This window comes from Amycolatopsis sp. 195334CR, from assembly GCF_017309385.1.
GTDB lineage: Bacteria > Actinomycetota > Actinomycetes > Mycobacteriales > Pseudonocardiaceae > Amycolatopsis.
In genome coordinates, this window is sequence record NZ_JAFJMJ010000002.1 from 1,054,718 (window position 1) to 1,168,927 (window position 114,210).

Sequence of the window (114,210 nt, forward strand, 5' to 3'; positions counted from 1 at the left end):
GGCCGGCCGCCAGACCGGCGCCGTGCCGGGGCCAGGCCCGCCGCAACTCCGCCGCCAGCCAGGGTGCGACGCCGTCGGTGGCGGTCCGCAGGGCGTCGTCGAGACCGTCCCGCTCCACCATTTCCGCCGAAATCCGGGCCGCGACCGAAGCCGGGGCGCCGTCCGGAACGCCGTTCCACGCGGGTAGCGCCAGTAACAGCCCCGAACACCGTTCAGGGTGGCGCAGGGCCCATTCGGCCGCCAGGTGCGCGCCCAGTGAAACCCCGCCGACCAGCAGTTTTCCGCCGGATTCCACCGCGGTTGCCTCGAATGCGGCCAGATACCCCTCGATCAGCGCCGTGCCGTCGGACGGCGGTGGTGGCGCGGCCAGCGTGATCCCGGCCGCGCGCAGCGGCCCGGCGAACGCCGAGCGGACGAAAAATTCGTCGGATCCGGTGCCGGGCAACAGAAGGGCGGTCGTGCAGGTCACGTTGCGATCCTGGGGTGAAATCGGTTTTCCTGGCCGGGAAAAGCTACGCTGGTAAGGCACGGGCCGTTCAAGTCGGGGGCCCCGGAGCACAGGAGCACCGCATATGCCCGCCAAAGACGGCGGCTACTTCAGCCGGTTGGTTCGGAAGCTGACCACCGACGTCGAGGAGCTCGACGCCGACGACCTCTCCCAGGAATCCGAGAAGTCCGGCGCGCGCCGCGCCTGCGACTGCCGGTCGGGTGAGGAAGTGACCGTGCTCGGGCGGCTCAGAAGCGTCGAGCTGTGCCCCTCCAACGAGGTGGCCACCCTGGAGGCCGAACTGTTCGACGGGACCGACGGGGTGACCCTGGTCTGGCTCGGCCGACGGCGCATCCCGGGCATCGAACCTGGGCGGACGGTGAAGGCACGTGGCAGGATGGCGGACCGCGACGGCCGCAAGGTGCTCTACAACCCGTACTACGAGTTGCAGACCACTTCCTGACGCCGTGCGTGTCCGTGCACCTCGAGCAGAGTGGTAACACACCGTGAGCGAAAACCCGCGAACCGAGCCCCAGGAAGCCGACGGCGAGGGTAAGCAGCAGGACCGCAAGATGCCCACGGTCTGGGAGGACATGGGCGGCGCGATCGGGCTGTTCTACTCGTCCTTCCCGGTGATGGTCTTCGTGCTGGTGAACTCGTTCGCCGGGCTGACGGCCGGGATCTGGAGCGCGGTCGGCGTCGGCGTCTTCTTCGTCGTCTTCCGCGCGATCCGCAAGGAGCCGCTGAAGCCGGCCATCTCTGGCTTCATCGGCATCGCCATCTCGGGATTCATCGCCTACCGCACCGGTTCGGCCAAGGGCTTCTTCCTGGTCGGCATCTGGTTCAGCCTGGTCTGCTTCGGCATCGTGGCGCTCACCATCGTGTTCCGGTACCCCCTGGTCGGGGTGCTGTGGAGCGTGATGAACCGGGTGCCGATGAAGTGGAAGAAGGACAAGTCCTCGGTCTACGGCTACGACCTGGCCACCGCCGCGCTGGCCGCGGTCTTCGGCGCCCGGTTCATCGTGCAGCGCTGGCTCTACGAGGAGGACTACACCGGCTGGCTGGCCTTCGCGAAGATCGCCATGGGCTATCCGCTGTGGGGCCTGGCGCTGATCGTGGTGGTGTGGGCGATCCGGCGCGCGGACAAGCGCATCAAGGAACGAGAGGCGCAGGAACCGCCCGAGGAGACCGACGAGCAGGCCGAGGCCCGGTTGCGGGAGAAGTACGCGCAGACGCCGGACCAGAGCTCGTAGGAGCGCTTCACACCAGCGGCTCGTGGCGCAGGCCGCGCAGCACGCTGAGCACCTCGGTGCGGCGCTGGTGGGACAACGGCCGGAACGCGCGGGCGGCGATCCGGTCGGTCAGCGCGTCGATCCGGACGCGTTCCGGGGACCCCGCCGCCAGCCGCCGGACCGAGCGCACGGTGTGCCCGTCGGCCTGCCACGCGGCCGCGTGCCCGTCCGCCCGGTGGTGACGCAGCGCGTTCAGCCGGTGGAACAGATCCCCGGCCACCCCGGGATCGGGATTGTGCTCGGCGAGCCTCGCCACGGCGTCGAACACCGGTCCGCCGGAGGTGCCGACGGCGCCGAGCACGATCTCGTCGGCTAGTGACTTCCCTAGAACCGGTTCGCCCCAAAGGGTGCGGGCCGTCTGCGCCTGCGCGACCGCCAACTGGCGCAGCAGCGCCCGCCCGCGCGAGCTGACCACGACCGTTTTGGCCGTTTTGAGCAGCCAGCCGGCGGCCACCAGCGCGTCCAGCCGCGCGTCCAGCCCGGAGACGTAGCGGTGCAGCCCGCGCACCACCTCCAGCGGCACCGGTTTCGACACCCCGAGCAGGCCCAGTTCAACCAGCGTGCCCGCGTGCGGCGGCAGCCCGTGCCGGTCGAAGATGGCCGGGGCCAGCCGGGTCGCGGTGAGCTTGTGCACCGCGGGCACCAGCCGGTCGAGTTCGGCGCCCACCCTGGCCGCGGTGACCGCCGCGTCGGCGGCGTCCAGCGCCATCCTGGTGGACTCGATCAGCTCCTCGTCACCGCCGTAGAGCCGCAGCCGCATCGCGGTGGCGAACCGTTCCCGCGCCAGCACCCAGTCCCCGGCGTCGTAGGCGCACTTCCCGGCGTGCTGGTAGACCACGTGCACCTGATCACCGGCCAGGTGCGCGTCGCGCAGGCAGTGCCGGAACTCCGATTCGGCCAGGGTGAACCGGCCCTGCCACTGGTGCACGTGGGCCAGCCGGACCCGGGCCAGCACCGCGTCGCGCGGGCGGGTGGCCAGCTCGACCGCGCGCCCCAGCTGGGTTTCCGCCTCGTCGAGACGTTCCAGCAGGCGGGCGGCGACGCCGATGGCGGTGCGGTGGGCGCGCTCGTCCTCGGGATCGGCGGGCGGGGTCCGCGCCAGCGCCGCGTCGAGCCACAGGGTCAGTTCGGCCGGGTTCTCGATCGTCTCGCGCAGGCTTTCCGGGTCGATGCGGTAGCGCGCAGGCCAGACAGGTTGGGCCATATCAGCCGATCAGTACCCCAGCGCCGCGCGGATCTCCGGTTCCACATCGGACTGCGAGACGAACAGCAGTTCGTCCCCCGCCTCGAGCGGGTCGTCCGGCTGCGGCACGATCACCCGCTCCCCGCGCAGGATCGTCACCAGCGCCGCGTCCCTGGGCAGCGCCAGGTCCGCCACCGGGCGACCGGCCAGCGGGGTCTCCTCCGGCAGGGTGATCTCCACCAGGTTCGCCTGGCTCTGCCGGAAGGTCATCAGCCGCACCAGGTCGCCGACGCTGACCGCCTCCTCGACCATGGCCGCCAGCATGCGCGGGGTGGACACCGCCACGTCCACCCCCCAGGCGTCGTTGAACAGCCACTCGTTGGCCGGGTTGTTCACCCTGGCCACCACCCGGCGCACGGCGAACTCGGTCTTCGCCAGCAGCGAGACCACCAGGTTCACCTTGTCGTCGCCGGTGGCCGCGATCACCACGTCGCACAGCTCGATGTCCGACTCCTCCAGGGTGGACACCTCGCAGGCGTCGCCGAGCACCCAGTCGGCCTGCTCCACGGTCTCCGGCATGAACTGGTCGGACTGGCGCTCGATCAGCATCACCTGGTGCCCGGCGTCCACCAGCTCCGCGGCGATCGACCGGCCGACCGCGCCGGCTCCGGCAATGGCGACCCGCATCAGTTCTCCTCCTCCGGGGCGCGCGAGGCCACGCTCGTCACGTCGCTCACCGTGCCCGAGTGCGCGGCCACGTAGACCACGTCCCCGGACTGCAGCACGGCCTTGGAATCGGGCAGCACCCCGGTGCCGAACCGCATGATGAACGCCACCCGCGCGCCGGTCTCGGTCTGGAGCTGGGCCACGCTGCGGCCGATCCAGTCCTCGTGCAGCGGCAGCTGCAGCAGGGCGACCGTGCCGGAGGGGTCCCGCCAGGCCGAGGCCACGCCGTCGGGCAGCAGGGTGCGCAGGAAGCGGTCGGTGGTCCACGGCACGGTGGCCACCGTCGGGATGCCGAGCCGCTCGTAGACCGCGGCGCGCTTGTGGTCGTAGATCCGCGCCACCACGTGCTCGACGCCGAAGTTCTCCCTGGCCACCCTGGCCGAGATGATGTTCGAGTTGTCGCCGCTGGACACCGCGGCGAAGGCCCCGGCGCGCTCGATCCCGGCCTCGATCAGCACCTTGCGGTCGAACCCGACCCCGACCACCTGCTGGCCGTGGAAGTCGCTGCCCAGCCTGCGGAACGACTGCTGGTCGCGGTCGATCACCGCGACCTCGTGCCCGAGCCGTCCGAGCGCGGCGGCCAGCGATGCGCCGACCCGGCCGCACCCCATGATCACCACGTGCACCGTTGCGCCTCCCTAATCTCACACACCAGCCGAGAACCTACCGGCAGCACCCAGCCGGGGGGAGGGCGCCTTCGAGGACGCGCGAGTGGGGCGTGGGCGGCGGCCTGCCCGCGCGTCCTCTTACCGCGCGGCGCTCGGCCGGACGAGTGAAGGCTCCATTACCCTTCGGCCGTGTCCAAGTTCGCCACCGCGGCCAAACGGCTGGTACTCGGCCGGCCGTTCCGCAGTGATCGCCTGGCCCACAACCTGCTGCCCAAGCGCATCGCCCTGCCGGTCTTCGCCTCCGACGCGCTGTCCAGCGTGGCCTACGCGCCCCAGGAGATCTTCCTGACGCTCAGCGTCGCCGGGCTGGCCGCGTTCACCATGTCGCCGTGGATCGGGCTGGTCGTGGTGGTGGTCATGCTGGCCGTGGTGGCCAGCTACCGGCAGAACGTGCACGCCTACCCCAGCGGCGGCGGCGACTACGAGGTCGCCACGGTGAACATCGGCCCGAGAGCGGGCCTGACCGTGGCCAGCGCGCTGCTGGTCGACTACGTGCTCACGGTGGCCGTGTCCATCTCCTCGGCGGCGGCCAACATCGGCGCGCTGGTGCCGTTCGTCGCCGAGCACAAGGTGCTGTTCTGCGTCGGGGCCATCCTGCTGCTCTCGGCGGTCAACCTGCGCGGCATCCGCGAGTCGGGCAGCACCTTCGCGGTGCCCACCTACGCGTTCATGGTCGGCATCTTCCTGATGATCGGCACCGGGCTCTACCGCACCATGGTCGCCGGGGAGGAACTGCGCGCGGACAGCGCCGGGCTGCAACTGGCCGAGGACAACGAGCACCTGGCCGGCCTGGCCATGGTCTTCCTGGTGCTGCGCGCGTTCACCCAGGGCTGCGCCGCGCTGACCGGGGTCGAGGCGATCAGCAACGGGGTGCCCGCCTTCCGCAAGCCCAAGTCGCGCAACGCGGCCACCACGCTGCTGCTGCTCGGCCTGATCGCGGTGAGCATGTTCATGGGCATCATCGTGCTGGCCCGCGAGACCGGCGTGGTGCTCGCCGAGGACCCGGCGCACCAGCTGCTCAACGCCCCGCCCGGCTACACCCAGGACACGCTGATCGTGCAGCTGGCCCACACCGTGTTCGGCGGTTTCGGGGCCGGCTACTTCTTCGTCATCGTGGTCACCGGGCTGATCCTGGTGCTGGCCGCCAACACCGCGTTCAACGGGTTCCCGGTGCTCGGCTCGATCCTGGCCCAGGACCGGTTCCTGCCGCGCCAGCTGCACACCCGCGGCGACCGGCTCGCCTTCTCCAACGGCATCCTGTTCCTGGCCGGGTTCGCCATCGTGCTGGTGGTCGCCTTCGAGGCCGAGGTGACCCGGCTGATCCCGCTGTACACCGTCGGGGTGTTCGTCTCGTTCACGCTCAGCCAGTTCGGCATGCTGCGGCACTGGAACCGGCTGCTCCGCCGGACCACCGAACCGGCCGAGCGGCGCCGGATGCGCCAGTCGCAGGGCATCAACACCTTCGGCCTGGTGATGACCGGCTCGGTGCTGGTCATCGTGCTGATCACCAAGTTCCTCGCCGGGGCGTGGATCGCGATCGCCGCGATGGTGGCCATCTTCCTGGTGATGAGCGCGATCCGGCGGCACTACGACCGGGTGGCCGAGGAACTGCGCCGCGAGGACGAGAAGCCGGTCGTGCTGCCTTCGCGCAACCACGCCGTGGTGCTGGTTTCGCAGCTGCACCGGCCGACGCTGCGGGCGCTGGCGTACGCGAAGGCGACCCGGCCGGACGTGCTCGAGGCGGTCACCGTGAACGTGGACGACACCGACACCAGGAAACTGGTCTCGGAGTGGTCCAAGAAGGACTTCAAGGTGCCGCTGAAGGTGGTCGAGTCGCCGTACCGCGAGATCACCAAGCCGGTGCTGGACTACGTCAAGCGCATCCGGGGCGACAACCCGCGGCACGTGGTCACCGTGTTCATCCCGGAGTACGTGGTGGGGCACTGGTGGGAGCAGCTGCTGCACAACCAGAGCGCGCTGCGGCTCAAGGGCAGGCTGCTGTTCCAGCCGGGCATCATGGTGACCAGCGTGCCGTGGCAGCTGAAGTCCTCGGCCAAGGCCGTCGACCGGGTGGACCGGGAGCGCCCGGCCGCCGGTGACGTGCGGCGCGGGCTGATGGGCACGCCTTCTTCCGCGGAGAACGACAAATGAGCGAGAGCTGGCGCGGTCGCCGGATCGAACTGGAGATCGGCGCGGTGGCGCACGGCGGGCACTGCGTCGCGCGGGCCGAGGGCCGGGTGGTGTTCGTCCGCCACGGCCTGCCGGGGGAGCGGGTGGTCGCCGAGATCACCGAGGACAAGGGCGGCTCGTTCTGCCGGGCGGACGCGGTCGAGGTGCTCACCGCGGCGCCGGAGCGCGTCGAACCGCCGTGCCCGCTGTCCGGTCCCGGCCGGTGTGGTGGCTGCGACTGGCAGCACGCTTCCCCCGCGGCGCAACGGGAACTGAAGGGCGCGGTGATCGCCGAGCAGTTGCGGCGGCTGGCCGGGCTGGAGCGGTCCGTCGAGGTCGAGGAGATGCCGGGCGGGCCGCTGGGCTGGCGGACGCGGGTGCGCTTGGTGGCCGGTCGCGACGGTCGCGCGGGGCTTCGGGCGCATCGCAGCCACCGGGTGATCCCGTTGGCGGACAACGGTTGCCCGATCACCGTGCCCGGTGCGCTCGACGAGGTGCTGGCGCGGACGTGGCGCCCCGGCAGCGAGATCGAGGTCGCCGCGGACGGCGACAGACAGGTGCATGTGGACAGTGCCGGGGTCGCCGTCCAGCACGCGGCCGGGCGGGACTGGCGCCTGGACGCGCACGGGTTCTGGCAGGTGCACCCGGCGGCCGCGGACACCTTCGCCAGGGTGGTCGGGGAATGGGCGCGGGCGCCGCGCACCGGTCGTGTGTGGGACCTGTACGCGGGCGTGGGGTTGTTCGCCTCGGTGCTGGCCGAGCAGGTGGGCGAGCGGGGGAACGTGCTGGCGGTGGAGTCCGGTGACCGGGCGGTGGTCGACGGGACGGCGAACCTGGTGGACCTGCCGCAGGTGCACTGGCGGTCGGGCCGGGTGGAGGACGTGCTGGACTCGCTGGACCCGGACGACGAGCGGCCGGACGTGGTCGTGCTGGACCCGCCGCGCAAGGGGGCGGGGAAGGCCGTGGTGGACGCGATCGCCGAGGGGTCGCCGGAGCGGGTGGTTTATGTGGCTTGCGATCCGGCGGCGCTGGCGCGGGATGTGGCTACGTTCGGGGAGCACGGGTACGAGCTGGCGGGGTTGCGGGCTTTTGACGCGTTCCCGATGACGCATCACGTGGAGTGCATTGCTTTGTTGAGGTGAGGGGGGCGTGGGCCACCCCGGTTTTTTAGTGTGACTACGGCGAGGGCGCGTTAGTCAAGGCGGGAAAGATGCCTTGACTAACGCGCCCTCGCCGTGTTTTGGGCTGTGGACCGGGGATGGGGGAGGGCTGGGTGGGCAGGTGGTCCCGGTTTGGTTCCCGGCTCACGTTTGTGTGGTGGGGAGGGCTCGCGCATCGCGTGTGTGCTGTGAATGTGGCTTTCACAGCGAAATCGGCAGTGAAAGCCACATTCACAGCGGGGGGTCAGGGCCGGGCGTCTTCGGCGATCATGTCGGCGCAGCGTTCGCCGATGGCCATGGTGGTGATGCACGGGTTCACCGCGACCAGGAACGGCATGACCGAGCCGTCGCACACGCGGAGGCCCTCGACTCCCCGGACCCGCAGGCGTTCGTCCAAGGGGGCCAGCCGGTCGTCCGCGCTGCCCATCTTCACCGTGCACGAGGGGTGGTACACGGTGTTGTGCGTCTTGCGCAGGTAGTCGGCGATCTCGTCATCCGTCTGAGCCTCGGCGCCGGGGGCCAGTTCGGCGCCCGCGTACGCCGCCATCGCGGGTTGCGCGACGATCTCCCTGGCCAGGCGCACGCCGTAGGTCATCACGCGCATGTCGTGCGGGTCGGTGAAGTAACGCGGATCCACCTTCGGCCGGTCGCGGAAGTCCCTGGTGCGCAGGCGAACCGTGCCGGTGGAGCGGCTGCGGGTGACGTTCGGCGTCAGGCAGAAGCCGTTCTCCGTGGTGGGATAACCGTGCCGCAGGGTGTTCAGGTCGAACGGCACCGAACCGTAGTGGAACATCAGGTCCGGCCGATCGAGACCGGGCTCGGTGGTGGTGAAGATGCCGATCTCCCACCACTGCGTGGATTCGGTGACCATCGGCTGCTTGGCCTCCCACTGGACCAGCCCCTCCGGGTGGTCCTGCAGGTTCTCCCCGACGCCGGGCGAGTCCACCAGCACCTCGACCCCCACCTCGCGCAGGTGCTCGGCTGGGCCGATGCCCGACAGCATCAGCAGCTTCGGCGAGTCGATCGCACCGGCGCTCACGATCACCTCGCGACGGGCGCGAATTTCGAGGCTGTGCAACAGATCCGGCGCCTGGTACTCGACGCCGACGCAGCGCTTGCCGTCGAAGACCAGCTTCTTCGCCCGCAGGCCGGTCTTGACCTCCAGGTTCGGCCGCTTCCCGATGATCGGGTGCAGGTACGACACCGAGGCCGAGGAACGCGTGCCGTCCTCGCGGGCGTTGATCTGGAACCAGTTCGCGCCGTGCGTCACCGTCTTGCCGGAGTTGAACTCGGTGCGCGGGATACCGGTCTGCTCACAGGCCTCCAGCAGCGCCACGCCGACCGGGTCGTGCGGTGGCACCGAGCGCAGCGTCACCGGACCGGACCGGCCGTGGTGCTCACCCGGCCCGTCATTCGTCTCGAGTTCCTTGTACAGCGGGAAGATGTCCGCCGCCGACCAGCCGGGCAGGCCGAGCGAGGCCCACTCGTCGAGGTCCTCGGCCGGCGCCCAGAACGCGATGCACGAGTTGTGCGAGGAACAACCACCGAGCACCTTCGCCCTGGCGTGGCGCAGGAACGAGTTGCCCGACTCCTGCGGCTCGACCAGGTAGTCCCAGTCGTAGGCCGACTCCAGCAGGCCCATCCACCGGTCCAGCCGCAGGATCGCGTCGTCGTCCACATCGGACGGTCCGGCTTCGAGCAGGCAGACGGTGACCGACGAGTCCTCCGACAAGCGCGCCGCCAGCACCGAACCGGCGGTCCCCCCGCCCACGATGACGTAGTCGAACTCCTCGCTCACGCGGTTTCCTCCTGTGTCTCCGGGACTTCCGCCCGGTGGTCGTCGAGAATGCCGGTGCGGTGGCGCAGCCGGAACCAGTAGTAGGCGAAGCCGAGCACGGCCACGCCGCCGACGAACAGCACCGCGCCCCACTCCAGGTACCAGTGGTAGGGCTCGGTCGCGTTGTAGACGTCCCGCCGCGGCCAGGCCAGGTTCACCACGATCCCGGCCCCCCACAGCACACCGAGGATGTTCACCGGCAACCCGAACTTGCCCAGCGAGAAGTACTTCACCCCGGGCGTCTCCGGCGGCGGCCACTGCCCGCGGAACCGCTTCACCAGCATCGGCACGGTCACCAGCAGGTAGGCGATGTAGATCATGATGATGCCGATGCTGGTGATCACCGTGAAGATCTGCGGCTGGTTGATGTTGACCACCAGGATCACCAGCGCCAGCACCCCGGTCACCACCGCCGGGATCACCGGGGTCTTGGTCTTCGGCGAGATCCGGGCCAGCTTCGACCCGGCGGGCAGCGCGTTGTCGCGCGCCATCGCGAACATCATCCGGATCGCCGCCGACTGCACCGCCAGGTTGCACACGGTGATCGCGATGACCACGGTGATCAGGAAGATCTTGCCCACCGTGCTGCCCAGCACGTCGAGCACGATGAACTGGAGCCCGCCGGTGGCGATCTCCGGGTTGTTGATGTCGCTCACCGACATCAGCGCGAACAGCAGGATCAGCCCGCCGATCACGAACGAGGCGATCAGCGCGCGCAGGATGGCCTTCGGCGCGTTGCGGCGCGGGTTGTGCGACTCCTCGCCGAGCGAGCTGGCCGTGTCGAAGCCGTACATCACGTAGGTCGAGGCGAGCGAAGCCACCAGGAACGCGCCGAGGTACCCCATGCTGTGCCCGGCCCCGGTGTCCTGCGTCTCCATCACCACCTCGGGCCCGCGGGTGATGTTGGCCGCCAGCAGCACGATCAGCAGCACCGCGGCGATCAGCTCGATGAACACCCCGGCGCTGTTGATCATCGCCATCAGCTTCACCCCCCAGGCGTTGACCAGGGTGGTGAACAGGATCAGCGCCGAGCCGAGGATCACCGCGTTCACCGCGGGGTTCTCCACGAACTGGAAGAAGTCCAGGATCTGCGGCAGCGTGATCTGGTACGCCAGCGCCACCGAAGCGATGGTCACGATCGACGCGGTCAGCATCATCCACCCGGCCAGCCACGCCACGTGCTGGCTGCCGAGCCGCTTCGACCAGTTGTAGATCGAGCCGGCCACCGGGTAGTGCGCGGCCAGTTCGGCGAAGGACAGCGCCACCATCAGCTGCCCGGCGAACACCAGCGGCCACGACCACCAGTAGGCCGGGCCGCCGAAGCTGAAGCCGAAGTAGAACAGCTGGAACGTGCCGGTGAGGATGGAGATGTAGGAGATGCCGGCCGCGAAGGTGTGGAAGTTCCCGAGTGTTCTCTCCAGCTCCTGCTTGTAGCCGAAACCTGCCAGGCCGTCGTCGGTCTGACTCATCGCCACCATCCTTCTGCTAGACGTGGTAGCCGCGGTTAGCGCTGCTCCCCGGAGAACCAGTGCTGCGGGCCCGGGCGGGTGTTCTGGTACACGTGCTTGGCTTCCTGGTACTCGGCGAGCCCGGTCGGGCCCAGTTCGCGGCCGAACCCGGACTGCTTGAACCCACCCCACTCGGCCTGCGGCAGGTACGGGTGGTAGTCGTTGATCCAGACGGTGCCGTGCCGCAGGCGGTTCGCCACGCGCTGCGCCTTGGACACGTCCGCGGTGAACACCCCGCCGGCCAGGCCGTAGTGCGTGTCGTTGGCGATGCGGATCGCGTCGTCCTCGTCGGTGAAGGTCTCCACGGTCAGCACCGGCCCGAACGACTCCTCGCGGACCGCGTAACTGCCCTGCGCGACGCCGTCCAGCACGGTCGGCAGGTAGTAGTGGCCACCGGTGAACTTCTCGCCCTCGGGCCGCTTCCCGCCGGTGCGCAGCACGGCGCCCTCGGCGATCGCCTTGGCCACGTAGTCCTCGACCTTGGCCAGGTGCGCGGCGGAGATCAGCGGCCCGGTCTCGGCGTCCGGGTCGAACGGCCCGCCGATCCGGATCTGCTCGGCGCGGCGCACGATCTCGTCGACCAGCCGGTCGTGCAGCTCCTCCTGCACGATCAGCCGCGCCCCGGCCGAGCAGACCTGGCCGGAGTGCAGGAACACCGCGGTCAGCGCGAAGTCCACCGCGGTGTCGAAGTCGGCGTCGGCGAAGACCACGTTCGGGTTCTTGCCGCCGAGTTCCAGCGCCACCTTCTTGACCGTGGCCGCGGCGGCCGCGGCGACGATCCGGCCGGTGGCCAGCCCGCCGGTGAACGAGACCAGGTCCACGTCCGGGTGCTCGGACAGCGGCGCGCCCGCCTCGGGCCCGGCGCCCAGCACCAGGTTGGCCACCCCGTCCGGCACGCCGGCCTCCATCAGCAGGCGCATCAGCATGATCGAGGTGTGCGGGGTCAGCTCGCTCGGCTTGAGCACGAAGGTGTTGCCCGCGGCCAGCGCCGGGGCCACCTTCCAGGCGGTCTGCAGCAGCGGGTAGTTCCACGGCGTGATCAGCCCGCACACCCCGACCGGCTCGTAGGTGATCCGGCTGATCGCGTCGGGGTTGCCGGTGTCGACCACCCGGCCGGCGTCCTGCCCGGCGAGCTTGCCGAAGTAGCGGAAGCAGGCGGCGATGTCGTCCATGTCGTACTCGCTCTCCACCAGCCGCTTGCCGGTGTCGAGCGATTCCGCCCTGGCGAAGCTCGCCTTGTCGCGCTCCAGCAGCTGCGCCACCCGGAGCAGGACGTCACCGCGTGCCCAGCTCGGCGTGGACGGCCACGGCCCGTTGTCGAAGGCGTCGCGTGCGGCGGCGATGGCCGCCTCGGTGTCCTCGCGGGTGCCTTCGGCGACCTCGGCGACCAGTGAACCGTTGGCCGGGCACCGGATCTCCCTGGTGTTCCCCGCCTGCGAGGCCACCCACTGCCCACCGATGAAGAAGTCCGCCATCTGCCCTCTTTCGACCTGTGTCCCGTGTTCGCGCGCGTGCGAGGGGGAATCCTACGCCGATCGGGCGGTTTGGCTATCCGGCCGAGACGGACCGGTGATTTCTCTAACGCGGTGTGGGCTCCCAGGTGGACAGTCGATCGAGTTCCGGGTAGTAGTTCCGCGCCCGGCCCCGGCCGTCGATCGTCGCGGCCAGCTTCATGCCGACCTTCTCGATCGCGTGGTAGCTGAAGATCGCCAGCGGGATCACCACCAGCAGCAGGCAGAGCGCGGTGACCACGAAGGCGAGCGGGGTACCGCGGGCGGGCAGCAGCCCGCTGGACCCGAGCACCCGCAACACCGGTTCGTGCCACAGGTACACGCTGTAGCTGGCGACACCGACGGTCACCAGCGGGCGCCAGCTCAGGAACCGCGGCGGGGCGGCGGTGGTCATCGTGGTGCTGGTGATCACCAGCGCGCAGCCGAGGCCGACCACGGTGTGCGCGAAGGCTTCCGAGAGCCCGGCCGTGTGTGCCAGATAGACCAGTGCCGCGCCGGTGAGCGCGAACCCGGCGCGCTGCCAGCGCGCGGCGAGCCGGAACCCGGCCGCCGACGCGACCGCCATCAGCAGGCCGATGGCGAACAGGTCCAGTTTGGCCAGTGGGCCGAACCAGACCGACCACCGGTCGGACGGCACGTCCCAGGCGTACTTCGCCAGGACCTTGTACCCCAGGCTGATCGCGACCAGGGTGCCGGCACCGGCGCACAGCACGGCCAGTTTCGTCCGCGCACCGGCGAATCGCGCGCACAACCGGTAGGCGAGCGGGCCGAGCACGGCCAGCAGCAGGTAGAAGTGCATCTCGTCGGCGAGCGACCAGGCCGGGCCGTTGGTCCAGAAGATGTAGTCGTCGCTGTAGACGTGCGTGAAGGTCAGGTGCAGCACCAGATCCCGCCAGTTCCCGGGGAACTCGGGATTGGTCAGCGTCCAGACCAGCAGCACCACCAGGAAGTACAGCGGCACCAGGCGGGCGATCCGCTTCACCAGGAACACCCTGGCGGGTCTGGGTTCGCTGTGCCCGAGCGCGGCGCGGGCAACCGGGATGCCGAGCAGGAAACCGGAGAGCACGAAGAACATCGCCACGAACAGGTCGGTGGCGAGCAGGACCTCGTGCCACACCGTGCCTTCCAGCGGCCAGTGCGCGGTGCGGTTGGACTGGTAGGCGTGGAACACCGCGACCGCGACCGCCGCCAGCGCGCGGTAGACATCGAGCTGGTAACGCTGCTTCACGCGTTCTCACCCCGCACCGGTACCTGCCGCGGGGTGATCGCCCACTTGCGCTCCCCGGTGAGTTCCTTCAGCTGCGCCACGCGCGCCACGTGGTTCTTGAATTCGGTGTAGAACACCAGCGAAACCACGAGGTAGGCGAGGAACCACCGCGGGTGCTTGCGCACTTCGGGGGCGGCCAGCCGCCACGCGAACAGCACCTGGCTCGGCCCGGCGGAGAAGGTGTAGAGCGTGCACAACACGAACGTGGGCACGAACCAGTCCATTTCGGTGATCCCGCCTTCGCGCCAGGCGATGTAGCCGATCACCGGGATCATCTGCAGCGCCAGCCACGGGAACACCTCGCGCCAGCCGAGCAGGAAGGTGATGCCGAGCTTGTTGCGCGCGGTCAGTTCGTCCGACCTGAGCGCGTTGCGCAGGTGCCGCCGCGACACCTGGAACCAGCCCTGCGCCCAGCGGATCCGCTGCTTCCACAACGCCGAAAGCGTGGCGGGCGCCAGTTCCCGGCTCACCAGCGCCGGATCGTTGCGCACGGTCCGGCCCGACAGCAGCACGCGCATCGAGGAGTCGATGTCCTCGGTCAGCATCTGGCCGTGCATCCGGGTCTCGTGCAGCACCTGCGTGCGCCAGAACCCGTTGGAGCCACCGAAGATGCCGAACCCGTGGAGCTTGGTGCGGCCGGGGTGGCTGACCGCGTAGATCGACTCGAACTCCACCGCGACCGTGCGCGAAACCCAGGAGGCCGAACCGTTGCGGATCACGCAGTGGCCCTGCACCACGTCGGCGCCGTGCGAGATCCACCGCCAGGCGCGGTCGAAGGCGTTGGGCGCCGGGTGGTGGTCGGCGTCGAACACGCCGACGAACTCCCCGGTGACCACCTCGAGGGCGGCGTTGACGTTCTGCGCCTTGGAGGTCGAGTACGGCACCTCCATCACCACCAGCCGCGGGTCCTCGGCGGCCAGCGCCCGCAGGTCGTCCTCGACCGGCAGCGGCTGCGGGGTGTTGTAGGCCAGGATGATCTGCAGCGGGGCGTCGTAGTCCTGGCGCAGGAACGCGTGCAGGGTGTCGACGATGGTGGCGGCCTCGTTCGGCAGGTAGGCCGGGATGATCGCGGACGCGGCGGGCTGCGGCGAGGCGGGGGAGTCCGGTGGCCGGTCCGGGTCGAGCGCGTGCAGGTTCTCCACCCAGATCACCACCGAGGTGACCACCAGCGAGACGGTCACCAGCAGGTAGGCGGGCGTGCCGAGGTCGACCCCGGCGCGGTAGGCCAGGATCAGCCCGGCGAACGGCGCCACCACGCCGATCAGCACGGTGGCCAGCGCCTGCAGCACGGTCCGCAACGGCCCGCCGGAGGAGCGCTTGGCGTGCCGGGCGGGTGGTGCCGGGGTCCACCGGCGCGGGATCAGGTCGACCTGGCCGGTGGCCAGCTCGACCGCTTCGGTGGCGCGCCGCACCAGCTGGTCGGGATCGGTGCAGGCGGGCCGGTCGGCGGCGTCGGCCCAGCCGATCACCGGGGTGACCGCGAGGTGGTCGTCGCCGAGGCGGACCGGCAGCCGGGCCAGCCGGGTGGACACGCCCTCCAGCCGGGCGCGGACCTGCCAGGCGGCCGCGCCGCGCAGGGTGAGCACCAGCCCGCCGTGCCCGTCCGGGGCCAGGTGCTCCTGCTCGGACAGCTCCGGCCGCAGCATCCAGGCGACTTCCTCGAGCACGCGGTCCACGCCCTTGTGCCCGAAGCGGGATTCGATGCGCGGCGCCTCGACGAACCGGACCACCGCGACCACCGGCGGGCGCCGGTGCGCGGCCGGTCCGCTGAGCGCGCGTGCGGTCTGGTGGTGCCAGTGTTCGGCCGGCGCCAACGCCGGCAGCGATCCGCGAGCAGCGGGAATCGGCACGGTAAAGCTCACCCCCGAGTGTGAATCGATCGAGCCTTTCGCGGGGGTCACGCTACGAGCAGTGACCACCCGGCTGGCTAGAGCAACCGGATCAAGTGAGAGGCGCTTCACATACTTTCGATATTGATGGTTTGTTTCCAACCATTGACGGCCAGGTGAAGCGGGTTGCTCCGCCGCAGGCCAGGGCCCGGATCACCCGGTCGTGACGTGATGCCAGCCGCGTGGCGGATCCGGCGGTCACCCGGCTCCGTAGACTGGGCGGTCGACGGACTTGGTCGAGCGGGCGAGGTGGAGCGTGACGTTGCTGGATTCCGTGCACGGACCGGCGGACCTGAAGCGGCTGGAACCCGGCGAGCTGGAGCAGCTGGCCGGGGAGATCCGGGACTTCCTGGTCGAGAAGGTGTGCCGGACCGGTGGTCACCTCGGCCCGAACCTGGGCGTGGTGGAGCTGACCATGGCCCTGCACCGGGTGTTCGACTCGCCGTCCGACGCGATCGTCTGGGACGTCGGGCACCAGAGCTACGTGCACAAGATCGTCACCGGCAGGCACCCCGGCTTCGACGGGCTGCGCCAGCAGGGCGGGCTGACCGGCTACCCCTCGCGCGCCGAGAGCGAGCACGACCTGGTGGAGAACAGCCACGCCTCGGCCGCTTTGTCCTATGTGGACGGCCTGGCGAAGGCGTTCGAGCTGGGTGGCGGCGGCAGGCACGCGGTGGCCGTGGTCGGCGACGGCGCGCTGACCGGCGGCATGTGCTGGGAGGCGCTGAACAACATCGCCGCCGCCCCGCACCGGCCGGTGGTGATCGTGGTCAACGACAACGGCCGCTCCTACTCGCCGACCATCGGCGGGCTCGCCGAGCACCTGGCCTCGCTGCGCCTGCGCCCCGGGTACGAGCGGCTGCTCGACGGCGGCCGCGAACTGCTGCGGCGCACCCCGATCGTGGGCAAGCCGATCTACGCCGCGCTGCACGCGGCCAAGGCCGGGCTCAAGGACGCGGTCAGCCCGCAGCGCATGTTCGCCGACCTCGGCCTCAAGTACGTCGGCCCGGTCGACGGCCACGACCTGCCCGCGCTGGAGAAGGCGCTGCACAGCGCGAAGGCCTTCGGCGGGCCGGTGATCGTGCACGCGGTGACCGAGAAGGGCCACGGTTACCCGCCCGCGGTCAACCACGAGGCCGACCAGATGCACCAGACCGATCCGCTGGACCCGGAGACCGGGCTGCCGCCGGTCAAGGGCCCGAGCTGGACCGGGGTGTTCGGCGACGAGCTGGCCGCGATCGGCGAGGAGCGCGAGGACGTGGTGGCGATCACCGCGGCCATGCTGCGCTCGACCGGGCTGCACAAGTTCGCCGAGGCCCACCCGGACCGCTGGTTCGACGTCGGGATCGCCGAGCAGCACGCGGTGGCCTCGGCCGCCGGGCTGGCGATGGGCGGGATGCACCCGGTGGTGGCCATCTACGCCACCTTCCTCAACCGCGCGTTCGACCAGGTGCTGATGGACGTGGCGCTGCACCGGCAGGCGGTCACCTTCGTGCTGGACCGGGCCGGCATCACCGGCCCGGACGGCGCCAGCCACCACGGCATGTGGGACCTGTCGCTGCTCGGCCTGGTGCCCGGGATGCGGGTGGCCGCGCCGCGTGACGCGGTGACCCTGCGGGAGGAGTTGCGCGAGGCGGTGGCCGTGTCCGACGGGCCGACCGCGCTGCGGTTCTCCCGTGGTGGCGTGATCGAGTCGGTGCCCGCGGTGGACCGGCTCGGCGTGGTCGACGTGCTGCGCCGCCCGGCCGACGGGGCCGGGGCAGACGTGCTGCTGGTGGCCGTCGGTGCCTTCGCCAAGCTCGGGCTGGCCGCCGCGGACCGGCTGGCCGACCAGGGCATCGGCGTCACCGTGGTGGACCCGCGGTGGGTGCTGCCGGTGCCCGGTGAGCTGACCGCGCTGGCCGAGGCGCACCGGCTGGTGGTCACCGTGGAGGACAACGGGCGCCACGGCGGCTTCGGCTCGCTGCTGGCCGCCGCCTTCCGGGACGCCGACTGCGCGGTGCCGGTGCGGGATCTCGCCGTGCCGCAACGCTTCCTGGAGCACGGCACGCGGGACGAGGTGCTGGCCGAGGTCGGGCTGACCGCGCAGGACGTGGCGCGCAAGGTCACCGAATGGGCCTCGAACCTGGTCGGCCAGGACGCTCGCGTCAACGCCCCGCAGGACTGACTCAACCTTCCCGCGCTCCCCGGTGTGATGCCTCGTGAGGACACCACCAAGGGGGTTCGGTGAAGGACACGGGAGATTTCGAGGGCTTCGTCTCCGCCCGCTCCCCGGCGCTGCTGCGCACGGCGTACCTGCTGTGCGGCGGCGACCGGGGTGCGGCCGAGGACCTGCTCCAGGACGTGCTGGAGCGGATGTACCCGCGCTGGCGCCGCATCCGGGGTGAACCGGAGGCGTACGCGCGGGCCGCGCTGGCGAACGCGTCGGCGAACCGGTGGCGGCGCCGCTCGCGCCGCGTCGCCGAGGCCCCGTTGCACGACACGGCCGCGCCTTCCGTGCGCGGGCCGGAAGAGTCCGTTGTGGACCGAGATCATGTGGTGCGCGCGCTGGCCGCACTGCCCGAGAAGATGCGGGCGGTGCTGGTGCTGCGTTTCTTCGACGACCTGTCCGAAGCGGACACCGCGGCGGCGATGAGCTGCTCGCCGGGCACGGTCAAGAGCCAGACCTCGCGGGGGCTGGCCAGGCTGCGCGAACTGCTGGGGACGAGCGACGACGTGCTGAACGGGAGCCGATGATGGAGACCGAGGAACTGGGCCGGGCGCTGCGCGCGGCGACGGGGGAGGTGGAGCCGCGGCCGGGGTTCACCGCCGGGGTGCTGCGAGGCGGCAGGCGGCGGCTGGCGCGTCGCCGGATGACGGTGGCCGGTGGCGTGCTGGTGGCCGGGGCGCTGGCCGGCGGGGTGGCGTTCGGGAGCTGGCAACCGGGCTCGGTCCAGGTGGCCGCGGCCTCGCTGCTGGACCAGCCGACGCGCGGGGACCTCGCCGGCGACGACGGGTTCCTGGCCGGTGCGGCCGGTGCCTGGAAGTCCGGTTTGGACACTTCTCCGTACAATGTGGACGGAATGCTGAACGACCGGGCCGGTGAACCGCACGTCTACTGGGCGGGCAACACCCCGGACGGGCCCGCGGCGGTGCTCGCGCAGGCGGTCCGGCTGCCGGCGGGCTCGGCCAGGACGCTGTACGGCGTGGTCGGCCGGGATCCCGGGGACGGGGCGGTGAAACTGCTCGACATGGCCCACCCGGAGGCGGGACTGGCCGACACCGGCGCCTTCCGGTTCGGGCGCGACGATCGCACCGTGCTGGCCATCGACCAGGGCACCCCGCTGTACCTGTCGGCGAAGCCGGTGTTCGGGCCGGATGGCAAGGCCCGCCGGGAATGGCGGGAGCTGCGGGTGGCCGACGGGGTGGCGATCACCACCGTGCCCGAGGACACCGGGCCGATCGACGCCAGGCTGATCAACCGGGCGCCGGGGGCGGACGCCGGGCTGCGGGACGTGGTGCCGGTGTCGTCGTCCGGCGCGTACCTGCGGCTGCCGGCGGGGCAGGGGCTGCCGAAGGTGCCGGAGGGCCTGCCGTGGCGGGTCGCCGGTGAGCCGTTCGTGGCTCGGGTCGGGGGCGCGCGGGACAGCGGGGTGTTCGAGTTCGGGCAGGGACTGGCGTCGTCCGGGCTGTTCGACCAGTACACGGCGATGCCGTTCGACGGCTCGGTGCCGTGGCTGGTGGTCGCCGGTCTCGGTGACGGCCGGACGGCGCTGGTCGGCGAGCACGCCCACGCCGGCAGCAACCCGAGCCGGGTGTACGCGGTGCTCCAGCGGGCGGACGGTTCGGTGGAGACCGCGCTGGCGGGCGACCCGGTGGACCCGGCGGCGACGCTGCCGGTGCGCTTCCGGCTGCCGGACGGGCAGGGCTGGGTGGTCGCGGCGAAGGGCGCGCAGCTGAGCTACCGCACCGGGGAGACCTGGGAAGGCAACTTCACCGACGCCGCCCTGCTGCCCGACACCGCGGTGCAGGTGCAGGTGCGGCTACCCGGCCAACCCCCGGTGACCGTCGACCTGGCGAAGTAGCCCGAGGACACGAATGCGGCTTTCGGGGGCGAAATCGGCCCCGAAAGCCACGTTCGTGTGCCTCAGGCGGGGACCGGGGCCCGGTCGTCGGGGGCGAGGACCTCGCGCGGTTCCGGGAAGAGGCGCAGCAGGACCGGGTAGGTGACCGCCGCGGTGAGCAGGGTGACCGGCAGGCTGATGTCCACCCCGCCCGCGACCTCGCGCAGCGGCCCGGCGATCATCGGCGTGTTCGCGGTGAGCAGGCCGAGCGTGGTCGCCGGGAGCCAGGCCGCCATCGCCCGCCAGTTCACCCCGCGGGTGAACCAGTACCGCCCGCCCTTGCGCCCCTCGTTGAACACCTGCAGGTCCACCGGGTCGTAGTAGCCGCGCCGGATCAGGTAGCCGATCATCATGATCACCATCCACGGCGAGGTGCACAGCACGATCAGCGTGGCGAAGGCGTTGATGCTCGAGACCATGTCCAGCGCGAAGTTCCCGACGAAGATGAACACCACCGAGAGCGAGCCGATCAGCAGCGTCGCCCGGACCCGGCTCAACCGCACGAAGATCGAGCTGAAGTCCAGCCCGGTGCCGTACAACGCGGTGGTACCGGTGGACAAGCCGCCGATCAGCGCCACCACGATGAGCGGAATGGCGTACCACAGCGGGGAAATCGCGGTCAGCCCGGCGATGTAGTCGCCCGCGTCGGTGACCAGGGTGGCGGTGGCGATGCCGAACCCGAACGGCAGCAGCGTGGCCACCTGCGCCAGGAACGGCGCCGCCAGCAGGGACCGGCGGCTGTGCGTGGCCGGGATGTAGCGCGACCAGTCACCGAGGAAGGCGCCGAACGAGATCGGGTTCGCCATCACGGTCAGCGCGGCCAGGATCCACGTCGGCCAGAAGGTGCCGAGCGCGTACTCGCCGGTACCGGCGAACGACGGGTCGAACTTCCCACCATATGCGAAAATCCCGAGCAGCATGATGAGCGTGCCGAGGCTGACCGCGATCCGGTTGATCAGCAACATGAACCGGTAGCCGTAGATGCAGACCACCAGCGTGGCCACGGCGATCACGCCGTACGCCACGCCCCGCAGCACCGCGCCGCCGTCGAAGCCGAACAACCGTTGCGCCGCACCGGCGACCGCGTCCCCGCTGACCCACACCGAGATGGCGAAGAAGGTGATCGCGGTGAGCAGCGACAGGAACGAGCCGACGCACCGGCCGACCACGCCGAAGTGCGCGCCGGAGGACACCGCGTTGTTCGTCCTGGTCACCGGCCCGAACAAGCCCATCGGCGCCAGCACGCACGCGCCGGCCAGCACCCCGGTGACCGTCGCCGCGGCGGCGGCCCAGAACCCCAGCCCGTAGGCGATCGGCAGCGTGCCGAGAATGATGGTGGCGAACGTGTTCGCGCCACCGAAGGCGAGCCGGAACAGGTCGCGCGGCCGGGAAGTTTGCTCCCGCACCGGGATCGGCGCGATGCCGTTGTGCTCCACCGTGGTGATCTTGGGCATCTCGCACCCGTCCTTCGTTGTCTGCGCGTTATCCGCCGCTGCCACAGTGGAACGGTGACCCGACAGCTGGTGGTGGCCGGTCCGTCCCGCACCGTGGTCGCGCTCGGCGTGGCCGGTGCCGGGCTGGGTACCGCCGTGTCCTGGCTGGACCTCTACCTGCTGTCCTCGGCCCGTGATCTGTGCGTGGTCGGCATGTCCGCCTTCGAGAACTCCGGTCTGCTCGTGTTCTCCGTGCAGCCGGTGTTGTGGGCGGTGAACTTCCTCGCGTTCACCCTGCTCTACGCCGGGCTGTTCCCGTTGTTCCTCAACGGGGACACCGCCGCGGCGCGGTTCGCCGGGGTGCTCGCCTGCCTGCTGCTGACCGCGGTGCTGGTGGCCGCGTCGGTCTGGATCAGCATGGCGGTGTGGTCGCCGGAGCAGGTGGCCCCCGGTTGTGCTGGGGGCCATCCGCCCTGGTGGCCGTCGTGGGCCGTGCTGTGACTACTCGTACCGCGTCATCACGTGCTTGACCCGGGTGTACTCGGCGAACGAATAGGCCGAAAGGTCCTTGCCGTGGCCCGAATGGTCGAAACCGCCGTGCGGCATTTCGGCGGCCAGTGGCCCGTGCGTGTTGATCCACACGCAGCCGAAGTCGAGTTCACCGGAGACGCGTACCGCCCGTGAGTGGTCGTTCGTCCACACCGAGGACGCCAGCCCGTACGGCACGCCGTTGGCCAGTTCGACGGCTTCGGCCTCACCGCCGAACCGCTGCACGGTGATCACCGGGCCGAAGATCTCCTCCTGCACGATCTCGTCGTCCTGGCGCAGCCCGGAAACCACGGTGGGCTCGAAGTAGTACCCCGGGCCGTCGGGACTGGTGCCGCCGGTGTGCACGGTGGCGTGCGACGGCAACCGGTCGATCAGCCCGCGCACCCGGTCCAGCTGGGCCGCGCTGTTCAGCGGGCCGAAGTCGATGCCGGGCCGGTTCGCCGAGGCCGCTTTCGCCAGCACGGCGGTGAACTCGTCGTGGATGGACTCGTGCACCAGCACCCGGCTGCCCGCGGTGCAGTCCTGGCCCGCGTTGTAGAACGCGGCACCGACGATGCCGTCGGCGGCTTCTTCCAGGTTGACGTCCTCGAAGACCAGGAGTGGCGCGTTGCCACCGAGTTCGAGGTGCGTGCGCTTGAGGTCGGCGGCCGCGACGGTGGCCACGTCGATCCCGGCGCGGGTGGAGCCGGTGATCGAGACCAGTTCCGGGATCGGGTGGCGGACCAGCGCGCGCCCGGTGTCGCGGTCACCGCAGAGCACGTTGAACGCCCCGGCGGGCAGGAACTCGGCCGCCACCTTCGCCAGCAGCACCGCGCTGCCCGGCGTGGTCTCGGCCGGTTTCAGCACCACGGTGTTCCCGGCGGCGAGCGCGGGGGCGATCTTCCAGACCCCCATCATCAGCGGGTAGTTCCACGGCGCGATCTGCGCGCACACGCCCACCGGCTCCCGCCGGATCGAGGAGGTGTGCCCCGGCAGGTACTCCGCGGACGCGGTGCCGTCGAGCTGTCGCGCGGCACCGGCGAAGAACCGCAGCGCGCTCACGCTTTCCGGGATCTCCTCTTCGAGCACCACACGGCGGATCTTGCCGGTCTCGCGGACCTCGGCGTCGGCGAACTCCTCGGCGCGGGCCTCCAGCGCGTCGGCGATCTTCAGCAGGGCCAGCTGCCGCTGGGCCGGGGTGCTGCGGCGCCACGCGCGGAACGCCAGCTTCGCCGACTCCAGCGCGGCGTCCACATCGGACTGTTCGGACAACGGGCTGGTGCCGAACACCTCGCCGGTGGCGGGATCGGTCAGGTCCAGCGTCCGCCCGCCCGCGGCGGGTACTTCCTTGCCGTCGACGAAGTTCATGCGTTCCCTCACTGGTCGAGGTGGGTGGGTTCGAACATGCGCAGCAGTGCGGGCAGCACCACCACGCTCGGCCCCGGCGCGGCCAGCGCCCCGGCGAGGTCCGCTCGCAGGCTGTCCACTGTGGATAGCTGGGCAGGCACGCCGAAGGACTGGGCCAGCGCGACGAAGTCCGGCCGGGAGAGCTCGGTGGCGTGCGCCTGGCCGAAGGCGCCGGTCATGTACTCGCGGAGGATCCCGTACCCACCATCGTCGACGATGAGCCAGGTGACGTCCAGCCCGTGCTGGGCGGCCGTGGCCAGTTCCGCGATGCCGTACATCGCGCCGCCGTCGCCGGACACCGCCAGCGCCGGCCCGCGGCGGGCGGCGGCCGCGCCGAGCGCGCCCGGCAGGCCGTAGCCCAGCCCGCCCGCGCCCTGCGCGGTGTGGATCGGGGCGCCGTCGGCGTTCCAGGCCGACCAGGCCCAGTACCCGAGCACGGTCATGTCCCAGAAGCTCGGGGTGCCTTCGGGCAGGGCGGCGCGGACCTCGGCGAGCACGCGTTGCTCCAGTTCGAGAGACTGCCCGCCGATGCGGTCGCGAACCTTGCCCAGCAGGTCGGCGACCACCGCTTCGGCGCGTCCGTCCGCTTCCCTGGCCGGGGTCGCCTCCAGCAGCGCGGCCAGCGCCAGCCGGACGTCGGCGTGGATGCCCAGCGCCGGGTGGTTGGACTCCAGCTTCCCGGCGTCGGCCTCGATCTGGATCATCCGGCCGCGCGGGGTGAACCGGTGGTAGTTGCTGGTCAGCTCGCCGAGCCCGGAACCGAGCACCAGCAGCACATCGGCGCCGGCCAGCAGCTCGGTGGAATGCCAGTCCTCCAGCCAGGACTGCCCGGACAGCGGGTGGTCCCAGGCGATGGATCCCTTGCCACCGAAGGAGGACAGCACCGGCGCGCGGACGAGTTCGGCCAGCGCCCGGAGTTCCGCCTTGGCGCCGGAGCGCACCACACCGCCGCCCGCGAGGATCACCGGGTTCTGCGCCGCGCCCAGCAGGCGAGCCGCTTCGGTGATCAACTCCGGCAGCGGCGCGAGCGGTTTCGGCGTGGCGGTCACCGAGGTGATCGGCGGCAGCGCGGCCGGGGCCAGCAGCACGTCCTGTGGGATCTCCACCCACACCGGGCCGTACGGCACGGTGGCCGCCGACTCCCACGCCTCGCGCAGGGCGGTCGGGATCTGGCTCGCCGTGCGCGCCACGTGCACCGACTTCACCACGTCGCGGAAGCTCGCCGCCTGGTCGGGGAGTTCGTGCAGGTAACCGTGCCGCCCGCCGCCGAGCCCGGCCGCCGGGACCTGGCTGGAGATGCCCAGCACCGGGACCGAGGACGCCCGGGATTCCTGCAGCGAAGCCAAGGTCAGCAACGCGCCCGGCCCGGTGGAGACGATCATCGGGGTCACCGGCACCGGTCCGCCGGCATCGAGCCGCGCGCGGGCGTGGCCGTCGGCGGCGAAGGCGAGGTTGTTCTCCACGCGCGCGCCGACCAGCCGCAGCTCCGGTGTCCGCCGCAGCGCCTCGAACAGGCCGAGCGCGTGCTGGCCGGGCAGCCCGAACACGGTGTCCGCGCCGAGCGCCCGCAGCGTCTCGACCACCAGGTCGCCGCCGATCCTCATGCGGACTTCCCGAGCGCGAGCAGGCTGACCAGGTCGTAGGCCACGTGCGAGGCGGCGATCGCGGTGATCTCCGCGTGGTCGTAGGCCGGGGCCAGTTCCACCACGTCACCGCCGATCAGGTTGAGCCCGCGCAGGCCGCGCACGATCTCCAGCAGCTCCCGGCTGGTCATGCCGCCGGCCTCGGGGGTGCCGGTGCCGGGGGCGTGCGCCGGGTCGAGCACGTCGATGTCGATGGAGACGTACAGCGGCCGGTTGCCGATCCGCTGCCGCAGCGCGTCCACGGTTTCCGCCACCCCACGCCGCATGACGTCGCCGGAGGTGACGATGCCGAAGCCGAGCCTGCGGTCCTCTTCGAGATCCCGCTTGCCGTACAACGGACCCCGAGTGCCCACATGGGACAGTGCGCTGGTGTCGAGAATGCCTTCCTCGGACGCCCGGCGGAACGGCGTGCCGTGCGTGTACGGCTCGCCGAAGTAGGTGTCCCAGGTGTCCAGGTGCGCGTCGAAGTGCAGCAGCGCCACCGGCCCGTGCTTCTTCGCCGCCGCGCGCAGCAGCGGCAGCGCGATGGTGTGGTCACCGCCGACGGTGACCAGCTTCGTGCCGTCCGCGGTGAGCGCTTCCGCCTCGTGCTGCAGGGTTTCGATCGCCTCGCCGATGTTGAACGGGTTGATCGCGATGTCCCCGGCGTCGACCACCTGCGCGGTGGCGAACGGCGACACGTCCAGTTCCGGGTGGTACGGCCGCAGCAGGCGGCTGGCCTCGCGCAGCGCGGCGGGGCCGAACCGCGCGCCCGGCCGGTAGGACACCCCGGCGTCGAACGGCACCCCGACCACGGCCACGTCGGCGCGGTCGACCTGGTCCGCCCTCGGCAGCCGGGCGAAGGTGGCGAACCCGGCGAACCTCGGCACCCGGGACGAATCGACGGGACCGATCGGGGACTGCTGCGTCACTGCGTGAACTCCTTCTCTGCTGCAACGGTTTCGCGGCCGGCGAGCCGGTCGCTCCAGTGGCCGAGCACGGCGGCCGGGGTGGGCGGGGTGGCCAGGCTGACCACCAGGTAGACCAGCAGGCTGCTGCCGAGGCCCCAGTAGATCGGCGAATTCGCGTCCATGCCGTCGACGATCATCAGCACGATCGCGGCCAGCGCGCCGACCGCCATCGAGGCGACCGCGCCCTGCCGGGTGCCGCGCTTCCAGAACAGCCCGCCGAGGATCGCCACCAGCAGGCCGCCGACCAGGATGTTGTAGGCGATGGTCAGCGCGGCCACCACGTCGGTGACCACCATCGCGATGCCGATCGCGACCAGGCCGAGCACCAGCGTGGTGACCCGGTTCTTGCTCACCTCGGCGTCCTCGGCGTTGTTGCCCGACGACGCGGCCTTCCCGCGCAGCTTCGCCATCAGGTCGGTGGTGCTCACCGTGGAGCAGGCGATCAGCGCGCCGCTGGCGGTGGACATCATCGCCGACAGCGCCGCGGCCAGCACCAGCCCGCGCACCCCGGCGGGCAGCAGGTCCTCCACGATCGTGGCGAAGGCGTCCTGCGCGCTGGCGAGCGTGGGGTACAGCACCTTCGCCGCCGCCCCGATCAACGCGCCCGCGAGCCCGTAGATGAGGCAGTAGACGCCGGAGCCGATGCCGCCGCCGGTCGCCACGCGCGGGGTCCGCGCGGTGAACACGCGCTGCCAGATGTCCTGACCGATCAGCAGGCCGAAGCCGTAGGTCAGCACGTAGGTGATGATCGAACCGGTGCCGATGCTGGTGAAGTCGAAGAAGCTGGCGTCGAGCCGGTCGGCCATGCCGCCGAAGCCGCCCGCCGCGCTGACCGAGACCGGCAGCAGCACCAGCAGGATGCCGATGGTCTTGATGACGAACTGCGCGATGTCGGTCAGGGTGATCGACCACATGCCGCCGAGCACCGAGTAGAGCACCACGATGCCGCCGCCGATGGCGATGCCGGTCCACTCCGGGATGTCCAGCAGCACCTTGAACACGGTGGCGAAGGCCAGCGTCGAGGTGACCGTGAGCATCAGCGTGTACGCCCACATCACGATGCCCGAGATGGTCGAGGCGGACTTCCCGCCGTAGCGCAGGTCGAGCATCTCGCTGACGGTGTAGACCTTCAGCTTCACCAGCCGCCGCGCGAACAGCGCGTGCAGCACCAGGATGCCGAGCCCGATCGAGACCACCAGCCAGGCGCCGGAGATGCCCCAGGTGTAGCCGAGCTTGACCCCGCCGACGGTGGAGGCGCCGCCCAGCACCACCGCCGACATCGTGCCCGAGTACATGAACCAGCCGAGCCTGCGGCCGGCCACCAGGTAGTCGCTCTTGGTCCTGGCCAGGCGCAGCCCGTACCAGCCGATGCCGAGCATGCCGGCGATGTAGAGCGCGATCACCACATAGTCCGCGACCACGGGTTCCTCCTAGGACAGGGGCGTGTTCGGGCCACCGTAGGTCCGGATTCCGATCGCCTGAATGGGATGATCTGTCTCAATGTCGAGTACTCTCTGGTCGTTGTGGCCAGGAATTCGGAAACCTTCGGCACTCCGGTGAACATTCCGTTACGGGCCGTCGTCGGCAACTCGGAGCTGGCGGTGGAGGCGGTGCTGGAGACGCTGCGGCCGGGTGCGCTCGACCGGCCGGTCCGGTGGGCCCACGTGTGCGAGCTGCGCGACCCGTCGCCCTACCTGCTGGGCGAGGAACTGCTGCTCACCGCGGGCGTGAACTTGCCGTCCGAGCAGGGCGAGGTGGACCGGTACGTGCGCGGGCTGCGGGCCGCGGGCATCACCGCGCTCGGGTTCGGCATCACCCCGCCGATGCACGAGGAACTGCCGGAGACGCTGCGCCGCGCCTGTGCCCGCGCGGGCCTGCCGCTGCTGGTGATCGGCGTGCGGACGCCGTTCATCGCGGTGAACCGGGTGGTCGCGGTGGCGCTGGCCGAGGCCACCCAGCGCGAGCAGCGGCGGATCACCCAGGCGCGGGAAGCGCTGACCAGGGCCGCCGCCGGCGGGCTTGCGGAACTGGCGCGCGGGCTGGCCAAGCACGTGTCCGGCTGGGTGGCGCTGGTCGGCAAGCGGGACGCGCTGGCCGCCGAGCACGAGGTGCCCTCGCCGTTCCCGCCGGAGCTGGCCGACCTGTTCGCCCGGTTGCGCGGGGGAACCGGGATCCGCAGCGCCACCACGGAACTGCCCGACGGCACGTTCGTCGTCGCCCAGCCGGTCTACCCCCAGGCCACCGCGTCACACCTGGTGGTGGTCGGCAGGCGGGAGCGGTTCGACGGCACCGACCGGGCCATCGTGGCGGTCGGCGCGGCCCTGTTCGGGCTGGCCAGCCGCGCGGGCTCGGACACCGCCGGGCTCGGCGGCGCGGTCACCGCGCTGGTGCTGGCCGAGCACCCGCCCGCCGCGCCGCTGGCCGAACTGCTCGGCGAAGGCGACTACCGGGTGGTCGCCGGGATGGCCCATGGCGCCGGGCCGGGCGACGTCGCCGCCGGGTACGACTGGCTGCGGACCCGGCTCGACACCCCGCTGGTGGAGCTGAAACCCGGGCCGCGGTTCACCGCCGTGGTCCGCACCCCGCCGGACGCGCGGGCCCGCGACGAACTGCTCGCCGCGGGCTGGCTGGTGGTGGTGAGCGCGCCGCACCCGGTCGAGCGGCTGCCCGACACCGCGGCCGAACTGGCGGCGCTGGAGCAACGCGCGCTGGTGCTCGGGCGGCCGGTGGTGGCCGACGGCAGCGGGCTGGCCGCGCTGGTGCCGCCGGGGCACGCCGCCGACTACGCCGAACGCACCCTGGCCCCGTTGCGCGCGCTGGGCGACGACGGACTGCTCGACACCCTGCGCGCCTGGCTCGCCCACCACGGCGGCTGGGACCGGACGGCCTCGGCGCTGGGTGTGCACCGCAACAGCGTCCGGCACCGGATCGCCAGGGTGGAACGGGTGCTGGGGGTGGACCTCGCGGACGCGGAAACGCGGATGGAGCTGTGGTTCGCGCTGCGGTGGGCGGACCGCTGAGGGGGTCTGTCCGATCAGGTCACTCTCAGGATCGTGTGGGATTGTGTATCCGTGCGGATTCTGGTAGTCGAAGACGAAGAACCCCTCGCCGAGGCCATCGCCAGGGGCCTGCGGCGCGAGGGCATGGCGGTGGATGTCGCCTTCACCGGCGACGAGGGCCACGAGAAGTCCACCATCACCCGGTACGACGTGGTCCTGCTCGACCGCGATCTGCCCGGCATGTCCGGCGACGAGCTGTGCAAGGAGATCGTCGAGTCCGGTGAGCTGACCCGGGTGCTGATGCTGACCGCCAGCGGCACGGTCGAGGACCGGGTGGCCGGGCTGTCGCTCGGGGCCGACGACTACCTCGCCAAGCCGTTCGCCTTCCCCGAACTGGTCGCCAGGGTGCGGGCGCTGGGCCGCCGCGCCACTCCCGCCGCGCCGCCGCTGCTGACCGCGGGCGACGTCCGGCTCGACCCGGCCAAGCGCACGGTCAGCCGGGCGGGCGGGCCGGTGGAGCTGACCCGCAAGGAGTTCGGCGTGCTGGAGGTGCTGCTCTCCGCCGGTGGTTCGGTGGTCAGCAGCGAGGAGCTGCTGGAGCGGGTCTGGGACGAGAACGCCGACCCGTTCACCACGACCGTGCGGGTCACCGTGATGACCCTGCGCAAGAAGCTGGGCGAACCTGGGATCATTGAGACCGTGGTGGGATCTGGCTACCGGGTACCCGGTGCCGGTCACGGGTGAACCGGCACCTCCAGTTGATCCCGGTGCGCACCCTGCGCGCCCGGATCACGCTGCTGGCGACCGCGCTGTCCGCGGCGGTCAGCCTTGTGCTGCTCTACCTGGCCTGGTCGCTGGTCGGCGATTCGGTGGCCGCGGTGCCGCAGCTGCCGCCCGGCACCAAGGTCCGGGTGGACGGGGTGAACGTGGATTCCACCGTGCTCGCCGCGCACCTGCGCGAGCACGCGCGGGACAAGGTGCTCATCGCCGGTGCGGTGGCGTTCTGCTGCGTGGTCGCGGCGACCGCGGTGCTGGCGTGGACGCTGACCTCGCGGGTGCTGCGCCCGCTGCGCGAGATGACCACCACCGCGCGGCGCCTGTCGATCGAGTCGATGGGGGAGCGGATCGGCGTCCGCGGCGCGCGGGACGAACTCGGTGAGCTCGGCGCGACCCTGGACGCGATGCTCGACCGGCTGCAGGCCGCTTTCGACACGCAGCGCCGGTTCGTCGCCAACGCCAGCCACGAACTGCGCACCCCGCTCGCGGTGATCCGCACCGAACTGGACGTCACGCTCGCCGACGACCAGGCCGACGAGGCCGAGCTCCGGCGGATGGCCGGGGTGGTCCGCGACGCCACCGAACGCGCCGAGCAGCTGGTCAGCTCGCTGCTGCTGCTCGCGCGCACGGACGGTGCCGGGGTTGGCCCGACCGAGCCGGTGGACCTGGCCGCGGTGGTCGGCAGCGCCTGGGACGCGGTGTACCGCGAAGCCGAGCGCCGCAAGCTGCGCACCGACTTCCAGCTGGTGCCGTCTTACTCGATCGGGGATCCCGCGCTGCTGGAACGGATCGCCGGGAACCTGCTGGAGAACGCGGTGCGGCACAACGTCGACGGCGGCTGGATCGAGGCGGTGACACAACCGGGATCGCGGTGGACCACGCTGCGCGTGCGGTCCTCGGGCGGGCTGGTCGATCCGGCGACGGTGGCCGAGCTGTTCGAGCCGTTCCGGCGGGAGGGCGTGGCCCGCACCGCGCGGACCGGGGCCGGGCTGGGGCTGTCGATCGTGCGGGCCGCGGTGCAGGCGCACGGCGGCGTGGTGTCGGCGGAACCCGTGGTGGGCGGCGGTCTTTCGGTGACCGTGCACCTGCCCGCGCTGACCAGGACCGGGGTGCCGACGTGACCGACGTCCCGTTCGCGCGAGCGCACGCGCAGCTGCTCGCCGGGCCAAGGGGCGGTGATGTGGCCGAGGTGGTGCGCAAGGTGGTTGCCTTGCAGGCACAGGACATCCGGGCGAACCGGCTGGGCGTGCGGGTGCGCTCGGCCGGGCTGACGGCGTCCGATGTGGACGCCGCGTGCGCATCGGGGGCCGTGGTGCGCACCTGGGCGATGCGCGGCACGCTGCACATGCTGGCCGCCGAGGACGTGGCGTGGATCGTCGGGTTGCTCGGCCCGCGGTTCGCCGCGGCGGGCCGGCCCCGGCGGCTCCAGCTGGGACTGGACGACGAGACCACCGCACGCGGGGTGGCGGCGCTCCGGTCCATTGTGGCCGGACGGTCCCTGCCGCGCGGGGAGATCGTCGCGGAACTGGCCTCCCACGGGGTGGTGCTGGACCCGAAGTCGCAGGCACCGGCGCACCTGCTCGCGTTCGCCGCGCTGACCGGGGTGCTCTGCCGGGGCGGGGACGACGGCGACGAGCCGACCTACGCGTTGTTCTCCGACTGGGTCGGTCCTTTTGAGACACTTCCGGAAGAGGAAGCGCTGGCGCGGTTGGCGGCGCGTTATCTGGCCGCTTACGCCCCGGCCACCGCCGAGGATTTCGCGGCCTGGTCCGGATTGACCTTGCGTCAGGCGCGCGCCGGTTTCGCCGCCATTGATCCAGTCGAAGCGCCCATTGTGGACGAATTGTCGGTGCGGTTGCTCGGCCATTTCGACACCTATCTGCTCGGGTACCGCAGCCGCGAACTCGCCGTGCCCGCCGAACACGACCGGCGCGTCCAGTCGGGTGGCGGGTTCATCATGCCGGTCGTGCTGGTGAACGGCCGGGCGGTCGGAACCTGGCGCCAGGAAAGGAAAAAGGGCACTCTGGCGGTGCGGGTCGAACCGTTCGGCGAGCTGCCCGGCGGCCTGGGCGACGCGCTGCTCGCCGAGGTCGAGGACCTCGGCCGCTTTCTGGGCATTCCCGCGCACTTCCATTCAGCGGGCTAACCCGCTCGGCCAGTGGTGGTAGGCTCGGTTTCACCGGCATTGGGGAGATGCCGGAAAGCTGAGAATCCGAGGGGGGATTCTAATAATGCACAGACATTCCCGGGAAAGCTATTACGTGGTGGGCGAAGGTGATCTTTCCTTCGACGCCGAGCGCAACCCGATGAGCAGCCGCCCGTCCGCGCGGTCGGAGCTGCGGCGGTTCCGGTTCTCCCGGCTGGGCCCGGTGGGGGAGCCGGTGGACCCGGCGCTCGGCCAGGAGCTGGCCGCGGCGATGACGGTGGAGCAGGACACCGACGGCGCGGCCGGGCTGGAGCCGGTCCCGGCCGGGTTCACCTACCTCGGCCAGTTCGTCGACCACGACCTCACCCTGGACCGCACCGCGGTGGACTTCGGCGAGGACGTGTCGCTGGAGGACCTGATCGCTGGCCGCTCGCCGGCGCTCGACCTGGACGCGCTCTACGGCCGGGGGCCCGAGCGGGACGCGCACCTCTACGCCGACGGCACGCACCTGAAGGTCGGCACCACCGCGGCGGTGCCGCTGGACGGCGCGAACAACAACCGCACCGGGTTCGACCTGCCGCGCAAGGGCACCGGCGAGACCAAGGCCGACGAGCGCGCGGCGGTCATCCCGGACGCGCGCAACGACGAGAACCTGGCCGTGGCGCAGACGCACCTGGCGTTCATCCACTTCCACAACAAGGTGGCCGACGTGCTCGCCGCCGAGGGCGTGCCGCCGGCGCAGCTGTTCGAGCGGGCCAGGGCCGAGGTGGTGAAGCACTACCAGTGGCTGCTGCGCACCGACTACCTGCCGCGCATCGCGCACCCGGCCGTGGTCACCGAGGTGTTCACCCAGGGGCGGCGCTTCTTCGAGCCGGCCCCGGACGCGCACGACGCGGCGACCATGCCGATCGAGTTCTCCGTGGCCGCCTTCCGGCTCGGGCACAGCATGGCGCGCGCGACCTACCAGTGGAACCGGTTCTTCCGCGCGGGCGCGCCCGCCGGGATCGCCACCATGCTGCAGCTGTTCATCTTCAGCGGCACCTCGGGCACGCTGTCGCCGACCGGGAACCCGGCCGACCTCGACGACCCGAACGCGGGCACGTTCCTGCGCCTGCCGACCAACTGGATCGTCGACTGGCGGCGGCTGCACGACTTCCCCGGTGCCGGGCGGCCGGATCTCGGTGTGCCCGAGGGCGAGGGCAACGTCGCGCGGCGGATCGACACGCTGCTCACCAACCCGCTCGCCACCCTGCCCGCGGGCACCTTCGCCGGGCGCGGGCAGAACCTGGCGCCGGACGACATCCAGCGGAACCTGGCCTACCGCAACCTGATCCGGGCGAACATGGTCAAGCTGGCGTCCGGGCAGCAGATGGCGGCGTTCTTCGGGGTGAAGGAACTGACCGCGGACGAACTGCTGACCGGCGACGGCCAGGGGGCGAACCTGGGCGCGCTGAGCGAGGAGCACCGGGAGGCGCTGGCGCTCCGGACGCCGCTGTGGTTCTACATCCTGCGCGAGGCCGAGGTGAACGGCGGCAAGCTCGGCGCCGTCGGGGCCACGATCGTGGCGGAGGTGTTCAGCCGGTGCATGGACGCCGCGCGCCACTCGATCCTGCGGGAGCCGGAGTGGCGCCCGCGGTTCGGCACCCCGGAGGGCCGCTTCGGCATGGCGGACCTCCTGCTGTTCGCCTTCGACGGTGACCCAGCCCGGCTCAACCCCCTGGGCGACTGACCGATGCGGTGAAGGTGGCTTTCACGGCAGCTTCCGGGCGCCGGGAAAGCCACCTTCACGGCTACCAGTAGACGGCGATGCCGACGTTCAGCAGGGCCAGGGCGCCGACCACGGGCAGCCCCGCCCGCGGCAGCTTCTCCGGTTTGTGCGCCTCGAAGGCGACCACCAGCACGGCGAGCGCGATCACCAGCTTCACCGCGACCTTGACGTTGTTCGGTTCCACCGCGACCAGCCCGCTCGAAGCGATGCCGACCAGCGCCACGCCGGTCAGCACCTGCAGGCCCGAACTGTGCAGCACCAGGGTCGGCACCCCGGTCCGCTTGGCGATCACTTCCGCGGCGACCCCGCCGAGAATGCCCGCCATGCCGATCAGGTGCAGCACCACCAGGGTGCTGTACAGCACGTTCATCTCCGTCAGCTCCTTCGCTCCCGCCGCGGCACAGCCTACTACGCGACGTCGTATGACATCGCGTAGTAGGCCGTGACGGTCAGGCCGAAGGCACCGAAGCGACCCCGGGCGCCAGGAACGGCTTGCCGTTGACCTTCTCCGAGACCCCGCTCCGGTCCAGGTACGGGGTGATCCCGCCGAGCCAGAACGGCCAGCCCGCACCGAGGATCAGGCACAGGTCGATGTCCTGCGCCTCGGCGACCACGCCCTCGTCGAGCATGATCCGCACCTCCTCGGCCAGCACCGACAGCGCCCGCTCCCGCAGCTGCTCCTCAGTGGACGGACGATCGCCCTGCTCCCACAGCGCGGCGACCTCCGGGTCGACGGTGGCGTTGCCCTGGTCGTCCCACTGCCACACCGCGGACTTGCGCGCCTCGACGAACTTCGCCAGGTTCTGGCTCACGCCGAACCGGTCCGGGAACGCCCGGTGCATGGTCTCCGCCACGTGCAGCGCCACCGGCGGCCCGACCAGCTGCAGCAGGGTCAGCGGCGACATCGGCAGGCCGAGCGGGTCCAGCGCGCGGTCGGCCACCTCGAACGGCGTGCCCTCGTCGACCGCGGCCAGCACCTCACCGAGGAAGCGGGTGAGCAGCCGGTTCACCACGAACGCGGGCGCGTCCGAGACCAGCACGCTCGACTTCTTCAGCTGCTTGCCGACCGCGAACGCGGTGGCCAGCGAGGCGTCGTCGGTCTTCTCGCCGCGCACGATCTCCAGCAGCGGCAGCACCGCGACCGGGTTGAAGAAGTGGAAGCCCACCACGCGTTCCGGGTGCGCCAGCTTCGAGGCCATCTCGGTGATCGACAGCGACGAGGTGTTCGTCGCCAGGATCGCCTCGGGCTTGACGTGCGCCTCGACCTCGGCGAACACCTGCTGCTTGACGCCCAGCTCCTCGAACACCGCCTCGATGACGAAGTCCGCGTCGGCGAAGGCGGCCTTGTCCAGCGAGCCGGACACCAGCGCCTTGAGCCGGTTCGCCGCGTCGGGGGAGACCCGCTTCTTCGCGAGCAGCTTGTCGATCTCGCCGTGCACGTAGCCGACGCCCTTGTCCACGCGCTCCTGGTCGATGTCGGTGAGCACCACCGGCACCTTCAGCCGCCGCACGAACAGCAACGCCAGCTGGCTGGCCATCAGGCCCGCGCCGACGATGCCGACCTTGTTCACCGGCCGCGCCAGCGACCTGTCCGGCGCACCGGCCGGCCGCTTGGCGCGCTTGTTGACCAGGTTGAACGAGTACAGCCCGGCCCGCAGCGTGTCGGTCATCAGCACGTCGGCCAGCGCCTCGGTCTCCGCGGCGTACCCGCGGTCGAGGTCGTTGGCCCGCGCCAGCTCCAGCAGCTCCACGGCCTTGTTCGCGCCCGGCGACGCGCCCTTGGTCTTGCCGTCCACAATGGACTTCGCACGGGCGACCGCGGCGTCCCACCCGGCACCGCGGTCGATCTCGCGGCGGGCCGGGGTGACCTCGCCGCGGACCACCTTCGCCAGCCACAGCAGCGACTGCTCCAGGTAGTCCGCCGAGCCGAACACCTCGTCCACGATGCCCAGCTGCGCGGCCTGCGCCGGCTTGAGCATCTTGTTCTGGCTCAGCGCGTTCTCGATGGTCACGGTGACCGCCGCGTCCGGCCCGATCAGGTTCGGCAGCAGTTGCGTGCCGCCCCAGCCGGGGAACAGGCCGAGGAAGACCTCGGGAAAGGCGATCGCCGCGGTGTTCTCCGACAGCGTCCGGTAGTGGCACGAGAGCGCCAGCTCCAGGCCGCCACCCATCACCGCGCCGTTGACGAAGGCGAAGGTCGGGATCTTCGACTCGGTGAGCCGCCGGAACACGTCGTGCCCGGTCTGCGCGATCTGCAGCGCCAGGTCGCGCCCGGCGATCTGCTCCACCCCGGACAGGTCCGCGCCGACGGCGAAGATGAACGGCTTGCCGGTCACCGCGATCGCCACCGGCTCGGCCGCGAAGGCCTCGTCGATCGCCGAGTTCAGGCTGACCAGGCTCTGCGGGCCGAAGGTCGACGGCCGCGTGTGGTCGTGGCCGTTGTCGATGGTGATCAGCGCGACCCGGCCGTCCAGGCCCGGCACGGTGATCAGCCGGGTGACCGCGCGGGTCACCACCTCGTCGGGGAAGGCCGCTTCGGCCTCTGCCGCGGAAATCACTTGTTCCCCTCCCATGCCGGGTTCTCCCAGATGACCGTGCCGCCCATGCCGATGCCGATGCACATGGTGGTCAGGCCGTACCGCACGTCCGGGCGCTCGGCGAACTGCCGCGAGAGCTGCGTCATCAGCCGCACGCCGGACGAGGCGAGCGGGTGCCCGCAGGCGATCGCGCCACCCCACTGGTTGACCCGGGGGTCGTCCTCGCTGATGCCGAAGTGGTCGAGGAAGGCCAGCACCTGCACGGCGAAGGCCTCGTTGATCTCGAACAGGCCGATGTCCGAAATGGACAGCCCGGTGCGGGCGAGCAGCTTCTCGGTGGCCGGCACCGGGCCGATGCCCATCACCTCGGGCTCGACCCCGGCGAAGGCGTAGCTGACCAGGCGCATGCCGACCGGCAGACCCAGCTCCCTGGCCACCTCCTCGGCGGCCAGGATGGCGCCGGTGGCGCCGTCGTTCAGCCCGGCCGCGTTGCCCGCGGTGACCCGGCCGTGTGGCCGGAACGGGGTCTTCAGCCCGGCGAGCTGCTCGACCGTGGTGCCGGGGCGGGGCGGCTCGTCCTCGGTGGCCAGGCCCCAGCCCAGCTCGGCGTGGCGGGTGGCGACCGGCACCAGTTCGGGGCCGATCTTGCCCGCCTTCACCGCGTCGGCGTAGCGCTCCTGGCTACGCGCGGCGTAGGCGTCGGTGCGCTGCTTGGTGATCTCCGGGAAGCGGTCGTGCACGTTCTCCGCGGTCTGGCCCATCACCAGCGCGGTCGGGTCGACCAGCTTGTCGGCGATGATGCGCGGGTTCGGGTCCACGCCCTCGCCCATCGGGTGGCGGCCCATGTGCTCGACCCCGCCGGCGATGGCGATGTCGTAGGCACCGAAGCCGATGCCGCTGGCGGTGGTGGTGACCGCGGTCATCGCGCCGGCGCACATCCGGTCGATGGCGAACCCGGGCACCGACTTCGGCAGCCCGGCCAGCAGGGCCGCGGTCCGGCCGATGGTCAGCCCCTGGTCGCCGGTCTGGGTGGTGGCCGCGACGGCCACCTCGTCCACGCGCTCCGGCGGCAGTTCCGGGTGGCGCCGCAGCAGTTCCCTGATGACCTTGACCACCAGGTCGTCGGCGCGGGTACCCGCGTAGATGCCCTTGTCGCCTGCCTTGCCGAACGGTGTGCGCACCCCCTCGACAAACGCCACCTCGCGCACTGCTCGTGCTGACACGGGTGCTCCTCACTCGGATCGGGTACTTGGGATACCCGTGACCATAGCGCCGGTTACCCGTGGGTAACCAGTGCTGTGGTCCGGTCGAGTGGCGCACACCACGCGGTCCGGCGAGTCCGGGGCGGAACTCGCCGGACCGCGCTCAGCCGAGCAGGGTCAGCATCTGCTCGATCTGCGCGGAGCGGGACCGGTCGATCCGGCTCGCCAGTTCCTTGGTCGCCGGGTCCTGACCGGCCAGGACTTCCTGGCGCGCCAGCTGGATGGCGTCGTCCTGGTGGGCCAGCATCAGGTTCAGGAACCGCCGGTCGAACTCGGCGCCGGTGGCCTGCTCCAGCGAGGTCAGCTCGGCGGGTGCCGTGCTCGGCCGTTCCTCGTGCCGGTGGTGCTCGTCCGGCGGCGGGGTCGCCGGTTGCCGCCACTCGGCGAGCTGGTTCGACATCGTCTCGATCTCGGCCACCTGCGTCGCCTCGATCGCCCCGCCGAGCAGCCGCACCTCCTCTCGTTCCGACCGCTCCGCCAGCACCGCGATCCGCACCCCTTCCTCGTGGTGCGGCACCATCGACCGCAGGAATTCGACGTCGGCGGCGTTGTACGGAGTGGGTTCACCCGGCGCGGGTTCCGCCGCGCCGGAGGGACCGCACGCGCCCAGCAGGGCGAGCGCGAGCACCGCGAGGGCGTACCGCATCAGACCGGCAGCCACAGCGCGGGCACCACGGGCGGTTCCCAGCCCGCGATGGTGGTGTGCGCCTGGCGGCAGCGGTAGGTCGTGCCCTCGAAGGTGACCTCGTCGCCGACGCGGTAGGTGGTGCCCGCCGCCCAGCCGCCACCCGGCTGCTGGGGTTCGGGTTCGGGCTGCTGCGGCTCCGGCTGCGGTGGCTCGGGCTGCTGTGGCTCTGGTTCGGGTTCGGGTTGCGGCGGGGGTTCCTGCGGTGGCGGTGTGCTGGTGCCGCCGCCGAAGTCCACATCGGAACAGGTGTAGAAAGCCTCCGCGCTGCCCTGCACCCGCTGCCAGATCGAGTAGAGGAGGTGGCGCCCACTGCGCTGCGGCAGCGTCACCGTCCAGTTCGTGAACGTGGTGGGGTTCTGGTTCGGGAACGATTCCAGCGGCACCAGATCGGCCCACGCCAGCGGTTTGTCCGGGCTCCAGCCCTCGCGGGTCACGTAGAACTCGAAGTTGCTGTTCGCGTGCGGCGCGGTCGCGTGGTAGGTCACGGTCAGCGGTCCCGGCGCGACCGCGGTGGCCGGCCAGTCCGCGCGCGGAAGGTCCAGACCACGGTACTTCGCCCGCCCGGCACTGCAGAGCTCGCCGTCCGGGATGATCTCCTGGTGCCGCCCGCCCGCGTCGAGCAGCGACACCTCGTTCCAGTCGTAGAACGGCTGCGTGCCGCCCGCGGCCACGGCGGCCTTGCAGGCAGCCGATTTCGGCGTCTCCGGACCCTCCTCCTTGCACGTGTAGACCCGGCTCGGCGGATTCGACAGCGTGCCGTGCGCACTGGCCGGTGTGGACGGAAGCGCCACCAACAGGGTTGCGGCCGCCGCGCCCGCGAAGGACGCGGCGGCAGTACGTCTAGTGTTCACCACCCTTTCTACGAAGCACTTCCGCGGTGGTTCACTTGAGCCCGTTGTCCGTGGCGCTCATCAACACGCCGGTGTCGCCGGACATCTCCCAGATCATCGCGCCGAGCAGGCCCTTGCTCTTGATCCACGCGGTCTTCTTGCCGATCGACCACGCGTCGTCGAAGGTCCACCACTGCCCGCCGTTGCCGGTGAAGCAGGACGTCGCCACGGCGGCTTCGTCGTGGCGCACCGTGCAGTTCGGCACGCTGGCCACCAGGTTCGAATACCCGCGTGTCCCGGCTTCCTCGGCGAACTGGCCCGGGGCGGCGCCGTTCGCCTGTTGCCACTCACCAGCCTTGCCGCCGTCGGTCACGCCCTGCCAGCCACGGCCGTAGAACGCCAGTCCGACGGTCAGCTTCCGCGGGTTGACCCCCGCGTCGAGGTACGGCTTGATCGCGTTCTCCACGCTGAAGTGGAAGTTGTACGGGTCGTCGGGATCGGTGTACAGGTTGCCCTGGTGCCCGGTCCGGTTCGGCTCCCACGAGTTGTCGCTGCCCGCGCCGTGGAAGTCGTAGCCCTGCACGTTGAAGATGTCCAGCGAGTTCGCCACCGGACCGAGCTCCCAGCCCGCCTCGATCTTCGCCGGGTCGGCCGGGGTGAACGCGGTCAGCTGGTACCGCTTCCCCTGCGTCGCGCCGAGTTCGTCGAGCTGCTTGCGGAACTCGTTGATCAGCAGGGTGTTGTTGACCTTGTCGGCCGGGCTGACGTGGTTGCCCGGGTGGCCTTCCGCGCCCGGCCACTCCCAGTCGAGGTCGATGCCGTCGAAGATGCCCGCCGCGGTGCCCGGGCCGCCCGCGCCGTTGTACACCGGCAGGTTGCCCTTGATGTAGATGTCCAGGCAGGAGCTGACGAACTTCTTGCGCGCGGCGTCGGTGGCGGCCACGTCGGAGAAGTACTTCGAATAGGTCCAGCCGCCGAGCGAGATGAGCACCTTCAGGTTGGGGTGCTTGGCCTTGAGCTTCTTGAGCTGGTTGTAGTTGCCGCGCAGCTTTTCCCAGCCGGTGTCGGCCACGCCGTCGACCGACTGCGCCGCGGACATCGGCCTGCTGTAGTCGGCTTCCGCGTCGCCGGCGCCGTCGCCCTGGTTCGGGTCCTGCGGGTTCGGCGAGGTGCCCTTGGTGACCCCGTGCAGGCAGGTCAGGTTCACCGGGTCGATGTTGCCGAAGGCGTAGTTGAGGTGGGTCAGCTTCGCCGCCGCGCCGTTGGTGTCGAGGTTGCGCACGAAGAACTGGCGGCCGTAGATGCCCCACTGCACGAAGTAGCCGATCTTGGCGTACCCGCCGACGATGTCCCCGGTCTTCGCGGTGACCGTGTTGCTCGGCGCCGAGGTGTTGTCGTAGCCGTCACGGGCGAGCACCGAGAAACTGTACGAAGTGGACGGTGTGAGGCCGCCGATCTTCGCGCTGGTGGTGGTCACCGTGGCGGCGAGGGTGGTGCCGCGGTAGACGTCGTAGGCGGCCACGCCGGTGTTGTCGGTGCTCGCGGTCCAGGCGAGGGAAACGCTGCCCGCGTCGGTCGCGGTCGCCTGGAGGTTCCCCGGTGCGGTCGGGGCCTGGGTGTCGTCGGAGGGGTTGTTCGTGCGCACGGCCAGCGGCGCGGAGGCGGGGGAGGCGAGTCCGGCGGTGTCCTTGGCGACCACGGTGAACGAGTAGTCGGTGTTCGGGGTAAGCCCGGAGATCGTCGCCGTCGGGCTGGTCACCGTGGCGGCCTTCGTGCTGCCGTTGAACACCTCGTAGCTCGCCACCGGCAGGGAACCGGGGGCCGAAGCGGTCCAGGTGAGCGTCACGGACTTGGTGGTCTTCACCGTCGCCTGGACGTTGCCGGGTGCGGTGGGCGGGGTGTCGGGGGAGCCGTCGCAGTTCGCGCCCGCGACCCGGCAGGCGGTCGGGGTGGCCGCCGCGCTGAGCTGGAAGGTGGGGTTGTACGGGTAGGTGGTCCGGCCGGGCTGCAGGGTGTTCAGGTAGTAGGCCGGGGTGAGGGTGACCTCGGTGCCGTTCTGGGTGACGGTGGCGTGCTGGCCGCTGGTGGCGGTGACGCCGGCGGGCAGCCGGAAGGTGAGCGTCCAGCCGGTGACCGCGGTGCTCCCGGAGTTGGTCACCTGGTACTGGCCGGTGGTGCCGGTCAGGGTGTACGCCGCGGTCAGCGGACCGGCGGCGGCCGCGGGTCTGCCGAGTGCCGCCGAGACGGTGATGGCCAGCAGGAAGGCGAGGAATGCGCTGAGCAGTCGGCGAGGGGTGTGCCGCATGGCCTGTTCCTTTGCGCGAGGACGGGATAGTGGTCCAGACCATTCCACGCTAGCTGGCGGTCGGTGATAGGTATAGACCATTGTTCAACTGGGTCGATCCAGCCCACCCGGCGCGCACCTGGCACCATTCCGATGTGCGGAATACGGGCAAGGTGGGCAGACCGCGAGCCACCGGAGCGGCGGCGAGCCGCCACGACGCCCGCGAGGCCGTGCTCGACGCGGCCGCCGAGCTGTTCACCACCACCGGCTACACCGCCACGACCACCCGCGCGATCGCCGAACTCGCCGGGCTGCGCCAGGCCTCGCTCTACTACCACTTCCCGGCGAAGGAGGACCTGCTCGCCGCCCTGCTCGCGGAGACCGTGGACCCGTCGCTGGCGGTGGCCAGGGAACTGCTGGGGGAGCTGGCGCCGGCCGAGGTCCGGTTGTGGGCGCTGAGCTACTCCGACATCCGGTTGCTCGGGCTGGCCAGGCACAACCTCGGCGTGCTGTGCGTGCTGCCGGAGGTCAAGGCGCTGAACCTGACCGCGTTCCGGGCCGCGCGGGCGGAACTCAAGGACTGCTACCGCGCGCTGATCGCCGAGGCCGGGGCGGACCCGGCGTCGCTGGACATCTGCACCAGCCTCGCGTTCGGCCTGGTGGAAAGCGTCGCCTCGGCCCGCCGCGACGACCCGGGACTGGACGTGGAAGCCCACGCCCGCCACGGCGCGGACGCCGTGCTCCGGCTGGCGGGCCTGCCGGGCGCCAGCGGCTCGGTCCGCGCGGCGGGCCTGGACCTGCTGCACGCCGCCGAACTCGAATGCTCCCGCGGGTAGCTCGGGTCGCTGCAGTGAATGTGGCTTTCACTGCGGAATGCGCTGTGAAAGCCACATTCACAGCGCTCGGCGGGCAGGGTGGGCCGCACGGTCAGGTGTCCGGCGCCTCGGTCATGCGTCCAGCGTCGCGGTCAGGCGTTCGGCGTCGCGGTCATGCGTCCGGCGTCGCGGTGAGGCGGTCGGCGTCTCGGTCATGCGTCCAGCGTCGCGCGGTCAGGCGTCCGGAGTGGCGGTGAGGGCCTTCGCCAGTACGGGGCTGGTCAGCTCGACCTGCCACGGCCGGGCCCCGCCCGCCCGCAGCACTTCGGCCACCCCGGCCTCGCCGCGGTCCTCCGGCGGGCGCCAGCAGGTGCGCCGCACCAGTTCCGGCAGCAGCAGGTTCTCCACCGGCAGGCGGTGGTGCTCGGCCAGCGCGGTGAGCGCGGTCCGCGCCGCAGACAGCCGCGCGGCGGCCTCCGGGTCCTTGTCGGCCCAGCGGTTCGGCGGCGGCGGGCCATCGGTGGGCTGGGCGGGCAGCGGCAGCTCCGCCTTCGGCAGCGAGCGCGCCACCTGCAACGGCCGCAGCCAGGTCGAGGCGAACTTCCGCTGGACGCGCCCGCTGAACACCGGCAGCGCCTGCAGTTCGGCGGTGGTCTTCGGATCGGCGACCACGGCGCTGACGATCGCGCTGTCCGGCAGCACCCGGCTCGGCGCGCGGTCGCGCTTGCGGGCCATCTCGTCGCGGATCTGCCAGAACTCCCTGACCGCGGCGAGCCCGCGCGGGGAGCGGATCTTGTGGATGCCGGAGACGCGGCGCCACGGTTCGGCCCGCGGAGCGGGCGGGGGAGCGGTGCGCACGGCCTCGAACTCCTGCCGCGCCCAGTCGAGCTTGCCCTGGGCCTCGAGTTCGGCTTCGAGCTTCTCCCGCAGCGGGATCAGCAGTTCCACGTCCAGCGCCGCGTAGTTCAGCCAGTCGACCGGCAGCGGGCGGCGGGACCAGTCGGCCGCGCTGTGCCCCTTCTCCAGCTGGTACCCGAGCAGCTTCTCGACCAGCGTGCCGAGCGCCACCCGGTCGTACCCGGCCAGGCGGCCCGCCAGTTCGGTGTCGAACAGGGCAGTCGGCCGCAGCTCCAGCTCGGCGAGGCAGGGAAGGTCCTGGGAAGCCGCGTGCAGCACCCATTCGGCACCGTTGAGCACGTCGGCTAGCGGCCCCAGCTGCCCGCTCAGCGGGATGGGGTCGACGAGGAAGGAGCCCACGCCCTCCCGGCGCAACTGCACCAGGTAGGCCTTGGGCCAGTAGCGGTACCCGGAGGCCCGCTCGGTGTCCACCGCGATCGCGCCGGCCCCGTCGGCGAGCCGAGCGCAGGCGCGCTCCAGCTCCTCCGGGTCGGCGATGACCCCGGGGGTGCCTTCGGCCGGTTCCCTCAGCGGAATCGGCGGCGGCGAGTCCGGCGTACCGGGCGTCGCGCCGTCCTGATCAGCGGTATCCACTCCACGACCCTACGGTAAGGGCCGGCCGCGCCTGGTCGGCCCTTACCGCAGAACGGTCCTGACTAGCGGATGACGCCCGCGCGCATGGCCAGTGCGACCATCTGCGCCCGGTCACCGGTGCCGAGCTTGCGGCCGATCCGCGACAGGTGGGATTTCACCGTGAGCGCGGAGAGGCTGAGCTCCTCACCGATTTCCTTGTTGGACTGACCGTCCGCCACGAGCTGGAGCACCTCCACCTCGCGAGCGGACAGCTCGCGCGGGGTGTTGTCGGTGCCCGCCACCCTCGTGCCGGTGGCCAGCACCGGAGCGACGCTGGGATCGGCGTAGACGCCGCCCTCGAGCACCCTGCGCACGCCGTCGGTGACCACCACCGGCGACGCGGACTTCAGCAGGTATGCCTGGGCGCCCGCCTGGAACGCCGAACGCACCGCGTACGGGTCGTCCGAGGACGCGAGCACCACCACGCGAGGCCAGCCGTGGCTACGGAGTTCCGTAACCAGCTCGATGCCACTGCCATCGGGCAGGCCGAGATCGAGGATGGCCAGGTCGCACGGCCCGGTGGCCGTCGCCCTCGCCCTCGCCTCGGCCACCGTGGCGGCCTCGTGAACGGTGCCCGCACCCATCTGTGCGAGTCTTGCTGCGATTGCCTCCCTCAACAACGGGTGGTCATCGACCACCAGTACGGAAAAAAGTTCTTCCCGCGGGTGCGGAACCATGCTCGCCGGCAATGCACCGGCTGGCGTGGAACGGACGGCCTGAGATAAGCCGACGGCAGCCACGTCACTACCTCCCTGGAGTCGGTCGTGCCCCCCGACCGGCACCGGGACTTTCGGCCAATCAGCCGCGCCAGCTTTAGACCGAAAGTGGTGTCGTCGAAGGCACTCTAGCCGCCCGAGAGGGTCAGTGGGGGGATCGAACGGGTACGGATCTGGATCGAGTCGTCACTCCATGGCATCGCTGTCACACGATCGGGGTAGTAATGCCCAAGTGGCTAACGGATGCGTGGAGACCGGCGATGAACAGAGATTGCTGCCACCCGGATGGGCGTGCATTCGCTACGTGCATCCGCAGAGGAACACTCTCGCGGGTACTCCGGGGCCTCCGCTACGGCCGGTCGGGGGAGGCGCGCGGCCGGTTCCCGGCGGACCACCGGCGGTGAGTTGTCCGGTGGCCAACCGGACAAACGGTCGTTAAACGGACATAACGCACGTATCGCGGAAGTGCTGTGTGACCCGCTGCGGAGTTCCGGCAGTCGGCCGCCGGGGTTGTCCCCCATCCGCCAGTGCCCGGTTCCGGGATCGCCGGCGCCTCTCCGGGCAAACCGCCCACAAAGATCCGGACGGCTGGTTACAGTGTGCCCGGTCCGCCGGGCAATGACCGGTTCCGCCGAAATCCGGTTGCCGGGCGTAATGGGGGTTTCACTCGAATGGTTGACGCACTCGTGGTGGTGCTGCTTGTCCTCGTACTGGTCGCGCTCGTGGTGGTCGGCGTGCTGTTGGCCCGCCGCGGCTGGGCGAAACCGGCGGAGCCCGCACCCGGTACCGACCCCTTCGGCTCGGCCGACGTGGACGCGGTGCGCGGGGATCCGCGCGAGCTGGCGCCCGGCGCGCTCGTCGAGATCCGCGGCGAGTCCTACGGCGTCCGCGGCACGCTGCGGCTGACCGAGGACGGCTGGTCGTGGACCGAGCACCTGCTGGAGAACGCCGCCGGCCGCCGGTTCTGGCTGTCCGTGGAAGAGGACCCCGAGCTGGAGCTGGTGCTGTTCACCGCGTTGTCCGACGTGACGGTGACCCCGGGCAAGACGATCGAGCTGGACGGCCGGAGCTACCGCCACCAGGAGTCCGGGACCGCCACCTTCACCGCCGAGGGCACCACCGGCCTCGATTCCGGCGGGACCGTGCACTACCAGGACTACGCCGCGGGTGACGACGCCCGGCTGTCGCTGGAGTCCTACGGCGAGAGCGGCAAGTGGGAGGTCAGCCGCGGCGAGGTGCTGTCGCGGTACGAGGTGCGGACCTACCCCGCGGGGAACTGAGGACTGGGGAAGAGGAAGAAGTGAAATACCGGCTGTGGTTCGTGCTGGGCGGGATCCTGGCGGTGATCGCGCTGATCATCGCGGTGAACCTGCTGTTCTTCGGCGGGACGAGCGTGGCGAACTTCGTGGACAACGAGTTCGACCGCGACACCTCGCAGGACTTCGACGACGACGTGCGCTCCTACACCTCGGGGGAGAAGCCGAGCGCGGTGTCCACGCTGATCGTCACCGACTGGAAGCCGCTGGCGCAGTCGGCCGACAATTCGGGGATCTACCTGCGGTACAACTCCGACGCCGTGGTCATCACGCCGAGGGGAACCGGCTCGACCATCCAGGTGATGGACGTCGACCGGGCCTACCGGCGGTACGGCGGGCACACCAGTGGGTCGTGGGGCTGGACCTCCACGCACGGCGGTGACTTCCGCGGCCGCGGACCGGGGGCGGGCAAATGAGCGAGGACAAGCAGAAGAAGCCCGGCGCCGGGTGCGGCTGGTTCCTGCTGGTGCTGATCGCGGTCGGCGCGGTGTGGGCGGGGATCAGCGAGTTCGGCGGGTCGGCGCCGCCCGAGCCGGGGGCGTTCCACAACGCGGACACCACCACGTACTCGGACAGCATCCGGTACGACGGCGGGCCGCTGCCGGTTTTCGGCCCGGACGCGTCGCAGCAGCTGACCGAGAGCCTCGCCGAACTGGAGAAGGCGTACGGCATCTGCTTCGGGTGGAGCCTGGAAGACGGTTCGACGAAGAGGGTCGTGTTCGGTTCGAGCCGGGGTCCGGGCGTCGCGGCGAAGACGTGCCCGCGGTGGCTGGAGACGCAGGTCGCGGTGGGGTACACGGGCGACAGCTCGGAGACCCTGGAAGGCGTGCGGATCTGGGTCACCGGCTCGGCCGACTTCCCGAAGGTGCCCCGAGAAGAGGACTTCGCCCGGCTGGGGGTGACCGCGCCGGCGCTGGTCGAGGACCCGGTCGGCGGCACCGGCCACGCGGCGCTCGGGTTGCCGTTGCTGATGGTGGAGTCGGGTGCGCTGCAGGCAGTGCCGACCCCACCCCCGGCCGACGCGCCCACCCCGCGCCCCCTGGGCCCGGCGGGCAGTTCGGACTTCCCCCTGAGCACGACGCTGACCTTGTCGGGGCTGGGTGCCGGGGTGCTGCTGTGCGTGGGACTCGGGTTCTGGATGAGGGCACGCGCGAAGAAAAAGGCACGGCAGGCGCCGGATGGCTCCCCGGGCTCCTCTGGTTCCTCGCCAGCACCCGGCACACCACCGGGCTCCCCGGCGAATCCGCTGGCGCAGCCTCCGCACCTCCAGCAACCGCCGCCCGGCTATCAGCCGCCGCAGCCGCCGGGGCACCAGCCGCCGCCCGCGCCGGGCCAGCAGCCGGGGCAGGTACCTGGCCAGCAACAACCCGGCCAGCAGCCGGGGCAGCAACCGTCGGGGCAGCAGCCGTGGCCGGGGCAGCACCAGCCCGGGCCACAGCCTCCGCACCAGTCCGGCTACCAGCCGGGGCCACCGAACTGGCCGGGCCAGCAGCCGAACCCGGGCCAGCAGAGTCCCGGGCACCAGCAGAACCCGGGCCAGCAGCAGAACCCCGGGCAGCAACCAAGCGCGGGCCAGCCGAACCCGGGGCACCAGCAGTACCCCGGCCAGCCGAACCCCGGCCAGCAGTACCCGCCCCAGCAACAAAACCCCGGCCAGCAGTACCCGCCACCACAACCGCCGCCGGCGGGGCAGTGGCCGCAGGGGCGTTGAGCACTCCTTCCACCAAGCACTGAAAGGCGACCATGTCTGAACTCGTTCTCGGCCTGCTGGCCACGCTGGCCTACGGCGCGGCCGGCACCATCCTGATGGCGCTCGGCTTCGTGCTGGTCGATCTCGCCACGCCCGGCAAGCTCCGCGAGCTGATCTGGGTCCAAGGCAACCGCAACGCCTCCGTGCTGCTGGCCTCCGGCCTCCTCGGCGTCGGCGTCATCGTCACCACGGCGATCATCACCAGCGACAGCGATCTCGGCACCGGCCTGATGTCCACCGTGGTCTTCGGCCTGGCCGGGCTCGCGCTGATGTCGATCGCCTTCGTGCTGCTGGACCTGGCCACGCCCGGCAAGCTCGGCGAGATCCTGGCCCGCCCCGAACCGCACCCCGCGGTGTGGGTCTCGGCCGCGGTGCACGTCGCGGTGAGCGCGATCATCGCCGCCGCCATCACGTGACGGCCAGCGACGAGGCCATCGACGAGGCCACCGCCGAGAAGGCACCCCGCACCCGGCTGGCCAGGGCCGCGGTCCTGCTCGCCGTGTTCGTCTGCGCGGCCTGCGGCCTGGTCTACGAACTGGCACTGGTCGCGCTCGGCAGCTACCTGATCGGCGACACCGTCGGCCAGGCGTCGATCGTGCTGTCGGTGATGGTGTTCGCGATGGGCGTCGGCGCGCTGCTGGCCAAACCGCTCCAGCGCCGCGCCGAGGCCGCCTTCGCCGGCATCGAGATCGCGCTCGCCCTGCTCGGCGGCCTCAGCGTGCTCCTGCTCTACGCCGCCTACGCCTGGCTCAGCCTGTACGTGCCCGCGCTGGTGGTGATCGCGCTCCTGCTCGGCATGCTGATCGGCGCGGAGATCCCGCTGCTGATGGTGCTGCTGCAGCGCATCCGCAAGCAGGACGCGGGCAGCGCGGTGGCCGACCTGTTCGCCGCGGACTACGTCGGCGCGCTGCTCGGCGGCCTGGCCTTCCCGTTCCTGCTGCTGCCGGTGTTCGGCCAGATCCGCGGCGCGCTGCTGGTCGGCGCGGTGAACGCGATCGCCGGGCTCGGCCTGGTGCTGACCGTGTTCCGCAAGCGGCTGCGACGGCGGACGCAGGGCGTGCTGGCGGTGGCCGCGGTCGGCGTGACCGTGGTGCTCACCACCACCTTCGCCTTCGCCGGGCAGTTCGAACTCTCCGCCCGGCAAGCCCTCTACGCCGACCCGGTCGTGCACGCCGAACGCACGCCCTACCAGGAGATCGTGCTCACCGAGTCGGTCACCCTGAGCGGCCCCGGCGACGTGCGCTTCTACCTCAACGGCGACCTCCAGTTCAGCTCGGTCGACGAGTACCGCTATCACGAGGCCCTGGTGCACCCGGTGCTCGCGGGCCCGCACGAAAGCGTGCTGATCCTCGGCGGCGGTGACGGCCTCGGCCTGCGCGAAGTGCTGCGCTACCCGGACGTCCGGCGCGTGACGCTGGTCGAACTCGACCCCGAGGTGGTGCGCCTGGCCAGGACGCAACCCGATCTCCAGGCGATGAACCAGGGCGCGTTCAACGACCCGCGCGTCCAGGTGGTCACCGCGGACGCGTTCACCTGGCTGCGCGAGAACGCCGCCCGCTACGACGCGATCATCGTCGACATGCCCGACCCCGACTCCACGGCGACCGCGAAGCTCTACTCGGTGGAGTTCTACGCGCTGGTCCGGCGCGCGATGGCGGACGGCGGGCGCATGGTCGTGCAGGCCGGTTCGCCGTACTTCGCGCCGCGGTCGTACTGGTGCGTCGAGGCCTCACTACGCGAGGTCGGCCTGCGTAATACGCCGTATTACGTCTCAGTCCCCAGTTTCGGCGATTGGGGATTCCACCTCGCGTCGGACACCGAACCCGAACTACGGCTCTCGCCCAGCGTTCCGGCGTTGCGCTCGCTGGACGCCGAATCGCTGCGCGCGGCCGGGGTCTTCCCGGTGGACCGGCGGCGCATCCCGGGCGTGCCGTCGTCCTCGCTGATGCAGCCGCGCGTGCTGGACTACGCGAAAGAAGAGTGGCGCAACTACTAGGAGCCCGAGCGCTGTTCGAACAGCGAGACCCCGACCGGCGGCAGGCCGACCACACTGGACATCAGCTGGACGAACGCCTCGCCGTGCGGGCGCAGGGCGGCATCGTCCGGGGTCCAGGAAGCGCGCAGTTCGAGGTCGTCGGTGCGGGACGGGCCGGCGATGTCGCCGAAGCGGGCCGACGAGGTTTCGGTGACCGTGCCGCCGAGCGAGGTGAACGCGGCGCCGTTGTGCTCCAGCGCGTCGGTCAGCCAGGACCAGCCGACGGCGGGCAGGAACGGGTCGGTGGCCAGTTCGCGGTCGAGTTCGGCGCGGACGTAGATGACCATGCGGAGCACGCCGTTCCAGCCCTCCTGGCCATCCGGGTCGTGCAGCAGCACCAGTCTGCCCGAAGCGAGCACGTCGGCCGGGCCGGTGACCTCGCAGCTCAGTGCGTAGGCCCAGGGGGCGAGCCGCTGCGGGGCGCGCATCGGCTCGAGAAGCACCTCCGGGCGGGCGCGCACGGAATCCAGTGCCGCCACCGCCTCGCGGAAGAGATCTGGCGCATGCGTCATCGCGGTCACGCTCTGGACTGTAAGCCGGAAAGTGCCCGCTGAGCTGGCGGACGCGCCGTCGGGTGCCTGGAAATCGGCCCTGACCTCGTGCGTGGCACGATGTATCCGATGTCTTCCTCTGCCTCAGCGCCCGCGACCGCCACCGCGCGTCGCGCGCTGCCCGATGCCCCGTTCCTGCTGGCCGCGCGGGGTGAGCGGCCCGCGAGGCTGCCCGTGTGGTTCATGCGCCAGGCCGGGCGTTCGCTGCCCGAGTACCGCGAACTGCGCGCGGGCACCGCGATGCTCGACGCCTGCTTCGACCCGGAGATGCTCGCGGAGATCACCCTGCAGCCGGTGCGGCGGCACGGGGTGGACGCGGCGATCCTGTTCAGCGACATCGTGGTGCCGCTCAAGGCGGCCGGCCTGGACATCGACATCGTGGCGGGCACCGGGCCGGTGGTCGCCAGCCCGGTGCGCGACGCCGCCGCCGTGGCCGCGCTGCCCGAACTGGACGCCGAGCAGGTCGTCCCGGTGGCCGAGGGCATCCGCCTGCTGGTCGAGCGGCTCGGCGACACCCCGCTGATCGGGTTCGCCGGCGCGCCGTTCACGCTGGCCTCCTACCTGATCGAGGGCGGGCCGAGCCGCAACCACGAGCGCACCAAGGCGCTGATGCACTCCGAGCCCGCGGTGTGGCACGCGCTGGCGGGCAAGCTCGCCGACATCGCGCTCGCCTTCCTGCGCGTGCAGATCGCCGCCGGGGTCGACGCGATCCAGCTGTTCGACTCGTGGGCGGGCGCGCTCTCGCCGCGTGACTACCGCGAGTTCGTGCTGCCGCATTCGGCGAAGGTGTTCGCCGGGGTGGCCGACGCGGGCGTGCCGCGCATCCACTTCGGGGTGGGCACCGGGGAACTGCTGTCCGACCTGCGCGACGCCGGTCCGGACGTGGTGGGGGTCGACTGGCGGGTGCCGCTCGACGAGGCCGTCCGCAGGCTGACCGCCACGCGGCCCGGTTCGGCGCCGGTGGTGCAGGGCAACCTGGACCCGGCGCTGCTGTTCGGCTCGTGGCCGGTGCTCGAGGCCGAGGTGCGCCGGATCGCCGAGGAGGGCCGCGCGGCCGCCGGGCACATCTTCAACCTGGGGCACGGCGTGCTGCCCGACACCGATCCCGAGGTGATCACCCGGGTCGTCGAACTCGTGCACTCGCTTTGAGCACTCGGGTCGCGGTCGTCGGTGGCGGCATCTCCGGGCTGGCCGCGGCCTACCGGCTGCGGTGCCTGCTTGGGGCGGACGCCGAGCTGACCGTGTTCGAGTCGACCGGGGCGCCCGGCGGCAAGCTGCGGACCGGCTCCCTGGCGGGACGGCCGTTCGACCTCGGGGCCGAGGCGTTCCTGGCCCGCCGTCCGGAAGCGGTGGCGCTGGCGCGCGAACTGGATTTCGAGGTGGTGCACCCGACCGGGGCGCGCGCGACCGTGCGGGCCGGTGGGCAGGCGCGGCAGCTGCCGCCCGGCACGGTCATGGGGGTGCCCGCGAGCGCCGACGCGGTGGCCGGTGTGCTTTCGGCGGAGGGGCTGGCGGCGGTGGCGGCCGAAGCCGGGTTGCCGCCGGTGGGGTTGCCCGCCGGGGACGTGCCGCTGGGTGGGTTGCTGCGGTCGCGCTTCGGGGACGAACTGGTGGACCGCCTGGTCGATCCGCTGCTCGGCGGGGTGTACGCCGGGGGAGCGGACGGGCTCGGGCTGCGGGCGACCATGCCGGGGCTGGCGGGCGCGCTCGACCGGGGTGTGCCGACGCTGACCGAGGCAGCCGCTTCGCTGCTGCCCGCGTCGCCGAGCAGCGCGCCGGTGTTCGGCACGCTCAGTTCCGGGTTGGGCGCGTTGATCGACCGGCTGGCCGAGGCGTCGGGTGCGCGGGTGCGGACCGGGACGACGGTCCGCGAGCTGCACCGGCTGGACGGCGGCTGGCGGCTGGTGGTCGGGGCGGCGGCCGCCGCGCACGCGCCCGAGGAGTCCACTGTGGACTTCGACGCGGTGCTGCTGGCGGTGCCCGCGCCCTCGGCGAGGCGGTTGCTGGACGGGGTCGCCCCGGCGGCTTCGGCGGCGTTCGGGCAGGTGGAGCTGGCTTCGATGGCGGTGATCGGGCTGGCCCTGCCGCCGGGGACCGAGCTGCCTGACGCGTCGGGCGTGCTGGTCGGGGCGTCGGAGCGGCGGGCGGACGGCAGGCCGTTCGCGGTCAAGGCGTTCACCTTCTCGGCCAGGAAGTGGGCGCACCACGGGGGCGAGGCGGTGCTGCTGCGCGGATCGGTCGGCCGGTTCCGGGAGCCGGGCGCGCTGCACGCGGACGACGACGAACTCGTGCGGTTGGTGCTCGACGACCTCGCCGAACTGACCGGGGTGCGGGCCGAACCGGTGGACACCGTGGTCACCCGCTGGGGTGGCGGGCTGCCGCAGTACGGCGCGGGGCACACCGAGCTGGTGGCGTCGATCGACCGGGCCGTCGGCGAGCTCCCTGGCCTGGAAGTGGCGGGCGCCACGCTGCGCGGCGTCGGCATTCCCGCCTGCGTCGCCACCGCGGACGCCGCCGCCACGAGGCTCGCGGAGTTTGCGAAGATGGACGCATGGCGCGGCTGAACTACAACGAGCTCAACGACACCATTCGCTACACCGCCTGGTCGGTGTTCCGGGCCGAACCGGGCCGGTTGCCCGAGGACCGCGGCCCCGCCGCGCGCGAGACCACCGAGTTCCTCGACGGTCTCGAGAGCAAGGGCGTGGTGGTGCGCGGGGTGTACGACGTGGCCGGCCTGCGGGCCGACGCGGACTACCTGATCTGGTGGCACGCCGAGGAGATCGAGCAGGTCCAGGCCGCCTACAGCGGGTTCCGGCGGACGCCGCTGGGCCGGGCTTCGGTGCCGGTGTGGAGCCAGGTCGCGCTGCACCGGCCGGCCGAGTTCAACCGCAGCCACATCCCGGCGTTCCTGGCCGGGGAGGAGCCGCGGAAGTACGTCTGCGTGTACCCGTTCGTGCGGTCTTACGAGTGGTACCTGCTGCCGGACGAGGAGCGGCGCAAGATGCTCGCCGACCACGGCAAGGAGGCGCGCGACTACCCGGACGTGCGCGCGAACACGGTGGCTTCGTTCGCGCTGGGTGACTACGAGTGGATCCTCGCCTTCGAGGCGGATGAGTTGCACCGGATCGTGGACCTGATGCGCCACCTGCGTGGCACGGAGGCCCGGCTGCACGTGCGCGAGGAGATCCCGTTCTACACCGGCACGCGCGTGCCGCCGGCGGAACTGGTGCAGAACCTGCCGTAGTCAAGGGGTGGCATAGGCCACTTGGTCGGAGGGGCGGTAGGGTTTCCGCATGGCATTTCTCGAGTTCCACCGCAAGCATCGCCAGCACCGCAATGACATCGAGGCGCTGTACACGATCTCGACCAAGACGAACCAGCGGGTCGATGTCATCGACCGGAAGGTGTCGTCGGTTCTTGAGGTTCAGCACGAGCACAGCGCGCAGTTGCGCGGTGTGCAGGCGACGCTGGAGACCCACACGGAGCTGCTGGCCGCACACGAGGCCCGCTTCGACCGCATCGACGCCCGCCTCGATGGCCACGACGCTCGCTTCGATCGGATCGACGCCCGGCTCGACCGGATGGACGCCCGCCTCGACGGCCACGACGCCCAGTTCAAGGCCATCAACGACCGGCTGGATGGCCACGACACGCAGTTCGAGACCATCAACGCCCGCCTGGACGGCCAGTCGGCCATGCTCGACAAGCAGGGCAAGCAGCTCAACAAACAGGGCGAGCAGCTGAACCAGATCCTCGATCTGTTGCGCACTCAACGGCCCGAAACCAACTGAGGGAATGTGATCGAAGAAGAACTAGCCGCGGTCTGGCGGCAGGTGAGTGGTGACAGCCTGCCGCCGGATGCGGGGCCGGTTGGTGGCGGAAGCTCGCCCGGGCTGGTCACCTTCAGTGGTGACGAGTCTGTGCTGCCCGGGCCGTTCCGGGTGGCGGCGGCCGCGGCGGTGAGTGTGGGGGCGGCAACGCTCGCCGCGGGGGAGTTGCTTCGGGTCCGCGGGATCGAGCCGCCTTCCGTTGAGGTGGAGTTGCGCCATGCGGCCGCCGCGTTCCACAGTGAGCGCCACCTCAAACTGGACGGCGAGGCGCCCGGCGAGCTCTGGGCGCCGCTGACCGGGGACTACCTCGCGGCCGACGGGTGGGTTCGGCTGCACTGCAACTACCCGCGCCACGTCTCGGCCGTCTGCTGGGGGCTCGGCGCCGCCGCCACCAAGGAGGCCATCACCGAGGCGGTCGCCAAGCGGCGCGCCCGGGAGGTGCAGGAGGCGGTGGTCGCGGCCGGTGGCGCCGCGGCGCTCATGCGCACCCGCCAGGACTGGCTCAACCACCCGCAGGGCGAGGCCGTCGCCGGGCAGCCGCTCGTCGAGCTCCGGCAGACCGGGGACGCGCCGCCGAAGCGGCTGTTCGACTCCGACCGCCCGCTCGGCGGGGTCCGCGTGCTCGAACTGACCCACGTCATCGCCGGGCCGGTGGCCGGCCGGGTGCTCGCCGCGCACGGGGCCGACGTGCTGCACCTCGGCGCCGCGCACCTGCCCCGTATCGATCCACTGTGGATGGACACCGGACTGGGCAAGCGCTCCGCCTTCACCGACCTCACCCAGGACGCCGGCCGCGCCCGGCTGCGCAAGCTGCTGGCCAGGGCGGACGTCTTCGTCCAGTCCTTCCGCCCCGGCGCGCTGGCCCGCTGGGGCTTCTCGCCCGAGGAGCTGGCCGACGAGTTCCCCGGTCTGATCACGCTCGACCTCTCCGCCTACGGCTGGCACGGCCCGTGGCGCAACCGCCGCGGGTTCGACAGCCTGGTGCAGCTGGCCACCGGCATCGCCGCGCACGCCGGGCTCGACCAGCCCCGCCCGCTGCCCGCGCAGGCGCTCGACCACGCCACCGGCTGGCTCGCCGCGGCCACCGTGATGACCGCGCTGCGCCGGGCGGCCACCGACGGCGGCGGCTGGCGCGGCCAGGTCGCGCTCGCGCACACCGCGGAATGGCTGGAATCACTGGGACGCCGGGAAATCACCGACACCGGCTACTCGACGGACGGCCTGCTGGCGACGCTGCCCAGCCCGTACGGCGAACTCACCCACGTCACCGTGCCCGGCGCGAATCCACAGTGGACGGAGGGCACCCGGCTACCGGGAACGGACCGGCCATCGTGGTAACCACCGGCGCGGCCGCTTCAGCTCGCCCCTGGCGGTGAGCCAGGCCGCGAAGTCCTCCGCGTCCTGCCGCATGCGCACCCCTTCTTCGCGGGGGTGCGCCTCCGCGTATTCGCCGAACAGCGGGACGAAGCGATCACCCAGTTCCCGCGCCAGTTCGGGCCGCAGGTACTCGACGATCCGGCGCCGCTTCCCGCGCAGCGCCCGCACCTCGACCTCCACCCGGCCCGGATCGAACCCGGCCGGGGCGGCGCCCCCGGCGAGCAGCGCCCGCAGCAGCTCGGCCTGCTGCGCCGCCAGCCGTTCCCGGCTCACGCCTCGACCACCGCGCGGATCGCCGCCAGCTCGGCGGCCAGTTCGGCGTCGGTGGGGTAGGCGTCGTCGCGTTCCAGCAGCACGCCCGGCGGGTCCACTCTGGACCGCAGCTCGCCGAGCAGGTCGAGCACCTGCGGCGGCACCGCCTCGGCGTGCGTGTCGTGGTAGACGCCGTGGTGCTCCTCGCCACCGGCCACGTGCACGTAGGCCAGCCGGTCCAGCGGGATCTCGTCCAGGAAGGACACCGGGTCGCTGCCCAGGTTCCGCGCGTTCGCGTACAGGTTCGCCACGTCCACGATGAGCAGGCAGCCGGTGCGGTCGGTCAGCTCGGTCAGGAACCGCGCCTCGCTCAGCTCCGGATCGGGCCACTCCAGCAGCGCCGCGATGTTCTCCAGCGCGAACGGCACCCCGAGGATCGACTGCGCCAGCTTCACGTTGTCCACCAGCACGTCCAGCGCCTCGCGCGTGCGGGGGAGCGGGATCAGGTGCCCCGCGTCCAGCCCGCCCGCGCGCACGAAGCACACGTGGTCGCTGGCCACCGGCGCGCCGAGCGCCGCGGTCAGCTCGGCCAGGTGCTCGACCCGCCGGGTGTCCAGTTCCTCGGCGCCACCAAGGGAAAGCGACACCGCGTGCGGCAGCACCGGCATCCCGCGATCGCGCAGCGCGGTCAGCGTCGCGGGCAGGGCGCCCGGCTGGAGGTTCTCGGCGATCACCTCGACCCAGTCGACCCCGGGCAGGCGCGGCACGGAGAGGTCGAGTTCGGGCCGCCAGCCGATCCCGACGCCGAACCGGGGCAGCTCAGCCACCGCAGCCGCCACAGCCACCGCACCCGCCGCCACCGCCGCCGCACGACGAGCCGCCGCCACCGCCGTCCCCGCCGGACGAACCGCCCGCGGACGGGGCCGCCAGCGCGGTCCGCATCTCCTCGTCCGGGTACATCATCATGCCGCCCAGCGCGACCGCGCCCGCCGCACCGGCGAGCATCGGCACCGCGGCCGAGGACCGGGCCGGGCCGCCGCCGGCCGAAGCGGACTGGCGCGACTGCCAACTGCGGGCGCTCGCCAGCTGTACCGAACCCTGTGCGGTCGGCCGGACCGGCGGCGCCGACTTGGCCACCTTGGCCGCGACGAAGGTGGCGATCGCGGCCGCCACCACCAGGAAGACCAGGAAGCCGACCGGACGGTCCCGCACGATGCCGTTGACCAGGCGGAGCACGCCGAGCGCGAGGATCAGGAGGTAGAGCACGTACACCGCGCGCCGCAGGACGACGCGCCCGCCCGTGGGCCGGATCAGGCCCGCGTCGGTCAGGTGCTTGGTCATCCCGCGGAGCACCTGTGACTTGCGCAGTTCCCGGCGCAGGTCGGGCATCTTCGAACTGCTCCGGCGCACGATCACCTTGTGCACGGCCAGTTCCACCGGATCGGCGGGCGGATTGCCCACCCCGCGGACCCGGCCGGTGCTGTCCGCGCGGGCCAGCCCGCGTTCGAGCAGCGACGCCACCGCGGTGTCGACGACCCGGTCGGCGCCACCGGCCAGGAACGCCACCTCGTAGACGTTGCCGGGGGTGTACGCGGTGGCCGCGCGGTTCCCGCCGGACGCGAGCGCGAGGCGGCCCACCAGGGCCACCGCCAGCGGCAGGGCCAGCAGGAACGCGTACAGCACCAGGAAGTCCGGACCAGAGAGTCCCCAGGGTTCGTCCATCACTCGGCCCTCCAACCGATCGAAGCTGCTCGGAGATTAGGCCACCGCACGGCGGCGCAGGGCCGTATTTCCGCCGACGTCAGCCGCCGCCTCCGCCACCGCCGCCACAACTGCCGCCGCAGCCGGAACCGCAGCCGCCACCGTCACCGCCGAGGCCGCCCTCGCCGGGTGTTCCCGGGCCGAACGCCCCGACGGCCAGCGTCCCGGCGATCACCGCGGCGCTGCTGGTGCCCGGGTAGCGGCGGCGCGAGCGGTTGAACGTCAGCGCCACCGCCTCCGCGACCTCGGGATCGGGGTAGGCGCCCAGCCCGCCGTTCAGCGCGACCTCGCGGGTGACCCCGGTGAGCGTCTGCCGCGAGGCACGCAGCACCTGCTTGCCCAGCGCGGTCTTGCGCAGTCGCGGTCGCCGCCGGGCGGGCGCCAGCGCGGCGAAGGCGCCCCCGGCCGCGACGAAGATCAGGAAGCTGAGGAAGCCGATCGGCGTGCTCGTGGTGACCACGGCGAACCAGCGCACCAGGCCGAACAACGTGATCACGCCGTAGAGCACGGTCACGCCGAACCAGATCACGTGCGTGGGCAGCTCCGGCTCGATCAGCCTGCGGAGTTCGAGTTCGCGGCGGATCTCGGTCAGCTCCGGCGACTTCAGCGCGGTGACGGCGGCGTCGTTCGGGGTGGTGCCGAGGTAGCCGGTCTCGAAGATGACGCGCTCGAGATCGTCCTCCGGCTCGCTGCCGACCGACCGGAGGGTTCCGGCGCTCTCGGCACGCAGGCTGCCGCGGTCGAGCAGGGCGGCGATGGCCGTCTCGACCGCGCGCAGCGGCCCGCGGGCCAGGTAGGCGACGTGGTAGTCGCTGGGCAACGGCGAGTCGTCCGGTTCGGAACCGTGCCGGCGCACCTGCCGGACGGCCAGCGTGGCCAGCACGCCCAGCAACGCCGGTGCCACCAGCAGCGCCAGGTACAACCCGAGGAACCCGGATCCGGACAGGCCCCAGGTCTCGTTCATCTCTCAGCCTCCTCCGCCGCCACCACCGCAACCGCCGCCCCCGCCACCGCAGCTGCTGCCACCCGACGAGGACGAACAGCCGCTGCCGCCCGACGACGAGCAACCACCACTCACGATGGCACCACCGGCGTAGCCACCGCACGAAGAATTCGACCGCCGCCGCCGCGGCGGCCGGGGCGGCGAAGTCAGTCCCAGCACCAGCGCACTGGCGATCTCGCGGTCCGGGTACGACGCCAGGCCGCGCTCGGCCACCGCGCCCGCTGCGCCGGGGAAGTCGTCGGTCCGGGCCCGCGCGCCCGCCCGCGTCGGCTTGTCCTTGCCGCGTCCCCGCAGCACCGACGAGACCACCAGCCCGACTCCGACCGCCAGCAGCATCAGCACCAGATAGCCGACCGGGAAGCCCCCCTCGACGCCGTCGGCGAACCGGATCAGGCCGAGCAGCAGCACGGCACCGTACAGACCGGCCGCGGCGAGGCACACCGCCCGGTGCCGCCCGGCGTCGACCAGCAGGCCCCGGGTGACCAGGCCCTTCCGCAGGGAGCGCATCGCGGCGGTGTCGGCGAGGACGGTGACCAGTGCTCCCGATCGCCGCCCCGACGCACCGGTGGTGCTGGCCAGCGCAAGCCGTTCCAGCTGGGTCGCGCCCGCCCGGCCGGTGGCGTGCAGGGTGCCCGACGAGTCGACCCGCAGCAGACCGCGGTCGACCAGCCCGGCGAGCACGGTTTCGGCGGCGCGCCGCGGCCCGCCGCGCAGGAAGGCGGCCTGGTGCACGTTGAGCTGCCCGGTCTCGCCGCCGCCCGAGCGAACCCGCAGGAGTCCGACGACCAGCACGAGTGTGGGCACGACGATGCACCCGGCGTACAACGCGAGAAAAGCCGGGCCCGAAAGCCCCCACGGATCACCCATTCGGCGCCCCTCCCCACCCGAAGCGTGTTCGCCAAGGTATCGGGCGGGGGAGGCGCTTGTCCCTGGAACGGGTTACGGGTTGGGTACCAGTTTCAGCGAGATCGAGTTGATGCAGTACCGCTGGTCGGTCGGCGTGTCGTAGCCCTCGCCCTCGAACACGTGCCCGAGGTGGCTGTGGCACGAGGCGCACAGCACCTCGATGCGCACCATGCCCATGGTGCGGTCCTCGCGGAGCAGCACCGCGTCGGAGTCGGCGGGGTCGTAGAACGACGGCCAGCCGCAGTGGCTCTCGAACTTGGTGTCGCTGCGGAACAACTCGGCTCCACAGGCACGGCACTCGTAGACGCCGGTGGTCTTGGTGTCGGTGTACTCGCCGGTGAACGGGCGTTCGGTGCCGGCCTCGCGGAGCACCTGGTACTCCTCGGGACCGAGCTGCTCCCGCCACTCCTGCTCGGACTTCACCACGCGGGGAGTCGCGCCGACGACGGGTTTCATACCTTTCACGTTCTCCACGTTACTCGGCGAGCCAGGCCAGCGTCCGCAGCACGATGTCCCACGAGGCGACGATCACCCCGATCAGGATCAGGCAGACCACCGCCACCGCCGTCCACCAGCGCAAACCGCCGGCGCGGTGGCTGGAGTCGGCGAAGTCGGCCACGCCGTCGATCGAGGCCTCCACCGTGAACGCGGGCCCGCAGCGCTCGATCCGGTCGAGGTGGCGGGCGAACTCCTGGGCTTCGGGGTCGGCCGGGTCCAGGCCCACGAGGTCCTCGTGGAACCGGGGGTTCGGCTCGTTGCCCGAGCTGTCCGACGCGGCGGCCATGGCCTCACGGTATCGCGTCAGTACCGCCATCGGGTGCGCGCCACGATTTCTTCGGCGGACCGCCCGTCGAAGAGGGCGGCCTCACCGCGGCGCACGGTGACCACGGTGTCCACCAGTTCCTCGCCGAGCGCCTTGCGCAGCGCGGGGTCCGCCTCGAACGCGGCGACCGCGGCGTCGAGCTGGGTGGGCAGCCGCTGCACCGTGCCCTCCGGCAGGGACGCCGGGTCGACCTGGATCGGCTCGGGCAGGGCCGCCTGCTCGTCGAGCCCTGTGGTGCCCGCGACCAGCAGCGCGGCCACCACCAGGTACGGGTTCGCGGCGCCGTCGAAGGCCTTGATCTCCAGGTTCGCCGCGCGCTGGCCGTGCCCGGCCACGCCGGAGACCAGGCGCAATGCGGCCTCCCGGTTCTCCCAGCCCCAGCAGCGGAACGGGCCGGCCCAGTGCGACGGCACCAGGCGCAGGTAGCTGGCCACCGAGGGCGCGCCGATGGCGAGCAGGCCGGGCAGCCGGTCGAGGATGCCGCCGGCGAAGGCCTCGCCCTGCTCGGTGAGCCCGTGCCAGCCGTCACCGTCCGACATCAGGTTCGTGCCGTCGCGCCACAGGCTCAGGTGCACGTGCCCGCCGTTGCCGACCCCGCCGGCCACCACCTTGGGCGCGAAGGTGGTGCGGAGGCCGTGGTGGCGGCCGACCGCGCGGATGGTCTCGCGCACCAGCACCTGCAGGTCCGCCGCTCCGACCGGGTCGGTGGCCGCCACCGACACCTCGAACTGGCCGACGGCGTACTCGGGGTGCAACTGCTCGACCGCGATGCCCTGCGCGCTCAGCGCCTCCAGCAGTTCACGCAGGTAGTCCGGCAGATCGGTGATCCGGGACATGCCGTAGGCCGGGCCGGAGGTGGCCGGGACGAACTCGTCGCCGTCACCGCGGGAGACGCACCATTCGACCTCGAAGGCCACCTGCGCGGTCAGCCCGCGCTCGGCGAGCCGGGCCACGGCCTGGCGGGCGAGCAGCCGCGGATCGGCGGGGTGGGGCGTGCCGTCCTGCTGGTAGCGGTCGGCGGGGGCCCACGCCCAGCCGGGCTGCGCGGCCAGCGCGGTCAGCCGGTCCAGATCGGGGTGCAGCCGGAGATCGCCGGCCGGGCCGCCGGCGAACCGGCCGGTCACCGAGGAGTCGTCGACCAGGAAGGCGTCGAACACGGGGGAGGCGCCGATGCCCCAGGCGGCGGCGTGCCCGAGCCGGGGCGTGGGCACCGCCTTGGCCCTGGTGATGCCGCTGGTGTCCACCCAGGTCACCACGACGGCGGCGATCCCGCGCTCGCCGAGGTCCGCGGCGATGCCGCGGGCCTGCTCGGCACGCGCGTCGCGATCGTGCTGGTCCATCCCTCAAACCCCTTCAACGGCTCTCTGGACAGGGGACCAGTTTCGCGTGAACGATCAACTTTGTCGTCGGCTATCCGGTCGAGAGAGGACAGATGTACACCGAACTTCCGCTGGTCGATCACCACTGCCACGGAGTGGTGCGCCGCGACCTGGACCGCCGCGCCTTCGAAGGGCTGCTCACCGAGGCACCCGAGCCGAGCGCGCTCGGCGGGTCGCTGTTCGACTCGCGCGTCGGGCTCGCGGTCCGGCGCTGGTGCGCACCCCTGCTGGACCTGGAAATTCATGCACCCGCTGACGAATACCTCGAACGGCGAAGCGAACTGGGCCATGCCGAAGTGGACCGCCGGTTCCTCGGCGCGGCCGGGCTGAGCGCGCTGCTCGTCGACACCGGCTTCGAGCCGGAACCGCTGCTGGGGCCCGCGGAACTCGGCGCACTGGCCGGGGCACCCGCGCACGAGATCGTCCGGTTGGAACAGGTCGCCGAACAGGTGCTCACCGAGGGCGTGGCCGCCGCCGGGTTCGCCGAGGCCTTCCGCATGCGACTGGCCGAGCGCACACGCGACGCCGTCGGCGTGAAGTCCATCGCCGCCTACCGCACCGGGCTGGACCTGGCGCCGGAACGCCCGACCCCAGCCGAAGTCACCGCCGCGGCCGGGCGGTTCCTGCGTGCGGGCGGTCACCGGCTCGCGGACGAGGTGCTGCACCGGTTCGCCATCTGGTGCGGAGTGGACCTCGGCCTGCCCGTGCAGTTCCACATCGGCCTCGGCGATCCGGACATCCGGCTGCGTGACTGCGATCCGCTGCTGCTCATGCCCTTGCTGCGGGCACTGCAACCTTCCGGGATTCCGTTGCTACTGCTGCACAACTACCCGTTCCACCGGGAAGCCGGGTACCTGGCGCAGGTGTTCGGCACGGTCTTCGTCGACATCGGACTGGCCACGCACAACCTCGGCGACCGGGCGGGCACGCTGCTCGCCGAACTCACCGAACTGGCACCGTTCGGCAAACTGCTCTACTCCTCCGACGCCTTCGGCCTGCCGGAGCTGTACTTCCTCGCCGCGACGCTGTTCCGGCGCGGCCTGACCGAGGTGCTGGAAGGCGGCGTCGAAGCCGGCTCGTGGACCGCGGCGGACGCCGCGCGCTTCGGCCGGATGGTGGCCGGGGAGAACGCGCGGCGGGTCTACTTCCCCGGCTGAACCGCGGTCACTGCTGCGGGGCGCCGTCGAGCTTGGTGTCGGAGTCGATGAAGAGCTGGCCGTTCACCGCGACCACGCGCAGCGCCTTCTCGGTCGAGCCGCCGCTGTGGCTGACGGTGACCTTGATGTCGACCGAGCCGTCGTCGTTGTTCGCCCGCTTGTAGGCGGTGGCGCCCTTCGAGCTGACCGACTTGAACTGCGACCAGTACTGCGCGAAGGCGCCGGCGTCCCCGTAGGCGGCCTGCGCGGCCGGGGTGAGCATGGCCCAGGTGGGGGCCCCGCCCACGGACGAGTTGTAGAAGTCGATCACCAGGGTGCCCGCCGGGCCCCATTCGACCTTGCCGGAGCTGGTGGTGTTCTGCTGCGACGGCTTGGCCGAGGACTCGGGGGGCGCCGAGGACTGCGGTGGCGCCTCCGACTGGCTGACCACCGGCGGGGTGCCCTGCGCGTTGTCTTCGCCACCGTTGCCACTGCTCGAGGACAGCACGATGAACACGACAACCGCGACGACCAGCACCGCGGCGCCACCGGCGCCGAGCATGAGCGCCTTGCGCTTGGCCTCGGACTGCTGGGCCGGGGTCCGGCCGGAGCTCAGTGCGGGCGGCGGCGCGGCGGCCGCCACCGGCTGGGGCGCGGGCGCCGCCGGTCTCTGCGGTGGGAACGAGGACGTCGGGTTGACCGGCTTCGGCGCGGTGACCGCGGCCGGGCCGGGGGTGGCCACCTTCTCGGTCCGCTGCCACGGGGTTCGCGAGACCGGGTTGCCGCCGGCGGGGGTGACCGGCTGGCGGCCGGCCCCGGCGACGCCCAGCGCGGGGGAAACCGCGGCCGCGCGCGTGTCGCCCTCGCCCCTGGCCAGCGCGGCGAGCCGCTCGCGGGTCTCCGGCATGGTCGGCCGTTCCTCCGGCTCGACCTGCAGCATGCTCATCAGCAGCGCGGTGGCCGCACCCGACTTGCGCGGGGGCTCGACCTTGCCGTTGGCCGCCTTGTAGAGCAGCGCGAGCTGGTTCGTGGAGTTGCCGTAGGGCGCGACGCCCTCCAGCGCGTGGTACAGCGTGGCGCCGAGCGCGAACACGTCCGAACCCGGTGACGGGTCGGCGCCGCGGGCCAGCTCGGGCGCCAGGTAGGCGGGGGTGCCGCCGATCAGCCCGGTCTGGGTGAGCGTGAGGTCACCGGCGGCGCGCGAGATGCCGAAGTCGGTGATCTTGGTGGTGCCGCCGTCGTCGATCAGGATGTTGCCCGGCTTGATGTCGCGGTGCACGATGCCCGCCCGGTGCGCGGCCACCAGCGCCGCGGCCACCTGCTCGCCGATCCGCGCCACCTGGGGCAGCGGCAGCGTCGGGTTCTCCGCGAGCACCGCGGCCAGGCTGCGCGAGGGCAGGTACTCCATGATCAGGCACGGGTCGCCGTCGTGCTGGGCGATGTCGAACACCACGATGGCGTTCGGGTGCTGGAAGCGCGCGGCGTTCTTCGCCTCGCGCATCGCGCGCTGCCTGGAGTTGATCCGCTCCGCTTCGGACAGGCCCGGCTGGGCCAGGATCTGCTTGACCGCGACGGACCGCTCGAGGCGCTCGTCGATGGCCCGCCACACCACTCCCATGGCGCCGCTGCCAATGTGCTCGACCAGGCGGTAGTGCCCTGCGATCAACTGACCGGTGTCGATGGCAACTACTCCTCGGAAGACGTCCCGCATGGTGGCTGGTCCGGCGCGAGCAACCGCTCAGCGCACCCGATCGAGTGTAGCGGGCGCGGTTGGCGGAGCTGTCACGACACCGCGGCGCCGGGGGAGATGGATTCCGGATTTGTGCGCCGGATCACGCGGTACAGCCCCGCCGCGCCGATGAGCGCGAACCCCGCGAAGCAAGCCAACAGGGCGGGGGGTGTGGTGCCGGTGAGGGCGTCACCCAGCAGGACCACCAGCACCGTGCCGGGCAGGCTGCCGAGCGCGGTGCCCGCCAGGTAGGGCCCGAACCGGACCGAGAGCACCCCGCAGGCCCAGCTCATCGGCGCGAACGGGACGAACGGGATCAGCCGCAGCGAGGCCACCGCCAGCACCCCGCCGCCGGCCAGCCGGGCGTCCAGCGCCCGGATGCGGCCGCGGGCGAGGTGCCTGGCCACCCAGTCGCGGCCGAGCAGCCGGGCCAGGCCGAAGCCGAGCGCGGCGGAGATCACCGTGGCCAGCAGCGCCACCCCGATGCCCAGCGCGTTGCCCAGCAGCAGGCCGGAGACCACGTTGAAGCTGGTCCGGGGGATCGGCGCCACGGTCAGCACCGAGTACGCGCCGAGCAGCAGCACCGGCGCGAGCCAGCCGAGCCCGGTCGCCCAGGCACGCAGCTGCGCCGGTGCCGGGATGTCGATCACGAGCGAAGCCGCGACCAGGGCCGCGAGCAGCACGAGCGCGACGATCAGTTTGGTCCGGCCGGTCATGGCGCCCACGGTAATCGGGATGACGGCGGGCGCGGCGATGTGGTCCAGTACCGGGGTGCTCGATCTCGCACCGCTGCGTGACCAGCCGGAGCTGACCGGCGACCGGGTCACCCTGCGGCAACTCGACGAAACCTTTCTCGACGGTGTCTGGACCGCGCTCCAGGACCCCGAGACCAAGCGGCTGACCGGCACGCACGCCGAGTTCACCCGCGAGCAGCTGCTCGGCTACCTGAAGGGGCGGCCGGGGGCACCCGATCGGGCGGACTACGCCGTCCTGCGCAAGTCCGACGGCGCCTACCTCGGCGAGGTCGTGCTGATGGACCTCGACCAGGACAACCGGTCGATGAACTTCCGGATCGCGCTCGGCGGGCACCCGTTCGGCCAGGGGTTCGGCACCGAGGCGACCCGGCTGGTCGTCGCGTTCGGACTGGACGTGGTCGGCCTGCACCGCATCGGGCTGGAGGTCTACGACTTCAACCCGCGGGCGCGGCGCGTCTACGAGAAGTGCGGGTTCGTCCGGGAGGGCGTCCTCCGCGACGCCTTGCACTGGGACGGCGAATGGCACGACGCGTTCCAGATGTCCGTGCTGGAGACGGATCCGCGACTAGGTTGAACCCGTGGCCAAACACGGTGACCCAGTCGAGTACCAGGTGGGCGAGCGCACGGTGCGGGTGTCCAGCCCGGACAAGGTGTACTTCCCCGAGCGCGGCATCACCAAGCGGCAGGTGGTGGAGTACTACCTGGCCGTCGGCGAGCCGCTGCTGCGCGCGATCGGCGAGCGGCCGACCACGCTCAAGCGCTATCCGGACGGCGTGACCGGCGAGCTGTTCTACGCCAAGCGCGTGCCCAAGGGTGCGCCCGACTGGGTGCAGAGCGTGAAGATCACCTTCCCGTCCGGCCGGACGGCGGAGGAGGTCTGCCCGACCGAGCCCGCGGTGTTCGCCTGGGCGGCGAACCTGGGCACCTTCGACTTCCACCCGTGGCCGGTGCGCCGTCCCGACGTGGACCACCCGGACGAGCTGCGGATCGACGTGGACCCGCCGGAGGAGGCGCGGTTCGCCGACGCGGTCCGGGTCGCCGGGACCGTGCGCGAGGTGCTGGCCGACGCCGGGCTGACCGGCTATCCGAAGACCTCCGGCGGCCGCGGCGTGCACGTGCTGGTGCGGATCCGGCCCGAGTGGGACTTCATCGCGGTGCGGCACGCGGTGATCGCGCTGGGCCGCGAGGTGGAGCGCCGGGTGCCCGAGCTGGCGACCATTTCGTGGTGGAAGGAGGAACGCGGCGGCCGGGTGTTCATCGACTACAACCAGGCCGCGCGGGACCGCACGGTCGCCTCCTCGTGGTCGGTGCGCGGCACCCCGCGCGCGACCGTGTCCACGCCGCTGACCTGGGATCAGCTCGGTGAGGCGGATCCGGACGAGTTCGACGTGCTGACCGTGCCGTCGTGGCTGGCCGAGCACGGCGACGCCCACGCCGGGATGGACGACGAGGCGTTCGGCCTGGAGACGCTGCTGGAGTGGTACGAGCGCGACGAGCGGGACACCGGCCAGGCCGAGATGCCCTACCCGCCCGACTACCCGAAGATGCCGGGTGAACCCAAGCGCGTGCAGCCGAGCAAGGACCGGGACCGGCCGAAGTGAACCGCCGGGCGGTCGCGTTGCTGACCGCGTTCCTGCTGGTGGTGGCCGCGGTCCCGGCCGCGGGCGCGACCGGTGCCGCGCTGCGGGTGCTGAGCTTCAACATCCACTCCGGCGTCGGCGCGGACGGCAGGCTCGACCTGGCGCGCACGGCCGGTGCGATCACCGATTCGCGGGCCGAGGTGGTCGGCCTGCAGGAGGTCGACGTGCACTGGTCGGCCCGCAGCGGGTACGCCGACCAGGCCGGGGAACTGGCGCGCCGGACCGGGATGCACCTGTTCTTCGCGCCCATCTACGACAAGGACCCGGAACCGGGCCGGGTCGAGCGGCGGCGGTACGGCGTCGCGGTGCTGAGCCGCTTCCCGATCCGGCGCGCGGTGAACCACACCATCACCCGGCTGTCCACAGTGGACTCCACGCCGCCGGGGCCGCTGCCGGGCTTCGCCGAGGCGGAGCTGGAGGTGCGCGGGCGGGTGCTGCGGTTCTTCGTCACGCACCTGGACCACCGGCCGGAACCGGCGGTGCGGAGCACGCAGGTCGGCGAGATGCTGCGGGTGCTGGGGCCGGGCGTGCTGGCGGGCGACCTGAACGCGGGTCCGGGGGCGGCCGAGTTGCGGCCGCTGTTCGACCGCCTCCCGCCGACCGGGGTGGCGGGCGCGACCTTCCCGGCCCCCGCCCCGGACCGGCGGCTGGACTACGTGCTGAGCACGCTGCCCCCGGTCAGCACGCGGATCCCGGACGACCCGGTCACCTCGGACCACCGCCCGGTACTGGCCACGGTCCAACTGCCCTGACCCGCCCCGCTGAATGCTATGAGTGGGGCATTACTTGCATTCAACGCTAGTAATGCCCCACTCATAGCATTGGCCGGGGCCGAGGCCGGGAGTCAGGCGGGGCAGAGCGTGCCGTCGTTCGGGATCTTGGCGTCGAGCAGGAAGTCCCTGACCTTTTCGCCGACGCACGGGGACGCGCCGATCGCGCCGTGCCCGGCGCCCTGCCAGCCGATCCGCACGCCGCTCGGCATCTGCTCGGCGGCCCGCGCGGTGCCCTGCTCCGAGGTCACCGGATCGCCCGCGGTACTCACCAGCAGCACCGGCGGCACCCCCGGTTTGCTCAGCGGCGGCAGTGCCTGCGTCGGCACCGGCCACGGGCTGCACCACGCCAGCTGCTGCGTGACGAACCCGCCGAAGACCGGGTACCGGCCGCGCAGGTCGCGGCTGATCGCGTCGATCTGGTCGGCGGAGAGCCGGACCGTGGTGTCGTTGCACTTGGTGGCGATGCCGCCGTCGAGCCGGGTGGGGTTGAGCCGGTCGTCGACCAGCAGCGGCTCGGCGAAGGTGGCCAGCTTCGTGCCGTCCCCGGACCGCGCCGCGGCGATCGCGTCGGCCAGCTCCGGCCACCGCTCGCGCTGGGCCAGCCCGGCGTTGATGGCGTGCATCGCCAGCCCGGGGCTGAGCAGCCCGCCGTCCGGGGTCTGCAGGCCGGTGCCGCGCAGCTGGTCCAGCAGCCCGGCGACCACCGTCTTGGCGTCCCCGCCGAGCGCGCAGCCGCGCTGGGCGCAGTCGGCGCTGAACGCCGCGAGCGCGGCCTCCCCACCGGCGGCCTGCGCGTCGCGCACCGAGGCCACGTCCGGCGACGGGTCCGGCGCGCCGTCCAGCACGAACCGGCCCACCTTGTCGGTGAACCGGACCGCGTAGGCACCCAGCACCTGCGAGCCCTCGCCCCTGGCCAGCGCGTTCAGCTTGGACAGGCCCAGCTGGGAGCGGATCTCGTCGAGATCGCCCGCGGTCCGCCAGCTGTCGAAGGCGCCCTGGTCGTCTTCGAGCGTGATGCCGCACTGCTGACCGGCCTGCCGCGCGGCGTCCAGCAGCGGCTCGACCGACTCCTGCGCCGGGTCGAACCCGACCAGTTCGGTGCGGACCTCGGCCGGGATGCAGCGCACCGGGTCGGACAGCCCGCTGCCGCGCCGGTCCACGCCGATCAGCGAGAACCGCTGCAGCAGCTCGGGCGGCAGCGTCTGGGCCAGCCGCAGCGCGTAGAGCGTGCCGGGCTCGCCGTCGATGTCGTTGAGCACCACCAGCGGGATCGGGCCGGTGCCCGCCTTGAGCAGGTTGATCCTGGCGATGCCGCGGCCGGGCAGTTCGGGGGCGTCCAGCGCGGTGGACACGCGGCCGCAGCTGAACTGCACGTTCGCCGGCACGGGCCGCCCGCCAAGGCGCTCACCGGTGTCGGCGGCGCAGTCCTTCCACTCCACCCCGTTCTCGCGCGGCTCCTCCAGCGGCGGCAGCGGCGGGGTGGCCGGCGGCCCGGTGGCCGGCGCGACCGGCGGCAGCGGTCCGTCGTTCTCGACCACGGGCGGCCGATTCGACGGCCCGGCGGTGCACGCGCCCGCGACAGTGCACATCGCGACCGCGAGTGCGAGAACAACCCGGCGCGTCAAACTGCTTCTCCTCACGCGTGACCCATCGTCAGGTGGAGCTTCGCACGCCCAGGGTGAGGCGGGGGTGAGCAGGTCAGCTGACCCGCTTGACCTCACCGCGGAAGACGGCGTCGAGGTCGTACCGGGCCGGTTCCTCCAGCTGCGCGTAGTCGCACGAGGACGGTTCGCGGTCCGGCCGCCAGCGGGCGAACTGCGCGGTGTGCCGGAACCGCGCCGGGTGCCCGCCCTCGGTGTGCTCGTACCCGACCTCCACCACGCGCTCCAGCCGCAGCGGCACCCACGGCTGCTCCCCGGCACGCCACCGGTTCACCCCACCGGGCAGCCGCTGCCCCTCGACCACCGCGTCGCCGAGCCACGGGTGCGCGCCCTCGGTGATCAGCGGCGCCAGCTCCTCGGCCAGCTCCCGCCGCCGCGCCACCGGGAACGAGCCGACCACGCCGACGTGGTGCAGCACCCCGCGCTCGTCGTGCAGCCCCAGCAGGAACGAGCCGACCATCTCGCCCGGTTCACCGTCGACGTGCCACCGCAACCCGGCCAGCACGCAGTCCGCCGTGCGCGAGTGCTTGTACTTGAGCATCAGCCGCTTGCCCGGCTCGTAGGCCGCGTCCAGCGGCTTGCCGATCACCCCGTCCAGCCCGGCGCCCTCGAACAGCTCGAACCAGTGCCGCGCCACCGCCGGATCGGTGGTCGCCGGGGTGATGAACACGCCGGGCAGCCGCTCCAGCCGGGCGCGCCGCGCTTCGGTGGGCTCGGCCAGCAGCTCCTCACCGTCCAGTTCGAGCAGGTCGAAGGCGACGAACTGGGCCGGCGTCTCGCGCGAGAGCAGTTCGACGCGGCTCGCCGCCGGGTGGATGCGCTCGGTCAGCGCGTCGAAGTCGAGCCGCCCGCCCCGGCCGATGACCAGCTCGCCGTCGAGCACCACCCGCTCCGGCAGCACCCCGGCGAGCGCTTCGAGCACCTCGGGGAAGTACCGGTTCAGCGGTTTCCCCGTGCGCGACTGCAGGGTCAACTCGGTGCCGTCGCGGAAGACGAGGCAGCGGAAGCCGTCCCACTTCGGCTCGAACAGCAGGCCGCCGGAGTCCGGGATGGACTTCGCGGGCTTGGCGAGCATGGGTTTGACCGGCATCGTCAGCGACATGGGCGCCATTCTGCTCGACCGCCCCCGGCGGGGTGGGCGGTCTGGCTTTTTCCACCCCGGCGTGGGATATCTACCTCCGGGGTCCGCGGTGCACAGCGACGAAAGGCGGCCGATGATGCCGGAGCCGGGGACCACGCGGCCGCTGCGGGTGGTGCTGGTGGAGGACCACAGCATGGTCGCCCAGGCGCTGGAGATCGCCTTCGCCGACGTACCGGACATCGATCTGGTCGCCTCGGCGCAGTCGGTCGAGTCCGGGCTGGCGGTGACCAGGGCGCACCGCCCGGACGTGGTGGTGCTGGACCGGCGCCTGCCCGACGGCGACGGGATCGACGCGCTGCCGCGGTTCCGCGAGCAGTCCCCGCACAGCCAGGTGCTGGTGCTCACCGGCGAGGCGACCACCAACATGGCCGCGCGCGTGGTGGCCGCCGGCGGCGCCGGGCTACTGGTGAAAACCGGGCTGTTCACCGATCTGGTGGCCGCGCTGCGGCGGGTGGCCGCGGGCAGTTCCGCCTTCGAACCGGGCCTGCTGGCCGGCGTGCTCGACCGGCTGGCTTCCCGCGACCGCGCCGAGCCGATGCTCACCGCCCGTGAACGCCAGGTGCTCGCGCTCATCGCCGAGGGCGCGGCCACCGAGCGCATCGCCGCGGAACTGAATTTGGCCAAGAACACCGTTCGCAACCACATTCAGCGGATACTCGGGAAACTGAACGTGCATTCGAAGCTGGAAGCCGTCGCGTTCGCGCGCCGGAACGGACTGATCGATTAGGCCATCCGTCAGTCCGAAGGTCCATTCTTAAAAAATCACCGACTAGAACTTGGCGGCCCGGCGGTTGACCGGTGCGACAATGGGGCATCCGAAACCCGGCCCACCCACGAGGTGAGTGACAGGGAGACAACGTCATGCCCGGAACAGGAATGCACCCCCGCACGGCGAACCGGATCGGCATGTCCGAGGTCCGCCGCGTGGAGGAGGAGACCAGCACCTTTCGCGCGCTCGACTACCGCTACGGCGGCGGCTGGTGCCACGACGCCGCGCTCGCGCAGCTTTCGTGGGCTTATCGGCTGCTGGACGCGGCGGGCACGGAACGGGTCAAGGCGCGGTTGTGCTCCGCGCTCGCCGATCTGACCAGTCTGGCCGGCTGGACCGCATTCGACGCCGGATTCCCGGATGCCGCGCACGCGCGTTTCGACCGTGCACTCGAACTCGCCAGGGAAGGCGGGGACAACGGCCTGGTGGCGAACATCCTGTACCGCAAAGGCAGGGTGTATTTGCACTATGACGCGCCGAGCCAGGCACTGGCCGCGTTCACCCAGGGCGAGCGGGCCGCCACCGCGGCCGGTTCGCCGGTGATGCTCAGCGTGCTCTGCGCCAACCAGGCGTGGGCGCACGCGAAGCTCGGCAGGCGCGACGAGGCGATCCGCTCGCTCGGCCGGGCCGACGAGGCGTTCTCCCGCGCGGGTGACGAATTCGTCCCGGTCTGGGTGCGGTTCTTCGACCAGAACGACCTCGCCGCGATGATCGGCACCGTCTACACCGAACTGGCGCTCGGGGTGGACCCCGCCTACGCCGCGCCCGCCTGCGACGAACTCACCTGCGTGGTCGACCGGTACGGTCCGGACATGGCGCGCAGCCGCTCCTTCTGCCTGGTGCTGCTGGCCATCGACCACCTGCTGATGGGCGATGTGGACGAGGCGGCCGAGACGGGTGCCCACGCGCTGGCAGCCGCCGAAGGGATGAATTCGGCCCGGTTCGCCGACCGGCTGCGCCCACTGGAGACCGAAGCCGTCCGGCGTGCCGAGCACACCGAGGCTCGCGAACTCGCGGAGAGAATAGCTACCTTTGCCGCATGAGCCCAACGCGGCCGGGCACGCTCGGCGAGGAAAGCCTGCAACAACTGCTGGAGGGGCTGAAGGCGGTCCGCGACGGGGATTTCAGCACGCGCCTGCCCCGCAGCGACGACCTGCTGATGGACGAGATGTCGGCGGTGTTCAACGGCATGGTCGACCAGCTCGCCCTGTTCACCTCCGAGGTGACCAGGGTGGCGCGCGAGGTGGGCACCGACGGCAAGCTCGGCGGGCAGGCCGCGGTGCCCGGCGTCTCCGGCACCTGGAAGGCGCTCACCGATTCGGTGAACGCCATGGCGGGCAACCTGACCGGGCAGGTGCGCGACATCGCCGGCGTGGCCACCGCGGTGGCCAGGGGCGACCTTTCGCAGAAGATCACCGTGGACGTCAAGGGCGAGATGCTCGAGCTGAAGAACACCCTCAACACGATGGTGGACCAGCTCTCGTCCTTCGCGGACGAGGTGACGCGGGTGGCGCGCGAGGTGGGCAGCGAGGGCAGGCTCGGCGGTCAGGCCCAGGTGCCCGGGGTGGCCGGGACCTGGCGGGACCTGACCACCTCGGTGAACTTCATGGCCAGCAACCTGACCACCCAGGTGCGCTCGATCGCCGAGGTGACCACCGCGGTGGCGCGGGGTGACCTGACGCAGAAGATCGTGGTCGACGCGCGCGGCGAGATCCTCGAACTGAAGTCGACCATAAACACGATGGTGGACCAGCTCTCCGCGTTCGCGGACGAGGTGACGCGGGTGGCGCGCGAGGTCGGGACCGAAGGCATTCTCGGCGGCCAGGCACTGGTGCCCGGGGTGGCGGGCACCTGGCGCGACCTGACCGCGTCGGTGAACTTCATGGCGGGCAACCTGACCAACCAGGTGCGGTCCATCGCGCAGGTGGCGACCGCGGTGGCCAAGGGCGATCTGACGCAGAAGGTCGCGGTGGACGCGCGGGGCGAGATCCTCGAGCTGAAGAACACGATCAACACGATGGTGGACCAGCTGTCCTCGTTCGCCGACGAGGTGACCAGGGTGGCGCGCGAGGTCGGCACCGACGGCAGGCTCGGCGGCCAGGCGGACGTGAAGGGTGTTTCGGGCACCTGGAAGGGCCTGACCGAGTCGGTGAACGTGATGGCCGACAACCTGACCGAGCAGGTGCGCTCGATCGCCGAGGTGACCACCGCGGTGGCGCAGGGCGACCTGACCCAGAAGATCCGCGTCGACGCGCGCGGCGAGATCCTCGAACTCAAGGACACCGTCAACACGATGGTGGGCCAGTTGTCCTCGTTCGCGGACGAGGTGACGCGGGTGGCGCGCGAGGTGGGCACGGAGGGCCGTCTCGGCGGCCGGGCCGACGTGAAGGGTGTTTCGGGCACCTGGAAGGGCCTGACCGAGTCGGTGAACGTGATGGCCGACAACCTCACCGACCAGGTCCGCTCGATCGCGCGGGTGACCAGCGCGGTGGCGCAGGGCGACCTGTCGAAGAAGATCACCGTGGAGGCCAAGGGCGAGGTCGCCGCGCTCGCGGAAACCATCAACACCATGGTCGACACGCTCTCCGCGTTCGCCGACGAGGTCACCCGCGTCGCGCGCGAGGTGGGCACCGAAGGCATTCTCGGCGGGCAGGCGCGGGTGGCGAACGTGTCGGGCACCTGGAAGAACCTGACCGACAACGTGAACTCGATGGCGGACAACCTGACCAGCCAGGTGCGCTCGATCGCGCAGGTGACCACCGCGGTGGCGCAGGGCGACCTGTCCAAGAAGATCGACGCGGACGCGCGCGGCGAGATCCTGGAACTCAAGACCACCATCAACACGATGGTCGACCAGCTCTCGGCGTTCGCCGCCGAGGTGACCAGGGTGGCGCGCGAGGTCGGCAAGGAGGGCCGCCTCGGCGGGCAGGCCGAGGTCGAGGGCGTGTCCGGCACCTGGAAGCGGCTGACCGAGAACGTGGACGAGCTGGCCGGGAACCTGACCCGGCAGGTGCGGGCCATCGCCGAGGTCGCCAGCGCGGTGGCCACCGGCGACCTGACCCGGTCGATCTCGGTCGAAGCCAAGGGCGAGGTGGCCGAACTCAAGGACAACATCAACGCGATGGTGCAGTCCCTGCGCGAGACCACCCGCGCCAACGAGGACCAGGACTGGCTCAACACCAACCTGGCTCGCATCTCCGGGCTCATCCAGGGCCACCGCGACCTGCGCGTGGTGGCCGAGCTGATCATGAACGAGCTGACCCCGCTGGTCGGCGCGCAGCACGGCACCTTCTACTTCGCCGATCCCGGCCAGGACCCGCCGCGGCTGCGGTTGATCGCCGGGTACGGGCACAACCAGGCCGAGCACGTGCCCACCGAGTTCGAGTTCGGGCAGTCGCTGGTCGGCCAGGTGGCCAAGACCAAGGCACCGATCGTGGTCGACCGCACGCCCGCCGACTACGTCCGGGTCTCCTCCAGCCTCGGTGCGGCGGCGCCGGTCAACCTGATCGTGCTGTCCATCGTGTTCGAGGGCCAGGTGCTCGGCGTGATCGAGCTGGCCTCGTTCGCCCGGTTCACCGACGTGCACCGCGACTTCCTCGAACAGCTCACCGAGACCATCGGCGTGAACGTGAACACGATCATCGCCAACGCCAGGACCGACGCGCTGCTGGAGGAATCGCAGCGCCTGGCCGAGGAACTGCAGGCGCGCTCCGAGGAACTCCAGGCGCAGCAGGCGAAGCTCCAGCGGTCCAACGCCGAACTGGAGGAGAAGGCCGAACTGCTGGCCAGGCAGAACCGCGACATCGAGGTGAAGAACTTCGAGATCGAGCAGGCGCGGCAGGAGATCGAGCAGCGCGCGCAGCAGCTGGCGCTGGCCTCGAAGTACAAGTCGGAGTTCCTCGCGAACATGTCGCACGAACTGCGCACGCCGCTGACCAGCCTGCTGATCCTGGCCGGGGTGCTGGCGCAGAACGCCTCGCAGAACCTGACCGCCAAGCAGGTCGAGTTCGCCAAGGTGATCCAGTCCGCGGGCACCGACCTGCTGCAGCTGATCAACGACATCCTCGACCTGTCGAAGGTCGAGGCGGGCAAGATGGACATCCACCAGGAGCCGTTCCCGCTGGCCCAGCTGCTGGACTACGTGCGGGCCACGTTCCGGCCGCTGACCGCGGACAAGGGGCTCGACTTCCAGGTGGTGGTCGAGCCCGACGTGCCGGAGCGGCTGTTCACCGACGAGCAGCGGCTGCGGCAGGTGCTGCGCAACCTGCTGTCGAACGCGGTGAAGTTCACCGAGCGCGGTTCGGTGGAGCTGCGGGTGGGCATGGCAGGCGCGTCCGAGGTGGCGTTCTCGGTGGTGGACACCGGGATCGGCATCGAGGAGGAGAACCTGGAGTCGATCTTCGGCGCGTTCCAGCAGGCCGACGGCACCACCAGCCGCAAGTACGGCGGCACCGGGCTGGGGCTGTCGATCAGCCGCGAGGTGGCCTACCTGCTCGGCGGGCAGCTGCAGGCGGAGAGCAGGCTGGGCCACGGCAGCACCTTCACCCTGCGGCTGCCGGTCTCCCGGCTGTCCACTTTGGATGGTGCGGTGGTGGAGCGGCTGCTGGAGCCGATGGTGGCCGGGGACCGCGCGGTGCTGGTGGTGGAGGCGGGGGAGAACGGCCTGCTGACCCTGCTCGCGCGCGGGGTGGCGCGGGAGACCGGGGACGTGGCGGTGGACACCGTGGCCGCGCCGGACGAGGCGGTGGTGAGCCTGGCCGCGCGGGCGTACGCGTGCGTGGTGCTGGACCTGAGCCTGCCCGGGGCGACCGCGCTGACCGTGCTGAAGCGGCTGGGGGAGCGCGACGAGCTGCCGCCGGTGCTGGCGCACGCGACGCGGAAGCTCAGCGCCGCGCAGGACCGCCTGCTGCAGGCGCAGCTGCGGCACACGCCGGTGACCGTGCTGTCCTCTTTGGACCAGCTGCGGGCGGAGATCACCGTGCGGGTGGCCGAGGAAGCGCCGGAGGCGGTGGTGGAGCGGGCGGAGGCCGAGGAACGCCACCTGGAGGGCGGCAAGGTCCTGCTGATCGACGACGACGCGCGCAACGTGTTCGCCATCGCGGGCATGCTGGAGCTGCAGGGGATGGACGTGGTGCACGCCCCGAACGGCCGGCTGGGCATCGACGTGCTGCTGGAGAACCCGGACATCGACCTGATCCTGATGGACGTGATGATGCCGGAGATGGACGGGTACGCCACCACCGCGGCGATCCGCGAGATGCCGCGGTTCGCCGGGCTGCCGATCATCACCGTCACCGCGAAGGCGATGGAGGGCGACCGCGAGAAGAGCCTGGCCGCCGGCGCCAGCGACTACGTCACGAAGCCGGTGGACGCCGACGAACTGCTCACCTGCATGAGCCGCTGGCTCAACCGCTGACCGGCGGGCTACTTCACGCGTTGCTTGGTGCTGGCGTCCAGGTCGATGCGGACCGCGGTCGGCAGGGTCTCGACCCCGAGGGACTCCCGTGCGCGGGTGAGCACGCGCGCGTCCAGTTCCTGCCACACGGTCTTCAGGTCGGCCCCCTCCCGCAGCGAGATCTCCATGCGCAGCGCGGGTGAATCCGCGTCACCCACCGCGCGGACCCGGGCCCGGCTCACGCCTTCGACGGCTTCCGCGTCGGCGCGGACGGCGCCCGAGATGGCGGCGGCGGTGACGGTCAGCTCCCGCCCCTGGGCGCGGTCCAGTTCGAGGTCCGGCCTGCCCTCGGGCCGCAGCGAGCGGAAGAACCACCACAGCCCGAACACGAACAGCACCACGCCTGCCACGATGGCGGCGATCTTCGCGAGCACCGGCTCGCGGCCCAGCCACTCCACTGCGATCGGGTCGAGCACCGGCCGCTGCGCGCGGAAGGTGCCCAGCCACCCCTGCCCGACCACCAGCGCGAGCACGCCGGCGGCCAGCGCGAGCAGGCCGACCAGTGAGGTCAGCGACCGCTCCGCCCGGTACGAGCGGGCCAAAGCCTTGCTGGCGACGGATTTCATCGGCGGTCCTTCGGGGAGTCGACTACCACGGACACCTTCGGCTTGCGCGCCAGCGGGACGTCGTCGATCAGCGAGCGCACCGTCGCCAGCAACTCGGGCCGCAGCTCGCCCTCGGTGGACAGCCGCGACGTGGCGCGCACCCGCACCTTCTTCGCGCTGGCCGTCACCGAAGCGCCGGTGACGTTGTCCTCGGCACGTACGTGCCTGCCGACCAGCCGCGCCAGCGAACGCGGCGTGGTGGTCACGCTGACCTCCTCGGCCGGATCGGTCAGCCGGACCGCGCGCCGCCGCGCCGAGGCGGCGAACAGCAGCAGCACCAGCCCGGCCACCGCGACCAGCGCGGCGACCAGCCGGACCGGCCCGGCGGTCCAGTTCACTGTGGACAGTGACGCCTGCCAGTCCCGCCACGGCACGATCAGCGGAGCCTCCGCCGGACGCCACCAGTGCCAGCCGACCTCGAGCGCGAGCAGCGCCCCGGCCACCGCGACGGCCAGGCCGAGCAGGGTCGAGAGCAAACGGACGAAAATCCGCACGCCGAACTCCTCCTATCGCACCCTGGGCTGGGTTTCCGGCAGCAGCGCGGAAACCGTCACCGCCAGCGAGCGCACCCGGTACGAGGTGATGTGCTCGACCTCCCTGGTCACCCGCTCCCGCACCTCGCCGACCACGGTGCGGACCGGGGCCGGGTAGTGCAGGGCCAGGTCGAGCGCCAGGTCCACGTCGTTGTCCCGGCCGGCCACCTTCGCGCCGGCGCCGTGGCTGCCCAGGCCGAGCCCGGCCACCTTGCGCTCCACCCTGGCCGTGCCCGCCACCTGGTCGGCGGCGCGCTGGGCCACCTTGCGCACCACCGAGTGGTCGATGCTCAGCGTGCCGCGCTCCTCGGGTTCGGCCAGGGTGGCGGCCGGTCGCACGTCGAGTGCGGTCACCGGTCCCGGCCCTTGCCGAACATGTCGCCGAGGTCCAGCTCACCGTCGAGGACCCGGCCGACCACCAGGCCGATCACGCCGACCGCGAGCGTGACGAGAAAGGCGGTGAAGCTCTGGCTCGCCGCGAGGCCCAGCACCAGCCCCGCGAGGATTCCGGTCTGCGTAGCGTTCATTCTTCCTTTGCTCCTTGGGTAAGGGTGACGTCGGTGATCTCGATGTCGACCGGCACGTCGCCGGCGATCCGGCGCACCCGCTCGCGCAGTTCGGCGCCGACGCCGGGCAGCGGGCCGTCGAGCCGGAGCACCACGGCGACCTCGATCCCCGGCCCGCCGGTGCGCACGCCGACCACCCGACGGCCGGGCAGGTAGGTGACCGCACCCCCGGCCAGCCGGACCACCGACGGATGCGCGAGCACCGCGCTCGCGATCTCGTCGGCCAGCGCGTCCGGCCGGCCGGTTCCGGATCCAGCGGTGCTCATCACTCGACCCGCGAGGTGCTTTCCTCGGTGTCGTCGTCCTCGGGCAGGTGGATGTCGTTGACCGCGATGTTCACCTCGATCACCTCGAGCCCGGTGATCTGCTCGACCGTGCTGATCACGTTGCGCCGCACCGCGCGCGCCACGTCCACGATCCGCGCCCCGTACTCGACCACCACGTCGAGGTCGACCGCGGTCTGCTTCTCGCCGACCTCCACCGACACCCCGGCGGTGGTGACCGTGCCCGAACCGGGGATGCGCTCCTTGATCGCGCCGAACGCGCGGGAGACCCCGCCGCCGAGCGCGTGCACCCCGGACACCTCGCGGGCGGCGATCCCGGCCACCTTCTGCACCACGGCCGAGGCGATGGTGGTCTTGCCCTGAGCTCCGTCCTCGTTGAGCACCGGGGTGGACCCCGTCCGCAGTGCCGGGGTGGTGCCCGAGTTCGTCGCGCTGGTCTGCGCCATGTGAATACCGCTCCTTTCCCAACCGTTGTTCGCTATTCGTACGATGGGTGCGGGCGCGGCGCCATTCCGCAACGTCCCCCGATCGGGTGAGCGAGGCGCGGATCAGTCCAGGTGGACGTCCACCACGTGCACGTTCACCGTGGGGACCGCTTCGCCGAGTTCGGCCGCGAGCGCGCGGGCCAGCCCGGCGCGCAGCGCTTCGGCCGCTTCGTCGGCGGGCACGCCGTACCGGACGGTGGTGAGCACTTCCAGGCCTTCGCGTTCGAGCGCCACCGCGGCCACGTGCAGCCCGCCGATGCGCTCGCCGAGTTCGGCCGCGATCCGCCTGGCGAGCAACACCAGCACCTGCTCGGTGACGCGGAGCTTGCCGCCCTCCTGGTCGTACTCGAACTCGGCGGAACCACCGCGCAGCCCGCGCACCGAGCGCAGCACCCGGTCGACCAGGCCCGGCGGGGTCGGCACGGTGGTGCGGGCCGCCGCGCGGACGAGGTGCCAGTCCGGGTCCTGCCGGGGGTCCTCGGCCGGTGCCGTGCTCATCGCAGCTCCTTGAGTTTCGCGAGCAGGGCCACCCTCGCGCGGTGCAACCGGGAACGCAAGGCGGGGACGCTGACTTCCAGCACCTCGGCCACCTCCTCGTAGCTCAGCCCCTCCAGTTCGCGCAGCACCAGCGGCACGCGCTGGCTGACGTCGAGGTCGGCGATCGCGCGCAGCGTGGCGTCCACCTGCTCGGCGCGGACGACCTGGCCCTCGGGGTTCGCGTGGAGGTCGGCGAACTGGTACCCGCCGTCGGTGCCGTCCCCGGCGTCCAGCGACACGGTCGGCTTGCGGCGGCGCACGTAGGCCAGCGCCGCGTTGGTGACCACGCGGTACAGCCAGGTGGACACCGCCGACTCCGCGCGGAACCCGGACAGCCCGCGCCAGGCCGAGATCCAGGCGTCCTGCACCACGTCCTCGGCCTCGGCGCTGTTGCCGGTGATCCGCAGCGCCACCCGGTACATCCGCGGGGTGTGGCGCCGGACCAGCTGGTCGAAGGCGTGCGGATCACCGCCGGCGGCTCTGGCCAGCAGCGTCTGGTCCGGTCTCTGCTCCTCGGTCATGCTCACCGGCGCCGGTACCGGAACATGGTTAACCCGTCCTCGTGCAGGATCGAGGCCAGCGCCAGCTTCCGCGGCACCAGCGTTTCGCGCCCCTCGGCGATGCGCCCGGCGCCGCCGCCTGCCAGCAGCGGCGCCACGGTCAGGCACAGCTGGTCGACCAGGTCCTCGGAGACCAGCCCGCCGAACAGGTGCGGCCCGCCCTCGCAGTTGACCCGGCGCAGCCCGCGCCGGTCGAGTTCGGCGAGCGCGGTGGTCAGCTCCACGGTCAGCGGCCCGGCGATGATCACCTCGGCGCCCGCGTCGGCGAGCGCCTCCCGGCGGGCGCGGGGCGCGCCCTCGGTGGTCAGGATGATCGGCGGGACCTTCGCGTCGGTGAACAACGCCGAATCCGGTTCGATCGTGCACCGCGCGGTGACCACCGCGATCGGCGGGATCTCGGCCTGCCCGCGCCGCTTCCGCGCTTCGATGCGTTCCGCGCTCACCCGCGCCCCGCGGTAGTTCTCCGCGATGACCGTGCCCGCGCCGACGAGAACAACATCACACAGCGCGCGCCCCAGCCCGAAGATGTGCTTGTCCGCCGGATGGGACAACCCCTCCGACCGGTCCGCCACGGTGACCGCGCCGTCGGCCGAAGCCACGAAGTTGACCTGCACCCAGGGTTTCGACAGCTCTTCGGGGTACCCGTAGAGCTGTTCGAGTTCGGCCGCGGACAGGTCGCTTCGGGAGCCGTTCGGGGGCCAGAGCTGTTGCACACCCCCATCCCAGCACGGGTTACGCTCGCCCGCATGCCCCCACGCCTGATCGAGCGCGACCCCCAGCTGGGCGCGGAGGAGCTGATCGGCTCGCTGGTCCCGCCGCCGCGGTTCGACGGCGTCCGCTTCGAGACCTACGTGCCGAACCCCGACGAGCCGAGCCAGGCGGCCGCGGTGCGCGACTGCTCGGCGTTCGCGGCCAGGGTGACCGCCGCGGGCAAGGCGAAGAAGTCGAAGTGGCGCACGCTGTTCGGCGGGGACGGCGGGGCCGAGCCGGGCAAGCCGGGGCTGTACCTGGACGGCGGATTCGGCGTCGGCAAGACCCACCTGCTCGCCTCGATCTGGCACGACTCGCCCTCGCCCAAGGCGTACGCCACCTTCGTCGAGCTGACCCACCTGGTCGGCGCGCTGGGCTTCGCCGAGGCGGTGCGGCGGCTGTCCGCGCACCGGCTGCTCACCATCGACGAGTTCGAACTGGACGATCCCGGCGACACCATGCTGGTCACCCGGCTGCTGCGGGAGCTCACCGACGCCGGGGTGTTCGTCGCGGCCACCTCGAACACGCTGCCGGACAAGCTGGGGGAGGGCCGGTTCGCCGCCGACGACTTCCTCCGCGAGATCCAGTCGCTGTCCGCGCGGTTCGGCGTGGTGCGCGTGGACGGCCCCGACTACCGCCACCGCGGCCTGCCCGATGCCCCGCCGCCCGCTTCGGACGCCGAGCTGGACGCGTCGGCGGCCGCGGTTCCCGAGTCCACTGTGGACGAGTTCGGCGAGCTGTGCGACTACCTGGCGAAACTGCACCCCTCGCGGTACGGCAGGCTGGTGCGCGGGGTGCCGATGGTGCACCTGCGCGGGGTGTTCGCCGCCCCGGACCAGAACGTCGCCCTGCGGTTGGTCGCCTTCGCCGACCGGCTCTACGACAGCGCGATCCCGGTGATGGCCTCGGGGGAACCGCTGTCGGCGTTGTTCACCGAGGAGATGCTCCAGGGCGGGTACCGGAAGAAGTACCTGCGGGCGGTGAGCCGGCTGACCGCGCTCGCGCGGGACGCCAGTACCGCGCCGCGGTCGTGACCAGCGCGGCCACCACCGGCACCACCGCCACCGAGAGCCCGGCGCCCCCGGCCACGTCGGTGGCGTAGTGGTAGTGCAGGCCGATCATGCCGATCCCGGCACCGGCGGTCAGCACGAGCCCGGCCAGCGCCACCAGCAGCGCCGTGCGCGCGGCACGCACCAGCAGCACCACCACGGCGAGCGTGGTGACCAGGCTCACCGTGTGCCCGCTCGGGTAGGCGAGGTGGTCGTCGTAGTACCGGCCGAACCACGGTTTGAGCACCCAGCTCGACAGCATCACCGCGATCGACGGCGCCGCCGCGGTCAGCGCCAGGCCGGTCCAGTGGCGGCGGACCGCGCAGGCGATCGCGAGCAGCACCAGCGCGGGCAGCAGGACGTACGGCTCGGTGGGCAGCACCAGCAGGCGCAACAGGAACTCGTTGCCGCCCAGGGTGTTCTCCACCGCCGCGGCGATACGGGCGTCCGGTGTGGAGAATCCGCGGTCACCGGCGAAGAGCAGGCCCAGCAAGCAGAACACGGCGAAACCGGCCAGCGCCGTGCCCAGCGTGACCCCGCTCCTGACCTTCGTCGCCCGTTCGATACCGCCGAGGATATTCGGTCGCGGGCACGCCGGTGGTCGGACACCATGCGGGCGTGGGTTATCTCGAAGCGAGCGCGCTGTCCTACCGGCTCAGCGACGGCAGGCAGCTGTTCGAAGACGTGTCGTTCCGCGTCGGCCCGGACCACGTCACCGCGCTGGTCGGGGACAACGGGGCGGGCAAGACCACGCTGCTGCGGTTGCTCGGCGGTGAGCTGACCCCGCTCTCGGGCGCGGTGCGGTCGCAGGGCGGGTTCGCGGTGATGCCGCAGTTCATCGGCTCGGTGCGGGACGAGCGCGCGGTCCGCGACCTGCTGCTCGCGGTGGCGCCGTCGGCGTTGCGCGCGGCCGCCGCCGAACTCGACGCGGTCGAACTGCTGCTGATGGACACCGACGACGAAGCCACCCAGATGCGGTACGCCGAGGCGCTCTCGGCGTGGGGCGAAGCGGGCGGGTACGCGGCCGAGGTCCTGTGGGACACGGTGACCGTCGCCGCGCTCGGCGTGCCGTACGACCGCGCGCGGTTCCGCGAGGTGCGCACGCTCTCCGGTGGTGAGCAGAAGCGGCTGGTGCTCGAAGCGCTGCTGCGCGGGCCGGAGCAGGTGCTGCTGCTCGACGAGCCGGACAACTACCTCGACGTGCCCGGCAAGCGCTGGCTGGAGGACCGGCTGGCCGAGACGCCCAAGGCGGTGCTGCTGGTCAGCCACGACCGCGAGCTGCTGGCCGCGGCGGCCACCCACATCGTCACCCTCGAAGGCGGTACGACCTGGGTGCACGGCGGCGGGTTCGGCCGCTGGCACGAGGCCCGCCTCGCCCGCTGGGAGCGGATGGCCGAGCTGCGGCGGCGCTGGGACGACAAGCACGAGCAGCTGATCGAGCTGGTGCGCTCGCTGCAGCGCGCCGCGTCGATGAGCGACGAGATGGCCTCGCGCTACCGGGCCGCGCAGACGCGGCTGCGGAAGTTCGAGGAGGCGGGCGCGCCGCCGCTGCCGCCCAAGGAGCAGAAGGTCAAGCCCCGCCTGCGCGGCGGCCGGACCGGCCTGCGCGCGATCACCTGCGAGGAGCTGGAGCTGACCGGGCTGATGCGCCCGTTCGACCTGGAGGTGTTCTTCGGCGACCGGGTGTGCGTGCTGGGGTCGAACGGGTCGGGCAAGAGCCACTTCCTGCGCCTGCTCGGCGGCGACGAGGGCGTGGCGCACACCGGGAAGTGCCGCCTCGGCGCACGCGTGGTGCCCGGCCTGTTCGCGCAGACGCACCAGCACCCGGAGTGGCTCGGCCAGACCCTGGTCGAGCTGCTGTGGCGCGGGGACGACAGCAGGCCGGGGGTGGACCGCGGCACGGCGATGGCCGCGCTCAGCCGCTACGGCCTGGCCGCCGCCGGGGACCAGCGGTTCGAAACGCTCTCCGGCGGGCAGCAGGCGCGGTTCCAGGTGCTGCTGCTGGAACTGGGCGGGGCCACCCTGCTGCTGCTCGACGAGCCGACCGACAACCTGGACCTGATCTCGGCGGAGGCGCTGCAGGAGGCGCTCGCCGAGTTCACCGGCACGGTGGTCGCGGTGACGCACGACCGGTGGTTCGCGCGCTCGTTCGACCGGTACGTGTTGTTCGCGGCGTCGGGCGAGGTCAGCGAGGTGGACGAGCCGGTGTGGACCGAGGGCCGGGTCGACCGCGTGCGCTGACTTGTGGACTGGGCCACCCGTGGTCTAGAGTGGCATAGTCCACTTCGGGAACCGGGTCAGGAGAGCGGGTAGGGATGCAGCAGCTTCCACACCTCGGCGGGGAAGACCGACTCGTCGAAGCGGAACGCGCTGCCCTCGGCGTCGAAGACGACCAGGTGCTGTTCGAGCACGGCCGAGGCACCGGGCAGCTGGAGCCGCTTGCGCTCGGCGGCGGTGGCCAGCCGCGCCTGGACCTGGTCGCGGCCGAAGGAGGGCCGGTGCCCGGCCCGGTCGGTGACGTACTCGTCCACCGCGGCCGGGGCGAGTGCCTTGTCCAGCAGGTCCGGCGCCCGCTCGGTGAGGTCGCCGCCGAACCACGAGGTGCGCAGTTCGGCCGGGGTGCCGCCGGGGTCGCTGACCAGCACCTGGCGCCGGACCCCGCGGCTGCCGTCCGGGGTGCCGAACGCGTCCGCCACGTGCGGCGGCACGGCGGCCTCCTCGGCGACGAGCACTTCGAGCCCGGCGTCGGCGGGGAAGCTCACGTCGATGGTGCGCGAGGGGGCGAAGCGCTTGCCGTGGGCGCCGGGCAGGTCGGCGCGCACGAAGGTGCCCGAGCCGTGCCTGCTCTCCACGTAACCCTGGTGCCGCAGCAGGCGCAGCGCGTCCGCCGCGGTCGGGCGCGCGACGCCCCACTCCTGGCAGAGCTGCCGCTCGGAGGGCACGCTCTCCCCGGCGGGCAGCTCACCGGAGATGATCCGGGCGCGGATGCTGTTCGTGATCTGGTGGTACTTCGGCGACTTCTCGCTGTCTGACATCGACTTCCCGGATCAGTGGCCTAGGACACCGGGACCTTAGCAGGGTCCTCAGTCGTCGGCTTCGATCTCGGCTTCGACGCGCCCGTCGGCCACGGCGGCGGCCAGTTCCGCGTGGTCCGCCTCGGTTTGGTCGGCGTAGCGCACCGCGTACCGGCCCACCGCCTCGTCCATCGCCTCGTCCTCGTCGAAGTACCCGGCGAGCAGCCGCGGGTCGATGGACCGCACGTGCGCGCGGGCGAGCAGCGCGCCGGCCAGGCGGCCGTAGTCGTCGAGGTGGTTGCCCTTGAGCGCGGTCGGGTCGATGTCGCCCTTCATGTTGCGGAACTGGCGCACGATGTACGAGCGGCCCTCGATCGTGGTCCAGCCGAGCAGGATGTCGGTCTCCGCCTGCACCAGCCGCGCGCCGTGCACGATGCGCTTGCCCTCGTGCTCGGCCGGCGGGCAGTCCAGGTAGGGCTCCAAAGAGGACGGACGGGCCTCCTTGACCTGGAGCACCAGCGATTCATCGGTGTTGCCGCGCAGCAGCACCACGTAGCTGCGCAGGCCGACGCTGCCGGTGCCGACCACCCGGAAGGCCACATCGGACACCCCGAACCGGGTGATCAGGTTCCGCCGCGACTCGCGCAGCGTGTCCACATAGGACACCAAGCCGCCGGTGACCGCGTCGGCGGTGGCGTCGTCCACCCTGGTCAGCACCGGCGGTTCGGTGACGAACCGGTTCTCCCGGGTCCACTTCGCCACCACCTTGGCGCTGGTGTTCTTGCGGGCCTTCGCGGCCGCCTCGGCGAAGTCGTCGATCAGCTCGTCGGCCTTGACCCGGCTCAGCGCGGCCGCGTTGGGCAGCGCGTTCCACGACTGCATGAACGGCAACTCGGCCAGGTTCCGCACGGTCCGCCGGTAGGACTTCACCACGTCCTCGGCGGCTTCGAGGCACTTCGACTCCGACACCCCGCCCTCGCGGCCGGCCAGCACCAGGCTGGTGGCCAGCCGCTTGACGTCCCACTCCCACGGGCCCGGCACGGTCTCGTCGAAGTCGTTGATGTCCATCACGATCTCGCCGTCCGGCGTGCCGTACAGGCCGAAGTTCGCCGCGTGCGCGTCACCGCAGATCTGGGCGATCAGACCGCTCTTCGGCGCGTCGGCGAGGTCGGCGGCCATCAGCCCGGCCGCGCCGCGGAAGAACGAGAACGGCGACGAGACCATCCGGCCCATCCGCAGCGGCACCAGCGACGGCAAGCGCCCGGCGTTGCTGGATTCGATGAACTCCAGCACGCCGGGCCGCCGGGCCCCAGCCGCCTCGTGATCGTGCGCGGCGGCCGGTGTCGCCTCGCGCAGGGCCTTGCCCTCGGCCCGGACCTCGTCCGGATCCTGGACCACTCGCAGTTCCGCCGCCTCGCGCCGCCCACTGACCATTTTTACGGCTCCCTCCGCCCTCGCTTGGAGGGAGCTAACCAGATTCCGCCTAGCGCGCGCCGATCACCTCGGCGAGTGCTAACCAGACCCCGCCTACCGCGCGCCGATCACCTCGGCGAGTGCTTCCACCCCACTGTCCAATTCGTCCTGTTCGATCACCAGTGGCGGCGCCAGGCGGAGGGTGTGGCCGTGGGTTTCCTTGCACAGCACGCCGAGCCCGGCCAGGGCCTGCGAGGCCTCCCGGCCGGTCGGGCCGCCGGGCGCGATGTCGACCCCGGCCCACAGGCCGCGCCCGCGCACCGCGGACAGGCCGTTGCCGACCAGCTTCGCCAGCCGCTCGTGCAGGTGCGCGCCCAGGTCCTTGGAGCGCTGCTGGAACTCGCCGGTGGCCAGCAACCGGACCACGCCGCGGCCCACCGCGCAGGCGAGCGGGTTGCCGCCGAAAGTGGAGCCGTGCTCACCCGGGCGCAGCACGCCGAGCACGTCACGTGAGCCCACTACCGCCGACACCGGGAGGATGCCGCCGCCGAGCGCCTTGCCCAGGGTGTACACGTCGGCGCGGACGCCTTCGTGCTCCAGCGCCAGCAGGGTGCCGGTGCGCGCCAGGCCGGACTGGATCTCGTCGGCGATCATCAGCGTGCCGGTCTCGTCGCACAGCCGCCGCGCCTCGGCCAGGTAACCCTCCGGCGGCACGATCACCCCGGCCTCGCCCTGGATCGGTTCGAGCAGCACGGCCGCGGTCCGCGGGCCGATCGCCGCGCGCAGCGCCTCGGCGTCGCCGTAGGGCACGGTGACGAACCCGGGGGTGAACGGGCCGAAGTCGGCGCGCGCGGTCTCGTCGGTGGAGAAGGAGACGATGGTGGTGGTGCGGCCGTGGAAGTTCGACCCGGCCACGACGATCTCCGCCTGCCCGTCCGGCACGCCCTTGACCTGGTAGGCCCACTTGCGGGCGAGCTTGACCGCGGACTCGACCGCCTCGGCGCCGGAGTTCATCGGCAGCACCATCTCGGTGCCGGTCAGCTCGGCCAGCTCGCGGCAGAACAGGCCGAGCTGGTCGTGGTGGAAGGCGCGGGAGGTGAGCGTGACCCGGTTCAGCTGCTCGGTGGCCGCGGCGACCAGCGCCGGGTGCCGGTGGCCGAAGTTGAGCGCGGAGTAACCGGCCAGGAAGTCGAGGTAGCGCTTGCCCTCGACGTCGGTGACCCAGGCGCCTTCGCCCTCGGCGATGACCACGGGCAGGGGGTGGTAGTTGTGCGTGCCCCAGTGCTCGTCGAGGGCCACGTATTCGGCGGCGGAGGTCGTCATGCGATCAGGTTAGGTCCTGCTCGCGGAACCTTCATCCGGAAATCATTGCTTCTGCCCGGCGTTCGTTGCGCAGTTGCCCGGCCTCGGCCACGAATCGTTGTGAAGCGGGGTGGGTGACCACCGATGCGCGCAGGGGATCACTGTTCTAGCGGCTCGATCGGGGGTCCGCCCGGGGTATTCGGTGGATCCAGGTTTTCGCTGGGCGTGCGGCCGGGAGACCCTCGTACCGGGCGTTGTACTCGGGTCTTCCGGCCGCGCGGCCAGCGGGAAGCTGGGCCGCCGAGACCTCGGGCAGACTTCCGATCGGGCCGCTAGGGTCGCGGGATGACCGTGCGTGACGTGTTCCGGGCGACCAGCCGTGACTTGCCCGACCCCGGCGACCGCCCGGCCGGGCCCAGCAAGAAGAGCAAGTCGCTCGAGGAACTGCCCGCGCTCGGCGCCGAGCTCGACGACCTCCAGGAGCGCCTCTTCGCCGAGGGCGAGCGCAGCGTGCTGCTGGTGCTGCAGGGCATGGACACCTCCGGCAAGGGCGGCACCGTCCGCCACGTGCTCGGCATGGTGAACCCCCAGGGCGTGCGGTACCAGGCGTTCAAGAAGCCGACCGCGGCCGAGCGGCGCCACCACTTCCTCTGGCGCGTGCGCAAGGTGGCGCCCGCCGCCGGGCAGATCGGCGTGTTCGACCGCTCCCACTACGAGGACGTGCTGGTGCCGCGCGTGCTCGGGCAGCTCGCCGGGGCGGAGCTGAAGCAGCGCTACCGCGAGATCAACGCCTTCGAACGCGAACTGGCCGACGCCGGCACCACGGTCCTCAAGGTGTTCCTGCACATCTCCCCGGAGGAGCAGCTGCGCCGCCTGCGGGCCCGCCTGCTCGACCCGGCCAAGCGCTGGAAGTACACCCCGGACGACCTGGCCGCCCGCGAGCGCTGGCACGACTACCAGCGCGCCTACCGCGGGGTGCTGCGGCAGACCTCCACCGCCGCCGCGCCGTGGTACGTGGTGCCCGCCGACCGCAAGTGGTACCGCAACTGGGCGGTCGCCGGGCTGCTGCTGGAAACCCTGCGCGAGATGGCGCCCGGTTACCCCGACCCCGGCTACGACGTGGCCGCCCAGCTGGCCGAACTGGACGCGGCGAAAGCGCTTCCGTAGCCAAACCGCTGGCGCGTCTGACAGAGTTGCTGCCCGTGAGTGACGACGTCTCCTTTCTCCGGAAGCAGGCCCGCACCCAGCGGTTCACCCTGGGCGCGCCGAAGGAGTTCCGCATCTCGCCGGACGGGAGCGGGGTGCTGTTCCTGCGCGCCGAGTCCGGTGTCGACCGCCGGAACAGCCTGTGGCACCTCGACCTCGGTACCGGCACCGAGACCAAGGTGGTCGACGCGGCACAGCTGCTGCCCGGTGAGGAGGACCTGCCGCCCGAGGAGCGGGTCCGCCGCGAGCGCAGCCGCGAGACCTCCGGCGGCGTGGTCGGCTACGCGGTGGACGCGGCCTTCCGGCTGGCGACCTTCAGCCTGTCCGGCAAGCTGCACACGGTGGACCTCGCCACCGGCGCGATCACCACGCTGGTGGACACCGCGGTGATCGATCCCCGGCCGAACCCCGGTGGCACGCACGTCGCCTACGTGCGCGACCGGCGGCTGCGCGTGGTCGAACCGGCCACCGGCGAGGACCGCGTGCTGGTCGACGAGCCGGGCGAGCACGTGGCCTGGGGGCTCGCCGAGTTCATCGCGGCCGAGGAGATGGGCCGCGCGCGGGGGTACTGGTGGTCGCCGGAGGGGGACCGGCTGCTGGTCGAGCGCAGCGACGGGCACGCGGTGCCGACCTGGACCATCGCCGATCCGGCGCACCCGGAGGCGGACGCGCACACGGTGTCCTACCCGGCCGCCGGATCGGCCAATGTGGACGTTTCGCTGGCGGTGATCGGGCTGGACGGCAGCCGGGTCGACGTCGAGCGCGGGGACTGGGAGTACCTCGCCGCGGTGCACTGGTCGGCGGGCGGCCCGCCGCTGATCGCGGTGCAGCCGCGTGACCAGCGCCGCCTGGAGATCCGCTCGGTGGACGTGCGCGACGGCTCGACCTTCCTGCTGCACGCCGAGACCGACGAGCACTGGGTGGAGCTGGTGCCGGGCTCCCCGGCGTGGACCACCGACGGCAAGCTGGTGCGGGTGGGGGTCTCCGAGGACACCTACCGCCTGTTCGTGGACAACCGCGCGGTCACCGAGCCGGGGGTTCAGGTGCGCTCGGTGCTGCACGTCGGTGACGAGGTGCTGTTCAGCGCCTCGGCCGGGGACCCGACGCAGATCCACGTGTTCCGCACCAGCGGCGACCGGGTGGAGCGGCTGTCCCTTTCGGACGGTGTGCACATCGGCGCCGGTTCGGCCGCGGTCACCGTGCTGTCCTCGTGGAGCCTGGAGCACAGCGGCCCCGAGGTGACCGTGCTGGCCGACGCGCAGCCGGTGGCCAAGGTGGTCTCGTCCACAGTGGACCCCGGGCTGGAGCCGAACCTGAGCTGGCTCACCCTCGGCGAGCGCGGGCTGCGCGCGGCCCTGTTGCTGCCCACCGGCTACCGGCCGGAGCAGGGCAAGCTGCCGGTGCTGCTCGACCCGTACGGCGGGCCGCACGCGCAGCGCGTGCTGCAGAGCCGCAACGCCTTCCTGAGCCCGCAGTGGCTGGCGGACCAGGGCTTCGCCGTGCTGGTCGCGGACGGCCGCGGCACGCCGGGGCGCGGGCCGGCCTGGGAGAAGGAGATCGCCGGGGAACTCGCCGAGGTCACCCTGGCCGACCAGGTCGACGCGCTGCTCGCGGCGGCGGCCGAGCACCCCGCGCTGGACCTGGGCCGGGTGGGCATCCGCGGCTGGTCCTACGGCGGGTACCTCTCCGCGCTGGCGGTGCTCCGGCGGCCGGACGTGTTCCACGCGGCGGTCGCGGGCGCGCCGGTCACCGACTGGTCGCTGTACGACACGCACTACACCGAGCGCTACCTGGGCACCCCGCAGCAGGACGCGGAGTGCTACGAGCGGAACTCGCTGATCGCCGACGCCGGTGCGCTGCGACGCGCGTTGCTGCTGGTGCACGGACTGGCCGACGACAACGTGTTCGTGGCGCACACGCTCCGGTTGTCTTCGGCGCTGCTGGCCGCCGGACGGCCGCACACGTTCCTGCCGCTGGCGGGGGCGACGCACATGACCCCGCAGACCGAGGACGTCGCCGAGAACCTGCTGCGCCTGCAGGTCGGCTGGCTGCACCGGGAACTCGAAGCCCACCGACAGGAGGACAACGCGTGAAGCGCTGGGGCATCACCATCCCGTTCACCGGCGTACCGCTCGCCGCGCACCGGGAACTGGTGCGGGAACTGCCGGACCTGGGGTACACCGATGCCTGGTCCGCCGAAACCGCGGGAACCGACGCGTTCTCCCCGCTGCTGCTGGCTTCCCAGTGGGCGCCTTCGCTGCGGCTGGGCACGGCGATCGTGCCGGTGTACACGCGGGGTCCCGGCCTGCTCGCGATGAGCGCGGCGACGCTGGCCGAATGCGCGCCGGGCCGGTTCGTGCTCGGCATCGGCACCTCGTCGCCGGTGATCGTGGAAGGCTGGAACGCCGCCGAGTTCGACGAGCCGTTCGCCAGGACCCGCGACACGCTGCGCTTCCTGCGGGCCGCGCTGGCGGGGGAGAAGGTGACCGAGAAGTACCCGACGTTCTCGGTCAGCAAGTTCCGGCTGGAGCGCATCCCGGATCCCGCGCCGCCGATCATGCTCGCCGCACTGCGGCCCGGCATGCTCAAACTGGCCGCGAAGGAGGCGGACGGTGCGATCACGAACTGGCTCGCGCCGTCGGACGTGCCGAAGGTGCGCTCGGTGCTCGGCCAGGAGCCGGAACTGGCCGCGCGCATCTTCGTCTGCCCCACCGAGGACGCCGACGCCGCGCGTGGTCTCGGCCGCCTGCTCATCAGCAGCTACCTGACCGTGCCGGTGTACGCGAAGTTCCACGACTGGCTGGGCCGCGAGGAGATCCTCGCCCCGATGCACCGGGCATGGGCGGCGGGCGACCGGAAGGCGGCCAACGCCGCCATCCCGGACGAGGTGGTCGACGAGCTGATCGTGCACGGCAGCCCGGAAGCCTGCCGCGACCGCGTCCAGTCCTATGTGGACAACGGGCTGACCACGCCGGTGATCGCGTTGCTGCCCACCGGCGGCGACCCGTTCGAACAGGTGCGTGCGCTCCGCCCGGTCTAGCCGAGGTACTTCCCGGCGATCAGCTCCAGCCGTTCCCGGGTTTCCGCCGGTAGCGCCGAGGTGTCCGACATGATGGCGTGTGCCAGCGCGTCGTGGCAGTCGCAGGTTTCGGCGCGCGGGGCGTGGTCCAGGAACCGGCTGACCGCGGCCTGCGCGGCGGAGATGTTGCGGCGCATGGTCTCGGCGACCGCGCCCGCGGTGACCGCCGCCTCGCCGTCGCGCCAGCAGTCGTAGTCGGTCACCAGCGCGAGCGGGGCGAGGCAGATCCCCGCCTCCCTGGCCAGCTTGGCCTCGGTCGCGGCGGTCATGCCGATCACGTCCATGCCCCAGGTGCGGTAGAGCGCCGACTCCGCGCGGGTGGAGAAGTGCGGCCCCTCGATGCAGACGTAGGTCGCGGCGTCGTGCACGGTGACGCCGACCATCCGGGCTGCCTTGACCAGGTGCGGGCGCAGCCGTTCGCAGTACGGGTCGGCGAAGGGCAGGTGGGCGACCACGCCGTCGCCGAAGAAGGACGAGCGGCGGATGCCGCGGGTGAGGTCGGTGAGCTGACCGGGCACCACGAGGTCGCCGGGGCGCAGTTCCTCGCGCAGGCTGCCGACCGCGCTGACGCTGAGGATTTCGGTGACCCCCAGCGATTTCAGCGCGTGGACGTTCGCCGCGTAGGGCACCTCGGAGGGGGTCAGCCGGTGACCTTTCCCGTGGCGTGGCAGGAAAGCGACCTCGCGACCGGCCAGTTCGCCGAGCACGACCTCGCCGCTGGGCGGGCCGAACGGCGTGGACAGCTCCACGGTGCGCGGGCGGGAGAGCAGTTCGAGCGCGTACAGGCCGCTGCCCCCGATGATGCCGACTTCTGCACTCTGCGTCATGTTCATCGAGGCTAGCAAGGAAAATCCGGCCCGGACATGCTCGGATGGGCGCAGCGCGGGATGCGCCCTTCTGCTCAACCTGGGCGCCGGTGCTGTTCGGCGGGCGGGCGGACTGCCTACGGTGGCGCCAAGTTGGCCGCCCCTGGAACCCCCGGAACGGAGTCCGCCGTGTCCTCTGACTTCCCCTACCGAGTAGCGGATCTTTCGCTGGCCGAGTTCGGCCGGAAGGAGATCGAGCTCGCCGAGCACGAGATGCCGGGGCTGATGGCGATCCGCGAGGAGTTCGCCACCGCGAAACCGCTGACCGGCGCGCGGATCACCGGCTCGCTGCACATGACCGTGCAGACCGCCGTGCTGATCGAAACGCTGGTCGCGCTCGGCGCCGCGGTGCGCTGGGCCTCGTGCAACATCTTCTCCACGCAGGACCACGCCGCCGCGGCCGTGGTGGTCGGGCCCGGCGGCACCGAGCGCGCACCGGCCGGGGTGCCGGTGTTCGCCTGGAAGGGCGAGACCCTGCGGGAGTACTGGTGGGCCGCGGAACAGGCGTTCACCTGGCCCGGCGAGGGGCCGAACATGGTGCTCGACGACGGTGGTGACGCGACCATGCTGGTGCACCAGGGCGCCGAGTTCGAGAAGGCGGGCAAGGTGCCCGACCCGGCCGAGGCGGAGTCCGAGGAGTTCGCCGTGGTGCTGGAACTGCTGCGGGCCTCGCTGGCCGCGGACCCGGCGAAGTGGACCGGTATCGCCGGCGGGATCCGCGGGGTGACCGAGGAGACCACCACCGGGGTGCACCGGCTCAACCAGATGGCCGAGGCGGGCACCCTGCGCTTCCCGGCGATCAACGTCAACGACTCGGTGACCAAGTCGAAGTTCGACAACAGGTACGGCTGCCGCCACTCACTGGTCGACGGCATCAACCGCGGCACCGACGTGCTGATCGGCGGCAAGGTCGCGGTGGTGTGCGGGTACGGGGACGTCGGCAAGGGCTGCGCGGAGTCGCTGCGGGGGCAGGGCGCGCGGGTGGTGGTGGTCGAGGTGGACCCGATCTGCGCGCTGCAGGCGGCGATGGACGGCTACCAGGTGACCACTTTGGACGATGTGGTCGGGCAGGCGGACATCTTCGTCACCGCCACCGGGAACGTCGACGTGATCAGCGCGGGCGCGATGGCGCGGATGAAGCACCAGGCGATCGTGGGCAACATCGGTCACTTCGACAACGAGATCGACATGGCCGGGCTGGCGCGCGTTCCCGGGATCCGGCGGGTCACCGTCAAGCCGCAGGTCGACAAGTGGGTGTTCCCGGACGGGCACGCGATCCTCGTGCTGTCGGAGGGCAGGCTGCTCAACCTCGGGAACGCGACCGGGCACCCGTCGTTCGTGATGAGCAACAGCTTCGCGAACCAGGTGATCGCGCAGATCGAACTGTTCACCAAGACCGCCGAGTACCCGGTGGGCGTGTACACGCTGCCGAAGCACCTGGACGAGAAGGTGGCGCGGCTGCACCTGCCCGCGCTGGGGGCGAAGCTGAGCCGCCTGACCCGGCGGCAGGCGGACTACATCGGTGTCGCGGTGGAAGGACCGTACAAACCGGACTCCTACCGCTACTGACCGGGGGACACGAAGGTGGCTTCGGGCCGCCGAAGCCACCTTCGTGTCCGCGGGCGGGACGATCAGTCGTACACGATGGCGATGGCCCGGCCCGGTGCCCCGGTCCCGCCCGCCACCCGCAAGGGCAGGAAGCAGAACCACGCGCCCCGGGCCGGGAGGCGGTCGAGAGCGGTGAGGCATTCGATGTAGACCGCGCCGGTGCGCAGGCCGGTGACGTGTACCGGACGGGCGTCGTGAGCCGGGCCCATCGACGGGGCGTCGATGCCTACACACCGGATTCCGCGCTCCAGCAACAGTTCCACCGCCGGCACCCCGGGCGCGGGCCACCCCGGGCTGCGCTGGGTGACCACCACGTTGTGCACGTACTCGGCGCCCGCCTCACCCGGCACGTAGTGGCGGTCCCAGCCGGTCCGGAACAACACGATGTCCCCGGCCGAAAGCGGGCCGTGCTCCCGTTCCCACGAAAGCACGGCCTCGGGCCCGATCAACGGGCTCACCCCCGGTTCTTCGCCCGCCGGTCGGGCGTCGATCACCGCGGCCGGGCCCATCAACTGCTCCGGCGGCACCTCGGCGACGGTGATCGCGCCCGCCGGGCCCGCGTCCGGCAGGCCGCTTCCCGGCGGTGGCACGAAATGACAGGGCGCGTCCAGGTGCGTGCCGGTGTGCTCGTCCAGCGCCAGCCACTTGGTCGCGTACGGCCCGCCACGGCTGTGCACGTCGCCGATCTGCCCGCGCACCGTGGTGAACCAGTTCCACGTCTTGTGCTGGTACGGCTGGTGGGTGGACCAGTAGCACGGCAGGTCCTCGGCGAGCACCACCGAGAGGTCGACGACGGCCATCACGAGATCCGTTGCATGTTCAGGGTTTTCCCGCCGTCGACCTCCAGCAGCACCGCGCCCAGCTCGATCGGGCCGGAGATCGGGCGCGGGATGCCGAGTTCGAACGGGTTCCCGGTGCTGCGCAGCCCGGCGACGAAGATGTCGTAACCGAAACCCTGCACCCCGCCGGTCGGCCCGGTCATGCCCACGTCGGTGACCAACGCGGTCCCGCCGGGCAGCACGTGCAGCGGCAGCGTGGCCTCGTGGGTGTGCGTGCCGAGCACCGCGGCCGCCTCACCGTCGACGGCCCTGGCGAAGATCTGCTTCTCCAGCACGTGATCCCCGTGGTAGTCCACGATCACCGTGCCGGCCCGTTCGGCCGCTTCCCAGGCCGCGTACGCGGGCGTCCACTTCCCCTGTACCGCGCGCACCGACTTCATCGAGCACGCGTCGGCCAGGTTGACCACCGTCACCAGTTCGTCTTCCACCTCCAGGATCAGCGAACCGTGGCCGGGCACGCCCGGCGCCAGGTTGAGCGGCCGCAACACGAACGGATTGTCCAGTGCCCGCACCGATTCCGGGCTGTCCCAGGAGTGGTTCCCGCCGGTGATCACGTCCACCCCGTTGGCCAGCAGCGCTTCCGCCTGCCACGCGGTCATGCCGAGCCCGTTGGGCGCGCAGTTCTCCGCGTTGGCGATCACCAGGTCGACCCGGTGGTGGTCGCGCAGTTGCTGGAGCCGCTTGAGCAGGTATTCGGTGGCCTCCTCGCCGACGATGTCCCCGAAGAAAAGAATGATCATGTCAACTCCCCGCGGTGGATTCCCGATACCGGAATGGATTCTGCGCCCTGCCGCGGTCGCGGAGAATCCACTGAAGGACGCAACGCCCGCTGTTACCATCCGCCTGCCCGCGTGCAACGTCCGTCCCTTTGTGCGCCGGGGAACAGCCATCCGGACAGCCGCGTGATTAGTGTCGGCCGAGCGTTTTCCACGGGAGTTCTCCACCACAGCAAGGAGATTTCGTTATGGCCTCCGGAAACGGCACCCGACCGATCATCGCCTTCATGAGCGACCTCGGCATCACCGACGATTCGGTGGCGCAGTGCAAGGGCCTGATGATGAGCGCCTGCCCCGACGTGACCATCGTCGACGTCTGCCACACGATGACGCCGTGGGACGTGGTGGAGGGCGCGCGCTACATCGTCGACCTGCCGCGCTTCTTCCCCGAGGGCACGGTGTTCGCCACCACCACCTACCCGGCCACCGGCACCTCCACGCGTTCGGTGGCGCTGCGGATCAAGCAGGCCGCCAAGGGCGGCGCGCGTGGCCAGTGGGCCGGCGCGGGCGCCGGTTACCAGCGCGCCGAGGGCTCCTACATCTACATCGCGCCCAACAACGGCCTGCTCACCTCCGTGATCGAGGAACACGGGTACCTCGAGGCGTACGAGGTGTCCTCGACCAAGGTCATCCCGGAGGCCCCCGAGCCGACCTTCTACAGCCGCGAAATGGTGGCGGTGCCCTCCGGTCACCTGGCCGCCGGCTTCCCGCTGAACGAGGTCGGCCGCCCGCTGGCCGACGACGAGATCGTCCGCTTCGACCGGAAGAAGGCGACCAAGGACAAGCAGGGCGACCTGCTCGGCGAGGTCACCAACATCGACCACCCGTTCGGCAACATCTGGACCAACATCCACCGGGTGGACCTGGAGAAGAACGGGATCGGGTACGGCACCAAGCTCAAGATCGTGCTGGACGACGTGCTGCCGTTCGAGCTGCCGCTGAGCGAGACCTTCGCCGACGCCGGTCCGGTCGGCACGCCGGTCGCGTACCTGTCCAGCCGCGGTTACCTGGCGCTGGCGCGGAACGCGGCCAGCCTCGCCTATCCCTACCACCTCGAAGCCGGCATCCCGGTCCGGGTCAAGGTCAGCTGAGCGCAGTCGTCGCCACCGGGCCGGGTTCGCGCGCGGCGAGCCCGGCCCGGGGCCGGAAAGGGGTCCGCCATGTCCCTCCAGCCCGCCGATCTGGCCCGCCTGCTCGTCGCGGTGACCCTGCTGCTGGTCTTCGCGCACGCGGCGGGCCGGTTGTTCGCGATCCTGCGCCAGCCGCCGGTCATCGGCGAGATACTGGGCGGCCTGCTGCTCGGCCCGACCGTGCTGGGGCTGCTCGCGCCGCAGGCGCAGGAGCGGTTGTTCCCGCCGGACGGCCCGGTCGCCGTCGGCATCGGGGTGCTCACCCAGTTCGGCCTGCTGCTGCTGATGTTCCTGGCCGGCCGGGAGGTGCCCGCCTTCCGCGGGGCCGGCCGGAACCGGGCGGTGGTGGCGATGGCGGTGGCCGGGCTGGCCATCCCGTTCGCGGTCGGGCTCGGCGCGGTCCGCCTGGTCGACCACACCGCCTTCTCCGGGCCGAACGGCTCGCCCACCACCTTCGCCCTGGTCTTCGGCATCGGCATCGCGGTGACCAGCATCCCGGTGATCTCCCGGATCATGATCGACCTGGACATCATGCGCACGCACTTCGCCCGGATCGTGCTCTCGGTGGCGCTGCTCGAGGACATCGTGCTGTACGTGGCGCTGGCGGCCGTGCTGGGCATGGCGCAGGCGGGCTCGGGCGCGGAGTTCGGGCTGGCGGCGCTGTTCGACGGCGGTGCCGGGCAGTCCAGCGCCTACCACTTCGCCGCCAGCTTCCTCTTCTTCGCCGTGTTCATGCTGCTGGGCAGGCCGATCTTCGACCGGCTCTCGCACAGCCGGTTCAACTTCATCGAACGCCGCAGCGCCACCGCGTTCCGGTTGATCTTCCTGCTGGCGCTGGTGCTGGTGTGCGTTTTCCTCGGCGTGAACCCGATCTTCGGCGCGGTGCTGGCCGGGGTGGCCTCGGCCGCGGCGGACAGCAGGGACACCGACGAGGAGCACCGGCTGGAGACCGAACGGGCGTGGGACGCGCTGAAGAAGGTGTCCCTGGCCTTGTTCATCCCGTTGTACTTCGCCGGGGTCGGCCTGCAGCTCGACCTGGTCCACCACTTCTCGGTCTGGTTCTTCTTCGCCTTCCTGCTGCTGGCGTGCCTGGTGAAGTCGGCGAGCGTCTGGCTCGGCGCCCGCCTGGCGGGGGAGTCGAAGCGGGCCTCGGTGGACTTCGCCGTGGCGCTGAACGCCCGGGGCGGGCCGGGCATCGTGCTCGCCACGGTCACCCTGTCCGCCGGGGTGATCAACGAGGACTTCTTCACCATCCTCGTGGTCCTGTCCATCGTGACCTCGCAGATCGCGGGCAGCTGGCTGCAGCACGCGTTCCGCGCGGAACCGGCCACCACACCAGCGGGAGGCAGGCATGCCGACGTCAAGACGACCTGAGGGCGCGAGCCTGTTCCGCGGGCGCGACCGCGCGCCGATGCGGGCGCACCTGCGGGCGATCGGGTACTCGCCGGCGGACCTGGCCAAGCCCATCGTCGGGGTGGCCCACTCGTGGATCGGCACCATGCCGTGCAACCACAACCACCGGCAGCTGGCCCAGGCGGTCCAGCGCGGGGTGCGCGCGGCCGGGGGCACGCCGATGGAGCTCAACACCATCGCGATCTCCGACGTGGCCACCATGGGCAGCGAGGGGATGAAGACCTCGCTGGTCAGCCGCGAGGTGATCGCCGACTCGATCGAGCTGGTCGCGCTGGGCCACCACTTCGACGCGCTGGTCACCATCGCCGGGTGCGACAAGACCCTGCCGGCGGCGGCGATGGCGCACGCGCGGCTCGACCTCCCCGGCCCGATCCTCTACTCCGGCGCGACGATGCCGGGGCGGTGGCGCGACCGGCCGGTGACCGTCGCCTCGGTGTTCGAGGCGGTCGGTGCGAACGCGGCGGGCACGCTCTCCGACGAGGGCCTGCGCACGCTGGAGGAAAACGCTTGCCCCGGTGCGGGCGCGTGCGGCGGGCAGTACACCGCGAACACGATGGCGATGGCACTGGAGTTCCTCGGCCTGTCCCCGCTGGGTTCGGCCGGGCCGCCCGCGGTGTCGGCGAGACGGGCCGAGGCGGCCGAAGCCGCGGGACGGCTGGCGATGGCCGCGTACCGCGCGGACCTGCGGCCGGGCAAGGTTCTCACCCCGGGCGCGTTCGCCAACGCCATCGCGGCGGGCGCGGCCACCGCCGGGTCGACGAACCTGGTGCTGCACCTGCTGGCCATCGCGCGGGAGGCCGGGATCCCGCTGGCGCTCGGGGATTTCGACGAGATCAGCGCGCGGACCCCGGTGCTCGCCGACCTGATGCCGCACGGCCGGTACACCGCGGTCGACCTCGACCGCGCGGGCGGCAGCAGGCTGCTCGCCGCCCGCCTCGCCGAGGTGGGCGCGCTGGACGGCGGGCAGGTGACCGTCACCGGCCGGACCATCGGCGAGGAGGCCGCGGAGGCGGTCGAAACCGAGGGGCAGGACGTGGTGCTCGCGGTCGACCGGCCGCTCGAAGCGCAGGGCGGACTGGTGACGTTGCGCGGCAATCTCGCGCCCGACGGCTGCGTCGCGAAGATCGCCGGGCTGACCCGGCTGAGCCACACCGGCCCGGCCAGGGTGTTCGACTCGGAGGAGGCGGCCATGGCCGCCGTGCAGTCCGGCGCGGTCGGCGACGGGGACGTGGTGGTGATCCGGTACGAGGGCCCGCGCGGCGGACCCGGGATGCGCGAGATGCTCGGCGTCACCGCGGCACTGGTCGGGCGCGGGCTCGGGGTGAGCGTCGCGCTGGTGACCGACGGCCGGTTCTCCGGTGCCACGCGGGGCCTGATGGCCGGGCACGTGGCACCGGAAGCCGCGGTGGGCGGGCCGCTCGCCGCGCTGGCGGACGGGGACGTGGTGACGCTGGACGTGCCTTCGCGATCGGTGCGGGTCGACCTGACCGACGAGCAACTCGGTGAGCGCCTCCGCGCATGGGTGCCACCACCGAGCCGCTACCCGGCCGGGGTGATGGCGCGGTACCGCGCGCTGGTGGGCTCCGCCGCCGACGGCGCGGTGCTGGAGGTGCGGTCGTGAGCGGCAGGCTCGACGGGCTCTCGTGCGTGGTGACCGGCGCGGCCGCCGGGATCGGGCTGGCCACCGCGGTCCGGTTCGCCGAGGAGGGCGCCCGGCTGGTGGTCACCGACATCGACGAGGAGCGGCTCGCCAAGGCCCCGGCGCTGCTCGCCGAACACGGCGGCGACGAGGTGACCACCGTGGTCGGGGACGTGGGCGAGCCCGCGGACGCGGAGGCGATGATCGACGCCGCGGTGCACGCGTACGGCGGGCTCGACGTGCTGGTCGCCAACGCCGGGGTGATCCCCTTGCAGGACATCGTCACCGCGACCGTGGCCGACTGGGAGGCGGTGATGCGCGTGGACGGCCGGGGCATGTTCCTCACCTGCAAGTACGCCGTGGAGCGCATGCTCGATTCCGGCGGCGGCTCGATCGTCTGCGTGTCCTCGATCTCCGGGATGGCCGGGCAGCGTGGGCAGGCGACCTACGGACCGGCCAAGTTCGTCGCCACCGGGCTGACCCGCCACCTGGCGGTGGAATGGGCGGAGCGCGGGATCCGGGTCAACGCGGTGGCGCCGGGCACCATCCGCACCGAGCGCGTGCGGCGGCTCCCGGCGGAACCGGGTGGTGCGGAATACCTCTCGTCGATAGCGCGAATGCATCCATTGGGCAGGCTCGGTGAACCCGCCGAGGTGGCGGCCGCGATCGCTTTCCTGGCTTCGTCCGATGCTTCTTTTGTGACCGGTGCTATACTGCCCGTAGACGGTGGATACCTTGCCCAGTAAGGATTCCCCGGTCGGGCTACTCACAAGGTCCCAGTCGCGTTTACCACTTCCCGGGCTTGTTGGCGGGTGTAGTGGCACGCAAGACTGAAGGTCAGCAGGGCGGGAATCGCGCGCGGTGCGCGTTCGGATTCACCGGGTGAAAATCCGGTCGCCGCCCCTCTTCCACTCCAGTCGGCTGAGGAGAAAACAGTGCCCGATCGTCTGTTCACTTCGGAATCGGTGACCGAGGGCCACCCGGACAAACTGGCGGACCAGCTCAGCGACGCGGTGCTCGACGCGGCGCTGACCGCCGACCCGCACGCCAGGGTCGCGGTGGAAACCCTTGTCACGCAAGGACTTGTGCATCTGGCGGGCGAAATGAGCCTGGTCCCGAGAGGGCTGGCCGAGTTGGTCAGGGAGACCGTGGTCGGCCTCGGCTACGACAGTTCCGCGAAAGGTTTCGACGGAGCCGCCTGCGGTGTGCAGGTTTCGATCGGCGGGCAGTCGCCGGACATCGCGCGGGGGGTGGACGAATCGCTCGAAGCGCGCCTCGGCGACGGCGGTGAGCTCGACCGCCAGGGCGCCGGGGACCAGGGCATGATGTTCGGTTACGCGTGCACCGAGACCCCCGAGCTGATGCCGCTGCCGATCGTGCTGGCGCACCGGCTCGCCGAGCGGCTGGCCGGTGTCCGCCGCTCCGGCGCGCTGCCGTTCCTGCGCCCGGACGGGAAGACCCAGGTCTCCATCGCCTACGAGGACGACCGGCCGGTGCGCCTGGACACCGTGGTGGTCTCCACCCAGCACGAGCCCGGCGTGGACCTGGTCCGCGAACTGGCCCCGGCGATCGAAGCCGAGGTGGTGCGCCCCGAACTCGAGGTGCTCGAGGTGCCGAGCGACGGGTTCCGGCTGCTGGTCAACCCGACCGGCCGGTTCGAGATCGGCGGCCCGGCCGGGGACACCGGGCTGACCGGGCGGAAGATCATCATCGACTCCTACGGCGGCATGGCCCGCCACGGCGGCGGCGCGTTCTCCGGCAAGGACCCGTCGAAGGTGGACCGCTCGGCCGCCTACGCGATGCGCTGGGTGGCGAAGAACGTGGTGGCCGCCGGGCTGGCGGCCCGCTGCGAGGTCCAGGTCTCCTACGCGATCGGCCGCGCCGAACCGGTTTCGGTGTTCGTCGACTGCGCCGGCACGGAAAAGGTGCCGGTGGACCGGATCCACGCGGCCGTCGAGCGGGTCTTCGACCTCCGGCCCGCGGCCATCATCCGGGACCTCGACCTGCGGCGCCCGATCTACCGGCAGACCGCCACCTACGGCCACTTCGGCCGCGCGAAGCCGGATTTCCGCTGGGAGTCGGTGGATCGCGCCGACGCCCTGCTGGCCGCGCTCGACGCGTGAGGGGGCGGTCGTGGTGGAATCGCACGCCCCCGCGCTCGACACCGCACTGGCCGCCGACGTGGTGGCCGCGCTCCGCGAGTTCCCCGACTTCCCCGAACCGGGCGTCCTCTTCCAGGACCTGTCCCCGGTGTTCGCCGATCCCGTGCTGCTGCGCCGGATCGCCCGTGCCGTGGTGACGCGGTTCGACGGCGGTTTCGACGTGGTGCTGGCGATCGAGGCGCGCGGGTTCCCGCTGGGCGCGCTGGTGGCCGCGGAAAGCGAGCGGCCGCTGGTGCTGGCCCGCAAGCCGGGAAAGCTGCCGGGACCGGTGCACCGCGTGCGCTACGCGCTCGAATATGGCCGCACCACACTGGAAATCCAGCGCGACGCGCTCGCCGCCGGTGCCCGGGTGCTGCTCGTCGACGACGTGCTGGCCACCGGCGGAACCCTGGTGGCCGCCGCCGAACTGGTCCACCTGGCCGGTGCCGAAGCCACCGGGTGCGCGGTGGTGGTGGCGATCCGCGGCCTCGGCGGGGCGGGGAAATTGCCGGGAATCGGGCATTTCCGCGTCGCCACCGTGCCGGTGCCCGGAGTGGACTAGTGCTGGCGCTGCTCCGGGCGGCGGCGTTCGGATGGCGCAATCGGCGCGTCCTTTGGCGGGGTGCGCAGCTCGTTTGCCTGCGTTAAACTACATTTCCGGATCCGCGGCGGCGCACGGCGGCACACTTGAGCCGTTCGCGGGTCGCACCAGGGGGAATCGTCTCATGGAGAAAGCAGTCAGGAGCATCCGCACGGTCGTGGTCGACAATCACATGTTGTTCCGGCAGGGGATAGTGCAGATGCTTTCCGTGGAACGGGATGTGGTGGTCGTCGGGGAATGCGGCTTCGGCCGCACGGCCACCGCCCTGGTCGCCGAGGTCAAACCGGACATAGTGCTGCTGGACAGCGATCGCGGCGGTTCGCTGGCGGTGCGGACGCTGCGCGAGCTTTCGGTGGCCTCGCCGGTGTCGAAGGTGATCGTGGTGACCCGGCACGACGAACCCCGCCTGGTCGGCAACCTGATCGCCGCCGGCGCCTACGCCTACGTGCTCAAGAGCGCCACCAGGGAGGAACTGCTGGTCACCCTGCGCATGGTGCACCGGGCGTCGGGACACGTGGTGGTCTCGGTCTCGCGCGAGACGCTGGAGGGCATGCACGGGTTCGACCGGCAGCTGCTGTCCAAGCGCGAGCGCGAGGTGATCGTGCTGGTCGCGGTCGGTATGCGCAATTCGCAGATCGCGCACGAACTGTACATTTCCGAGGGCACGGTCAAGCGGCACCTGACGAATGCCTATACCAAACTGGGTGCCGCCTCGCGGATAGCCGCGGTGAAGAAGGCGATATCGCTGGGCATCGTTTCTGTCGCCGACCTGTTCGACAACGAAGAGGACGCAGCCGGGAGCTGATCAGGCGCGGGCCGCCGCCACGGTGGCGGTCAGCGCGGTCGCCACGACCGCGGTGTCCACCCCGCACGCCACCAACCGTACGCCGAGTCGCCACCAGCCTGCCACCGACTCGGCGCCGGGGGTGAACACCCCGGTGGCCACCCCGCTCGCGGTGGCCCGGCCGACCGCCCGCTCCAGCGCCTCGACCACCAGCGGGTGGCCGATCCGCCCCGGCACGCCGAGGGAGTGGGAAAGATCGACCGGGCCGAGGAAAACCCCGTCCAGGCCGGGCACGGCGAGGATCTCGTCGAGCTCGGCGAGTGCGGCGCGGCCCTCCACCATCACCAGCACCGCGACTTCGGCGTTGGCGGCGGCGTACCAGTTCTCCCGGTGGCCGAAGCCCGCGGCGCGAACATACGGATTCGCGCCGCGGTCGCCTTCGGGGGCGAACCTGGCCGCTCGGACAACCGCGGCCGCCTCCGCCGCCGAAGCCACCTGGGGCACGAGCACTCCGCTCGCACCGACGTCCAGCACCGCGCCGACGCACCACGGATCCAGCGCGGGCACGCGGACCACCGCGTGCAGGCCGTGCGCGTTCGCGGCCAGCACGGCCCGGCGCACGTCGCCGAGCGCGTGGGGGCCGTGCTCCATGTCCACGATCACCACGTCGAACCCGGCGAGCGCGATCAGCTCGACGATCTCGGGGGAGGGGAGCAGGTTGAACGTGCCGAGCAGCCCGCCACCGGCCAGCCGGTCGCGCAGCCCGGTCACCGGTCGGCCACCAGCACCGGGGACTGCTTCGGGTGCCCGCCGAGCCTGCCCGCGGCGAGCGCGGTGGCCAGGTGCGGGGTGAGCTGCGCGGCCGGTGCCTTGCCGTACGCGCCGGCCAGCCGCTCCAGCAGGGTGGGGCCGTCCAGCCGGTACTCCGCGGTGCCCTTCGACTCCAGCACGCAGGTGGCGACCAGGCAGCCGAGGCGCGCGGCCGCGGCGTGCGGCAGGCCCCAGTTCCGCGCGGCCAGGAACCCGGCGCGGAACCCGTCACCGGCACCGGTCGGGTCCACCACCTCGGTGGCGGGCACCTCGCGCACGGTCGCCGACTGGCCCGGCGCGCCGTCGATCCTGGCCCCCGCCTCGCCGAGCGTGGTGATCCAGGCGCCGACCGCGGAGAGCACCCGCGATTCGCTCCAGCCGGTCTTCTTCAGCAGCAGCGCGTGCTCGTACTCGTTGGTGAACAGGTACCGGGCGCCGTCGACCAGCCTGCGGATGTCCGCGCCGTCGAGCAGGGCGAGCTGCTGCGAGGGGTCCGCGGCGAAGGGCAGGCCGAGTTCCCGGCATTCGGCGGTGTGCGCGAGCATCGCGTCGGGCGCGTTGGCGCCGATCACCACCACGCCGATGCCCGGCACCCGCGCGGCCAGCTGCCGCAGGCTGATTCCGGCGGCGGCCGCCATCGCCCCGGGGTGGAACGAGGCGATCTGGTTCTGCTCGGTGTCGGTGGTGCACCAGAAACGCGCGGTGTATTCGGTTTCGCTGACCAGCACCGCTTCGGTGTCCACGCCCTCGCGTTCGAGCCATTCCCGGTAGGCGCCGAAATCCTTGCCCGCGGCACCGGCGAGCAACGGGCGCTGCCCGAGCCTGCCCAGGCCGGTGGCGATGTTCGCGGCCACCCCGCCGTAGTGCACTTCGAGCTGGTCGGTCAGGAAGGACAGCGAGATTTTGTCCAGCTGACCGGGAATCAATTGCTCGGCGAATTTCCCGGGGAAAGTCGCGAGGTGGTCGACCGCGATGGAACCCGTGACGACGATTCTCATGCGGGCCAGTGTCCCCGGCCGGAGTGGCGCCCGGCATCGGCTGTTGGGTGCAGTGCGCGCTGTTACTTTGGGCGCCGCCGCTGACACGTTGGTCCGGGCCGAAGATGGCCGCAACCGTCGATTGTGGCCCCGCCGCGCCCTTCCTACGGTTGTCCCAGCGATGCCAACGGAAAGGGGCACAGTGTGTCCAGCACAAGGGCGGCCAAGCGGCTCACCGTGAAACGGCCGGCGTTCGCACTGTTCGAAGGCTACGCGGTGAGCAGCATCATCGCCTCCTTCGAGATGGCGGGATTGTTGCCCGCACTGGAATCGGCCGGGCTCGACGAGCAGGCCATCATCGACCGCGACCCGGACGCGGCCGCGTTGCTGCGCGCCAGCCTGCGCTTCCTCGAACAGCGCTCGGTGGTGCTGCTCGACGACGGGGTGTACCGGCTTTCCTCGTACGGCCAGGAAGTCTGCCGCGACAAGGGTTACCTGGTCTGGCTGGTCGGCGGCTACGGCGAATCGCTGCGGCGGGTCGAGACCTTTCTCGGCGGCGGCAAGCGCTACGGCGAGGAGTACGTGCGCGACGGCAAGTGGGTGGCGGGCGGTGCCGCCATGCTCGGCGGCAAGGACGTGGTGCCCCAGGCCAAGGACCTGTTGCGGCAGATCGAGTTCGACCAGGTCGTCGACCTCGGCTGCGGGAACGCGCGGCTGCTCATCTCGATCTGCCGGGAGAACGGTGCCCGGGGCGTGGGCATCGACATCAGCCCGGAAGCCTGCGCCGACGCGAAGGTGGCCGTGGCCGCCGCGGGCCTGACCGACGAGGTGGTGATCACCCAGGCGGACGCGGGCGAGATCAAGGAGATCGAGGCCCTCCCCAGCGCGAACCTGGTGGTGACCTTCTTCCTGCTGCACGAAATCCTGGCCCAGGGCCGGGATGTGCTCGCGGACTACCTCACGGATCTGTCGAACACCCTGCCGCGCGGTGCCAGCCTGCTGATCGCGGAGGTGGAACCGGCCACCGGCGAGCGCGACGCGCACGAGTGGTTCACCCCCGAGTTCACCTACGTGCACGCGTTGATGCGGCAGATCCTGCTGCCCGCCGAGGAGTGGGTGGCCGTGCTGGAGCAGAGCGGGTTCGTGGTGCGTTCGGTGCAGCGCAACGACATGCCGGGCGGCATCCTCCTGCTCGCCCAGACGGCGCGGTGAGCGCGGTGGGCACGCGGGGCTACCGCCTCCTCGCCGACGACGCCACGCGCATCGGCGACGACGCGCTGGTGACCGGTCCGGTGAAGCTGGCCGGGAAAACCCGGCTGCGCCCGGTGTTCGCGTTCGTGCTCGGGGACGAGCTGCCCCCGGACGCGGCACCGGGCGCGGTCGAACGGGCGGTCGGCGCGGTGTTCCCGGCGGTGGAGTTCGCCGGCCCGGACGGTTCGAGGTACGTGCTCGGCGAGCGCGCCGTCGAACTCCCGCCGTCCGGGCCGGTCGCGCTCTGGCAGGAGGGGTCCGAAGTGGACGCCCACCTGCCGGAGGACTTCGGCGACCTGACCGGAGGGCTGGTCGAACTGGCCGGGCGGTCGCACGGCCTGCGCCCGGGGGAGGTGGCGGTGATCGGGTCCCGGCGGCCGGGTCCCGGACCGGTGGCGAAACCGGGCACGGTGCACCTGCAGGGCCCGGGTTCCGCCACGGTGATCACCCGGACCGAAGGAGCGGCGCGATGACCGCGGTGCAAGAGGCCACCCAGGACACTGTGGACAGTCTGGCGCGCAGGCTGGACGACGCCTGGGAGAACCGGGTGAGCGTGCCGCCGCTGAGCGAGTCCGAGGGGCTGGTCTCGGCGGAGCTGGCCTACCGGATCCAGACCCGGTGGAGCGAGCTGCGGCAGGCCGAGCACGGCGACCGGGTGATCGGCCGCAAGATCGGGCTGACCAGCCTGGCGATGCAGCAGCAGATGGGCGTGGACGAACCGGACTACGGCTCGCTGTGGAGTTCGCGCCACTTCCCGGCCACGGCGGGGCGCGCCACGCTGCCGTCCGCGGTGTTCCTGCAACCGCGGGCGGAGGGCGAACTGGCGTTCCTGATCGGCAGGCCGCTGAGCGGCTGGCCGATCACCACCCAGGACGTGCTCGCGGCCACCGACGCGGTGGCCGCGAGCATCGAGGTGATCGACAGCCGGATCACCGACTTCCGCATCGCGCTGACCGACACGGTGGCCGACAACGCCTCCTACGGCGCGGTGGTGCTCGGCCCGTGGAGCACCGCGCTGCGCTCGGCGGACCTGCGCACCATCGGCATGCTGATCCACCGCAACGGCGAACCGGTGGTGCACAGCGCGGGGGCGGCGGCACTGGGCAACCCGGCGCGCTCGGTGGCCTGGCTCGCGCGGCGGCTGGACCAGCTCGGCACCCCGCTGGCCCCGGGCGACATCGTGCTCTCCGGCTCGCTCGGCCCGTCGCTGCCGGTGGGCGAAGGGGACGTGTTCACCGTGGAAACCCACGGCCTGCCCCCGCTGTTCGCGCTCTTCAGCTGAGCGGGAAGTGGACAAGAATCTTCAAGACCGCGGGTCCCGCGCGCGCCTAGTATCCGCAGGCCGACCCCCCTGACCAGGAGAATGCGAGGACCCTCGGTGCCGTTCGAGAGCGTCGACGCCCAGCCGGATTTCGTCGCGATGGAGGAGCGGGTGCTCCAGCGCTGGAGCACCCGCGACGTCGTCCGGCGCTCGCTCGAAGCGGGCGCGGCCGACGCGCCGCTGCTGCGGTGCTACGAAGGTCCGCCGACGGCCAACGGCAAGCCCGGCGTGCACCACGTCGAAGCCAGGGTGTTCAAGGACGTGCTGCCGCGGTACTTCGCGCTCAAGGGGTACCGCGTGCCGAGGCGCGCGGGCTGGGACTGCCACGGCATCCCGGTCGAGCTGGAGGTCGAGCGGCAGCTGGGCATCGGCAGCAAACCGGAGATCGAGCGGTTCGGCGTGGCCGGGTTCAACGAGCGCTGCCGCCGTTCGGTCACCGACTACGTGGGCGAGTGGGAGCGGCTGACCCGGAGGATCGGCTACTGGGTCGACCTCGGCGACCCCTACCGCACGATGGACACCGCCTACGTCGAAAGCGTCTGGTGGTCGCTGAAGACGATCTTCGACCGCGGCCAGCTCTACCAGGACTACCGCATCGTGCCCTACTGCACGCGCTGCGGCACCACCCTGTCCGACCACGAGGTGGCGCAGGGCTACGCCGAAACCGAGGACCTGAGCGTCTACACCCGGCTGCCGCTGCTGACCGGGCCGCTGGCCGGTGCCTCGCTGCTGGTGTGGACCACCATGCCGTGGACGGTGATCTTCAGCAGCCTCGCGGTGGTCGGCGCGGACATCCACTACGTGCTCGCGCGTGGCGGGCGCGCGGGGGACAACGAGGTGGTGCTCGCCGCCGAACGCGTCGAGGTGGTGCTCGGCGAGGGCGCCGAGGTGCTGCGCGACGTGGCGGTCGAGGAACTGCTCGGCGCGCGCTACCAGGCCCCGTTCGACCTCGTCGGCCCCGGCTCGCCCGCCGACCCGGACGGTGATCCGGAGTCGTGGCGGTTCGTCGTGCTCGGCGACTTCGTCAGCACCAGCACCGGCAGCGGGATCGTCAGCACGGCCCCCGCCTACGGTGAGGACGACATGCGGGTGGCCAAGGCCAACGGCGTGGCCGTGGTCAACGGGGTGGACGCGGCGGGGTACCTCGACCACCGGCTCGGCCCGTTCGCCGGCCTGTACATCCGCGACGCCAGCGAACTGGTCGTCGAGCGGTTGCGCGAGAATGGCCTGGCCGTGCTGACCGAGCTGTACCCGCACTCGTTCCCGTTCTGCTGGCGGTGTGACACCCCGCTGGTCTACTACGCCAAGCTGTGCTGGTTCATCGCCACCACGGACCTGCGCGAGCGGCTGGTCGCCGACAACGCCGAGGTGGACTGGCGCCCGGAGCACATCCGGACCGGCCGCTACGGCGACTGGCTGGCGGGCAACGTCGACTGGGCGGTCTCGAGGGAACGCTACTGGGGCACGCCGCTCCCGTTGTGGCGCTGCGATTCCGGCGAGCACGTGGTGGCGATCGGGTCGCTGGCCGAGCTGGGCGAGCGGACCGGCACCGACCTGTCCGCGCTCGACCCGCACCGGCCCTACGTCGACGACATCAGCTTCGGCTGCGAGTCCTGCGACGGCACCATGCACCGCGTGCCGGAGGTCATCGACGCCTGGTACGACTCGGGTTCGATGCCGTTCGCGCAGTACGGCTACCCGCACGTGGCCGGCAGCCACGAGCGGTTCACCGAGATGTTCCCGGCCGACTTCACCGCCGAGGCGATCGACCAGACCCGCGGCTGGTGGTACTCGCTGCAGAGCGTCTCCACCCTCCTTTTCGGACGGACGAGCTATCGGCGGGCGCTGTGCCTCGGCCACATCGTGGACGAGTCCGGCCGGAAGATGTCGAAGTCGGCGGGCAACGCGCTGGACCCGTGGGAGCTGATCGACGGGTACGGCGCGGACGCGCTGCGCTGGCTGCTGCTGGCCGAAGGCAGCCCGTGGCAGTCGCGCCGGGTCGGTGGCGAGGCGCTGCACAAGGTCACCCGCAAACTGCTGATGACGGTCTGGAACACCTACTACTTCCTCACCACCTACGCCCGGCTGGCGGGCTGGACCCCGGACCAGGAGGCACCGCCGCCCGCCGAGCGGCCGGTGCTGGACCGCTACCTGCTGGCCGATCTGGCCGCCACCGTGTCCGAAGTGGACGAAGCGATGGCCGGGTACGACGTGACCCGGGCCGCCCGGCGGATCAGCGCCTTCGTCGAGGACCTGTCCAACTGGTACGTCCGGCGCAGCCGGGAACGGTTCTGGCAGGGCGAACGCGGCGAGCTGCCCGCCGACGCCCGCGCCGCGTTCGCCACCCTGTACACCGGGGTGACCACGCTGGCCGGACTGCTCGCGCCGTTCACCCCGTTCCTCGCCGACGAGATCCACGAGAACCTGGTGCGCCCGTTCACCGCGGACGCCCCGGATTCGGTGCACCTCGGTGCTTTCCCGGTGCCCGACGCCGCGGTGGCGGACCCGGACCTGCGGGCGGCGATGGCGGTGGCCAGGAAGCTGGTCAGCCTCGGCCGGGACGCCCGCACCACGGCGTCGGTGCCGGTGCGCGTGCCGTTGCGCCAGGCGGTGGTGACCGTGCCCGGTGACCTGCGCGCGCACTTCGGCGTGATCCGCGAGGTGGTCGCCGCGGAGCTCAACGTCAAGGAGATCGTGGCCGCGTCGCCGGAGAACGGGCACCTGGTCGAGTACACGCTCAAGCCGAACTTCCGCGAGCTGGGCAGGATCTTCGGCAAGCGGACGCAGGCGGCCGCCGCGGCGGTCCGCGCGCTGGACGCGGCCGAGGCCGTGGCGCGCCTGACCGAAAAGGGCTCGCTGCTGATCGAGGTCGAAGGCGAGGCCACGGAGATCGGCCGTGAAACGGTGCAGGTGATCGAGGCGGCCGCGACCGGCTGGCAGGTGTCCTCCGACGGCACCTCCAGTGTGGCGCTCGACGTCACCGTGGACCGCGAACTGCGGCTGGAAGGCCTTTCCCGGGAATTCATCAGGACGCTCAACGAAATGCGCAAGCGGCGTGGTTACGAAATCGCCGACAAGGTGCGGCTCGGCGTGGCCGTCGAACACGATCCGAATGGCGATCTGGCGGCCATGCTGAACACCCACGCCGAGGAGATCCGCGGTGGGGTCAGGGCGGCCGCGTTCGGCCGTGAAATCGGGGAAGGCGGGGCGGAAAGCCTGCCACTGGCGGACGGGAGCGTGCTGGTCGAACTGCGGGTCCTCACCCCATCGAGCTGACGGGAGCCGGGTCGGTGAAACGGGCTACTCCCTTGGTCGCATTTACCGCACCGGGGCGCGCGGTTAGCCTGGAATTGTCGAAAAAGCCCGGAGAATGGAATGGTCATGCGAGTTGCGCGGGAAAACGGGTCGATTTCACCGGCGAAGGTGTGGGACGGCGTCACGGTGCGCGTGGTGCACGGGGAACTGGTGTCGATGGCCATCGCCGAACTGGCGCCGGGCGTGGTGGTGCCCCAGCACCAGCACGTGAACGAGCAGATCGGCGTGGTGCTGGAGGGTTCGGCCTCGTTCGTCGCCGAGGGCGAGACGGTGGAGCTGACCGCGGGCGGCACCTACCGGCTGCTCGCCAACGTGCCGCACGAGGTGCGCGTCGGCGAGGACGGCGCGGTGTTCGTGGAATGCTTCTCGCCGGTGCGCGAGGACTGGAAGTCGCTGCCGCCGGCCGAAGACGCCGAGCTCCGATGGCCACCCGCGAAATAACCGCGCTAGTCTGCGGCGGGGCCACCGCGCCGGTCGAGTTCCGGGCGGTGCCCGCGCCGGAGGCGGTGACCGGTGAGGTGCGCGTCGGGGTGCGCGCGGTTTCGGTGAACCGCGGTGAGCTGCACCGGCTCACCGACCAGGCGGTGAACGGCTGGCGGCCGGGCTGGGACCTGGCCGGCGAGGTGCTCGGCCACCACCCGAGCGCGACCGCGTTCCCGGTCGGTACCCGGGTGTTCGGCATGTGCCACGGCGGGAGCTGGGCGCAGGAGGTGGTGGTCGCCGAATGCCACCTCGCGCCGGTGCCGCCCGCGTTGAGCTACCAGCAGGCGGCGGCGCTGCCCGCCGCCGCGCTGACCGCGGTGCGCACGCTGCGGCTGGCCGGTTCGCTGGCCGGCCGGGCGGTGCTGGTGATCGGGGCCAGCGGCGGGGTCGGGCGGTTCGCCGTGCAGCTGGCCCGCCGCGCCGGGGCGCGGGTGACCGCGGTCGCCGGTGGCCGGGACCGGGCGGCCGGGCTGCAGCGGCTCGGCGCCGACCACGTGGTGACCGGGCTGCACGAGCTGGCCCCCGGGTTCGACCTGGTACTCGAATCGGCGGGCGGTGATTCGCTCGCCGCCGCGCTCTCGCTGGTCGGCCGGAGCGGGCTGGTGGTCAGCTACGGCAACTCCTCCCGGGCGAGCACGCGCTTCTCGGTCAGCGACTTCTACCCCAAGCAGGCCCAGCTGTGCGGGTTCTACCTGCTCGACGACATCGTCGCCGAGCCACCGGGCGCGGATCTGCGCGAGCTGGCCCGGTTGTGCGCGAACGGCGAGCTGTCGGTCGAGGTCGGCATGGAGGCGGACTGGGCCGAGGTGGGTTCGGTGCTGAGCGCGTTGCGCGACCGGCGGGTGCCGGGCAAGGCGGTGCTGCGGCTCGGCCCGGCGGGAGGGGCGTGATGCCCGCCGACACCACGCTCACCGAAGAGCACCGGGAAGTGCGGCGGCGGGTCCGGCACCTCGCGGAGACGGTCATCGCCCCGGCCGCCGCCGTGGTCGACCGGGACGCCGCGTTCCCGCGCGCGGCCCACGAGGCGCTGGTCGCCGAAGGGCTGTACGTGCCGCACCTCCCGGTCGCCCTCGGCGGGCTCGGCGCCGACGCGCTGACGTCGTGCCTGGTGATCGAAGAGGTGGCCAGGGCGTGCGCGTCCGCCTCGCTGACCCCGAACGTGACCCGGCTGGTGTCGCTGCCGCTGCTCGCCGCCGCCCAGCCGGACCTCGCGGAGCGCTGCCTGCGCCCGGCGGCCACCGACGGCGCGATCCTCGCCTTCGCGTTGTCGGAGGAGGACGCGGGCAGCGACGCCGCCGCCATCCGCACCCGGGCGGTGCGCGACGCCGACGAGTACGTGGTGACCGGCAGCAAGCGGTGGATCACCAACGCCGGGGTCGCCGACCACTACCTGGTCGCCGCGGTGACCGAGCCCGAAACCCGCGCGATCTCCCTGTTCGTGGTGGACCGCGACACCGAGGGGCTGTCCTTCGGCCCGTGCGAGGACAAGCTCGGCGTGCGTGGTTCGCCCACCCGCTCGGTGTTCTTCGACGAGGTGCGGGTGCCGGCGGAACAGCGCGTGGGTGCCGAGGGCGAGGGTTACCGCCTGGCGCTGGAGGCACTGGACCACAGCCGGGTCACCATCGCCGCCCAGGCGGTCGGTCTCGCCCAGGGTGCGCTGGACTACGCAGCTGGGTACGTGTGCTCCCGCCGCCAGTTCGGCCAGGCCGTCGGTGCATTCCAGGGCGTGCGGTTCATGCTCGCCGAGATGGCCATGCGGCTGGAAGCGGCGCGTCAGCTCACCTACGCCGCGGCGGCGCGGTCCGAGGCGCGCAGCTCGGATCTGCGCTTCTTCTCCGCCGCCGCCAAGTGCTTCGCCTCGGACGTCGCCATGCGGGTCACCGTGGACGCCGTGCAGTTGCTGGGCGGGCACGGCTACACCCGGGGTTCCCCGGTGGAGCGGATGCTGCGCGACGCCAAGGTGACCCAGATCTACGAGGGCACGAACGAGATCCTGCGCGGAGTTCTGGCAAAGCAAGTGTTAGCGGAGGTCGGATAGCGTGACGACAGCAGCCGGTATGCGTCAAGAACAGGCGTGGTTCCTCAGCCAGCTCACCACCGAACCCGCGCTGCACCACCACGCGGTGGCGGTGCGCCTGCACGGTCCGCTCGACGCCGCCGTGCTGGGCCGCGCGGTGGCGGCCGTGGTCGCCGGGCACGAACTCCTGGGCTCGACGTTTTCCTTCCAGGACGGCGAAGTGGTGATCGACGGGGTGAAGGAAGCCGCGGCGTTGCCCGAGTCCGCCGAGGACCTGCGTGACTTCGCCGCGGCCGACCGGGGCGCGCGGCTCGCCCGGATCACCGAACGCGAACTGCACCGGCCGTTCGACCTCGCGGCCGGCCCGCCGATCCGGTTCAACCTGGTGCGGCTCGGCCGGTTCGACCACGAACTGCTGATCGTCGTCCACCGCATCGCCGCCGACCGCCGGTCCGCCGACCTGATCGCCACCGCGATCATGACCGCGTACCACGACCTGGCCGAGGGCCGGAGTCCGAAAACCACCGAACCCGGCCGCACTTTCGCCGACTGCGAGGAGGATTTCCGCACGCGGTACCACGGCGGCGAACTCGCTGACAGCGCCGAGTTCTGGAAGCGCACGGTCACCGACCTGCCCGACGCTCCCGCACTGCCGAACCAGCGCAGCCGCCCGGAAGCGGGCACACGGGTCACCGGCCGCG

105 protein-coding genes (2 of these 105 only partly in view) are annotated in these 114,210 nt (G+C 71.7%); 52 read left to right on the plus strand and 53 right to left on the minus strand.

The window, feature by feature from the left end; all coding sequences use genetic code 11:
- On the minus strand, window positions 1–469 hold the 5' portion of the coding sequence (locus tag JYK18_RS27955) for an alpha/beta fold hydrolase (RefSeq protein WP_206806433.1). It extends 239 nt beyond the left edge of the window; 469 of the gene's 708 nt are visible here — the first part of the coding sequence; the start codon lies at window positions 467–469; its stop codon lies off the left edge, out of view.
- Window positions 470–572: 103 nt separating this feature from the next.
- Here JYK18_RS27955 and JYK18_RS27960 point away from each other — a divergent pair, with 103 nt between their 5' ends.
- Window positions 573–950: an OB-fold nucleic acid binding domain-containing protein gene (locus tag JYK18_RS27960; RefSeq protein ID WP_206806434.1), complete on the plus strand. Its 378-nt coding sequence runs from the start codon at window positions 573–575 to the stop codon at window positions 948–950.
- A 109-nt stretch (window positions 951–1,059) separates the two neighbouring features.
- Window positions 1,060–1,740: a DUF3159 domain-containing protein gene (locus tag JYK18_RS27965; protein ID WP_206808166.1), complete on the plus strand. Its 681-nt coding sequence runs from the start codon at window positions 1,060–1,062 to the stop codon at window positions 1,738–1,740.
- 7 nt (window positions 1,741–1,747) lie between these two features.
- Here the strand turns inward: JYK18_RS27965 and JYK18_RS27970 are convergent, their stop codons facing one another.
- The 3 genes from JYK18_RS27970 to JYK18_RS27980 are packed head-to-tail and all read right to left on the minus strand — an operon-like array spanning window position 1,748 to window position 4,314.
- Window positions 1,748–2,983: a M48 family metallopeptidase gene (locus JYK18_RS27970; protein ID WP_206806435.1), complete on the minus strand. Its 1,236-nt coding sequence runs from the start codon at window positions 2,981–2,983 to the stop codon at window positions 1,748–1,750.
- Between the two features lie 9 nt (window positions 2,984–2,992).
- Window positions 2,993–3,649 (minus strand): TrkA family potassium uptake protein, encoded by a 657-nt coding sequence (locus JYK18_RS27975; RefSeq protein WP_113692759.1) that lies wholly within the window; start codon window positions 3,647–3,649, stop codon window positions 2,993–2,995.
- Window positions 3,649–4,314, minus strand: coding sequence for a TrkA family potassium uptake protein (locus JYK18_RS27980; RefSeq protein ID WP_206806436.1), 666 nt, complete (start codon window positions 4,312–4,314; stop codon window positions 3,649–3,651). The genes JYK18_RS27975 and JYK18_RS27980 overlap by 1 nt, the downstream gene beginning before the upstream one ends.
- A 171-nt stretch (window positions 4,315–4,485) precedes the next feature.
- Here JYK18_RS27980 and JYK18_RS27985 point away from each other — a divergent pair, with 171 nt between their 5' ends.
- Together JYK18_RS27985 and JYK18_RS27990 are read left to right on the plus strand one after the other, a co-directional pair.
- Window positions 4,486–6,507, plus strand: coding sequence for an APC family permease (locus JYK18_RS27985; RefSeq protein ID WP_206806437.1), 2,022 nt, complete (start codon window positions 4,486–4,488; stop codon window positions 6,505–6,507).
- A complete protein-coding gene (locus JYK18_RS27990) occupies window positions 6,504–7,667 on the plus strand; it encodes a class I SAM-dependent RNA methyltransferase (protein WP_206806438.1) in 1,164 nt (387 codons plus the stop codon). The genes JYK18_RS27985 and JYK18_RS27990 overlap by 4 nt, the downstream gene beginning before the upstream one ends.
- Window positions 7,668–7,929: 262 nt before the next feature.
- On the opposite strand, the gene JYK18_RS27995 is transcribed toward JYK18_RS27990, so the two are convergent.
- The 5 genes from JYK18_RS27995 to JYK18_RS28015 form a co-directional block, all read right to left on the minus strand.
- A complete protein-coding gene (locus tag JYK18_RS27995; protein WP_206806439.1) occupies window positions 7,930–9,483 on the minus strand; it encodes a GMC family oxidoreductase in 1,554 nt (517 codons plus the stop codon).
- On the minus strand, window positions 9,480–10,991 hold the full coding sequence (locus JYK18_RS28000; protein WP_206806440.1) for an APC family permease: 1,512 nt from the start codon (window positions 10,989–10,991) through the stop codon (window positions 9,480–9,482). The genes JYK18_RS27995 and JYK18_RS28000 overlap by 4 nt, the downstream gene beginning before the upstream one ends.
- Before the next feature lie 35 nt (window positions 10,992–11,026).
- Window positions 11,027–12,505: an aldehyde dehydrogenase family protein gene (locus JYK18_RS28005; RefSeq protein ID WP_206806441.1), complete on the minus strand. Its 1,479-nt coding sequence runs from the start codon at window positions 12,503–12,505 to the stop codon at window positions 11,027–11,029.
- A 103-nt stretch (window positions 12,506–12,608) separates the two neighbouring features.
- On the minus strand, window positions 12,609–13,769 hold the full coding sequence (locus tag JYK18_RS28010) for an acyltransferase (protein WP_206806442.1): 1,161 nt from the start codon (window positions 13,767–13,769) through the stop codon (window positions 12,609–12,611).
- A complete protein-coding gene (locus JYK18_RS28015) occupies window positions 13,766–15,658 on the minus strand; it encodes a glycosyltransferase (protein ID WP_206806443.1) in 1,893 nt (630 codons plus the stop codon). The genes JYK18_RS28010 and JYK18_RS28015 overlap by 4 nt, the downstream gene beginning before the upstream one ends.
- Before the next feature lie 295 nt (window positions 15,659–15,953).
- Here JYK18_RS28015 and dxs point away from each other — a divergent pair, with 295 nt between their 5' ends.
- From dxs to JYK18_RS28030, 3 genes are read left to right on the plus strand one after another with little or no spacing between them, the layout of a single operon-like run.
- A complete protein-coding gene (dxs, locus tag JYK18_RS28020) occupies window positions 15,954–17,864 on the plus strand; it encodes a 1-deoxy-D-xylulose-5-phosphate synthase (RefSeq protein ID WP_206806444.1) in 1,911 nt (636 codons plus the stop codon).
- Window positions 17,865–17,923: 59 nt separating this feature from the next.
- Window positions 17,924–18,433: a SigE family RNA polymerase sigma factor gene (locus tag JYK18_RS28025; RefSeq protein ID WP_206806445.1), complete on the plus strand. Its 510-nt coding sequence runs from the start codon at window positions 17,924–17,926 to the stop codon at window positions 18,431–18,433.
- A complete protein-coding gene (locus JYK18_RS28030) occupies window positions 18,433–19,761 on the plus strand; it encodes a hypothetical protein (protein WP_206806446.1) in 1,329 nt (442 codons plus the stop codon). The genes JYK18_RS28025 and JYK18_RS28030 overlap by 1 nt, the downstream gene beginning before the upstream one ends.
- A 62-nt stretch (window positions 19,762–19,823) precedes the next feature.
- Here JYK18_RS28030 and JYK18_RS28035 read toward each other — a convergent pair whose 3' ends face one another.
- Window positions 19,824–21,254, minus strand: coding sequence for a cytosine permease (locus JYK18_RS28035; RefSeq protein WP_206806447.1), 1,431 nt, complete (start codon window positions 21,252–21,254; stop codon window positions 19,824–19,826).
- Between the two features lie 54 nt (window positions 21,255–21,308).
- Here JYK18_RS28035 and JYK18_RS28040 point away from each other — a divergent pair, with 54 nt between their 5' ends.
- On the plus strand, window positions 21,309–21,734 hold the full coding sequence (locus JYK18_RS28040) for a hypothetical protein (protein ID WP_206806448.1): 426 nt from the start codon (window positions 21,309–21,311) through the stop codon (window positions 21,732–21,734).
- On the opposite strand, the gene JYK18_RS28045 is transcribed toward JYK18_RS28040, so the two are convergent.
- Genes JYK18_RS28045 through JYK18_RS28060 form a run of 4 tightly spaced genes read right to left on the minus strand, consistent with a single transcriptional unit; the run spans window position 21,735 to window position 27,182 of the window.
- Window positions 21,735–23,129: a gamma-aminobutyraldehyde dehydrogenase gene (locus tag JYK18_RS28045; protein ID WP_206806449.1), complete on the minus strand. Its 1,395-nt coding sequence runs from the start codon at window positions 23,127–23,129 to the stop codon at window positions 21,735–21,737.
- Window positions 23,130–23,137: 8 nt separating this feature from the next.
- Window positions 23,138–24,772 (minus strand): thiamine pyrophosphate-binding protein, encoded by a 1,635-nt coding sequence (locus JYK18_RS28050; RefSeq protein WP_206806450.1) that lies wholly within the window; start codon window positions 24,770–24,772, stop codon window positions 23,138–23,140.
- Window positions 24,769–25,722, minus strand: coding sequence for an agmatinase (gene speB, locus JYK18_RS28055; protein WP_206806451.1), 954 nt, complete (start codon window positions 25,720–25,722; stop codon window positions 24,769–24,771). The genes JYK18_RS28050 and speB overlap by 4 nt, the downstream gene beginning before the upstream one ends.
- A complete protein-coding gene (locus tag JYK18_RS28060; protein WP_206806452.1) occupies window positions 25,719–27,182 on the minus strand; it encodes a sodium:solute symporter in 1,464 nt (487 codons plus the stop codon). Before JYK18_RS28060 ends, speB begins: the two co-directional genes overlap by 4 nt.
- Before the next feature lie 135 nt (window positions 27,183–27,317).
- On the opposite strand from JYK18_RS28060, the gene JYK18_RS28065 reads away from it, so the two are divergent.
- The 5 genes from JYK18_RS28065 to JYK18_RS28085 all read left to right on the plus strand — a co-directional run bounded on the left by JYK18_RS28065 (window position 27,318) and on the right by JYK18_RS28085 (window position 33,412).
- Complete coding sequence (locus JYK18_RS28065) at window positions 27,318–28,781, plus strand: PucR family transcriptional regulator (RefSeq protein ID WP_307796096.1); 1,464 nt, start codon at window positions 27,318–27,320, stop codon at window positions 28,779–28,781.
- A gap of 51 nt (window positions 28,782–28,832) precedes the next feature.
- Complete coding sequence (locus JYK18_RS28070) at window positions 28,833–29,504, plus strand: response regulator transcription factor (protein WP_162788461.1); 672 nt, start codon at window positions 28,833–28,835, stop codon at window positions 29,502–29,504.
- Window positions 29,501–30,658, plus strand: a complete 1,158-nt coding sequence (locus JYK18_RS28075) for a HAMP domain-containing sensor histidine kinase (protein ID WP_307796097.1) — start codon at window positions 29,501–29,503, stop codon at window positions 30,656–30,658. The genes JYK18_RS28070 and JYK18_RS28075 overlap by 4 nt, the downstream gene beginning before the upstream one ends.
- Window positions 30,655–31,683: a winged helix DNA-binding domain-containing protein gene (locus tag JYK18_RS28080; protein ID WP_206806454.1), complete on the plus strand. Its 1,029-nt coding sequence runs from the start codon at window positions 30,655–30,657 to the stop codon at window positions 31,681–31,683. Before JYK18_RS28075 ends, JYK18_RS28080 begins: the two co-directional genes overlap by 4 nt.
- An 85-nt stretch (window positions 31,684–31,768) precedes the next feature.
- The gene (locus tag JYK18_RS28085) at window positions 31,769–33,412 is read left to right on the plus strand and encodes a heme peroxidase family protein (protein WP_206806455.1); all 1,644 of its coding nucleotides are present in this window, start codon (window positions 31,769–31,771) and stop codon (window positions 33,410–33,412) included.
- A 61-nt stretch (window positions 33,413–33,473) separates the two neighbouring features.
- Here JYK18_RS28085 and JYK18_RS28090 read toward each other — a convergent pair whose 3' ends face one another.
- The 6 genes from JYK18_RS28090 to JYK18_RS28115 form a co-directional block, all read right to left on the minus strand.
- A complete protein-coding gene (locus JYK18_RS28090; RefSeq protein WP_206806456.1) occupies window positions 33,474–33,821 on the minus strand; it encodes a hypothetical protein in 348 nt (115 codons plus the stop codon).
- 79 nt (window positions 33,822–33,900) lie between these two features.
- Complete coding sequence (locus JYK18_RS28095; RefSeq protein ID WP_307796098.1) at window positions 33,901–36,009, minus strand: 3-hydroxyacyl-CoA dehydrogenase NAD-binding domain-containing protein; 2,109 nt, start codon at window positions 36,007–36,009, stop codon at window positions 33,901–33,903.
- Entirely contained in the window at window positions 36,006–37,196 is a 1,191-nt protein-coding gene (locus JYK18_RS28100) for a thiolase family protein (protein ID WP_206808168.1), read from the minus strand. Before JYK18_RS28100 ends, JYK18_RS28095 begins: the two co-directional genes overlap by 4 nt.
- Window positions 37,197–37,353: 157 nt before the next feature.
- Window positions 37,354–37,911: a DUF305 domain-containing protein gene (locus tag JYK18_RS28105; RefSeq protein ID WP_206806458.1), complete on the minus strand. Its 558-nt coding sequence runs from the start codon at window positions 37,909–37,911 to the stop codon at window positions 37,354–37,356.
- Window positions 37,896–38,789: a lytic polysaccharide monooxygenase gene (locus JYK18_RS28110; RefSeq protein ID WP_206806459.1), complete on the minus strand. Its 894-nt coding sequence runs from the start codon at window positions 38,787–38,789 to the stop codon at window positions 37,896–37,898. Before JYK18_RS28110 ends, JYK18_RS28105 begins: the two co-directional genes overlap by 16 nt.
- 31 nt (window positions 38,790–38,820) lie before the next feature.
- The gene (locus JYK18_RS28115) at window positions 38,821–41,073 is read right to left on the minus strand and encodes a glycosyl hydrolase family 18 protein (protein ID WP_206806460.1); all 2,253 of its coding nucleotides are present in this window, start codon (window positions 41,071–41,073) and stop codon (window positions 38,821–38,823) included.
- 152 nt (window positions 41,074–41,225) lie between these two features.
- Between JYK18_RS28115 and JYK18_RS28120 the strand changes: the two genes are divergently transcribed.
- Window positions 41,226–41,888 carry a TetR family transcriptional regulator gene (locus JYK18_RS28120; RefSeq protein ID WP_307796099.1) on the plus strand — a complete coding sequence of 221 codons (663 nt, stop codon included), beginning with the start codon at window positions 41,226–41,228 and terminating at the stop codon, window positions 41,886–41,888.
- Window positions 41,889–42,101: 213 nt separating this feature from the next.
- Here JYK18_RS28120 and JYK18_RS28125 read toward each other — a convergent pair whose 3' ends face one another.
- Window positions 42,102–43,358 (minus strand): ribonuclease D, encoded by a 1,257-nt coding sequence (locus JYK18_RS28125; RefSeq protein WP_206806462.1) that lies wholly within the window; start codon window positions 43,356–43,358, stop codon window positions 42,102–42,104.
- A gap of 62 nt (window positions 43,359–43,420) precedes the next feature.
- Window positions 43,421–44,137, minus strand: coding sequence for a response regulator transcription factor (locus tag JYK18_RS28130; RefSeq protein ID WP_040406084.1), 717 nt, complete (start codon window positions 44,135–44,137; stop codon window positions 43,421–43,423).
- A 647-nt stretch (window positions 44,138–44,784) separates the two neighbouring features.
- Between JYK18_RS28130 and JYK18_RS28135 the strand changes: the two genes are divergently transcribed.
- Genes JYK18_RS28135 through JYK18_RS28155 form a run of 5 tightly spaced genes read left to right on the plus strand, consistent with a single transcriptional unit; the run spans window position 44,785 to window position 49,175 of the window.
- Window positions 44,785–45,393: a DUF4178 domain-containing protein gene (locus tag JYK18_RS28135; RefSeq protein ID WP_206806463.1), complete on the plus strand. Its 609-nt coding sequence runs from the start codon at window positions 44,785–44,787 to the stop codon at window positions 45,391–45,393.
- A 20-nt stretch (window positions 45,394–45,413) separates the two neighbouring features.
- Window positions 45,414–45,845: a DUF4247 domain-containing protein gene (locus JYK18_RS28140; RefSeq protein WP_206806464.1), complete on the plus strand. Its 432-nt coding sequence runs from the start codon at window positions 45,414–45,416 to the stop codon at window positions 45,843–45,845.
- A complete protein-coding gene (locus tag JYK18_RS47645) occupies window positions 45,842–47,140 on the plus strand; it encodes a hypothetical protein (protein ID WP_206806465.1) in 1,299 nt (432 codons plus the stop codon). Before JYK18_RS28140 ends, JYK18_RS47645 begins: the two co-directional genes overlap by 4 nt.
- Window positions 47,141–47,172: 32 nt before the next feature.
- Entirely contained in the window at window positions 47,173–47,595 is a 423-nt protein-coding gene (locus JYK18_RS28150) for a DUF350 domain-containing protein (protein WP_206806466.1), read from the plus strand.
- Window positions 47,592–49,175: a polyamine aminopropyltransferase gene (locus JYK18_RS28155; protein WP_206806467.1), complete on the plus strand. Its 1,584-nt coding sequence runs from the start codon at window positions 47,592–47,594 to the stop codon at window positions 49,173–49,175. The genes JYK18_RS28150 and JYK18_RS28155 overlap by 4 nt, the downstream gene beginning before the upstream one ends.
- Here JYK18_RS28155 and JYK18_RS28160 read toward each other — a convergent pair.
- A complete protein-coding gene (locus JYK18_RS28160; protein WP_206806468.1) occupies window positions 49,172–49,735 on the minus strand; it encodes a DUF3000 domain-containing protein in 564 nt (187 codons plus the stop codon). The two genes, JYK18_RS28155 and JYK18_RS28160, sit on opposite strands and share 4 nt — an antisense overlap.
- Window positions 49,736–49,834: 99 nt before the next feature.
- Here JYK18_RS28160 and hemE point away from each other — a divergent pair, with 99 nt between their 5' ends.
- The 5 genes from hemE to JYK18_RS28185 are packed head-to-tail and all read left to right on the plus strand — an operon-like array spanning window position 49,835 to window position 54,933.
- The gene (gene hemE / locus JYK18_RS28165; protein WP_206806469.1) at window positions 49,835–50,914 is read left to right on the plus strand and encodes a uroporphyrinogen decarboxylase; all 1,080 of its coding nucleotides are present in this window, start codon (window positions 49,835–49,837) and stop codon (window positions 50,912–50,914) included.
- Window positions 50,911–52,329: a protoporphyrinogen oxidase gene (gene hemG / locus JYK18_RS28170; protein ID WP_206806470.1), complete on the plus strand. Its 1,419-nt coding sequence runs from the start codon at window positions 50,911–50,913 to the stop codon at window positions 52,327–52,329. Before hemE ends, hemG begins: the two co-directional genes overlap by 4 nt.
- On the plus strand, window positions 52,317–53,009 hold the full coding sequence (gene hemQ, locus JYK18_RS28175) for a hydrogen peroxide-dependent heme synthase (protein WP_206806471.1): 693 nt from the start codon (window positions 52,317–52,319) through the stop codon (window positions 53,007–53,009). The genes hemG and hemQ overlap by 13 nt, the downstream gene beginning before the upstream one ends.
- A 49-nt stretch (window positions 53,010–53,058) precedes the next feature.
- The gene (locus JYK18_RS28180) at window positions 53,059–53,556 is read left to right on the plus strand and encodes a hypothetical protein (RefSeq protein WP_206806472.1); all 498 of its coding nucleotides are present in this window, start codon (window positions 53,059–53,061) and stop codon (window positions 53,554–53,556) included.
- Between the two features lie 9 nt (window positions 53,557–53,565).
- Window positions 53,566–54,933: a CoA transferase gene (locus JYK18_RS28185; RefSeq protein ID WP_206808169.1), complete on the plus strand. Its 1,368-nt coding sequence runs from the start codon at window positions 53,566–53,568 to the stop codon at window positions 54,931–54,933.
- Here the strand turns inward: JYK18_RS28185 and JYK18_RS28190 are convergent.
- The 8 genes from JYK18_RS28190 to JYK18_RS28225 form a co-directional block, all read right to left on the minus strand.
- On the minus strand, window positions 54,904–55,245 hold the full coding sequence (locus JYK18_RS28190) for a hypothetical protein (protein ID WP_206806473.1): 342 nt from the start codon (window positions 55,243–55,245) through the stop codon (window positions 54,904–54,906). The genes JYK18_RS28185 and JYK18_RS28190 overlap by 30 nt on opposite strands.
- Window positions 55,242–56,051 (minus strand): DUF692 domain-containing protein, encoded by an 810-nt coding sequence (locus tag JYK18_RS28195; RefSeq protein ID WP_374195071.1) that lies wholly within the window; start codon window positions 56,049–56,051, stop codon window positions 55,242–55,244. The genes JYK18_RS28190 and JYK18_RS28195 overlap by 4 nt, the downstream gene beginning before the upstream one ends.
- Window positions 56,044–56,946, minus strand: coding sequence for a TIGR04222 domain-containing membrane protein (locus JYK18_RS28200; protein WP_206806474.1), 903 nt, complete (start codon window positions 56,944–56,946; stop codon window positions 56,044–56,046). The genes JYK18_RS28195 and JYK18_RS28200 overlap by 8 nt, the downstream gene beginning before the upstream one ends.
- A gap of 79 nt (window positions 56,947–57,025) precedes the next feature.
- Window positions 57,026–57,949 (minus strand): TIGR04222 domain-containing membrane protein, encoded by a 924-nt coding sequence (locus JYK18_RS28205; RefSeq protein WP_206806475.1) that lies wholly within the window; start codon window positions 57,947–57,949, stop codon window positions 57,026–57,028.
- A gap of 3 nt (window positions 57,950–57,952) precedes the next feature.
- Window positions 57,953–58,855, minus strand: coding sequence for a TIGR04222 domain-containing membrane protein (locus JYK18_RS28210; RefSeq protein WP_206806476.1), 903 nt, complete (start codon window positions 58,853–58,855; stop codon window positions 57,953–57,955).
- A 72-nt stretch (window positions 58,856–58,927) separates the two neighbouring features.
- On the minus strand, window positions 58,928–59,350 hold the full coding sequence (gene msrB, locus JYK18_RS28215; protein ID WP_206806477.1) for a peptide-methionine (R)-S-oxide reductase MsrB: 423 nt from the start codon (window positions 59,348–59,350) through the stop codon (window positions 58,928–58,930).
- Window positions 59,351–59,369: 19 nt separating this feature from the next.
- Window positions 59,370–59,678, minus strand: a complete 309-nt coding sequence (locus tag JYK18_RS28220) for a hypothetical protein (protein ID WP_206806478.1) — start codon at window positions 59,676–59,678, stop codon at window positions 59,370–59,372.
- A 17-nt stretch (window positions 59,679–59,695) separates the two neighbouring features.
- Window positions 59,696–61,057, minus strand: coding sequence for a glutamine synthetase family protein (locus tag JYK18_RS28225; protein ID WP_206806479.1), 1,362 nt, complete (start codon window positions 61,055–61,057; stop codon window positions 59,696–59,698).
- A 92-nt stretch (window positions 61,058–61,149) separates the two neighbouring features.
- Between JYK18_RS28225 and JYK18_RS28230 the strand changes: the two genes are divergently transcribed.
- Window positions 61,150–62,253 carry an amidohydrolase family protein gene (locus tag JYK18_RS28230; RefSeq protein WP_206806480.1) on the plus strand — a complete coding sequence of 368 codons (1,104 nt, stop codon included), beginning with the start codon at window positions 61,150–61,152 and terminating at the stop codon, window positions 62,251–62,253.
- A gap of 7 nt (window positions 62,254–62,260) precedes the next feature.
- On the opposite strand, the gene JYK18_RS28235 is transcribed toward JYK18_RS28230, so the two are convergent.
- Together JYK18_RS28235 and JYK18_RS28240 are read right to left on the minus strand one after the other, a co-directional pair.
- Window positions 62,261–63,898, minus strand: a complete 1,638-nt coding sequence (locus JYK18_RS28235) for a serine/threonine-protein kinase (protein ID WP_374195072.1) — start codon at window positions 63,896–63,898, stop codon at window positions 62,261–62,263.
- 116 nt (window positions 63,899–64,014) lie between these two features.
- Window positions 64,015–64,677 carry a TVP38/TMEM64 family protein gene (locus tag JYK18_RS28240; RefSeq protein ID WP_206806482.1) on the minus strand — a complete coding sequence of 221 codons (663 nt, stop codon included), beginning with the start codon at window positions 64,675–64,677 and terminating at the stop codon, window positions 64,015–64,017.
- Here JYK18_RS28240 and JYK18_RS28245 point away from each other — a divergent pair.
- The 3 genes from JYK18_RS28245 to JYK18_RS28255 are packed head-to-tail and all read left to right on the plus strand — an operon-like array spanning window position 64,676 to window position 67,108.
- Entirely contained in the window at window positions 64,676–65,290 is a 615-nt protein-coding gene (locus JYK18_RS28245) for a GNAT family N-acetyltransferase (RefSeq protein WP_242582168.1), read from the plus strand. The two genes, JYK18_RS28240 and JYK18_RS28245, sit on opposite strands and share 2 nt — an antisense overlap.
- A 4-nt stretch (window positions 65,291–65,294) precedes the next feature.
- Window positions 65,295–66,317: a non-homologous end-joining DNA ligase gene (gene ligD, locus JYK18_RS28250; RefSeq protein ID WP_206806483.1), complete on the plus strand. Its 1,023-nt coding sequence runs from the start codon at window positions 65,295–65,297 to the stop codon at window positions 66,315–66,317.
- Complete coding sequence (locus tag JYK18_RS28255) at window positions 66,314–67,108, plus strand: endonuclease/exonuclease/phosphatase family protein (RefSeq protein WP_206806484.1); 795 nt, start codon at window positions 66,314–66,316, stop codon at window positions 67,106–67,108. The genes ligD and JYK18_RS28255 overlap by 4 nt, the downstream gene beginning before the upstream one ends.
- A 92-nt stretch (window positions 67,109–67,200) precedes the next feature.
- Here the strand turns inward: JYK18_RS28255 and JYK18_RS28260 are convergent, their stop codons facing one another.
- Both JYK18_RS28260 and JYK18_RS28265 read right to left on the minus strand, forming a co-directional pair.
- Window positions 67,201–68,718 (minus strand): alpha/beta hydrolase, encoded by a 1,518-nt coding sequence (locus tag JYK18_RS28260; protein WP_206808172.1) that lies wholly within the window; start codon window positions 68,716–68,718, stop codon window positions 67,201–67,203.
- 109 nt (window positions 68,719–68,827) lie between these two features.
- A complete protein-coding gene (locus tag JYK18_RS28265) occupies window positions 68,828–69,901 on the minus strand; it encodes an ATP-dependent DNA ligase (protein WP_206806485.1) in 1,074 nt (357 codons plus the stop codon).
- Window positions 69,902–70,007: 106 nt separating this feature from the next.
- Between JYK18_RS28265 and JYK18_RS28270 the strand changes: the two genes are divergently transcribed.
- From JYK18_RS28270 to JYK18_RS28280, 3 genes are all read left to right on the plus strand, one after another.
- Window positions 70,008–70,658 carry a response regulator gene (locus JYK18_RS28270; protein ID WP_206806486.1) on the plus strand — a complete coding sequence of 217 codons (651 nt, stop codon included), beginning with the start codon at window positions 70,008–70,010 and terminating at the stop codon, window positions 70,656–70,658.
- A gap of 134 nt (window positions 70,659–70,792) precedes the next feature.
- Window positions 70,793–71,743: a hypothetical protein gene (locus tag JYK18_RS28275; protein WP_206806487.1), complete on the plus strand. Its 951-nt coding sequence runs from the start codon at window positions 70,793–70,795 to the stop codon at window positions 71,741–71,743.
- On the plus strand, window positions 71,740–76,116 hold the full coding sequence (locus JYK18_RS28280; RefSeq protein ID WP_206806488.1) for a HAMP domain-containing protein: 4,377 nt from the start codon (window positions 71,740–71,742) through the stop codon (window positions 76,114–76,116). The genes JYK18_RS28275 and JYK18_RS28280 overlap by 4 nt, the downstream gene beginning before the upstream one ends.
- A gap of 8 nt (window positions 76,117–76,124) precedes the next feature.
- On the opposite strand, the gene amaP is transcribed toward JYK18_RS28280, so the two are convergent.
- The 9 genes from amaP to JYK18_RS28325 form a co-directional block, all read right to left on the minus strand.
- Entirely contained in the window at window positions 76,125–76,721 is a 597-nt protein-coding gene (gene amaP, locus JYK18_RS28285; protein WP_206806489.1) for an alkaline shock response membrane anchor protein AmaP, read from the minus strand.
- The gene (locus tag JYK18_RS28290; protein WP_206806490.1) at window positions 76,718–77,254 is read right to left on the minus strand and encodes a DUF6286 domain-containing protein; all 537 of its coding nucleotides are present in this window, start codon (window positions 77,252–77,254) and stop codon (window positions 76,718–76,720) included. The genes amaP and JYK18_RS28290 overlap by 4 nt, the downstream gene beginning before the upstream one ends.
- A gap of 12 nt (window positions 77,255–77,266) precedes the next feature.
- Window positions 77,267–77,647 carry an Asp23/Gls24 family envelope stress response protein gene (locus JYK18_RS28295; RefSeq protein WP_307796101.1) on the minus strand — a complete coding sequence of 127 codons (381 nt, stop codon included), beginning with the start codon at window positions 77,645–77,647 and terminating at the stop codon, window positions 77,267–77,269.
- The gene (locus JYK18_RS28300) at window positions 77,644–77,820 is read right to left on the minus strand and encodes a hypothetical protein (protein ID WP_113692709.1); all 177 of its coding nucleotides are present in this window, start codon (window positions 77,818–77,820) and stop codon (window positions 77,644–77,646) included. The genes JYK18_RS28295 and JYK18_RS28300 overlap by 4 nt, the downstream gene beginning before the upstream one ends.
- Window positions 77,817–78,125 (minus strand): hypothetical protein, encoded by a 309-nt coding sequence (locus JYK18_RS28305; protein WP_206806491.1) that lies wholly within the window; start codon window positions 78,123–78,125, stop codon window positions 77,817–77,819. The genes JYK18_RS28300 and JYK18_RS28305 overlap by 4 nt, the downstream gene beginning before the upstream one ends.
- The gene (locus JYK18_RS28310; protein WP_206806492.1) at window positions 78,125–78,589 is read right to left on the minus strand and encodes an Asp23/Gls24 family envelope stress response protein; all 465 of its coding nucleotides are present in this window, start codon (window positions 78,587–78,589) and stop codon (window positions 78,125–78,127) included. The genes JYK18_RS28305 and JYK18_RS28310 overlap by 1 nt, the downstream gene beginning before the upstream one ends.
- Before the next feature lie 102 nt (window positions 78,590–78,691).
- Entirely contained in the window at window positions 78,692–79,126 is a 435-nt protein-coding gene (locus JYK18_RS28315; protein ID WP_206806493.1) for a hypothetical protein, read from the minus strand.
- Complete coding sequence (locus JYK18_RS28320) at window positions 79,123–79,686, minus strand: RNA polymerase sigma factor (RefSeq protein WP_206806494.1); 564 nt, start codon at window positions 79,684–79,686, stop codon at window positions 79,123–79,125. The genes JYK18_RS28315 and JYK18_RS28320 overlap by 4 nt, the downstream gene beginning before the upstream one ends.
- 2 nt (window positions 79,687–79,688) lie before the next feature.
- A complete protein-coding gene (locus JYK18_RS28325; protein ID WP_206806495.1) occupies window positions 79,689–80,438 on the minus strand; it encodes a pyrimidine reductase family protein in 750 nt (249 codons plus the stop codon).
- A gap of 33 nt (window positions 80,439–80,471) precedes the next feature.
- Between JYK18_RS28325 and zapE the strand changes: the two genes are divergently transcribed.
- Window positions 80,472–81,509, plus strand: a complete 1,038-nt coding sequence (gene zapE / locus JYK18_RS28330; protein WP_206806496.1) for a cell division protein ZapE — start codon at window positions 80,472–80,474, stop codon at window positions 81,507–81,509.
- Here zapE and JYK18_RS28335 read toward each other — a convergent pair.
- Window positions 81,406–82,026, minus strand: a complete 621-nt coding sequence (locus JYK18_RS28335; RefSeq protein WP_307796102.1) for a phosphatase PAP2 family protein — start codon at window positions 82,024–82,026, stop codon at window positions 81,406–81,408. The genes zapE and JYK18_RS28335 overlap by 104 nt on opposite strands.
- 116 nt (window positions 82,027–82,142) lie before the next feature.
- Here JYK18_RS28335 and JYK18_RS28340 point away from each other — a divergent pair, with 116 nt between their 5' ends.
- Entirely contained in the window at window positions 82,143–83,765 is a 1,623-nt protein-coding gene (locus JYK18_RS28340) for an ABC-F family ATP-binding cassette domain-containing protein (RefSeq protein WP_206806497.1), read from the plus strand.
- Between the two features lie 56 nt (window positions 83,766–83,821).
- Here JYK18_RS28340 and JYK18_RS28345 read toward each other — a convergent pair whose 3' ends face one another.
- The 3 genes from JYK18_RS28345 to rocD form a co-directional block, all read right to left on the minus strand.
- Window positions 83,822–84,559 (minus strand): GntR family transcriptional regulator, encoded by a 738-nt coding sequence (locus JYK18_RS28345; protein ID WP_206806498.1) that lies wholly within the window; start codon window positions 84,557–84,559, stop codon window positions 83,822–83,824.
- Between the two features lie 48 nt (window positions 84,560–84,607).
- A complete protein-coding gene (locus JYK18_RS28350; protein WP_206806499.1) occupies window positions 84,608–85,972 on the minus strand; it encodes a DUF2252 domain-containing protein in 1,365 nt (454 codons plus the stop codon).
- A 93-nt stretch (window positions 85,973–86,065) separates the two neighbouring features.
- On the minus strand, window positions 86,066–87,274 hold the full coding sequence (gene rocD, locus JYK18_RS28355; protein ID WP_206806500.1) for an ornithine--oxo-acid transaminase: 1,209 nt from the start codon (window positions 87,272–87,274) through the stop codon (window positions 86,066–86,068).
- Window positions 87,275–87,598: 324 nt separating this feature from the next.
- Between rocD and JYK18_RS28360 the strand changes: the two genes are divergently transcribed.
- Genes JYK18_RS28360 through JYK18_RS28370 form a run of 3 tightly spaced genes read left to right on the plus strand, consistent with a single transcriptional unit; the run spans window position 87,599 to window position 91,499 of the window.
- Complete coding sequence (locus JYK18_RS28360) at window positions 87,599–88,420, plus strand: PPK2 family polyphosphate kinase (protein WP_206806501.1); 822 nt, start codon at window positions 87,599–87,601, stop codon at window positions 88,418–88,420.
- 35 nt (window positions 88,421–88,455) lie between these two features.
- Window positions 88,456–90,552, plus strand: a complete 2,097-nt coding sequence (locus JYK18_RS28365) for a S9 family peptidase (RefSeq protein WP_206806502.1) — start codon at window positions 88,456–88,458, stop codon at window positions 90,550–90,552.
- Window positions 90,549–91,499, plus strand: coding sequence for an LLM class F420-dependent oxidoreductase (locus tag JYK18_RS28370; RefSeq protein ID WP_206806503.1), 951 nt, complete (start codon window positions 90,549–90,551; stop codon window positions 91,497–91,499). Before JYK18_RS28365 ends, JYK18_RS28370 begins: the two co-directional genes overlap by 4 nt.
- Here the strand turns inward: JYK18_RS28370 and mtnP are convergent.
- A complete protein-coding gene (gene mtnP / locus JYK18_RS28375; protein WP_206806504.1) occupies window positions 91,496–92,365 on the minus strand; it encodes an S-methyl-5'-thioadenosine phosphorylase in 870 nt (289 codons plus the stop codon). The genes JYK18_RS28370 and mtnP overlap by 4 nt on opposite strands.
- Window positions 92,366–92,533: 168 nt before the next feature.
- On the opposite strand from mtnP, the gene ahcY reads away from it, so the two are divergent.
- On the plus strand, window positions 92,534–93,973 hold the full coding sequence (gene ahcY, locus JYK18_RS28380) for an adenosylhomocysteinase (RefSeq protein WP_307796103.1): 1,440 nt from the start codon (window positions 92,534–92,536) through the stop codon (window positions 93,971–93,973).
- Between the two features lie 62 nt (window positions 93,974–94,035).
- On the opposite strand, the gene JYK18_RS28385 is transcribed toward ahcY, so the two are convergent.
- On the minus strand, window positions 94,036–94,812 hold the full coding sequence (locus JYK18_RS28385) for a cyclase family protein (RefSeq protein ID WP_206806506.1): 777 nt from the start codon (window positions 94,810–94,812) through the stop codon (window positions 94,036–94,038).
- Window positions 94,812–95,591, minus strand: coding sequence for a YmdB family metallophosphoesterase (locus JYK18_RS28390; RefSeq protein ID WP_206806507.1), 780 nt, complete (start codon window positions 95,589–95,591; stop codon window positions 94,812–94,814). The genes JYK18_RS28385 and JYK18_RS28390 overlap by 1 nt, the downstream gene beginning before the upstream one ends.
- Window positions 95,592–95,815: 224 nt before the next feature.
- Here JYK18_RS28390 and JYK18_RS28395 point away from each other — a divergent pair, with 224 nt between their 5' ends.
- The 7 genes from JYK18_RS28395 (at window position 95,816) to JYK18_RS28425 (ending at window position 103,356) form a co-directional block, all read left to right on the plus strand.
- Window positions 95,816–96,718: an adenosyl-fluoride synthase gene (locus JYK18_RS28395; RefSeq protein ID WP_206806508.1), complete on the plus strand. Its 903-nt coding sequence runs from the start codon at window positions 95,816–95,818 to the stop codon at window positions 96,716–96,718.
- Between the two features lie 69 nt (window positions 96,719–96,787).
- Window positions 96,788–98,131 carry a cation:proton antiporter gene (locus JYK18_RS28400; protein WP_206806509.1) on the plus strand — a complete coding sequence of 448 codons (1,344 nt, stop codon included), beginning with the start codon at window positions 96,788–96,790 and terminating at the stop codon, window positions 98,129–98,131.
- Window positions 98,109–99,791, plus strand: a complete 1,683-nt coding sequence (locus tag JYK18_RS28405; RefSeq protein ID WP_206806510.1) for a dihydroxy-acid dehydratase — start codon at window positions 98,109–98,111, stop codon at window positions 99,789–99,791. Before JYK18_RS28400 ends, JYK18_RS28405 begins: the two co-directional genes overlap by 23 nt.
- On the plus strand, window positions 99,788–100,555 hold the full coding sequence (locus tag JYK18_RS28410; RefSeq protein WP_206806511.1) for an SDR family NAD(P)-dependent oxidoreductase: 768 nt from the start codon (window positions 99,788–99,790) through the stop codon (window positions 100,553–100,555). Before JYK18_RS28405 ends, JYK18_RS28410 begins: the two co-directional genes overlap by 4 nt.
- Window positions 100,556–100,744: 189 nt before the next feature.
- On the plus strand, window positions 100,745–101,932 hold the full coding sequence (metK, locus tag JYK18_RS28415; protein WP_206806512.1) for a methionine adenosyltransferase: 1,188 nt from the start codon (window positions 100,745–100,747) through the stop codon (window positions 101,930–101,932).
- Between the two features lie 10 nt (window positions 101,933–101,942).
- Window positions 101,943–102,512 carry an adenine phosphoribosyltransferase gene (locus JYK18_RS28420; RefSeq protein WP_307796104.1) on the plus strand — a complete coding sequence of 190 codons (570 nt, stop codon included), beginning with the start codon at window positions 101,943–101,945 and terminating at the stop codon, window positions 102,510–102,512.
- A 163-nt stretch (window positions 102,513–102,675) separates the two neighbouring features.
- Window positions 102,676–103,356 (plus strand): response regulator transcription factor, encoded by a 681-nt coding sequence (locus JYK18_RS28425; protein ID WP_206806513.1) that lies wholly within the window; start codon window positions 102,676–102,678, stop codon window positions 103,354–103,356.
- Here the strand turns inward: JYK18_RS28425 and JYK18_RS28430 are convergent, their stop codons facing one another.
- Together JYK18_RS28430 and JYK18_RS28435 are read right to left on the minus strand one after the other, a co-directional pair.
- Window positions 103,357–104,106, minus strand: coding sequence for an HpcH/HpaI aldolase/citrate lyase family protein (locus JYK18_RS28430; RefSeq protein ID WP_206806514.1), 750 nt, complete (start codon window positions 104,104–104,106; stop codon window positions 103,357–103,359).
- A complete protein-coding gene (locus JYK18_RS28435) occupies window positions 104,103–105,143 on the minus strand; it encodes a carbohydrate kinase family protein (RefSeq protein WP_206806515.1) in 1,041 nt (346 codons plus the stop codon). Before JYK18_RS28435 ends, JYK18_RS28430 begins: the two co-directional genes overlap by 4 nt.
- A 183-nt stretch (window positions 105,144–105,326) precedes the next feature.
- Between JYK18_RS28435 and JYK18_RS48075 the strand changes: the two genes are divergently transcribed.
- From JYK18_RS48075 to JYK18_RS28475, 8 genes are all read left to right on the plus strand, one after another.
- Window positions 105,327–106,334, plus strand: coding sequence for a cyclopropane-fatty-acyl-phospholipid synthase family protein (locus JYK18_RS48075; protein ID WP_206806516.1), 1,008 nt, complete (start codon window positions 105,327–105,329; stop codon window positions 106,332–106,334).
- A 5-nt stretch (window positions 106,335–106,339) separates the two neighbouring features.
- A complete protein-coding gene (locus JYK18_RS28445) occupies window positions 106,340–106,846 on the plus strand; it encodes a hypothetical protein (RefSeq protein ID WP_206806517.1) in 507 nt (168 codons plus the stop codon).
- The gene (locus JYK18_RS28450; RefSeq protein WP_206806518.1) at window positions 106,843–107,655 is read left to right on the plus strand and encodes a 2-keto-4-pentenoate hydratase; all 813 of its coding nucleotides are present in this window, start codon (window positions 106,843–106,845) and stop codon (window positions 107,653–107,655) included. Before JYK18_RS28445 ends, JYK18_RS28450 begins: the two co-directional genes overlap by 4 nt.
- 96 nt (window positions 107,656–107,751) lie before the next feature.
- Window positions 107,752–110,970, plus strand: coding sequence for an isoleucine--tRNA ligase (gene ileS, locus JYK18_RS28455; RefSeq protein ID WP_206806519.1), 3,219 nt, complete (start codon window positions 107,752–107,754; stop codon window positions 110,968–110,970).
- A 105-nt stretch (window positions 110,971–111,075) separates the two neighbouring features.
- Window positions 111,076–111,450, plus strand: coding sequence for a cupin domain-containing protein (locus JYK18_RS28460; protein ID WP_206806520.1), 375 nt, complete (start codon window positions 111,076–111,078; stop codon window positions 111,448–111,450).
- Entirely contained in the window at window positions 111,432–112,382 is a 951-nt protein-coding gene (locus tag JYK18_RS28465; protein ID WP_206806521.1) for a zinc-binding dehydrogenase, read from the plus strand. The genes JYK18_RS28460 and JYK18_RS28465 overlap by 19 nt, the downstream gene beginning before the upstream one ends.
- Window positions 112,382–113,530, plus strand: coding sequence for an acyl-CoA dehydrogenase family protein (locus tag JYK18_RS28470; RefSeq protein ID WP_206806522.1), 1,149 nt, complete (start codon window positions 112,382–112,384; stop codon window positions 113,528–113,530). Before JYK18_RS28465 ends, JYK18_RS28470 begins: the two co-directional genes overlap by 1 nt.
- 19 nt (window positions 113,531–113,549) lie before the next feature.
- A protein-coding gene (locus JYK18_RS28475) for a non-ribosomal peptide synthetase (RefSeq protein ID WP_206806523.1) crosses the window boundary here: on the plus strand, window positions 113,550–114,210 show its 5' end (the start). It continues 2,831 nt past the right edge of the window; the window shows 661 of its 3,492 coding nt (coding positions 1–661); the start codon lies at window positions 113,550–113,552; its stop codon lies off the right edge, out of view.

Bases quoted from the DNA above. Each gene is read 5' to 3' on its own strand.
- JYK18_RS27960 (WP_206806434.1), top strand. From the start codon at position 573: ATGCCCGCCAAAGACGGCGGCTACTTCAGCCGGTTGGTTCGGAAGCTG.
- JYK18_RS27965 (WP_206808166.1), top strand. From the start codon at position 1,060: ATGCCCACGGTCTGGGAGGACATGGGCGGCGCGATCGGGCTGTTCTAC.
- JYK18_RS27970 (WP_206806435.1), bottom strand. From the start codon at position 2,983: ATGGCCCAACCTGTCTGGCCTGCGCGCTACCGCATCGACCCGGAAAGC.
- JYK18_RS27975 (WP_113692759.1), bottom strand. From the start codon at position 3,649: ATGCGGGTCGCCATTGCCGGAGCCGGCGCGGTCGGCCGGTCGATCGCC.
- JYK18_RS27990 (WP_206806438.1), top strand. From the start codon at position 6,504: ATGAGCGAGAGCTGGCGCGGTCGCCGGATCGAACTGGAGATCGGCGCG.
- JYK18_RS28000 (WP_206806440.1), bottom strand. From the start codon at position 10,991: ATGAGTCAGACCGACGACGGCCTGGCAGGTTTCGGCTACAAGCAGGAG.
- JYK18_RS28005 (WP_206806441.1), bottom strand. From the start codon at position 12,505: ATGGCGGACTTCTTCATCGGTGGGCAGTGGGTGGCCTCGCAGGCGGGG.
- JYK18_RS28030 (WP_206806446.1), top strand. From the start codon at position 18,433: ATGGAGACCGAGGAACTGGGCCGGGCGCTGCGCGCGGCGACGGGGGAG.
- JYK18_RS28035 (WP_206806447.1), bottom strand. From the start codon at position 21,254: ATGCCCAAGATCACCACGGTGGAGCACAACGGCATCGCGCCGATCCCG.
- JYK18_RS28045 (WP_206806449.1), bottom strand. From the start codon at position 23,129: ATGAACTTCGTCGACGGCAAGGAAGTACCCGCCGCGGGCGGGCGGACG.
- JYK18_RS28050 (WP_206806450.1), bottom strand. From the start codon at position 24,772: ATGAGGATCGGCGGCGACCTGGTGGTCGAGACGCTGCGGGCGCTCGGC.
- JYK18_RS28085 (WP_206806455.1), top strand. From the start codon at position 31,769: ATGCACAGACATTCCCGGGAAAGCTATTACGTGGTGGGCGAAGGTGAT.
- JYK18_RS28090 (WP_206806456.1), bottom strand. From the start codon at position 33,821: ATGAACGTGCTGTACAGCACCCTGGTGGTGCTGCACCTGATCGGCATG.
- JYK18_RS28115 (WP_206806460.1), bottom strand. From the start codon at position 41,073: ATGCGGCACACCCCTCGCCGACTGCTCAGCGCATTCCTCGCCTTCCTG.
- JYK18_RS28135 (WP_206806463.1), top strand. From the start codon at position 44,785: ATGGTTGACGCACTCGTGGTGGTGCTGCTTGTCCTCGTACTGGTCGCG.
- JYK18_RS47645 (WP_206806465.1), top strand. From the start codon at position 45,842: ATGAGCGAGGACAAGCAGAAGAAGCCCGGCGCCGGGTGCGGCTGGTTC.
- JYK18_RS28150 (WP_206806466.1), top strand. From the start codon at position 47,173: ATGTCTGAACTCGTTCTCGGCCTGCTGGCCACGCTGGCCTACGGCGCG.
- hemE (WP_206806469.1), top strand. From the start codon at position 49,835: ATGTCTTCCTCTGCCTCAGCGCCCGCGACCGCCACCGCGCGTCGCGCG.
- hemQ (WP_206806471.1), top strand. From the start codon at position 52,317: ATGGCGCGGCTGAACTACAACGAGCTCAACGACACCATTCGCTACACC.
- JYK18_RS28180 (WP_206806472.1), top strand. From the start codon at position 53,059: ATGGCATTTCTCGAGTTCCACCGCAAGCATCGCCAGCACCGCAATGAC.
- JYK18_RS28200 (WP_206806474.1), bottom strand. From the start codon at position 56,946: ATGGACGAACCCTGGGGACTCTCTGGTCCGGACTTCCTGGTGCTGTAC.
- JYK18_RS28205 (WP_206806475.1), bottom strand. From the start codon at position 57,949: ATGAACGAGACCTGGGGCCTGTCCGGATCCGGGTTCCTCGGGTTGTAC.
- JYK18_RS28210 (WP_206806476.1), bottom strand. From the start codon at position 58,855: ATGGGTGATCCGTGGGGGCTTTCGGGCCCGGCTTTTCTCGCGTTGTAC.
- msrB (WP_206806477.1), bottom strand. From the start codon at position 59,350: ATGAAACCCGTCGTCGGCGCGACTCCCCGCGTGGTGAAGTCCGAGCAG.
- JYK18_RS28220 (WP_206806478.1), bottom strand. From the start codon at position 59,678: ATGGCCGCCGCGTCGGACAGCTCGGGCAACGAGCCGAACCCCCGGTTC.
- JYK18_RS28225 (WP_206806479.1), bottom strand. From the start codon at position 61,057: ATGGACCAGCACGATCGCGACGCGCGTGCCGAGCAGGCCCGCGGCATC.
- JYK18_RS28230 (WP_206806480.1), top strand. From the start codon at position 61,150: ATGTACACCGAACTTCCGCTGGTCGATCACCACTGCCACGGAGTGGTG.
- JYK18_RS28245 (WP_242582168.1), top strand. From the start codon at position 64,676: ATGGCGCCCACGGTAATCGGGATGACGGCGGGCGCGGCGATGTGGTCC.
- JYK18_RS28240 (WP_206806482.1), bottom strand. From the start codon at position 64,677: ATGACCGGCCGGACCAAACTGATCGTCGCGCTCGTGCTGCTCGCGGCC.
- JYK18_RS28260 (WP_206808172.1), bottom strand. From the start codon at position 68,718: ATGTGCACTGTCGCGGGCGCGTGCACCGCCGGGCCGTCGAATCGGCCG.
- JYK18_RS28265 (WP_206806485.1), bottom strand. From the start codon at position 69,901: ATGGCGCCCATGTCGCTGACGATGCCGGTCAAACCCATGCTCGCCAAG.
- JYK18_RS28270 (WP_206806486.1), top strand. From the start codon at position 70,008: ATGCCGGAGCCGGGGACCACGCGGCCGCTGCGGGTGGTGCTGGTGGAG.
- JYK18_RS28275 (WP_206806487.1), top strand. From the start codon at position 70,793: ATGCCCGGAACAGGAATGCACCCCCGCACGGCGAACCGGATCGGCATG.
- JYK18_RS28280 (WP_206806488.1), top strand. From the start codon at position 71,740: ATGAGCCCAACGCGGCCGGGCACGCTCGGCGAGGAAAGCCTGCAACAA.
- amaP (WP_206806489.1), bottom strand. From the start codon at position 76,721: ATGAAATCCGTCGCCAGCAAGGCTTTGGCCCGCTCGTACCGGGCGGAG.
- JYK18_RS28300 (WP_113692709.1), bottom strand. From the start codon at position 77,820: ATGAACGCTACGCAGACCGGAATCCTCGCGGGGCTGGTGCTGGGCCTC.
- JYK18_RS28305 (WP_206806491.1), bottom strand. From the start codon at position 78,125: ATGAGCACCGCTGGATCCGGAACCGGCCGGCCGGACGCGCTGGCCGAC.
- JYK18_RS28310 (WP_206806492.1), bottom strand. From the start codon at position 78,589: ATGGCGCAGACCAGCGCGACGAACTCGGGCACCACCCCGGCACTGCGG.
- JYK18_RS28315 (WP_206806493.1), bottom strand. From the start codon at position 79,126: ATGAGCACGGCACCGGCCGAGGACCCCCGGCAGGACCCGGACTGGCAC.
- JYK18_RS28320 (WP_206806494.1), bottom strand. From the start codon at position 79,686: ATGACCGAGGAGCAGAGACCGGACCAGACGCTGCTGGCCAGAGCCGCC.
- zapE (WP_206806496.1), top strand. From the start codon at position 80,472: ATGCCCCCACGCCTGATCGAGCGCGACCCCCAGCTGGGCGCGGAGGAG.
- JYK18_RS28345 (WP_206806498.1), bottom strand. From the start codon at position 84,559: ATGTCAGACAGCGAGAAGTCGCCGAAGTACCACCAGATCACGAACAGC.
- JYK18_RS28350 (WP_206806499.1), bottom strand. From the start codon at position 85,972: ATGGTCAGTGGGCGGCGCGAGGCGGCGGAACTGCGAGTGGTCCAGGAT.
- rocD (WP_206806500.1), bottom strand. From the start codon at position 87,274: ATGACGACCTCCGCCGCCGAATACGTGGCCCTCGACGAGCACTGGGGC.
- JYK18_RS28360 (WP_206806501.1), top strand. From the start codon at position 87,599: ATGACCGTGCGTGACGTGTTCCGGGCGACCAGCCGTGACTTGCCCGAC.
- mtnP (WP_206806504.1), bottom strand. From the start codon at position 92,365: ATGACGCAGAGTGCAGAAGTCGGCATCATCGGGGGCAGCGGCCTGTAC.
- JYK18_RS28385 (WP_206806506.1), bottom strand. From the start codon at position 94,812: ATGGCCGTCGTCGACCTCTCGGTGGTGCTCGCCGAGGACCTGCCGTGC.
- JYK18_RS28390 (WP_206806507.1), bottom strand. From the start codon at position 95,591: ATGATCATTCTTTTCTTCGGGGACATCGTCGGCGAGGAGGCCACCGAA.
- JYK18_RS28395 (WP_206806508.1), top strand. From the start codon at position 95,816: ATGGCCTCCGGAAACGGCACCCGACCGATCATCGCCTTCATGAGCGAC.
- JYK18_RS28400 (WP_206806509.1), top strand. From the start codon at position 96,788: ATGTCCCTCCAGCCCGCCGATCTGGCCCGCCTGCTCGTCGCGGTGACC.
- JYK18_RS28405 (WP_206806510.1), top strand. From the start codon at position 98,109: ATGCCGACGTCAAGACGACCTGAGGGCGCGAGCCTGTTCCGCGGGCGC.
- JYK18_RS28425 (WP_206806513.1), top strand. From the start codon at position 102,676: ATGGAGAAAGCAGTCAGGAGCATCCGCACGGTCGTGGTCGACAATCAC.
- JYK18_RS28435 (WP_206806515.1), bottom strand. From the start codon at position 105,143: ATGAGAATCGTCGTCACGGGTTCCATCGCGGTCGACCACCTCGCGACT.
- JYK18_RS28450 (WP_206806518.1), top strand. From the start codon at position 106,843: ATGACCGCGGTGCAAGAGGCCACCCAGGACACTGTGGACAGTCTGGCG.
- JYK18_RS28460 (WP_206806520.1), top strand. From the start codon at position 111,076: ATGCGAGTTGCGCGGGAAAACGGGTCGATTTCACCGGCGAAGGTGTGG.
- JYK18_RS28465 (WP_206806521.1), top strand. From the start codon at position 111,432: ATGGCCACCCGCGAAATAACCGCGCTAGTCTGCGGCGGGGCCACCGCG.
- JYK18_RS28470 (WP_206806522.1), top strand. From the start codon at position 112,382: ATGCCCGCCGACACCACGCTCACCGAAGAGCACCGGGAAGTGCGGCGG.